The 110330-nt window shown below is 58.3% G+C and carries 88 protein-coding genes and 2 pseudogenes; 38 read left to right on the top strand and 52 right to left on the bottom strand.

Features of this window, described 5'->3' with window-relative positions:
• Nucleotides 1-460 precede the first annotated feature (460 nt).
• On the bottom strand, nucleotides 461-1114 hold the full coding sequence (locus tag WCA10_RS07215) for a tetratricopeptide repeat protein (protein ID WP_472821830.1): 654 nt from the start codon (nucleotides 1112-1114) through the stop codon (nucleotides 461-463).
• Nucleotides 1101-1796 (bottom strand): tetratricopeptide repeat protein, encoded by a 696-nt coding sequence (locus WCA10_RS07210; protein WP_472821829.1) that lies wholly within the window; start codon nucleotides 1794-1796, stop codon nucleotides 1101-1103. Before WCA10_RS07210 ends, WCA10_RS07215 begins: the two co-directional genes overlap by 14 nt.
• 553 nt (nucleotides 1797-2349) lie before the next feature.
• On the opposite strand from WCA10_RS07210, the gene WCA10_RS07205 reads away from it, so the two are divergent.
• The 5 genes from WCA10_RS07205 (at nucleotide 2350) to WCA10_RS07185 (ending at nucleotide 9233) form a co-directional block, all read left to right on the top strand.
• Nucleotides 2350-3231 (top strand): hypothetical protein, encoded by an 882-nt coding sequence (locus WCA10_RS07205; protein WP_472821828.1) that lies wholly within the window; start codon nucleotides 2350-2352, stop codon nucleotides 3229-3231.
• Between the two features lie 67 nt (nucleotides 3232-3298).
• The gene (locus tag WCA10_RS07200; RefSeq protein ID WP_472821827.1) at nucleotides 3299-4324 is read left to right on the top strand and encodes a peptidylprolyl isomerase; all 1026 of its coding nucleotides are present in this window, start codon (nucleotides 3299-3301) and stop codon (nucleotides 4322-4324) included.
• A gap of 117 nt (nucleotides 4325-4441) precedes the next feature.
• On the top strand, nucleotides 4442-6274 hold the full coding sequence (locus WCA10_RS07195; RefSeq protein ID WP_472821826.1) for a hypothetical protein: 1833 nt from the start codon (nucleotides 4442-4444) through the stop codon (nucleotides 6272-6274).
• Nucleotides 6275-6297: 23 nt separating this feature from the next.
• The gene (locus tag WCA10_RS07190; RefSeq protein ID WP_472821825.1) at nucleotides 6298-7347 is read left to right on the top strand and encodes a 6-bladed beta-propeller; all 1050 of its coding nucleotides are present in this window, start codon (nucleotides 6298-6300) and stop codon (nucleotides 7345-7347) included.
• 11 nt (nucleotides 7348-7358) lie between these two features.
• On the top strand, nucleotides 7359-9233 hold the full coding sequence (locus tag WCA10_RS07185) for a cytochrome c3 family protein (RefSeq protein ID WP_472821824.1): 1875 nt from the start codon (nucleotides 7359-7361) through the stop codon (nucleotides 9231-9233).
• Between the two features lie 11 nt (nucleotides 9234-9244).
• On the opposite strand, the gene WCA10_RS07180 is transcribed toward WCA10_RS07185, so the two are convergent.
• Together WCA10_RS07180 and WCA10_RS07175 are read right to left on the bottom strand one after the other, a co-directional pair.
• Nucleotides 9245-10102: a c-type cytochrome gene (locus WCA10_RS07180; protein WP_472821823.1), complete on the bottom strand. Its 858-nt coding sequence runs from the start codon at nucleotides 10100-10102 to the stop codon at nucleotides 9245-9247.
• Between the two features lie 159 nt (nucleotides 10103-10261).
• Nucleotides 10262-11701 carry a sigma-54-dependent transcriptional regulator gene (locus WCA10_RS07175; protein ID WP_472821822.1) on the bottom strand — a complete coding sequence of 480 codons (1440 nt, stop codon included), beginning with the start codon at nucleotides 11699-11701 and terminating at the stop codon, nucleotides 10262-10264.
• 933 nt (nucleotides 11702-12634) lie between these two features.
• Here WCA10_RS07175 and WCA10_RS07170 point away from each other — a divergent pair.
• Together WCA10_RS07170 and WCA10_RS07165 are read left to right on the top strand one after the other, a co-directional pair.
• Nucleotides 12635-12988: a PadR family transcriptional regulator gene (locus WCA10_RS07170; RefSeq protein ID WP_472821821.1), complete on the top strand. Its 354-nt coding sequence runs from the start codon at nucleotides 12635-12637 to the stop codon at nucleotides 12986-12988.
• Entirely contained in the window at nucleotides 12985-15336 is a 2352-nt protein-coding gene (locus WCA10_RS07165) for an ABC transporter permease (RefSeq protein WP_472821820.1), read from the top strand. Before WCA10_RS07170 ends, WCA10_RS07165 begins: the two co-directional genes overlap by 4 nt.
• Nucleotides 15337-15990: 654 nt before the next feature.
• Here WCA10_RS07165 and WCA10_RS07160 read toward each other — a convergent pair.
• Complete coding sequence (locus WCA10_RS07160; RefSeq protein WP_472821819.1) at nucleotides 15991-17022, bottom strand: sensor histidine kinase; 1032 nt, start codon at nucleotides 17020-17022, stop codon at nucleotides 15991-15993.
• 422 nt (nucleotides 17023-17444) lie between these two features.
• On the opposite strand from WCA10_RS07160, the gene WCA10_RS07155 reads away from it, so the two are divergent.
• Nucleotides 17445-18947: a cytochrome c3 family protein gene (locus tag WCA10_RS07155; protein ID WP_472821818.1), complete on the top strand. Its 1503-nt coding sequence runs from the start codon at nucleotides 17445-17447 to the stop codon at nucleotides 18945-18947.
• Nucleotides 18948-18997: 50 nt separating this feature from the next.
• The gene (locus tag WCA10_RS07150) at nucleotides 18998-20311 is read left to right on the top strand and encodes a 6-bladed beta-propeller (RefSeq protein ID WP_472821817.1); all 1314 of its coding nucleotides are present in this window, start codon (nucleotides 18998-19000) and stop codon (nucleotides 20309-20311) included.
• 61 nt (nucleotides 20312-20372) lie between these two features.
• Here the strand turns inward: WCA10_RS07150 and WCA10_RS07145 are convergent, their stop codons facing one another.
• Both WCA10_RS07145 and WCA10_RS07140 read right to left on the bottom strand, forming a co-directional pair.
• Nucleotides 20373-23036 carry an ADOP family duplicated permease gene (locus WCA10_RS07145; protein WP_472821816.1) on the bottom strand — a complete coding sequence of 888 codons (2664 nt, stop codon included), beginning with the start codon at nucleotides 23034-23036 and terminating at the stop codon, nucleotides 20373-20375.
• Between the two features lie 12 nt (nucleotides 23037-23048).
• Entirely contained in the window at nucleotides 23049-23402 is a 354-nt protein-coding gene (locus tag WCA10_RS07140; protein WP_472821815.1) for a PadR family transcriptional regulator, read from the bottom strand.
• Nucleotides 23403-23882: 480 nt separating this feature from the next.
• On the opposite strand from WCA10_RS07140, the gene WCA10_RS07135 reads away from it, so the two are divergent.
• From WCA10_RS07135 to recO, 5 genes are all read left to right on the top strand, one after another.
• Nucleotides 23883-24494: a PilZ domain-containing protein gene (locus WCA10_RS07135; RefSeq protein WP_472821814.1), complete on the top strand. Its 612-nt coding sequence runs from the start codon at nucleotides 23883-23885 to the stop codon at nucleotides 24492-24494.
• 272 nt (nucleotides 24495-24766) lie between these two features.
• A complete protein-coding gene (locus WCA10_RS07130) occupies nucleotides 24767-25072 on the top strand; it encodes an RNA chaperone Hfq (RefSeq protein WP_472821813.1) in 306 nt (101 codons plus the stop codon).
• Nucleotides 25073-25104: 32 nt separating this feature from the next.
• Nucleotides 25105-25980 carry an inositol monophosphatase family protein gene (locus WCA10_RS07125; RefSeq protein WP_472821832.1) on the top strand — a complete coding sequence of 292 codons (876 nt, stop codon included), beginning with the start codon at nucleotides 25105-25107 and terminating at the stop codon, nucleotides 25978-25980.
• A 217-nt stretch (nucleotides 25981-26197) separates the two neighbouring features.
• Complete coding sequence (locus tag WCA10_RS07120) at nucleotides 26198-26458, top strand: 4Fe-4S dicluster domain-containing protein (RefSeq protein WP_472821812.1); 261 nt, start codon at nucleotides 26198-26200, stop codon at nucleotides 26456-26458.
• Nucleotides 26459-26549: 91 nt separating this feature from the next.
• Nucleotides 26550-27293 (top strand): DNA repair protein RecO, encoded by a 744-nt coding sequence (gene recO / locus WCA10_RS07115; RefSeq protein ID WP_472821811.1) that lies wholly within the window; start codon nucleotides 26550-26552, stop codon nucleotides 27291-27293.
• A 300-nt stretch (nucleotides 27294-27593) separates the two neighbouring features.
• On the opposite strand, the gene WCA10_RS07110 is transcribed toward recO, so the two are convergent.
• The 3 genes from WCA10_RS07110 to WCA10_RS07100 form a co-directional block, all read right to left on the bottom strand.
• The gene (locus WCA10_RS07110) at nucleotides 27594-29255 is read right to left on the bottom strand and encodes a long-chain fatty acid--CoA ligase (RefSeq protein ID WP_472821810.1); all 1662 of its coding nucleotides are present in this window, start codon (nucleotides 29253-29255) and stop codon (nucleotides 27594-27596) included.
• Nucleotides 29256-29308: 53 nt separating this feature from the next.
• On the bottom strand, nucleotides 29309-30184 hold the full coding sequence (locus WCA10_RS07105) for a GNAT family N-acetyltransferase (RefSeq protein WP_472821809.1): 876 nt from the start codon (nucleotides 30182-30184) through the stop codon (nucleotides 29309-29311).
• A gap of 95 nt (nucleotides 30185-30279) precedes the next feature.
• The gene (locus WCA10_RS07100) at nucleotides 30280-31944 is read right to left on the bottom strand and encodes a GGDEF domain-containing protein (RefSeq protein WP_472821808.1); all 1665 of its coding nucleotides are present in this window, start codon (nucleotides 31942-31944) and stop codon (nucleotides 30280-30282) included.
• A 240-nt stretch (nucleotides 31945-32184) separates the two neighbouring features.
• On the opposite strand from WCA10_RS07100, the gene WCA10_RS07095 reads away from it, so the two are divergent.
• Complete coding sequence (locus tag WCA10_RS07095) at nucleotides 32185-33147, top strand: glycine--tRNA ligase subunit alpha (protein ID WP_472821807.1); 963 nt, start codon at nucleotides 32185-32187, stop codon at nucleotides 33145-33147.
• A gap of 138 nt (nucleotides 33148-33285) precedes the next feature.
• On the top strand, nucleotides 33286-35370 hold the full coding sequence (gene glyS / locus WCA10_RS07090; RefSeq protein ID WP_472821806.1) for a glycine--tRNA ligase subunit beta: 2085 nt from the start codon (nucleotides 33286-33288) through the stop codon (nucleotides 35368-35370).
• A gap of 17 nt (nucleotides 35371-35387) precedes the next feature.
• On the opposite strand, the pseudogene WCA10_RS07085 reads toward glyS, so the two are convergent.
• The 4 genes and pseudogenes from WCA10_RS07085 to WCA10_RS07070 all read right to left on the bottom strand — a co-directional run.
• Nucleotides 35388-36287, bottom strand: a pseudogene (locus WCA10_RS07085) (B12-binding domain-containing radical SAM protein); the annotation flags it as partial.
• A gap of 210 nt (nucleotides 36288-36497) precedes the next feature.
• A pseudogene (locus tag WCA10_RS07080) lies at nucleotides 36498-36884 on the bottom strand (cobalamin-dependent protein); the annotation flags it as partial.
• Nucleotides 36885-37061: 177 nt separating this feature from the next.
• The gene (locus tag WCA10_RS07075) at nucleotides 37062-37775 is read right to left on the bottom strand and encodes a ribonuclease T2 family protein (protein WP_472821805.1); all 714 of its coding nucleotides are present in this window, start codon (nucleotides 37773-37775) and stop codon (nucleotides 37062-37064) included.
• 167 nt (nucleotides 37776-37942) lie between these two features.
• Entirely contained in the window at nucleotides 37943-38827 is an 885-nt protein-coding gene (locus WCA10_RS07070) for an aldo/keto reductase (protein WP_472821804.1), read from the bottom strand.
• 117 nt (nucleotides 38828-38944) lie between these two features.
• Between WCA10_RS07070 and WCA10_RS07065 the strand changes: the two genes are divergently transcribed.
• The 6 genes from WCA10_RS07065 (at nucleotide 38945) to WCA10_RS07040 (ending at nucleotide 45995) form a co-directional block, all read left to right on the top strand.
• Entirely contained in the window at nucleotides 38945-39607 is a 663-nt protein-coding gene (locus WCA10_RS07065) for a hypothetical protein (protein ID WP_472821803.1), read from the top strand.
• Nucleotides 39608-39615: 8 nt separating this feature from the next.
• Entirely contained in the window at nucleotides 39616-42090 is a 2475-nt protein-coding gene (locus tag WCA10_RS07060; protein ID WP_472821802.1) for an LptA/OstA family protein, read from the top strand.
• A gap of 32 nt (nucleotides 42091-42122) precedes the next feature.
• Entirely contained in the window at nucleotides 42123-42851 is a 729-nt protein-coding gene (gene lptB / locus WCA10_RS07055; protein ID WP_472821801.1) for an LPS export ABC transporter ATP-binding protein, read from the top strand.
• A 136-nt stretch (nucleotides 42852-42987) separates the two neighbouring features.
• Complete coding sequence (locus WCA10_RS07050; RefSeq protein WP_472821800.1) at nucleotides 42988-44583, top strand: RNA polymerase factor sigma-54; 1596 nt, start codon at nucleotides 42988-42990, stop codon at nucleotides 44581-44583.
• 131 nt (nucleotides 44584-44714) lie between these two features.
• Entirely contained in the window at nucleotides 44715-45320 is a 606-nt protein-coding gene (locus WCA10_RS07045) for a serine/threonine-protein kinase (RefSeq protein WP_472821799.1), read from the top strand.
• A gap of 357 nt (nucleotides 45321-45677) precedes the next feature.
• Nucleotides 45678-45995, top strand: a complete 318-nt coding sequence (locus tag WCA10_RS07040; protein WP_472821798.1) for a hypothetical protein — start codon at nucleotides 45678-45680, stop codon at nucleotides 45993-45995.
• Between the two features lie 237 nt (nucleotides 45996-46232).
• On the opposite strand, the gene WCA10_RS07035 is transcribed toward WCA10_RS07040, so the two are convergent.
• Nucleotides 46233-47861, bottom strand: a complete 1629-nt coding sequence (locus tag WCA10_RS07035) for a SpoIIE family protein phosphatase (protein ID WP_472821797.1) — start codon at nucleotides 47859-47861, stop codon at nucleotides 46233-46235.
• 307 nt (nucleotides 47862-48168) lie between these two features.
• Here WCA10_RS07035 and WCA10_RS07030 point away from each other — a divergent pair, with 307 nt between their 5' ends.
• Entirely contained in the window at nucleotides 48169-48795 is a 627-nt protein-coding gene (locus WCA10_RS07030; protein ID WP_472821796.1) for an HPF/RaiA family ribosome-associated protein, read from the top strand.
• A gap of 78 nt (nucleotides 48796-48873) precedes the next feature.
• Nucleotides 48874-49797: an RNase adapter RapZ gene (gene rapZ / locus WCA10_RS07025; RefSeq protein WP_472821795.1), complete on the top strand. Its 924-nt coding sequence runs from the start codon at nucleotides 48874-48876 to the stop codon at nucleotides 49795-49797.
• Nucleotide 49798: 1 nt separating this feature from the next.
• Here rapZ and WCA10_RS07020 read toward each other — a convergent pair whose 3' ends face one another.
• Nucleotides 49799-50752: an alpha/beta hydrolase gene (locus WCA10_RS07020; RefSeq protein WP_472821794.1), complete on the bottom strand. Its 954-nt coding sequence runs from the start codon at nucleotides 50750-50752 to the stop codon at nucleotides 49799-49801.
• A 92-nt stretch (nucleotides 50753-50844) separates the two neighbouring features.
• On the opposite strand from WCA10_RS07020, the gene WCA10_RS07015 reads away from it, so the two are divergent.
• Nucleotides 50845-51153: a Rieske (2Fe-2S) protein gene (locus WCA10_RS07015; protein ID WP_472821793.1), complete on the top strand. Its 309-nt coding sequence runs from the start codon at nucleotides 50845-50847 to the stop codon at nucleotides 51151-51153.
• Between the two features lie 79 nt (nucleotides 51154-51232).
• Here the strand turns inward: WCA10_RS07015 and WCA10_RS07010 are convergent, their stop codons facing one another.
• From WCA10_RS07010 to WCA10_RS06985, 6 genes are all read right to left on the bottom strand, one after another.
• The gene (locus tag WCA10_RS07010) at nucleotides 51233-51502 is read right to left on the bottom strand and encodes a DUF6496 domain-containing protein (RefSeq protein ID WP_472821792.1); all 270 of its coding nucleotides are present in this window, start codon (nucleotides 51500-51502) and stop codon (nucleotides 51233-51235) included.
• A 93-nt stretch (nucleotides 51503-51595) separates the two neighbouring features.
• Nucleotides 51596-52786: an acyltransferase family protein gene (locus WCA10_RS07005; RefSeq protein ID WP_472821791.1), complete on the bottom strand. Its 1191-nt coding sequence runs from the start codon at nucleotides 52784-52786 to the stop codon at nucleotides 51596-51598.
• 147 nt (nucleotides 52787-52933) lie between these two features.
• Nucleotides 52934-53686 (bottom strand): triose-phosphate isomerase, encoded by a 753-nt coding sequence (gene tpiA / locus WCA10_RS07000; RefSeq protein ID WP_472821790.1) that lies wholly within the window; start codon nucleotides 53684-53686, stop codon nucleotides 52934-52936.
• Between the two features lie 579 nt (nucleotides 53687-54265).
• Nucleotides 54266-54892 (bottom strand): hypothetical protein, encoded by a 627-nt coding sequence (locus WCA10_RS06995; RefSeq protein WP_472821789.1) that lies wholly within the window; start codon nucleotides 54890-54892, stop codon nucleotides 54266-54268.
• Nucleotides 54893-54983: 91 nt separating this feature from the next.
• Nucleotides 54984-56963 (bottom strand): putative bifunctional diguanylate cyclase/phosphodiesterase, encoded by a 1980-nt coding sequence (locus WCA10_RS06990; protein WP_472821788.1) that lies wholly within the window; start codon nucleotides 56961-56963, stop codon nucleotides 54984-54986.
• Between the two features lie 227 nt (nucleotides 56964-57190).
• A complete protein-coding gene (locus tag WCA10_RS06985; protein WP_472821787.1) occupies nucleotides 57191-57469 on the bottom strand; it encodes a hypothetical protein in 279 nt (92 codons plus the stop codon).
• Between the two features lie 271 nt (nucleotides 57470-57740).
• Between WCA10_RS06985 and WCA10_RS06980 the strand changes: the two genes are divergently transcribed.
• Nucleotides 57741-58418 (top strand): VOC family protein, encoded by a 678-nt coding sequence (locus tag WCA10_RS06980; protein WP_472821786.1) that lies wholly within the window; start codon nucleotides 57741-57743, stop codon nucleotides 58416-58418.
• Between the two features lie 67 nt (nucleotides 58419-58485).
• Here the strand turns inward: WCA10_RS06980 and WCA10_RS06975 are convergent, their stop codons facing one another.
• The 4 genes from WCA10_RS06975 to gap form a co-directional block, all read right to left on the bottom strand.
• Nucleotides 58486-59700, bottom strand: a complete 1215-nt coding sequence (locus WCA10_RS06975; RefSeq protein ID WP_472821785.1) for a phosphoglycerate kinase — start codon at nucleotides 59698-59700, stop codon at nucleotides 58486-58488.
• 25 nt (nucleotides 59701-59725) lie between these two features.
• Nucleotides 59726-60100, bottom strand: coding sequence for a RidA family protein (locus tag WCA10_RS06970; RefSeq protein ID WP_472821784.1), 375 nt, complete (start codon nucleotides 60098-60100; stop codon nucleotides 59726-59728).
• A 36-nt stretch (nucleotides 60101-60136) separates the two neighbouring features.
• The gene (locus tag WCA10_RS06965) at nucleotides 60137-60973 is read right to left on the bottom strand and encodes an SPFH domain-containing protein (RefSeq protein ID WP_472821783.1); all 837 of its coding nucleotides are present in this window, start codon (nucleotides 60971-60973) and stop codon (nucleotides 60137-60139) included.
• A 151-nt stretch (nucleotides 60974-61124) separates the two neighbouring features.
• Nucleotides 61125-62129 carry a type I glyceraldehyde-3-phosphate dehydrogenase gene (gene gap, locus WCA10_RS06960; protein ID WP_472821782.1) on the bottom strand — a complete coding sequence of 335 codons (1005 nt, stop codon included), beginning with the start codon at nucleotides 62127-62129 and terminating at the stop codon, nucleotides 61125-61127.
• A 434-nt stretch (nucleotides 62130-62563) separates the two neighbouring features.
• Here gap and WCA10_RS06955 point away from each other — a divergent pair, with 434 nt between their 5' ends.
• From WCA10_RS06955 to WCA10_RS06925, 7 genes are all read left to right on the top strand, one after another.
• Nucleotides 62564-63412 carry an AAA family ATPase gene (locus tag WCA10_RS06955; protein ID WP_472821781.1) on the top strand — a complete coding sequence of 283 codons (849 nt, stop codon included), beginning with the start codon at nucleotides 62564-62566 and terminating at the stop codon, nucleotides 63410-63412.
• Between the two features lie 32 nt (nucleotides 63413-63444).
• Nucleotides 63445-63747, top strand: coding sequence for a hypothetical protein (locus tag WCA10_RS06950; protein ID WP_472821780.1), 303 nt, complete (start codon nucleotides 63445-63447; stop codon nucleotides 63745-63747).
• The gene (locus tag WCA10_RS06945) at nucleotides 63744-64616 is read left to right on the top strand and encodes an FRG domain-containing protein (protein WP_472821779.1); all 873 of its coding nucleotides are present in this window, start codon (nucleotides 63744-63746) and stop codon (nucleotides 64614-64616) included. The genes WCA10_RS06950 and WCA10_RS06945 overlap by 4 nt, the downstream gene beginning before the upstream one ends.
• A gap of 3 nt (nucleotides 64617-64619) precedes the next feature.
• A complete protein-coding gene (locus tag WCA10_RS06940) occupies nucleotides 64620-64883 on the top strand; it encodes a hypothetical protein (protein WP_472821778.1) in 264 nt (87 codons plus the stop codon).
• Nucleotides 64880-65401 (top strand): DinB family protein, encoded by a 522-nt coding sequence (locus WCA10_RS06935; RefSeq protein ID WP_472821777.1) that lies wholly within the window; start codon nucleotides 64880-64882, stop codon nucleotides 65399-65401. Before WCA10_RS06940 ends, WCA10_RS06935 begins: the two co-directional genes overlap by 4 nt.
• Before the next feature lie 129 nt (nucleotides 65402-65530).
• The gene (locus WCA10_RS06930; RefSeq protein ID WP_472821776.1) at nucleotides 65531-66064 is read left to right on the top strand and encodes a hypothetical protein; all 534 of its coding nucleotides are present in this window, start codon (nucleotides 65531-65533) and stop codon (nucleotides 66062-66064) included.
• A 561-nt stretch (nucleotides 66065-66625) separates the two neighbouring features.
• Nucleotides 66626-67882, top strand: a complete 1257-nt coding sequence (locus tag WCA10_RS06925) for an MFS transporter (protein WP_472821775.1) — start codon at nucleotides 66626-66628, stop codon at nucleotides 67880-67882.
• 101 nt (nucleotides 67883-67983) lie between these two features.
• Here the strand turns inward: WCA10_RS06925 and ilvC are convergent, their stop codons facing one another.
• From ilvC to WCA10_RS06880, 9 genes are all read right to left on the bottom strand, one after another.
• Nucleotides 67984-69006, bottom strand: a complete 1023-nt coding sequence (ilvC, locus tag WCA10_RS06920) for a ketol-acid reductoisomerase (protein ID WP_472821774.1) — start codon at nucleotides 69004-69006, stop codon at nucleotides 67984-67986.
• An 89-nt stretch (nucleotides 69007-69095) separates the two neighbouring features.
• Nucleotides 69096-69704 (bottom strand): PH domain-containing protein, encoded by a 609-nt coding sequence (locus WCA10_RS06915; RefSeq protein ID WP_472821773.1) that lies wholly within the window; start codon nucleotides 69702-69704, stop codon nucleotides 69096-69098.
• 63 nt (nucleotides 69705-69767) lie between these two features.
• Nucleotides 69768-70355 (bottom strand): acetolactate synthase small subunit, encoded by a 588-nt coding sequence (ilvN, locus tag WCA10_RS06910; protein WP_472821772.1) that lies wholly within the window; start codon nucleotides 70353-70355, stop codon nucleotides 69768-69770.
• A gap of 126 nt (nucleotides 70356-70481) precedes the next feature.
• Nucleotides 70482-72248, bottom strand: a complete 1767-nt coding sequence (gene ilvB / locus WCA10_RS06905; protein WP_472821771.1) for a biosynthetic-type acetolactate synthase large subunit — start codon at nucleotides 72246-72248, stop codon at nucleotides 70482-70484.
• Nucleotides 72249-72312: 64 nt separating this feature from the next.
• Entirely contained in the window at nucleotides 72313-74001 is a 1689-nt protein-coding gene (gene ilvD, locus WCA10_RS06900) for a dihydroxy-acid dehydratase (protein WP_472821770.1), read from the bottom strand.
• Between the two features lie 133 nt (nucleotides 74002-74134).
• Entirely contained in the window at nucleotides 74135-74746 is a 612-nt protein-coding gene (leuD, locus tag WCA10_RS06895; protein WP_472821769.1) for a 3-isopropylmalate dehydratase small subunit, read from the bottom strand.
• On the bottom strand, nucleotides 74746-76191 hold the full coding sequence (gene leuC / locus WCA10_RS06890) for a 3-isopropylmalate dehydratase large subunit (protein WP_472821768.1): 1446 nt from the start codon (nucleotides 76189-76191) through the stop codon (nucleotides 74746-74748). Before leuC ends, leuD begins: the two co-directional genes overlap by 1 nt.
• Before the next feature lie 82 nt (nucleotides 76192-76273).
• Nucleotides 76274-77365, bottom strand: coding sequence for a 3-isopropylmalate dehydrogenase (gene leuB / locus WCA10_RS06885; protein ID WP_472821767.1), 1092 nt, complete (start codon nucleotides 77363-77365; stop codon nucleotides 76274-76276).
• A 135-nt stretch (nucleotides 77366-77500) separates the two neighbouring features.
• A complete protein-coding gene (locus WCA10_RS06880; protein ID WP_472821766.1) occupies nucleotides 77501-78727 on the bottom strand; it encodes a 2-isopropylmalate synthase in 1227 nt (408 codons plus the stop codon).
• 245 nt (nucleotides 78728-78972) lie between these two features.
• Between WCA10_RS06880 and WCA10_RS06875 the strand changes: the two genes are divergently transcribed.
• A complete protein-coding gene (locus WCA10_RS06875) occupies nucleotides 78973-79896 on the top strand; it encodes a LysR family transcriptional regulator (protein WP_472821765.1) in 924 nt (307 codons plus the stop codon).
• A gap of 458 nt (nucleotides 79897-80354) precedes the next feature.
• On the top strand, nucleotides 80355-80957 hold the full coding sequence (locus WCA10_RS06870; RefSeq protein WP_472821764.1) for an outer membrane beta-barrel protein: 603 nt from the start codon (nucleotides 80355-80357) through the stop codon (nucleotides 80955-80957).
• A gap of 173 nt (nucleotides 80958-81130) precedes the next feature.
• Here the strand turns inward: WCA10_RS06870 and pheA are convergent, their stop codons facing one another.
• From pheA to WCA10_RS06835, 7 genes are all read right to left on the bottom strand, one after another.
• Nucleotides 81131-81970, bottom strand: a complete 840-nt coding sequence (pheA, locus tag WCA10_RS06865; protein ID WP_472821763.1) for a prephenate dehydratase — start codon at nucleotides 81968-81970, stop codon at nucleotides 81131-81133.
• 120 nt (nucleotides 81971-82090) lie between these two features.
• Nucleotides 82091-82954, bottom strand: a complete 864-nt coding sequence (locus WCA10_RS06860) for a UbiA-like polyprenyltransferase (RefSeq protein WP_472821762.1) — start codon at nucleotides 82952-82954, stop codon at nucleotides 82091-82093.
• A gap of 114 nt (nucleotides 82955-83068) precedes the next feature.
• The gene (locus WCA10_RS06855) at nucleotides 83069-83413 is read right to left on the bottom strand and encodes an STAS domain-containing protein (protein ID WP_472821761.1); all 345 of its coding nucleotides are present in this window, start codon (nucleotides 83411-83413) and stop codon (nucleotides 83069-83071) included.
• A gap of 222 nt (nucleotides 83414-83635) precedes the next feature.
• Nucleotides 83636-84421: a BON domain-containing protein gene (locus tag WCA10_RS06850; RefSeq protein ID WP_472821760.1), complete on the bottom strand. Its 786-nt coding sequence runs from the start codon at nucleotides 84419-84421 to the stop codon at nucleotides 83636-83638.
• A gap of 273 nt (nucleotides 84422-84694) precedes the next feature.
• On the bottom strand, nucleotides 84695-88975 hold the full coding sequence (locus WCA10_RS06845) for a translocation/assembly module TamB domain-containing protein (RefSeq protein ID WP_472821759.1): 4281 nt from the start codon (nucleotides 88973-88975) through the stop codon (nucleotides 84695-84697).
• Nucleotides 88972-89757 (bottom strand): SurA N-terminal domain-containing protein, encoded by a 786-nt coding sequence (locus WCA10_RS06840; protein WP_472821758.1) that lies wholly within the window; start codon nucleotides 89755-89757, stop codon nucleotides 88972-88974. Before WCA10_RS06840 ends, WCA10_RS06845 begins: the two co-directional genes overlap by 4 nt.
• Entirely contained in the window at nucleotides 89757-93041 is a 3285-nt protein-coding gene (locus WCA10_RS06835; protein WP_472821757.1) for a BamA/OMP85 family outer membrane protein, read from the bottom strand. The genes WCA10_RS06840 and WCA10_RS06835 overlap by 1 nt, the downstream gene beginning before the upstream one ends.
• Before the next feature lie 200 nt (nucleotides 93042-93241).
• Here WCA10_RS06835 and WCA10_RS06830 point away from each other — a divergent pair, with 200 nt between their 5' ends.
• From WCA10_RS06830 to lon, 3 genes are all read left to right on the top strand, one after another.
• Nucleotides 93242-93937 carry an RNA polymerase sigma factor gene (locus WCA10_RS06830; protein ID WP_472821756.1) on the top strand — a complete coding sequence of 232 codons (696 nt, stop codon included), beginning with the start codon at nucleotides 93242-93244 and terminating at the stop codon, nucleotides 93935-93937.
• Nucleotides 93934-94170: a hypothetical protein gene (locus WCA10_RS06825; RefSeq protein WP_472821755.1), complete on the top strand. Its 237-nt coding sequence runs from the start codon at nucleotides 93934-93936 to the stop codon at nucleotides 94168-94170. Before WCA10_RS06830 ends, WCA10_RS06825 begins: the two co-directional genes overlap by 4 nt.
• Nucleotides 94171-94628: 458 nt before the next feature.
• Complete coding sequence (gene lon / locus WCA10_RS06820; RefSeq protein WP_472821754.1) at nucleotides 94629-97061, top strand: endopeptidase La; 2433 nt, start codon at nucleotides 94629-94631, stop codon at nucleotides 97059-97061.
• A 91-nt stretch (nucleotides 97062-97152) separates the two neighbouring features.
• Here lon and WCA10_RS06815 read toward each other — a convergent pair whose 3' ends face one another.
• The 10 genes from WCA10_RS06815 to WCA10_RS06770 form a co-directional block, all read right to left on the bottom strand.
• On the bottom strand, nucleotides 97153-98127 hold the full coding sequence (locus tag WCA10_RS06815; RefSeq protein WP_472821753.1) for an outer membrane beta-barrel protein: 975 nt from the start codon (nucleotides 98125-98127) through the stop codon (nucleotides 97153-97155).
• A gap of 677 nt (nucleotides 98128-98804) precedes the next feature.
• Nucleotides 98805-99956: a sensor histidine kinase KdpD gene (locus tag WCA10_RS06810; protein WP_472821752.1), complete on the bottom strand. Its 1152-nt coding sequence runs from the start codon at nucleotides 99954-99956 to the stop codon at nucleotides 98805-98807.
• Nucleotides 99931-101028, bottom strand: coding sequence for a hypothetical protein (locus WCA10_RS06805; protein WP_472821751.1), 1098 nt, complete (start codon nucleotides 101026-101028; stop codon nucleotides 99931-99933). The genes WCA10_RS06810 and WCA10_RS06805 overlap by 26 nt, the downstream gene beginning before the upstream one ends.
• A 39-nt stretch (nucleotides 101029-101067) precedes the next feature.
• On the bottom strand, nucleotides 101068-101766 hold the full coding sequence (locus tag WCA10_RS06800) for a class I SAM-dependent methyltransferase (RefSeq protein ID WP_472821750.1): 699 nt from the start codon (nucleotides 101764-101766) through the stop codon (nucleotides 101068-101070).
• Nucleotides 101767-101774: 8 nt separating this feature from the next.
• Complete coding sequence (locus WCA10_RS06795; RefSeq protein WP_472821749.1) at nucleotides 101775-102515, bottom strand: potassium-transporting ATPase subunit C; 741 nt, start codon at nucleotides 102513-102515, stop codon at nucleotides 101775-101777.
• 14 nt (nucleotides 102516-102529) lie between these two features.
• A complete protein-coding gene (gene kdpB / locus WCA10_RS06790) occupies nucleotides 102530-104659 on the bottom strand; it encodes a potassium-transporting ATPase subunit KdpB (RefSeq protein WP_472821748.1) in 2130 nt (709 codons plus the stop codon).
• A gap of 28 nt (nucleotides 104660-104687) precedes the next feature.
• Nucleotides 104688-106475, bottom strand: a complete 1788-nt coding sequence (gene kdpA, locus WCA10_RS06785) for a potassium-transporting ATPase subunit KdpA (protein WP_472821747.1) — start codon at nucleotides 106473-106475, stop codon at nucleotides 104688-104690.
• A 9-nt stretch (nucleotides 106476-106484) separates the two neighbouring features.
• Nucleotides 106485-106568, bottom strand: a complete 84-nt coding sequence (gene kdpF, locus WCA10_RS06780) for a K(+)-transporting ATPase subunit F (RefSeq protein ID WP_472821831.1) — start codon at nucleotides 106566-106568, stop codon at nucleotides 106485-106487.
• Nucleotides 106569-107741: 1173 nt separating this feature from the next.
• The gene (locus WCA10_RS06775; protein ID WP_472821746.1) at nucleotides 107742-108437 is read right to left on the bottom strand and encodes a response regulator transcription factor; all 696 of its coding nucleotides are present in this window, start codon (nucleotides 108435-108437) and stop codon (nucleotides 107742-107744) included.
• Nucleotides 108434-109885, bottom strand: coding sequence for a DUF4118 domain-containing protein (locus WCA10_RS06770; RefSeq protein ID WP_472821745.1), 1452 nt, complete (start codon nucleotides 109883-109885; stop codon nucleotides 108434-108436). Before WCA10_RS06770 ends, WCA10_RS06775 begins: the two co-directional genes overlap by 4 nt.
• Between the last annotated feature and the right edge of the window lie 445 nt (nucleotides 109886-110330).

Below are 110330 nucleotides of genomic sequence, written 5' to 3'. Positions count from 1 at the left end.
GTCATACGCCGCAAAGAACTTCCCTCGCAGATCGTTCGAGTATGGTTCCGGCATCTGGGTGTGCGGACAATCGCCACTCCTAGCTTGCAACACAAATGACCCCGTGCACAGTAACTAGTGAAATGCTCTAATCGCAACACCGCCGGATCATTGCTTTCGCGCAGGAGAACGCAAGCATCGCATGAGATGCAGACAGGATTCGCAAAGTTTTCGCGAGGACTGCGATGAGGGAATTCAACTCGCACTGCGCAGGAATCCCGCGCACACTGATCTATCCGATTCAATTCGATCGTAAACCGGTGGAGGGAATCGACCGAGTTCTCCAACAGGAGAGAATTTAGGAGAGAAGTGTCCAGGCTCGGTCGATAGGATCGGCTGCGCACCCAGATAAACAGTTCGCGTTTGTCGGAAAGCGCCGTCGCCTGGGAACTACTGATTTGCCATGACGATATTGAGGACTTCAGCTTTTCGCGCCGGACTTCGTCGTTTGCTTTTCTACATCGGACAGCATCTTCTCAACCTGACCCCTGGCGGCGTAGCCGGGATTGGTTGCCAGCAGCTTCTTCCAGTCGGCGATGGCGCCGGCACTGTCGTGCTTGCCTTGCCACTTGACCAGTCCGAGATTGAATAGGGCGTTCGGATTATTCGGCGCATACTTGAGCGCCGCGTTGAACTCCGCGATCGCCTTGTCTGCGTCGCCGAGGTACCAATAAGCCGTCGCCATGTCGGTGCGAACCGTCGCATTCGACGGATTCGACTCGAGGGCGCGGCCGTAGTAATCGACGGCGACTTGATACTGCTTTGCGTCGTAGTACAGGTTCCCGATGCTGGTGAGCAAGTTCGAGTTTTTCGGATCTGCGTTTAGTTTCGAGATCAGCGGAGCGGCCTGGTTGTCGGCCATAGTCTTCAACTGGTCCGGACTCGGCGCCTGGAGTGGAGGGCTTGCGCTGGTTGCGGTAGCCGCTGGAATGCCGGCAACCTTTGCGGTCTTAGTCTGTGCGGGGTTCCGTGCTGCGCGAATGGCCCATCCGCCGGCAATTCCCGCCAAAAGGCAAACCGCCATCAGGGCCCGTGGCCCAGTCCAGTGCTTCGCAGAAGAATTATTCGTGCCCATTGCTATTCTGCGCTCCCTGGATTCCGTGTTGGTCGCCCATCATGGTCATCACATCGGCCATCAGTTTCAGCACCGTGGCTTTGCGCTCAGGGCTGAGCTGCGGATTCGTTTTGAGCAGGCGCTGCCAGGTTGCCATCGCGCCCTTGGCGTCGCCCTTGCCTTGCAGCTTGATCATCCCCAGATCAAAGAGGGCATTCGCGTCTGTCGGCTGGACCTTGAGAGCGCGATTCAATTGCGCAATCGCATCATCGATCTTCCCGTTGCGATAGAGACTTGAAGCCAGCTTTGTGCGAACGGGAACATTCTTCGGGTCGGATTCAAGTGCGCGATTGTAGTAATCTGCCGCTTCTTTGAACTGGTGTGATGTGTGATAAATCGCTCCCACTTGCACCAACAGAGAGGCGTCGTTGGGGCTGCTCTTAAGTTTTTCGAGCAGCGGTGCCGCCTGCTTGTTAGCCATTTGCTGCATCTCTTCGAGACTGGGACGATGTCCCGGGGGTCGCGCGCTTGCGGCGGTCGCTGTCTGAGCTGTGTTTCGCTGCGCGGGAACTGCCGGTTGCGAACTGCGCAGGAAGTATCCGAGGCCCAGTCCCGCACAAAGGCAAAGTATCGCCATGAAGTAGACCTGCGCCGCCCCAAGAGTTGGCGCAACCGGCAACGCCGTGATTGATTCGTTGGTCATACCGTGAACTCCCGTTGCGAGCAGAACTCGGGAATGCTGTCTTTTCGAACAACCCAACAGAGCAACAAACGATTCAGCAAGCACGTTGGTCGCCGAACAGAGGCTTGATTGCGCTCGTGAGGTTATAGAGAAAGTGACCGTGCGCCACCCTGTAGTAAAGCAAGGTGTCAGAGATGAAGACGTGATGCACATCACACGACCGTGCTCGGCTGGTTGCGATTGTCCGACGCTGAATCACTGTCGGCGCTGTTTAGATTGAGCAATTTGTGACGGCTGTCACGAACGACTTGGGGCATTTCACCAATGCGGTGTGGCAGAACGCCCATCGGATCGTGATGGATTGTTACGCAGGCTTGTTTCCTATGCCTCGCAGCGTGCGCGCAACACCCTTGTCGACAAGGAATTACCAGCATTGTGCAAATTCGGTACAGCCGCTAAAGCAACGGCATGAGGCGTGCACACTTGAAGGCAGTCTGAACTGAAAGCAAAAGACACAATGTCGAAGTGACGGTTCAGACAGTTCGAAGGAGTGCGCGCTAGGAGGCTCCACGTAATGAAGAATATTCTTTTCATCGCTCTTTTGTTATTGGCGACCGCAGGTTTCGCGGCGGCTCAGATAGGAGCGGCACCATCGAATGACGTTCTAGGTGCCCACCTCAACTACGGCCGTGGCTGCGCGGCCTGTCATGCACCACACAGCGGCGTTTACGGAAATGGAAATGCCAAGACAGCCGATCCAACTGCAGGTACCGTTGCTCTCTGGGGCGAAGATCTCGGCAGCTTGTATGGCAAGCCGCTTCAAATCGGCAGCACCAACGGCACCACGGGTTTTGCCGAGGTTCTGCCCACAAGCCTGATGGCTGGAACACCTGACGTTAGCGGCGTGCTGATGTGCCTGAGTTGCCACGATGGCAACTATGCAACGGGCGCCATGATGAAGAACAAGGTCTATGAGACGCTGCCTGCGACTTATGGCTCCGGCACCATTCCTACACTGCTCGGGAACGACAACACCGGCGTAGGAAATTACCTCAATGATCACCCGGTGGGCCTGAACGCCGTGATGGGTTGCGGCGGCCAATATGACTGGGATTGCACAATCGACGGGAACGGCAAGGTCCTGATGACGGGAGCAAATTCCAGCAAGTTCGTCACGAATTATGGCTTCTTTGTCAGTCCCGGCACCTACAACGCCAAGCCGGTCGTGATGTGCACGACGTGCCACAACCAGCACTTGATGAACGTGGTGAAGGTAACCACTGGCGCGAAGTCAGGTCTGCCGAGCGGGAACTACGCAACCATGTTCTTCATTCGCGCTCCTTATAACCCGGCCAGCGGCACGGCCGGCAGCAACCAGACGGCGCAGTTCTGCCGCCAGTGCCATGGTGGCGAAGCGAACGAGAGCAATGGCGGCACTGCGGTTACTACTTTCTAGATTCTTATGCATGAGGGGAGGGGGGCAGCACTTTCCCTCCCCTTCCTTTTAAGCGGGGGTCAATTAAATGAAGTACACAATTTCTTTTATTGGATTTCTTCTCCTGGGGACTGGTGTGGCCTACGCGCAGGTTTCGTCACATGCGCCCACCGTATTCAAGCAGCCGCCAGCTCAAACAATAATGAAACCCGCTCCTGCAGCAGACAAGCCGGTTGCGCGCGTGAACGGCACAATTCTTACCGACGCCGACCTTGTCCGCGAGGAGTACGCCATCTTTCCGTATGCCCGCCAGCACAACGGGATTCCGAAGGAGTTTGAAAAGCAGATCCGCGACGGCGCGCTGAAGATGATCATCTTCGAAGAGCTCGCTTTTCAGGAGGCACAGCGTCGGAAACTGACAGTTCCGGCGGCGAAGATGCAGCGGGCGGAAACAGATTTTCGCAAGCAATTTGTTACACCCGAGGAGTACAACACCTTCCTGCAGAGCGATTTTCACGGTTCCCGGCAACTTCTGCTGGAGAAGGTCCGGCGCTCGCTGTTGATTGAAGCTTTCTTGAAGACCGAAGTTGAAGCAAAAAGTGTTATCTCTCCGGCGGAAGTCCGGACCTACTACGACAAGAATCCGGCTCGCTTCCATCATCCCGAGACATTCACATTTCAGACGATCTCCATTCTGCCGTCCGTGAATGCAACGGCGGAGCAGTTGAAGGAAGCGCGCACGCGCGCGGAGAATGCGCTGCGGCAGGCCAAGTCGACGAAAACCGCCGAAGAGTTCGGATTGCTGGCCGAGAAGGTATCCGATGACGACTATCGCGTAATGATGGGCCAGCATAAGCCGCTGCCCGTCGATCAATTGGCGCCTCAGGTTGTGAAGGCTCTCAATACGATGCACCCGAATGACATGAGCGGCCTTATCCAGGTGGAACAGGCCTATACCATCGTGCGCCTGCAGGTACACACGCCTGCGGGACAGACTCCATTCGTGGAAGTCAGAGCGCAATTGCAAAAGGAACTTCAACAGACGAAGACGAACCAGGTCCGCACTGCGTTGGATCAGAGGCTTCGCAAAGACGCAAAGATCGACGAGATGTAACCGTACGGAAGGAGCCTGGATTCGAAATCGGGCCTGCATCGTGTAACCGACTTCAGACAACTCGGTAAGGATTGAGCAAGCGGAATCCGACGCGAGATAGATTAAGGATGGCATTGAGTGTTGCGGCTTTTTCAATGTGCGTTGTGGGTCACTGCAGGGTCTCTGCTGGTGGCGAATCCTGCCGGCGCACAAATCCGGTTCGGTGAGACCAGCACAAGCGGCACGGGTACCATCTCTTCGGGTTATACCGCGAATTACGGCAATATGACGCCATCATCCCACGGATGGACGCTCGGAGGTGCGGCTACTCTCACAGGATCGTTTCACAGCCCGAATTTTCTTTCCTATAACGTCTCGCCGTATTTGAATCAGTCTCGGGCCAACTCCAATTTCCAGTCGATCTCCGATGCCAGCGGCGTCAACTTGAGCGCCAACATCTTCGCCGGCAGCAAGTTTCCTGGTTCCATCACTTATTCCCGGGCGTACAACAGCGACGGAAATTACGCCGTTCCGGGGCTGGCCAATTTCGTGACCCACGGAGATAGCGGGGTTTTCGGCATCAACTGGAGCGAGAATCTTCCCGACGCGCCAAGCTTCTCCGCGGGATTTCAAAGTGGAAACAGCCTGTATTCGGTCTACGGGACAAATAATGACGGGAAGAACACATTTCATTCCCTGAATCTGCATTCGGGCTATAGGTGGGCAGGCTTCAACATGGGCGCCTACTATACAAAGGGAGCAGCGCACTCGATCATTCCGCCCGTCCTTACGGCAACTATTTCGGATTTACAGTCGGACAACACGGCTTACGGATATAACCTCTCGCACCTCCTTCCGTGGCGGGGTTCGTTTGCCGGCAGCATAAACCGGGCTTCCTGGAACACGACATACCTTGACACAAATTCCAATGGTTCGATCGACACCATGAATGCAACCGCAGGAGTACATCCGACCGCCAAGCTGTCGGTGACCGCGACTGCGAGTTACTCCGACAACCTGACCGGACAGATTATCCAGTCCGTGATTGGAGCGGGGGGCGTCACTCCAATACTGAACTCGGATCAGTCCTCCAATTCGCTTGATCTAATGACGGTTGCCACCTACACGCCTCTGCCAAATCTGCAAACAGCAGGCTTCTTCGAGCGCCGTACGCAGACGTTTCAAGGACAGGACTATGGAGTGAAGTCCTACGGCGGTGACGCTACATTCACTCACAAGCTTCTTGAAGGAACCATCAATTCGGCAGTAAGCATAACTGCCAACTCCTCGGATCAAAGTGGCCAGGACAGCATCGGCATTTCAGCATCCGAGAACTACAGCAACCGCATTCTCGGGTGGCGCTTGAACGAATCGTTCAGCTACGCGCAGAACGCGCAGACGTTGCTCGTCACCTATATGAATTCGTACTACAACTACTCGGGAAACATCAGCCGTAACTGGGGATTGTTCAACATCAGCGCCGGCGGCGGCGGCGGGCGGACCGCATTGACTGATCAGGCCGGGACGTCAAACAGCAGCGAGTCTTATAACGCAGGCATAGGATATGGAACCTTCCTTACGGCGACGGGAAGCTACTCCAAAGCCGACGGGCAGGCTCTGGCAACGGGTGCTGGTTTAGTGGGTGTGCCGGTGCCGACGCCGATCCTGCCATCAGATCTGGTGAGTCTCTTTGGTGGGAAGAGCTATTCCTTCGGGGTTTCGAGCACGCCGGTGAAGAAGCTTATATTCGCGGCGACGTATGCGAAATCAACGAGCAACACCCAAAGCAGTGGCATTGCTTCTTCAAACGAGAACACCCAATACAATGCTCTTATTCAATATCAGGTTCGCAAGTTGAACTTCATCAGCGGCTACGCCCGGCTGGAACAGGGATTCAGCAACTCTGGTTCGCAGCCCGAGGTGATCTCGTCGTACTACATGGGGATCTCACGGTGGTTCAACTTCTTCTAATCCGGAAATGCCGGAACATCGCCGTGTGGTCAGCTTGCGTGGCGCTGCTGCCTTTTGCCGTCTGGGCCGCGCCAAAACCAAAGGCGCCGGCCGCGCGGGAACTCTGGGAGATGTCGCTCGACGGCGGTCGCAGCCTTACCTGGGAGCGAAGCTTCGAGTCGGAATCCGAGGTCAAGCCGAATCGCGGATTCTGGAACAAGCTCGTAGATGTCGTTGCCGGATCACCCGACTACCGCTTTCTGGTGCGCCCCTACAGCATTACCAGCGATTCGCACGGGCGCATTATTGTGACCGATCCCGGCGCTTCCGGCGTCCATATCTTCGATTTTGCGCAGCGCAAGTACAAGTTCATCGAGCGCAGAGAAAAAAGCAAGGATGCGATGAAAACACCGCAATGCGTTGCGGTCGACTCCCAGGACAATATCTATGTAACCGATTCGGACGCGGGCAAAATCTTCGTATTTGAGCCGAGTGGAAAGTATGTCCGCGCCATCGGTAGCCTGAAAGGCGGTGAAGGTTATTTCAAGCGGCCCACCGGAATTGCCGTAGACTCGACGGAACAGCGCATTTATGTCACCGATACTTTGCGCGACCAGGTCTTTGTGTTGGACATGCAGGGGAACATCCTTCAGACGATCGGAAAGACCGGCGACGGCGATGGCGAATTCAATCTGCCGACGGAGCTGCGTTTGAGCGGTCCGAACCTCCTGGTCGTCGATGCCATGAACTTTCGGGTACAGGCGTTCGACCGCACAGGGAAGTTTCTTTATTCGATCGGAAAAATTGGCGACACGACGGGGGCCATGTTCCGGCCAAAGGCGGTGAGTGTCGACTCGGAAGGCGATCTCTATATTGTGGATGCCTTGTGGGGCGTGGTGCAGGTCTTCAACCGTCAGGGCCAGCTGCTGTATTACTTCGGCGGAAAGGGTACGCATGCCGGAGAGTTTCAACTGCCCTCGGGCTTGTTTATCAACCATGACGACAAGGTGTATGTGGTGGATTCGTTCAACCGGCGGATCCAGGTGTTTCAGTATGTAGGCGTGAAGAGTTCTGCGGCGGGGGCGGCAAAGTGAGAATCAGATTCTTGGCTGCGCTCATAATTCTGCTGACAGCGACAAGCCTGTCTGCGCAGATTGTCGGAGACGCATTGGGCGTTCATAATCTTGGATCCGGAAGCTCGTCTCCGTTGACGGGTTCGCGGCCAGACTCGTGCGCGTATTGTCATGCTCCGCACTCCGGGCTGAATATGGGGCTCTGGAACCAGAAGCTGACCACGCAAACGTACACAACCTACAGCAGCAACACGGAAAAGAACATTACCACGCAGCCAGCTCTCGGGGCCGTGAGCAATCAATGTCTAAGCTGCCACGACGGCAGTGTCGCCGTGGGAGCCACCGTGGCATATGGCCAGGTCACGACCCGAGGATCCATGCTGACGACTGACGTGTTTGGCAGCAACATGCAGTCTTCGCACCCGTTCAGTCTCGCGCTTCCCTTGCAGGACAACATCGACCTTGCCGCGTCGCTTGCTGCCAATGGAACGACCGCCGACCCGACCCACGCGGTCAACCTGATCAAAGGAAATGTGGAGTGCACGTCGTGCCACAATCCGCACGTGCAGGCCAGGGATCCGATTTCGCTGAATTTCCTGGTGAAGGACAGCTCGAGCGGCGAGCTTTGCCTGGCATGCCACGATTCTAGCCGCACGATTGGCGGCCAGTCGAATCCACTGGCCGGTTGGTCCACCAGCGCTCATGCGCTTTCCACGAACAAGATATCTCCCCAAGCGCTGCTTGGAAGCTACTCGACCGTTGCAACGAATGCTTGCATCTCGTGCCATGCGCCGCACAATGCGAGCGGTTCGAGTCGCCTGCTGCGCGGACAGAATGAGCAGGATTGCATTGCCTGCCACAATGGCGGCGCCAACATCTCCCCGATTGCGCCGTATGCGAACGTCTTTGCGGAGTATGCTGCGCCCAAGGTTGGTCACCCGTTCCCAGCTTCGACAAACCCGCACGATGCGAGTGAAGGTGTGTTGCTGAACAACAATCGCCACGCGACCTGCGTCGACTGCCACAACGCGCACGGCTCAGAACCGGTCGGCATCTTTCCGCCTGCGCCGCTGATGCGCATTTCGCAGAAGAACGTTGCGGGCATGAGTGCGACCGACGGAACAACAGTGCTTACTCCAGCCGTGAATCAGTATGAGAACTGCCTGCGTTGCCACGGAACCAGTTCCGGGAAACAGGTTCAGGCGATCTATGGATACTTCCCGGTGCGAGCTGTCTCGGGCGGCGATCCCCTCAACCTGATCCCGCAGTTTGCCGTGTCCGCAACTTCGAGCCATCCGGTGATGCATACCAGGAGCAGCGCGCTTGCACAGCCAAGTTTGCTTGCGAACATGCTGAATCTCGACGGAATCACTCTCGGTCGCTCGATGGGAACGCAGATCCTCTGCACGGACTGCCACAACAGCGACGACAATCGCGAGTTCGGAGGGTCGGGTGCAAACGGACCCCATGGTTCGCGTTGGTCGCATATCCTGGAGCGCCGCTATGAATTCAGTCAGACGATTACGCCGGGTCAGGCGATTTCCAATCTCTTTCCCAATCCCGATCTCAGCGTGAACGGACCGTATGCGCTGTGCGGCAAGTGTCACGACCTTGCCAACCAGATAGAGAAGAACACCAGCTGGAACCATCATGCGGACCATATCAATACTGGGGTGAGCTGTTCCACGTGCCATACCGCGCACGGTTTGGGAGCCGCAAGCGGCACCATCAGCGGCGAGCGGCTGGTGAACTTCGACGTAAACGTCGTGGCGCCCAATGGAGCATTGCCGATTTCCTACAGTCGCGCAACCAATACCTGCACGCTGGTCTGTCACCAGGTTGCGCATAACTCCGATGGCACCGTTTCGGCGGCCAGCGCGCGCAAGATGCCCGGCATCCGAAGATAGCTTTGGCCACTCTAGAACGTTGTGCCCGCGGTGCTGCCATTCATCTCATTTGATTTGTCCGCATGACACTGACGGCAGAATTGCGCCGTCTGGTTCGACAGCGGGTTGGTGTCGTTGGGATTGTAGGGAGCGCGCAGGAAGAACATGGTTGCGTAAGTTCCCGCCGGCAGTCCGGAGTCGGAATTCCGCCCCACGGTGACGACGTTCATCACGTGCGGATCGTGGCAGGTTGTGCATACAACCACGGCACGGTTGTTGTAGACGCCCGGCTTGACGAAGAATCCGTAGCTGGTCACGAATCGGCGGCAAGCGGCACCGCCCATGGTGATCATGCCGTTTGCTTCGGTGCAGTCCCATTCTTTTGTGCCGCCGCAGCTGACGGTGGCGTTCAGGCCCATCGGATGGTCACTGATGTAGCTCTGCGTGCCGGTGGTCGCGAGCAGTGTGGGGATGGAACTGCGGTTGCCGTAGGTAGCGGGCAGGTTCTCGTAGACCTTGTTTCGCATCATCGCTGCCGGGGCGAAGTTGCCGTCGTGGCAGCCGAGACAGGTAAGCATTCCAGATACGTCGGGCGTCGTGGCAGACATGCTTGACGGCAGAACTTCAACGTACTTGCCTGCGCCGGTCGTGATGGTCTTGCCGTAAAGGGCGCTCACATCTTCGCCCCAGAGGATTGTATTGCCCGAGTTCGCACTGCTGCCTGACTGGCCGTTGCCGGACGTGCCGCTATGCGGCGAATGACACGCCGCACAGCCGCGGCCATAGTTCAAATGAGCACCAAGAACATCGGTCGAAGGCTGGGTAATTTGCGCGGCTGCGAAACCCGCGAATGCCAACATCACGAGGACGACGGTAAGAGTCCGCTTCATGGAACAAGGCCTCATTTCGCTTTGTTCCGTTCATCGGCAGAATTCCGATTGAGCTTGAGCGGGTTTGTTCCGGCTCGGATCGTTTCCCAGCACCGCGCTTTGCTTGTGCTGGGCTCTTTTCGATTTCTTTCTACGGGAGGAGGAATTTGCGGGCGTGCGTCAGGCTTCGTCCTCTGCGTGGACCATGCTGAATTTCTTCAGCTTGTAGCGCAGTGCATCGCGGCTGATGTCGAGCAGCTTGGCGGCATTGGTCTGGTTGCCATTGGCCTGGCTCATGGCCAGTTCGACCATGGAGTGTTCCAGTTCTTCGAGCGACGTACCGCCCTCGGGAATGTAGAGACGGGGAAGAGCGCGTCCGTTGGGCAGCTTTCGTCCGCCATCGGCAGGAGAGGTGCGCTCGAACAGAGTGCGGCCGCCGGATTCACCAACCGAAAACGGCAGGTATATCGAACGCAGAAACGCTTCTTCTTCCAGAATCATTCCCCGTTCGATCGTGTTCTTGAGTTCGCGCACATTGCCAGGCCAGTTGTGGCCGAGAATCAGATGGCGTGTTTCGTCGGTAATGCCGCGAATCGATTTGCGGAAGCGCCGGTTGTAGCGGTCGATGAAGAAATCCACGAGCGGGAGAATGTCTTCCTTGCGATCGCGCAGCGGAGGAATGAAGATGGCGATGATGGCGAGGCGGTAATAAAGATCCTGGCGGAACTGGCCTTCGCGCACCGCTTTTTCGAGATCGCGGTTAGAGGCGGCGATGACGCGCACATCCACCTGGGTATCGCGCAGGCCGCCGACACGGCGAATGACCTGATCTTCGAGCACGCGCAGCAGCTTGGCCTGGAGCAGGGGAGAGAGTTCGCCGATTTCATCGAGAAACAGGGTGCCGCCATCGGCCGCTTCAAACAGGCCCTTTTTCATCTGCTTGGCGTCGGTGAATGCTCCCTTTTCGTGACCGAAGAGTTCGGCTTCCATCAGGGTTTCAGGGATGGCGGAGCAGTTGATGGCGACGAAGGGCTTTTCGCAGCGGCTGCTTTCGTAGTGGATGGTCTTGGCGATGAGATCTTTGCCGGTGCCGCTTTCGCCCTGAATGAGGATCGTGGAGGCTTCGCAGGAGGCGACCTTCTTGACGAAGTTCATCAATTCAGTCATCTTCGGCGATACACTTACGACGCTTTCGTAGCCTGCGCCGGTGCGAGCCTTGGCGCGGGAGGGGTGCTGGTCGTCGGTGCGAGCGCCGGTTGCCTGGATTGCGCTCTCCATCACGTCGTGCAAGGCTTCGAAGTCGATCGGCTTGCCGACGAAGTCGTAGGCGCCGAGTTTGAGCGCGGCCTTCACATCGTCGAGTTGTGGATCGGCGGTGATCATGATGACGGCGCGCGCATTGCCGGTCTTTTTCAACTGGTCGAGAACTTCGATACCGGTGAGGTCGGGCAGTCGCACGTCGAGCAGAACCAGGTCGGGAGACTCACGCTGGGCGAGACGGAGGGCCAGTTCGCCGGCATCGGCTTCGATGACGGTGTAACCCCACTCTTCGCATTTCTGGCGGAGCGACCAGCGCACGAGGCGCTCGTCATCCACGATCATGACCTTTTCTGCGGGCATCGTCGTTCTCATGTGTTGCGCAAGCTCAAAGGGCTCACTTGCTTGTATCCAGGTTGTCGATTTCAGCAGCGGGGATCTTTACTCACCGTGTATCGAAGTGATCCCCGATACAACGCTGGGAATATTAGAGGGGCTTTGGCTCTCAAAGAATGTGATTGGGGTCACGTAGGTGAGGCGCAGGGACCAGGGACCGAGGGACTAGGGACAGGGACTATCGAAGCTCGATGGTTCAGAATGTCGTCTGTCTCCACGCGCCAATGATTGCGGTACCCCTCCCCCTACTCTGGGAACAAAGTCGCTCTTTTCAGTGGTTTACGGCGAAACCGTTTTGTAAAGTCTTGTGCCGAAAGGGAGTTAGACACAGAGTCGTCTTAGCAAAGGTCTTAGAAACCGGGAACGAGGCAACACAAGAACGAGGGAAATCCGAGAGCGACGGGCGGTAGTCACCAAGGTTGCCCGTACTGATTCAGGATAGGCTTAACGAACAAATAACCTGCAAAAGTCGGGGAAGCCATTTGGCGTTTGTTCTGAGGGGTTTAGGCCGGAATAGGGATTTGTGGGGCTTGACATTGAGTTTTTTCCCACACTACGAGGGGGCAGCACTCTCACAACTCGCGTGGCTGCGCATTTCTCAACCTCTTCGGCCGGCAGGAGGCCGTCCAGGAATCTTGTTCAAGAATTTTGTTGCCATGCCGAGCCTGACTTGCAGATGCTGCAACAAAATTATCTACGAGCGGGGCGAAGATGCGCCAAAGGCCCGAGTAGACCGCAACACATCCGAAACTCCAAAAAACCTCTACAGCCCGGCTCAATGAGCGCATTGGCCAACACTTGAGAATGCCAGGACGACAAATTCTGACAGTTCCTGAAGATTCACTCGACGATATACCTTGACCTTCTACAGCTTGCGGCGTATATGTAGAAGCGATAGGCATGAAAAAGACAGACGGCAACTTCGATCTTCCGCAGGGCACTCTCGACCTCCTCATCATGAGGGTCGTTGCTCTTGCACCGATACACGGCTATGCCATTGCGCAAAGAATCCAGCAGATCTCGCGAGACGCACTCCAGGTCCAGCAGGGCTCTTTGTATCCCGCTCTCCACCGACTCGAATACAAGAAGTTTCTCAAGGCCGCGTGGAAAGAGTCCGAGACCGGCCGGGAAGCCAAGTTCTACGAGCTCACCGCCCAGGGCCGCGCCCATCTCCAAGCCGAGACCGAGAATTGGAGCCGCCTCACCGATATCGTCGGCCTCATCCTCAAGGGAACACTGGAGGAAACTTCATGAGTTGGCTGACGAGCTGTGCGCGTTCTACGACATCTGCTGATGGGGATTACGCGATTTTCTCAACGCATACTTATGAAGAGTTCAGAGAAAACCCGGAGTTTGAGGAGCTGGCAGCAATGCAGGCCGGATTCGAATTTCGGCCAATCATTGCGCGCAGGGAAGGCAGCCAAAACCTTGCGCGCTCTGCCGAGGGCGAGTTTGTGTCGGGGAGCTATTTCCGTACGTTCGGACTGGAGCCAGCCACGGGAAGACTGATCGCCGATTCAGATGACGTAGCCGGGGCACCGGATGCGGCGGTCATGAGCTATGAGACATGGAAGGGCGATTACAACGGCGATCCGGCGATTGTAGGCAGCACGTTTTGGGTGAATACGAAGCCGGTTACAGTGGTTGGGGTTGCGCCGAAAGGATTCTATGGTGACCGGCTGGCGAGCGCGCCGCCGAATTTCTATCTGCCCATCCATGCCATGCCAGGGTTGTTGGGCGCTGGCTACGTGAATGATCCCGACACGGCGTGGCTGTATGTGGTGGGGCGGCTGAAGCCCGGTGTAGTCTGGGGACCGCTCCAGGAGAAGTTGAGTTCGCAGCTCAAGAACTTCTATGCGACGAGCAAAGTTTACGCCTCTGCACACGACCGGCCGCTATTGGATCGGGTACATGTGGTGCTGACTCCTGCCGGCGGTGGCATCCAAAACCTCCAACAAGCCTACGGTGACCGCCTGCGGCTCCTAATGTCGATCGCAGGGATTGTGCTGCTGATTGCCTGCGCGAATATTGCCAACCTGCTGCTGGTACGCGGTATGCGCCGCACCTCTGAGATGAACGTGCGCTCAGCGCTGGGAGCGCGGCGGGGAAGGATTGTGCGGCAGCTGCTTACCGAGAGCGTCGTCCTGGCGGTTTTAGGAGGCACTGCAGCTCTGGCGGTATCGTATGGAGGTGCGCGGATGTTGCTGGCGCTGGAATTCACGGGCGAACAGCATGTGCCCATCCACGCGAGCCCATCGTGGCAGGTGCTGGCGTTTGCGCTGTGCGTCTCACTCGTGACCGGCGTGTTGTTTGGTGTTGCGCCTGCGTGGATATCGTCGCGGGCAGAGCCGGCGGATTCGCTGCGTAGCGCAACGCGGACGATGACCGGGGGAGCTTCGATTCTTCAACGCAGCCTTGTCGTAGTGCAGGCGGCCTTTTCCGTGGTACTGCTTGTGGGTGCGGGAATATTCACGCAGAGCTTGAACAAGCTCCAACGCACCGACCTGAAGCTGGACGCAACAAACCGGTATATTGTCCACGTGAATCCGCAGGCGGCAGGGTACAAGGTGGAGCAGTTAGAGGCGCTTGCCCGGACGATGGAGGAACGGTTCCACGCCGTGCCCGGCATCGAGAAGGTGGGCCTGAGCACCTATACACCCATGGAAGCCGATAACGACGATTGGGGTGTGCAAATTCAGGGGCAACCGTGGTTGCATCATCAGGGTGCATCGATAGTGAAGGCCAACGCGGAGTATTTCGACGCGGTTGGAACGCACGTGTTGATGGGCCGTGGGATCGAAGCACAGGACACTTCGACTGCATCGCTGGTATCCGTAGTGAATCAGGCCTTCGTCAGAGAGTTTTTCAAGCCAGGCGAAGTCCCAATTGGACATCGCTTTGGACCGCCGGGGCCAACCTCATCGGGAGACTACGAGATTGTCGGTGTGGTGGAAGACACCGCTTATACGAGCGTGCGGTGGAAAAACCACGCAATGTATTTCGTTCCCCTGATGCAGCATCCACCAGTTCCGAGTAAGCTGGTCGATCCGAACGACGATGTCTACATCGGTGCAATTGTGCTGGAGACAGCGCGGCCCATAGCGAACATGGAGGCCATCACGCGCCGAACACTTTCGAGCATTAATCCCAATCTTTCTGTCGTAAAGTTTGAAACTTTCCAGGCGCAAATCGGGGACCAGTTCACCTCTGAACGAATGCTTTCAAGGTTGACGCTGCTGTTCGGTGCACTCGCGCTGCTGCTGGCGTCAATTGGCCTTTACGGTGTGACAGCATATTCAGTGGCACGCCGCACACAGGAGATTGGAATCCGCATGGCGCTCGGTGCCAGACGCACCGCAGTCGTCTGGATGGTGATGCGCGGTGCGGTTTATCAGACCGCGCTCGGTCTCGCGATCGGCATTCCTGTGTCCATCGCTTGTGTGCGCTCTATGAAAGCACAGCTTTATGAGATCACGAACGTGAATGCGCTGGTGATGGCCGGGGCTGTCATTACCCTGGCCGCCGCTGCCTGCGTCGCTGCTCTCGTCCCGGCGCGGCGCGCAGCCTGTGTCGATCCCGTGAAAGCACTAAGAATGGAATGAGTCCTAAAGTGCGAACAGACTTAGTGTCCACCGCTTCTGTGCATGCCAAATCTCAATGAGCACATCATCGCCAATGCACTCATTGTGCGGCAGAGAGAGTGATTCGAAGATTTCGGGTGAATCACCGCCGATGGGGAAACTTCAGCCAGGGGGCGCAACGCCACCTACGGGGCGCGAATTGGAATTGCGCTGCTTTCCCCGGGTTTCACCCGGGGCTATTTTCGATTCGTCCCTCCAGGACGAAAGGCGCGAAGCGGTCAAGTGACCGTCAACTCGGACACTACATTTCTCAGGGCTTAGCCACGAACTTGTTTTGCCGCTTTACGACACGACTAAAAGTCGTGCCCTGACGCACGGGGTCCATGCAGGGGTTTTGAAGCTCGCACCTTCTTCAAGGAGCTTTCTCGGGGCCTACAGTGTGCGCGTGAGAACTCTGGTCAGTGTCGTGCTGAGACTCGGAAAGAACTGTATTTGAAGATATAAATGGCAAGTTAGCGCCGTTTCACGGCGTTGCGAGTTAGCAAGTCAGCGCGGCTTTACGGTGTTGCGAGTTAGCAAGTTAGCGCCGCTTCACGACGGAGCGAGTTAGCCAGTTCATTGGGTTCTCACGCCGATACCAAAGGCCCCTTCTCGCGGCGAAAACCGGATTCAGAATCAGGCGACTTCGGCGGGGATGGCGGTGGGGGCGAAGGGGAGTTGGACTTCGAAGGTGCTGCCCTTGCCGAGTTCGCTTTTGACTTCGATGTGTCCCTGGTGCTCTTCCACAATGCGTCGAACGAGGGAGAGGCCGAGGCCGGTACCGTTGCTGCGCGTGGTATAGAAGGGCCGGAAGATCTGCGACTGCTGTTGTTCTGTCATGCCGCGGCCGGTGTCGGTGACGGTGATGACGGCGCAGTCTTCGTCCGAGGCGATCTGGACGGTCACGGTGCCGGGGCCATCGATGGCTTGCACCGCGTTGAGAAGAAGATTGAGAACCACCTGGTGAATCTGATCGCTGTCGTGTTCGACTTCAGCAAGGTCGGGGGCCTGGTGGAGTTCGATCTTGATGGGATGGCTGAGAACCTGCTGACGCGCCAGCATGACGGCGTGTTCGACGGTGGTGTTGAGGTTGCTGCGCATCATTTGCGGCGGATGGGGGCGGGCGGTTTCGAGGAGGTCGGTAAGAATGCGATTGATCTGGTTGATTTCGAGGCGAACGTCCTTGACCATGGCGCGGGCAGGGCTCGACGCAGGCAGATCGCGACCGATGATGTCGATAACGCCAGCGATGCCGGCGAGCGGGTTGCGAATTTCGTGAGCCAGACCGGTTGCCAGTTCGCCAAGCGTGGCCAGATGCTCGGCGCGGGACATCTGTGTGCGGTGCATGGTCTCAATCTCCTTACGACTCTCGCGTAATTGCTGCGTCATGCGATTAAAATTCCTGCCCAGATCTCCGATTTCATCGTTGCGCTGGGAGAAGCTGACGGTGACATCGAGGTTTCCGGCGCCGATCAAGGCGACCTTTTCCTGCAATTCGACCATCGGGCGCTGGATCAGATAAGCCAGCACGCCGATGGAAACGGCGCAGATGATGACCGCTCCTGCACCGGCGACCATCAGCACTGCGTGGCGATCGGTCGCGCGGAGGGAGAACGTGGCGAAGGTGAAAAGGAGCAGCCCCGCCAGTAGCACGAAGACTACGGGCATGATTGCCTTGATCTGCCAATTGACTCGAACTGGATGCACGTGCAGTCCCCACCGAGATAGAGCAAGCGGGGCACCAGAAGGTGCGAGAGATCTAAACCACGAGGTTAATAGACTTAGGCGAATCTCACAGATTGTGCGCGCGTGGATTTTGCGCTAAATCGCGCATCGGGAAGGCGAAATCTCGGGGATTTGGCGCAACCGCCGGTGAGCGGAAAATCGGCGGATCGGATGGGGGATTTGGCGGACGCGGGTGAGGCAGAACGCCCACGATGTGTTTTAGATCACAGAAACGTGTTCTGATTCCGTATCTAATCAAGCTGCGAAGTTGCTGATGCACCGATGGTTGGGCATGGGACATCCGGCTCGGCCGTGGAACCGGATTACGGCGACCGTCGTGCAAGCAGAGTTAGTTAAGAAACCGTATGAAACTGCTCCTTCATTGTCTATTGTTCCGGGGAATGGATGCCGGCTTCGCTGAACGCCGGTTCGGCATTGGTCGCTTCATCAGTGTTGGCCTGATGTTGATGCTGGTGTTGCGTGCCGGCGCAGCAGTACACCCGGTTCCGCTGGATAAGAATACCGACCCGAAGAAGTGCCTTGAGTGCCACGACGACAAGGCCAAACACAAGTTTGTACACTCGGCGATGGAGATGGGCTGCCTGAGTTGCCATGAGATTCGGGTGAACAAGGACGTAACGCGGGTGAAGCTCATCACGGCCACGCCGGTTGCGCTTTGTATCAGTTGTCATGCCGACAAGAAGGCCGCGGATATCAAGGGAATGGTGCATCCGCCGGCCGTGCGCGATTGCCTGACCTGTCACGATCCGCATTCGAGCGACAACAAGAATCAGTTGGTGAAGGCTGAATCCGGCGACGAGAAAGAGAATCTCTGCCTGGGCTGCCACAAGACGGGTTTGCATGTTTCGGAAAAAGGCAGCCGTCATGCCGCGCTCGACATGGGATGCGATACGTGCCACCTGACCCACAAGACGGGCGCCGAGCCGACGGCGGAGAACCGCTTTCATCTGACGAAGCCGGCACCTGCACTCTGCGTGGATTGCCACGATCCGAAGGATGCCGAACTGGCGAAGGCGCACAACAATCAGCCGTTCGGGACGGCTAACTGCGTGCAATGCCACGATCCGCACCAGTCGGATTCGCCGAAGCTGATGGTGAAGTTCCAGCATGCGCCGTTCGAGGGGAATGGATGCGACACGTGCCACCAGCCGGCGAAGGATGGGAAAGTGGTGCTGGTGCAGGCGGATGTGAAGGCGCTTTGCGTTACCTGCCACGACGACGTGGCCAAACAGATTGATTCGGCAAAGGTGCCGCATCCGGGCGCTGCGGGCGATTGCACGGATTGTCACAATCCGCACGCGAGCAGCCAGCCGGGATTGCCGAAGACGGATGCGGTGAGTATCTGCCTGGGGTGCCACAGCGACATCGACGATCTGCGCAAGAAGTCGGTGCATCATCAGCCGGCGTTCGCGCAGGGTTGCAGCACGTGCCACACGGCGCATGGCGGCGACAACGAGCACCTGGTGCGGGTGAAGGGCAACGGGCTTTGCCTGGAGTGCCACGGGCCCGATTCGGCTCCGCAGAAGGATGAAGCGAATCACCTGCTCACGATTTTTAACGGCACGGTGAGATTGCCCGATGACTACTACGTGAAGAACAAGGTTGCGATTTTGCCGCTGCGCTATGGTCTCGGGCATCCAGTGGAAGGTCATCCGGTTTCAGACGTAATGGACCCGACGAATCAAAGCAAAGTGAAGACGCCGCTCAGCTGCCTGTCGTGCCATCAACCGCACGCTTCGGCGCAGCCCGATCTGCTGGTGAAGGACCAGGTAAACAATATGGCGTTTTGCGACAACTGCCACAAGAACCGGCTCAACATGAATGAGACGGTGGTGCCTGGAAAATAATGCTGCGAGCGATGCAGCGATGCTGCACGCGGCAGGTACTGGAGATTGAGATGTTTCGCTTCCTCTTCAATTCGATCCGCACTCGCGATAAGCTCACGGTTCTGCTTCTGCTGGCGGTGGGCCTTACGTTTTCCTTAACCGCAAACGCAGCCAAGAAGAAGAAGGCGTCGACCGCGCCTGCGGCGGAAGTGGGGCCGCGCAAATTTGCATTCGACCCGACCAAGCTGGTGTGGCCAAGCCCGCCGAGTATCGGACGCATTCACTGGCTGGACTATTTTGCGGGGGCGAAGATCGATTACACGCCGACAGCGAACGCCAAGCCGAAGTCAAGCTGGATGGACAGGCTGGCAGGCGGACAGACAGATGCGGAGAGGATCAATCCGAAGAGCTTTCCGTTTCAGATGATCGGACCGTATGGCATCGCGATCGACTCGAAGGGGTTTGTGTATGTCGCCGACCAGAGAGTGGGCGCGGTATTCATCTTCAACACCGAGACGCGCGACTGCCAGATGATCCGCAACGGCATTGATGCGCATTTTGGCTGGATCAACGGGCTGGCGATCGATGACGACGACCGGTTGTTTGTTTCCGACGGCAAGATGCACCGCGTGCTGATTTTCAATCCCAAGCACGCGCTGGAGAACCAGATCACGGAGGGAATTGTCGATCCCGTGGGCCTGGCGATCGACACCACCAACCGATTTCTCTACGTGGTCGACACGCAGCAGGACCAGGTGCTTGTATACGACGCGGATACGCTCAAGCCGCTGCGGCGCATTGGCACCGGCGGAAAGAATCACTTTCTGACGACGCCGGGGGATTTTGGCGCTCCGCAGGGCGCAGCGGTCGATGCGGACGGCAACCTGTATGTAACCGATACGCTGAACAATCGTGTTGAGATTTTCGACGCCGATGGAAACTTTGTGAGCGAGTTTGGCAAGCACGGCGATGGGCCGGGGTATTTTGCGCGTCCGAAGGGGATCGCGGTCGATGCCGACGGGCACATCTGGGTCGCGGACCAGATGAATGACCGGCTGCAGGTGTTCAACAAGGATGGCCAGTTGCTGACGTATGTCGGAATGGGCCATGGGGAACTGCCGGGGCAATTCCGATCGCTGACGGGCGTGGCGATCGACAAGAATAACCGGGTGTTCACGACAGAGCAGGAGCCGGGACGTTTGCAGGTTTTTCGCTATGTGACCGATGCGCAGGCTGCGGAGGAAAAGGCGAAGAAGGACGAAGAATTGCAGAAGGCCGCGGATCGCCGGCAAAAGGCCGCGGCACCGGCGCAGGAGAAGCCGGTTGAGGCTGCTCCGCAGAAGGCTCCGGAAGCGGCAGCGCCGAACAAGGCTCCGGGGAATTAAGCGCTAAATCTTAAAGACCGATACCTGCCGAGGAAGTTCGACGAGAAGATCGAATCCTCGTTCATTCGACTCGAAGGGCAGTCATTGGATCGACCCGCGTGGCCCTCAATGCCGGTGCCCAAACCGAGATAAGGGCGACGACACTTAACAAGACCGGCGTTGCGACGAACGATATGGGATCGAGCGGCTTTACGCCGAAGAGGAAGCCGGCGAGGAACTTTGTGAGCCAGAAGGCACCGCCGGCCCCGATGAGCACTCCGATCAGGGTCAAGGTCATTCCCTGACGGATCACCATGTTGCGAAGGTTGGAGGCCTGGGCGCCGAGTGCCATGCGAACGCCAAGTTCCTGCGTGCGCTGTTGAACGGAGTAGGACATCACGCCGTAGACACCGATGGCTGCCATGAGCAACCCGGCGAAGCCGAAGACGGAAAGCAGCAACATATTCAATCGCTCACGCGCGATATTGCCGGCTTCGAGTTCCTCCATGGTGCGGATATGGGCAACCGGAAGGCCTCCGCTGGCCTGGCGTAAAGCAGTGGAAATGGGAGCGACCAGCGTGTGCGGGTCTGCCTGGCTGCGAACGAACCAGTAGAGCGGAGCGACTTGAGAATTGAGCGCAGTCTCCAGGTCCGGCATCTGTACCAGGGGGATGTACATCATGGGAACGGGGTCGTTCTCTGGACCGCGATCATGGGTGTCGCCGATGATCCCAACAACTTGTCGAGGGCCCTCGGCAAAGGCGGGGCCGGCGCCAGCGCCGATAAGGATTCGGTCTTTCAATGGATCGCTGTTGGGCCAGTACTGGCGGGCCATGGCCTGGTTGATCAACGCGACGCCTGGGGCCGCGGCATCGTCCTGGCGTATGAAATTGCGGCCACGCAGCAGGGGAATTTTGAGGGTAGAGACATATCCATAGGAGATGGAGCAAAAGCCCGCTCCGCCGGAAGATCTGGCATCTCCTTTGGGACGGCCAACGACGTCAAAGCCCATCCCGAAGCCTCCGACCATGGGCAGGCAGTTGCTAACGCCTGCATCGAGAATTCCCGGAACTGTGTGGAGGCGGTCGGTTCCTTCCTGGATAACTTGTGCTACGGGCGCGGTCTTTTGAAAGCGGTCGCCGCTGATCGACATCGACATGCTGATGACGTTGTGCATTGCGAATCCGGGATCGACGGATTCGAGGTTCATGAAGGTGCGAATAAGCAACGCCGCCCCGACAACCAGAACCACCGTCAGCGCCATCTCGGCGATGACCAGCCCGGAACGGAGCTTTCCGCCGCGAACGCCCATGCTGGCATGAGTGCCGTTTTCGTTCAGGGCGGCGGCTAGATTCGCGCGCGACGCACCGATCGCAGGCAAAAGGCCAAAAACGATGCCGGTGAGAATCGAAATTCCGAGGGTGAAAAGCAGAATGTTGAGGTCAAGCGAAATTGCTGAGCCGTTTTCGCCGATGCGCGGGATATCGCCGGGATTGATCCTGAGCAAGAGGCGAACTCCGGCGAAACCTAATCCGAGCCCGATCAGTCCACCTGTAACCGACAGCGTGAGACTCTCGACGAGGAGCTGCCGGATGATCTGGCCGCGGCCGGCTCCAAGAGCAGCACGCGTCGCGAATTTCCGCTTCCGCGAGGCAGCTCTGGCGAGCAGAAGATTTGCCACGTTGGCGCAGGCGATCAACAGCACAAAGGCGACCGCTCCCCACAGAACGAGAAGCCGAGGGCCTATGTCTCCGATCATTTCCTTCCGAAGAGAAGTCATGCCAAATCCGCTTTCGCGCGGAAGTGTGTCCGCGCCATACAGCCTGCGGAATTGGTCGGCGACCAGGCGCAGGTTCGCTTTGGCTTCGTCCACCGTGACTCCGGATTTTAGTCGCGCGGCCACTGTAAAGAAATGGGCCAGGTCTTTCGAATTGGGGTTGAACTGGAATGGCACCCAGAGATCGGCAGGCGCATCGGTAGTGAATCCGGGACCGATGACTCCGATGACCAGATAAGGCTGGCCATCCAGCTGAATGGTTGACCCCACGATCTTCGGATTGGCGCCGTACCGGCTCTTCCATAGGCCGTAGCTCAGGACGGTGACGTGGCCGCCATCGGGGCTGTCTTCTGCGGCTGTGAAGGTGCGTCCGGCGATGACCGGAGCGCCGAACATTGCGAAGTATTCAGCAGATGCGTGAATTCCCTGGACCTGCTGTGGATGGTCCGTTCCAGTGAGGTTGAGTCCGGCTCCGCCGAAATCATAGGCCGCGACCTTCTGGAAGATGGTGGTCTGCTGACGCCACAGATTGAATTCGGGAACGCTGGCTACGGCGAACGCTCCCTGCGGCGTTGTTTCTGTGAGCGAAACCAATTCGTCGGGATTGGGATAGGTCAGCGGCTTAAGAAGGACGGCATCGATTACCGAAAAGACCGCGGTATTTACACCGATTCCAACGGCAATTACGACAACAGCGATGATCGCAACGCCGGGTGCCTTGGCAAGGGACCGCAGGGCGAATCGCAGGTCGCGCCCCAGGTCTTCAATCCAGGGAAGGGAACGGTAACGCCATTCGCGTTCGCGCACAGTTCGCGGATTGCCGAAGCGCAGGGATGCCTGCCTGCGCGCCTCCTCCCGGTCGAGCCCACGCGCGATGTTTGCATCCGCTTCATGGGCAAGATGAGAATCAATCTCTTCGGCAAACTCCTGATCCTTCTTGTTCCGATCGGAAAACCGTTGTGAATTCATTACGGTGTCCTCCTACGATTCGATCGATTCCCCAAGGATGAGGCCGATGGCGCGGGTCATTTTCCGCCAGCGTCCGGCTGCGGCGTTGAGTTCTTTGCGGCCCTTGCTGGTGAGCCGGTAGAACTTTGCTTTGCGGTTGTTCTGACTGACCCCCCATTCGGAGGAGACCCATCCACGGTCTTCCAGACGGTGTAGCGCGGGATAGAGCGAACCCTGCTCCACTTCGAGCGCGTTCTCTGAGGTGCGTTCGATGGCCTGCGCGATGGTGTGGCCGTGCGCGGGACCCAGAATCAGCGTGCGCAGGATCAGCATGTCCAGAGTGCCCTGCAGAATCTCTCCCGCTTCCGGCGGCCTTTTGAAAACCATGAGCGATCTCTCCACTCGAATGACTATGCAAGAGCATAGTATTCCAGTCGAATGACTCTGTGAAGAGGCAAATTGATTCGGTTGTGCTTCGGCTGCCTTTCTGGCAATACCTGCGCCCGCAAAAGCGCGCGGCTGGAAATTGGCATTGATTCCGGGTCGTATTTCTTTGTATGTGCAAGCGAGCATCCGCTATTCAATCCCTGACCTTTGGCATCTGTCCAGCAGAGCGAAGGTAACCGCTTCTCCAACCGAATGAGCCATAGCGGTTGCAACTCCTGATGGATTTTCGACGCTGCCGGCTGGGGATAGGCTTTGACCATGACGCGTGAACGCTGCGGCGTTCCTCCGTCTTTGCAGAGTGCATTTGCACGTCGCGGGCCCATGAGTCTTAGAGGGTACTTCTGGGCCCGCATATTTCAAGTTGGCGGACAGCAGCAGAATCCCTGAAGGGTGGAAACCATGTGCGCGGATTCGGGTGAGATGGCGAGAAAGTCGAAGAGCACGACTGTTGTGGTTGATCAGCCACATGCGGGAAACGCCGACGGGATCGAGTTGCGGCGAGTGCAGTGTCATCTGACCGATTCCCTGTGGAAGCGCGTGCTGCGCCTGATGTTTCCCGATCAACGCAAGCAGGAGCGGCTTCCGACGCCTCCATTGGTGGGCTATTTGGGGACCGCGCGCGCATCGAAGCCGTATGATCTGGGCAACATCAGCCTGACGGGATTCTGCCTGCTTACCGGTGAGCGATGGATTCCCGGAACCGAGATGCCGATTACGCTGGAGCGGACCGATTTGGCGGCCGAGGACGACAAGGATTCTTTTACCGTGCAGGCGACGGTTGTGCGGAGCGATGGCGAGGGAGTCGGCTTTTCGATCGTGTTGAGCGAGGAAGAATCCAATGCGGTGTATGGGAATCCGTTACGCGTGAAGTGGATGACAAGGCTGGAGATGGAGCGGTTCATGGAACGGCTTAAAGTGCAGCCCGGTTCAGAACTGCCCGATGATCGTTCGCAGAATCCTGCGAAGGCAGCGGCGAGCACGCAGTCGGGAAAAAGGGCGCGGTTGAATGCTGCGTTTGAGGGCGGCCGATAGCGTAGTCCGCCGCAGATGAGGTCATTTACTCTTGCCCAAAACAACGTAGAATCGTGGAAGAGAAGCCCGCAGGGGCTGAAGCGGTGCCCTTTCAAAGCATCGAGTTTTCCGCAGCCTGTGAAGCCGTGCCCTGACACTTCTTGGCCGAATCGAGTTAGATCGACAGCAGCCCGCGAAGCTGGAGCGGATCGGATGTCCGCTATGACCTTTGAGTTGGTGACTTTCATGGTTTCCCAAGCGTCGCGATTGTTTATTGCATCTAAAATGGCACTATGACTCCAGGGATATCTTCGCGCCGGCATGCGAAAACACCTCCGCCCGGCGAAACGGGGCAAGAGGCCCTCTATCTGCGTTCGCTGAGCGAGCGCCAGGTTCCAGTGGCGGTGAAACTGCGCGGCGGCGAAGTGGTGCGCGGGTGGATTGAGTACTTCGACGACGGCATGCTGCGCCTGACGCGCGAAGGCAAACCGAACCTTTTCATCTATAAGCACCAGATCGAGACGATTACCGAGACGGCCAAGCGGCGCGGACCGCGCAACCGCACCGGTGAAACTTCGGGCCGAAAGGCCGACCAGTGAGCGAAACGGCCGCTCGATCGACGGCAACGAAGATGACCTGGACGCCGCAAGCCGCGGAGATCGCGCGGGAAGCGGGTGCGCGGCTGCGCGAGTTTTTTGCGCAAGGCGTTGCCACGGAGTACAAGGGCGACGTGGACCTGGTGACCGTGGCCGATCGCACAGTGGAGAAGTTGATCCGCACGCGGCTGGGCGAAGTGTTTCCCGAGCATGGAATCTACGGCGAAGAGGGCACGCGGGAGCGCATGGACCAGGAGTATCGCTGGTACGTCGATCCTCTGGATGGAACGACGAATTTTGCGCATGGGTTTCCGCAGTTCTGCGTCTCGCTGGGGTTGGAGCAGCGCCGGACTGGTCTGAAGCCTGATGAGGATGGAACAATTCTGGCGGGGGTGATCTACGACCCGATGCGGGATGAGCTGTTCGAAGCGGAATTGGGGCGCGGAGCGACGGTGAACGGCAAGCCACTGCATGTGTCGAAGACGGCGCACCTGGCGGAGGCGCTGGTAGCGACCGGGTTTCCAAGCCGGAAGCGGCATCAGAGCCCGAACATTCACTTCTACCACGAGTTCACATTGCGTTCACACGGGGTGCGGCGCGCGGGGTCGGCGGCACTTGATCTGGCATATGTGGCGGCGGGTCGGCTGGAGGCTTTCTGGGAGTTCAACCTGAACCCCTGGGATACGGCAGCCGGTGTTCTGGTGGTGACCGAGGCAGGCGGACGCGTGTCGGACTTTGCCGGTGGCCCATTCCAGCTCGAAAGCCGCGAGGTGCTGGCATCAAATGGGCTGATTCACGACGAACTGGTGGGGATGTTCGTGGATCTGTTTGCGGGGCGAGGGCTCGCACCGATCCCGACGCCGGGGGAGTTTGCGGCGATGCGGGAACTGCGGGCCAAGGGGCTGGAGTAGAACAGAGATGCACGGCGGTTCGTGCTTTCCCACTCATGACGCGATAAAACTGCGTCATGAATGGGGCACCCAGGATGTTGCAGATCGAAGCTTATCTTTGGCCGGCGAAATGTGATTCCCGCATGGCAAAACGGTGGTGCTCTGGGCGGCAGTCAGGCCTTGGGGGCGTGTGCTACTATCAGCGTCGAGACTTCAACTCTGTCGGAGAAATCAAGAAATGGCTTATGTAATCGCAGAACCCTGTATCGGCACCAAGGACACCGCCTGTGTGGACGCCTGTCCAGTCGATTGCATCCACCCCAAGAAGGACGAGGCCGATCACGCTACGGCGGATCAGCTGTTTATCGATCCGGTCGAGTGCATCGATTGCGGCGCGTGCGTTCCGGCGTGCCCGGTTTCGGCCATCTTCGCGCAGGACGATGTGCCGGAGAAGTGGGCACACTTTACGCAGAAGAACGCCGAGCACTTCGGTCGGTAGCCTAGTCGTAGCGCAAATACATTTGCGCGAGATCAAAACGCGTCCGCTGCAGCGGGCGCGTTTGTGCGTTCGGGCAAGGTGAGGGACGATCGTGGCAGTGCTAACGTCAGAAGCCGTGGTGTTGCGCACCTGGCCGGTGCATGAAGCCGACCTGGTGGTGAGCTTTTTTACGCGCGACTACGGGAAGATGACCGGCGTGGCGAAGTCGGCGTTGAAGAGCCGCAAACGATTTGGCGGCGCGCTGGAACCGATGACGGTGGCGCGGGCTTGGTTTGCAGAGCGGCCGACGCAGGACCTGGTGCGGCTGGATCAACTGGAGATTCTGCGCTCGCCGCTTTCGCTTCCGGTGGATGCAACGCGGCTGACGGTGCTGAGCTTTTTTGCCGAGGTGCTGGAGCAGGCGCTGCCGGAGCACGACCCGCAGGAGACGGTGTTTCGGCTGATCGTATCGGTGCTGGAGCAGACGACGGTGGAGCAGCCGTGGATGCCGCTGACGTACTTCGCGCTGTGGATGACGCGGCTGATGGGATTGCTGCCGGATATTGCGCATTGCACGGCGTGCGGTGAGGCGCTGGTCGCGGGCGAAACGAGTTTCAATGCGTTTGCGGACGGGCTGTTTTGCCATGTGCACCGCGCGGCAAACGCGAGCGAGTTGTCGGCCGATTCGTGGCAATTGGCGCTGAAGATGCTGCGGGCGCCGGTGGGGTCGTTTGCGGGCGAGGCGTGGCCGCGAAGGCGTGGGCAGGATTTGCGGCGGTTTGCGATGCAATCGCTGGAGCGGCACATGGAACGGAAGCTGAAGTCGGGGGAGATGCTGGGGCGGTTGGTGGGATGAGCGCGATGGTTGGTGGTTTCCCACTCATGACGCAAAGTGCGCGTCATGCAAGGGGCACCCATGTTCGCGGTGAGGGATGGATCTTTCCCAAGTCTCAGAAGCGGGACATGGGATGACCGAGTTTGTGGTCGCGCGTAAATCGCGTGAAGCAGATCCTTCGCTCACCACCCCCGAACTGAAATACGTTCGGGGCCCCGTTCGCTCAGGATGACACTTCTGAGGAATTAACATGAAGCAGGTCCTTCGACTCCCGTTGGTCGCTCAGGATGACACCTTCGGAAGAAAGAGGGCCAGGATTGATCAGCCGACGAGGTCGGCGGAGAGTTTCTCCTTTCTGGCGTGTTCGCCGGGGTCGAGGATTTCGTTGATCTGGCCGTTGGCGTATTGCGCGCGGAGATTCTTCTTGTCGAATTTGCCGACGCTGGTTTTGGGGACTTCGGGGATGAAGGCCCAGCGCTCGGGGATCCACCACTTGGCGACACGGTTCGCGAGATGCGCGCGGAGGATCGCGATATCGAGGGGCACGCCGTCTTTGGGCACGACGCAGGCGAGAGGGCGCTCGTCCCAACGGTCATCGGGAACGCCGATAACGGCGGCTTCAAGAACGTCGGGGTGATCGATGAGGGCATTTTCAAGTTCGACGGACGAGATCCATTCGCCGCCGGATTTGATTACATCTTTTGAGCGGTCGGTGATGCGCAGGTAGCCTTGCTCGTTGAGAACACCCACATCGCCGGTGCGCAGCCAGCCATCGTGAAAGCGTTCTGGTGCGGGATTGCCGTAGTAGGCCGCGGTGATCCACGGACCGCGCACTTCAACTTCGCCGATCGATTCGTCATCCCAGGGCAGGACGGCGTCGCCATCGCAGAGGCGCATTTCGACGCCGGGGATGATGCGGCCGGTTTTGGTGGTCCAGTTGATTTCGTCGTCTTCAGTGCAATGACGCGGCGGGCGCGCGGAGGCTGCCACGGGGCTTGTTTCCGTCAAGCCCCAACCTTGGATGACGGGAACATTGAAATGCTCTCGGAAGCCTTCGGCGATGCTGCGTGGCAGGGCGGAGCCGCCCGAGAACAGAATTCTGAAAAGCGAGAGGTCGACCTTATTTGCGATTGCATGCTGCAGCATCCCGCCGAGGATGGTGGGGATGGCCGCCGAGACCGTGGGGCGGCAGGTGGTGATGAAACGGCAGAGCGGCTCGGGCTGAAGGAATGGGCCGGGCATGAGGAAATCGCTGCCGGCAAGCCAGCCCGCGTAGGGCATGCCCCAGGCATTGGCGTGGAACATGGGAACGATGCAGAGCGAGCGGTCGTTGATGCCGATGCCGATGCACCACGGTGCGCAGATGGTGAGCGCATGCAGGTAAATGGATCGATGGCTGTAGACCACGCCCTTGGGATCGCCGGTGGTGCCGGTGGTGTGGCACATGGCGGCGGCGGAGCGTTCGTCGAGATCGGGCCAGGTGAATTCCGGTTGCTCTGCAGCTAGAAGTTCTTCGTAGTGCAGCAGGTCATCGGGCAGGGAAGCGGCGTCGCCCACGATGACGATGTGCTCGACGGTAGTGAGTTTCTCGCGCACACGCGCGACTGCCGGATAGAGCGAAGCGTCGACGAGGATGATGCGGTCTGCGCCGTGATTGATGACGAATGCCAGCTGCTCTGGAAAGAGGCGGATGTTGAGTGTGTGCACGACCGCGCCCATCGAGGAAATGGCGTAGTAGGCTTCGAGGTGCTCCTGGTGGTTCCAGCAGAATGTTCCTACGCGATCGCCGGGCTTAATGCCGAGCCGCAGGAGCGCGTTGGCAAGGCGGCGCACACGGTCGCCTACCTGGCGGAAGGTGGAGCGGCGGGCGTGATCGCCCATCCAGGTGAGGACTTCGCTCTCAGCATGCACGCGGACACCATGCTCGAAGATGGCGCCGATGGTGAGTTGGAAATCGGACATGGTGGACGGCATGGGAAGCATGCGAAGGACCTCCAGGGAAGTGGCGCAATTCTAGACGAGCGCACGAGGCGCTTTCAAAACAAAACCGAGGGCAGGAATGCGCCGGCGGGCTCGTTGTAGAGGCCCATGGACATCAGGGTCATCGGTTCGACGACGCGGAGGCCGTTCGACAGACACCAGCGGAAGAGTTCAGCGTTGCGTGAGGGAACGAGGATGCCGGGGCCGCCGAAGGATTCGACGGAACAGATGAGAGCCTGAAGGTCGGCGTTGGATTCGGCGGTGGCATGGCCGAAGAAGGCGAGATGCGATGCGTAGGCGGTGATGCGGCCATCGCGTTCGACGACCAGTGATCCGCCTCGCTGAACAGCTTGAGCGAGTTCAGTGCCGCGGTCGAATCCGTGTACGCGATGAGAGAGCGCATTGCAGGCGGACAGGTCAGATGTGGTCGCGGGTCGCACTGTGCATCCGGGAACGCTGCGCTCTGGGGCGCGGCCCTGCATGACGGAGAGAGGCTCGCGGATGTCGAAGCCGAGTGAGGCGTAGAGCGAGAGCGAACGGTTGTGAAATGCTGCCTGCACAAGGCGAATTCCTGCGGGATCGTGCTCGCGGGATCGTTCGAGTACGGCCTGCATCAGCTTGCGGCCGACGCCATGGTTTTGCGTGTCGGGGTCGACGGTGATGGGGCCGACGCCGTGAATGATGGAGCGCTGGTCAAGGCAGTTGCTGCCGAGGATGCGGCCGTTGTTTTCAGCCACAATGCAATAGAGGCCGGGAGCGGAGAAGCACGAGGTGATAATGCCGACGGCGACCTCTGGGACTGGGACGTCGCTGGGGAAGTTGTGGGCAGCGTTGATCGCGGAAAAGGCGCGATAGCAAATATCCGCGCAGACTGGAACGTCTTGGGAAGTGGCGGGGCGAATGACGACGTCGGGCAGGGAAGTCGCGGGCATCGTGGCGTCCTTGAATGAAGTGGGAGGAAGTATAGCAGGGAGATAATGGCACGCGGGTCGAGCGAAGGCTTCAACAAGCCCGCCAGGAGGTGGACTCAACCGAAGATTTCGAAGACCTGACCGGACATCTCCCGCTCTGCCGGAAGAGAGAGCGGCCTGGCCTGCTGCGGCGGATCTGCAAACGGATCATCATCCTTCTCCGCCAGATTTGCTCTCTGACGCGAGGGGGCCATACCGATCGCCTGATTTTTTCCGGCTTTCTTGGCGCGATAGAGGCCTCGGTCGGCGTATTTCAGCACGTCATCGTAGCCAACGGCTCCTGCATCTTCCTCGATCCAGGGAAATGCCGCCCATCCGATGGAGCAGGTCTGATGCACCACTTCGTCACCGCCGACGGCAAAAGGTTTTAGACGCAGGGCATCGAGCACGCGCTCGGCGAGGATGGCTGCCTGGCGGCGATCGGTGAAGCGCGAAACAACCAGAAACTCCTCGCCCCCCCAGCGCACCAGGAGATCGGAGTTGCGAATTGCGGAACCAATGCGGCGCGAGGCCTCGATGAGCACGCGGTCGCCGGCATCGTGACCATGCTGGTCATTCACTTTTTTGAAGTTGTCAAGATCGATGACGTAGAAGATGAGATCGCGTTCCGAAACGTTCTCGTTTTCAGCATAGTTGCGCAGACATTGGGCGACATCGCCCTGGATGGAACTCATGAGGAAGCGCCGGTTGCGGATTCCCGTTAACGGGTCGGTGGTGGATGATTCCTGCAGCACTCGATTTGCCCGTTTCAGTTCCTGGTGCAGCAGCTTTTGCTTCATGAAGACCATGGCAGCCATGGCAAACATGGCCACGGCCGTGACGAGCACCCTGAAGTGCATGATCTGGAGAGGGACTCCAGGTTCGAGCACCGCCGCAAGGACGATGACGGGAAGCGACAGCACGGCAAGGATCGCCAGCCTTCCGATCCACGAACCGTGTCCTTCGCGATCAGCCGGGTCGCGGCTAAGGCGGAGGCCACGTCCCTGCATCGCAACGATCATGAAGAATGCGAAAGACCCGAGATAGGGGATGTCGTACCAACTGCCGTTGAAGTAGGTATTCAGTTCAATGGCGCGGTTCTCCAGCGAGAAGCAGATAGCGCCCAATAGCACGGCGCCAAGGTAGAAGGCGTAGAAGCGCTTCCATTCTCCTGTGCTCTGCCGGAGCAGGACGGACTGCACCACAAGCACGACGAGGATCTCGATAAGGTAGAGGCGGTCGTAGTTGGTGTTGTACAAGTCGACATTGGGCGAGATGTACTGCCAGCAGGTGACCAGGAAGACATAGAAGAAGACCCACCACAACATCAGCAGCAAAAAATCCAGCGTACCCAGCCGGGCACTGCGCTTCGACTGTTCAAGGTGGGGACGCAGCAGGAAGCCCGCAAGCATCATTACGCCGGGGAGAAAGAGAAGCACGTCGCCGGCAAAGAGCAGGGGGAGCGGCTTTCGCAGGACCAGGTCGTAGAGCATCCACCAGAGCTGGTCGATGAGCAGCATGAACCAGCCGACCGACTGCATGATCCAGAAGACCCGCAAGCGACCGCGGGCAGGAACGGCGTTTAGCGCGAAGGCAACGACGAGAGCGATCAAAACAAGAGCCAGCGCAATGTCGCTAGTCGCGGTGAGGGCAAGTCCGCGTGGAAGGAGTGCGGAAGCCGCAGCCTGTACCAGTGTCAGCGTGGCCGCCATGCCAATCCAGAATCTCGTGCTCGTGCTCAAGATGGACTTTCCCTTGGTCTTAATTCTAGGAAGCTTAGCGGCGGCAGAATAGGGGCGAAACGTGGTAGCGGCATGCGACTTTAGGAGCAGACTGGAACTGTCGATTTGGTTGGAATTACGGCGAGTGAATTGAAGGGTAAGCGGTTTGCGGGGTCTGGAGTTGAGGATACTTTCGAGAATGTGGCTATTCGCGGTGACTGGTAGAATCGGTCTAGTCCTTTTGAAAGAGATGATTGCATTGTGGCTTCGACTTCGGTAGCAACTTCACATCAAAAATCAGCGCTGACGTTTCAGGAATTGTTGTTTCGCCTGCAGGGGTTCTGGGCGGAGCGCGGGTGCGTTCTGCAGCAGCCGTATGACGTGGAAGTGGGCGCGGGCACCATGGCACCGGAGACGTTTTTGCGGGTGCTGGGGCCCAAGCCGTACCGGGTTGGCTATGCGCAACCCTCGCGGCGTCCGGCCGACGGGCGCTATGGCGAGAACCCCAACCGGCTGTTTAAGCACACCCAGTTTCAGCTGATTCTGAAGCCGCCGCCCGTAAATGTGCAGGAACTATATCTTCAATCGCTTGAGGCAATTGGAATCGATCTTCGAAAGCATGACATCAAGTTTGAAGAAGACAACTGGGAGTGGCCCGCGGGCGGTGCCTGGGGCGTGGGCTGGCAGGTAATGCTGGATGGGCTGGAGATTACGCAGTTCACTTACTTCCAGCAGTGCGGCGGGATGGATCTCGATCCGATCTGCGCGGAGCTGACGTATGGTCTCGAGCGCATTACGCAGTTCCTGCAGGATGCGGATTCGATCTACGACATCGTATGGGCGCGTGATCCGGAGACCGGCGCGGAGATGACGTATGGCGAAGTACGGCTCGCGGAGGAGCTGCAGTTTTCGGTTTACAACTTTGAAGAAGCCGAGGTGCCGAAGCTGTGGGAGCACTTCAGGCTGTACGAGGCCGAGGCGCACGATCTGCTGAAGCGGGCAAATGAGTTGATGGCAAGCGAGACGGCGACGGTTGCGGAGAAGAAGCGATTTCCGCTGCTGCCGACGTACGAGCTGGCGCTGAAGTGTTCGAACCTGTTCAACATTCTGGATGCGCGTGGAGCGATCAGTGTGACGGAGCGGGTGGGGGTGATTGGCAGGATTCGGAATCTGGCGGTGGGTGTGGCGAAGGCGTATGCGGTGCAGCAGACGGCTGGCTCTTAGCTTTCAGCTCTCAACTGTCAGCTTTCAGACGACAGTGAAGGCCGCCAGCCAGATTGCGAAGAGAGCTCAGCAATAGCCGCTGAATTGAGAAAGAAGCTGAGAGCTGACAGCTGATCGCTTAAGGAAAGAATCGATTTCATGTCTGACTTTTTAATTGAGATTGGGTTGGAGGAAGTTCCGGCCCGGATGATTGCGGGAGCCGAGGCGGAGCTGGGTCGGCGCGTGCACGATCTGCTGTCGCGTGAGCGGCTGCTCGAAGACGGCGCAAGCGTAAAGACCTACTCGACGCCGCGGCGGCTGGCCGTTCTGATTGAGGGTGTGCGTGCGGCGCAGGCCGATGTGGAAGAAAAGCTGACCGGGCCTTCGTGGAGCGTGGCGTTCAAGGATGGCGCTCCTACAAAGGCAGCGGAAGCATTTGCGAAGAAGGCCGGGATTGCCGTGGATGCACTTGAAAAAGTGACGACGGCGAAGGGCGAGTACGTGGGCGCGACGGTAAAGCGCGCGGGTAAGGCTGCAGCGGAAATCCTGGTTGCCGATTTGCCGAAGGAAGTGCTCGCGATTTATTGGGCAAAGAATATGTACTGGCGCGCGGGCAAGCCGGAACGGTTTGTACGGCCGGTGCGGTGGGTTGTAGCGAAGCTCGATTCTGCGACTGTGCCGCTGGAGATTGCGGGAATCAAGGCCGGGAATGCCAGCCGAGGGCATCGGATTCTGCATGGAGATTCGCCGGTGGAGATAGGGGCAGCAAAGGAGTATGCCGAGGCGTTGCGTGGTGCGAGTGTCGTGGTCGATGTGGCCGAGAGACGGCAGGCGATTCGCAAGGCGTTGGACAAGGTGACGCGGACGGTTGTCGGAGCGCGTTGGCGCGAGGACGAGGGGCTGGTAGAAACGGTGACACACCTGACGGAATGGCCGTCGGTGATTCTCGGCGACTTTGAGGCGGAGTATCTTGCGTTGCCCGAAGAAGTGCTGGTGACGGTGATGCGCGATCACCAGAAGTACTTTGCGGTTGAAGATGCGCAGGGCAAGCTCGCTGCGCATTTTCTGGCGGTGCTGAATACGAGGGCCGATGACGAGGGAAATGCGATCATCCGGCACGGGAATGCGCGCGTGCTGCGGGCGCGGTTCAAGGATGCGCGGTTCTTCTGGGATTTCGATCAGAAGGCGCCGTTGGCGGCGCGCGTTGAGAGCTTGAAGAATGTCACGTTCCAGAAAGCGCTGGGTACGTATCACTGGAAGACCGAAGAGAACCTGGAGTCGGCGAGTTGGTTGTCAGAGGTTGCCGCGAAGGCCGGCGCCAAGCACGATAACGCCGCGCTGATGGAAGCGGTTCGGCTGGCGAAGGCGGACCTTACGACTGAACTGGTGAAGGAGTTCACCGAGTTGCAGGGAATTATCGGCGGGCTGTACGCGCGATCGCAGGGATTGGGTGAACGCGTGGCGCTGGCGATCTACGAGCAGTACACGCCCGCATCGACCGAGGATGACATTCCAGTTTCCGTGGAAGGGCAGTTGCTCGGTCTCGCCGATCGCATCCAGACGATCGCGTCGATGTTCGGCATTGGAATGCAGCCGACGGGGTCGAAAGATCCGTTTGCGCTGCGGCGTGCGGCGAATGCAATTGTGAAGATACTGGCCGAGTCGGACCTGCCACTGAAGCTCGGCGAGGTTGCGCACTCCGCGTTGACCGACGATGTGAACGAGCGCGAGGTGCTGGCGTTTCTGCGCGAGCGGCTGCACTTTTATCTCAAAGACGTGCGTGGGTTTGCGTATGACGTGGTGAACGCCGTGCTGGGGGCGGATGGCGATGATGTGCGCGATGCGATGGCGCGGGCAGAGGCGTTGACGACGGCGCGGGCGTCGGCGGACTTCGAAGCGGTTTCGGCAGCTTTCAAACGGATCAATAATATTTTGCGGCAGGCGGCGGAGAAGGGGTTCGCCGTGGGATCGTCGGATGGCGTGGCGTTGTCGGCAGAGGCCGCGAAACTGCACGACGCGGCGAAGGCGCTGGCTCCGGAAGTTGCGAAGCTGCGACAGGAGCGCGCGTACGGCGAAGCGCTGGCAAAGATCGCGACGCTGCGGCCGGTGGTGGATGCATTCTTCGACAAGGTGATGGTGCTCGATCCGGATGCGGCGGTGCGCGGTGCGCATCTCGGGCTCATTGATGGCGTTCTGCGCGGGTTTTCGGGGATCGCGGACTTCAGCGAGATTGTAACGAGTTGAGCGAAGGAAGTTCCCGCTTATGCGACTGGCGGAATAGCGGGTGCTGTCGGCTGCTGACTTCTGCGAAGATGCAGGCCATCTCTAACGCGTAGAACTCCGATCAGGAGTCCCGGCATGGTTTTCAATGCCGTCCATGCCGTGACGCAAAGGAGACCAATCAACTTGCGGCGTCCGTGGAAGACGCGCCACCTCATGACGACGTGCTCGAAGATGATGCGCCAGCGAGGGAAATCCTTCAACCTGAGGTAAGCACGTGAGCGTTCTGCTGTGACTCCAAAATCACGAGGATTGATCAGGTGCATCTCGGCCGAGAGGTTGTACAGCCGCGTACCCGGATACGGATAGAAGATGGACGGGTCGATCTCCTCCGGTTCGCAAGCGCGGGCCACCTCGCTGGTTTCGACGGCATCCCTGGGGGTTTCAGTGGGTACGCCAACCAGCATGAACAGGCCTATTTCGATTCCAGTCTGGCGGGCGCACTGGCAGAATCGGATCAGATCTGCGTTGGTATAGGGTGGCCGGTTCAGGATATCCCTCCGAATGCGTGGAGAGCCGGATTCGAGTCCAACGTTGAGTGTCACAATGTTGGCGCGCCGAAAGGCCGCCAGCATCGCATGCAGGCGATTTTCATTTTGCACCAATTGTGTGGTGACGGCGAAGTTGGCGCGAAACGCGATCGGCCGCTCGCGCGTTGCATTGAAGGCGGCCAGGTGATCGCACAACTGAAGCGCCCAGGGAATGGATGCACTGATGGTTTCTATCTCCAGGTAGATGGACTGCTGGTCAGGGAAGCGCCGGAGAATCATCTCAATTTCCGCAAGGATGTTCTCTGGTGAACGAAACCGCACGTAACGGCCGACCTGCATACCGCGAAGAACGTGGTTGGAGCAGTAGGTGCAGGAATAAGGACAGCCGCGGCCGACGACCACACGCGCGTTCCTGGCTCCCGGATCGACCCAGCGTTCCCAGTGCGCATATTCGATGAGTGGAAGCTCGTCCAGATCAGTTCGGAACGCTGCGGGGGGAGTGCGATCCACATCGGTGAGCCCTGGGATTTTGATCCAAGTCCCTGGAATGCCTGAGGGCTGGACGCCGCGGGCGAGAGAGTTGGCCCAGGCCACGGCGACGTCTTCGCCTTCACCGACGCATACTGCGTCGATGTCCGGATGGGCGATGCACTCATCTGCGCGAACGGTGGCATGGACGCCGCCGAGCAGGATGGGAATCGACGGCTTCAGAGACTTGATTTCTTTACAGAGGCGAGCGATGAGATGGAACTGCGTGCTGACGCAACTGGCGGTGGCCATCTCGCAGCCGAAGTCTTCGACGATTTCGCGGGCAACGCGCGTTAGTGGCGTGTCGGGAGTGACAACCCAGCACCGGACCGTATGTCCGGCGTGTTCGAGACAAGCCGTGATGAGGCTGAATCCATACGGGATCTTGTCCCAGCCATCAAGCGGGCGCTCGATGGTGCTGTAGTACTCGACTGAAAAGAGACATGCGACGCGGGCCACAGACCGCCTCGATTCCGCTCGAAGTTTGGAGCGAAAAGGATTTGTTGGAAGTATAGCTCCGCGCCATTCGTACACGATTACCCTTCGGTACCCGCAAAATAGAGCGTTAGTAACTACTGCGAAGTCGTCGCCATTCCGAATCAGGCCTTGGATATCGGAAACCGCAGAATGTTGATGCTAGCCTGGAGGCGGGATGCGAACGGTGTTGGCGCGGCAGGAGCGGATGGGGCCGCAGGCGATGGGGTGGAGGGCTTTGTCGAGGCAGACCTCGACGGCGGTGAGGAAGTTGTGGCCACAGCTCACGGCGATGCTGTCGCGGGAAAGCGATGGATTGGCGCGGGTGAAGAGCGAGACGATTTCGTCCGGCGGCATCGAAGTCTGCGACGAGAGTCCTGCGAGTGTGGGCGGGATGGTGATGGATTGGTAGGCGGTGCGCGCGGTGTTGAAGAAGTCATTTGCATTGAGACCGGAGCAGGTGCCGTGGGTGCTCCATTCATGTTCGAGCAGTCCCTGATCGGGATAAATGTCTTTGAAGGCCGAGGGATCGCTGGGGCCGGCGGCGTTGGAGCACTTTTCAGGGTAGGTGCCGTTGTTGTTCTGCGGCCAGAGGCCGTGCAGGACGAAGGTGGAGTGCGATGCGCACTCGGGGGCGTTGGGGTGCGAGTAGCAAAACTCCGGCGACCAGGAGAGGTTGAGGAGGTAGTAATCGAAGCCGGAGCCGGTTGCAACCCGTGGGTGCGCGCGATCGGATGTGGCGGAAGGGGTCCGAGCGGCGGAGTCCGCATTGGGGTTGGACTTGCAGGCGCTGAGCAAGACAAGAATCGCGAGACTGATCGCGGGGAACGCGAGCTTCATGCAGCGCAGGATAGCAGGTGGCGGGGAGCGGTTCATATGCTTTGATTCGCGGCGCGGAAAAGCAGGTCCTTCGCTACGCTTACCCCACAGACGACGATGTCGTCTGCGGGGCCCCAAGCTGCTTTGCAGGATGACACCTCAAACATCAACGGAGCTAAAAATTAGCGAAGCTGCATTTGGAAACTAACGAAGCCGCATTTGACTCAGCGGAGGACGGCGTGCGGCGTTTGCACGGCTGAGAGTTCCTTGAAGATCGCGTCCGGCAGCTTCAACCCTGCGGCGGCGATGTTCTCTTCTACGTGTGCGACCGACGACGTGCCGGGAATGGGCAGAGTGATGCGGGAGCGTCGGAGCAGCCATGCAAGCGCGACCTGCAACGGCGATGCTTGCAGCGTAGTTGCGGCTTTGCTCAGGATGTCGTGCGCCTGACGATTTTGTCCCAGAGGCGCCCAGGGGATGAAGGCGATGCCGTTCTTTTCGCAGTGGTCGAGCAGGTAATCCCATTCGCGGTCGGCGAAGCTGTAACGATTTTGAACCGAGACGATGGGGACGATCTTGCGGGCGCGCTCGAGGTGTTCGAGGGTTACGTTGGAGAGAGCGACGTGCTGGATCTTGCCGGCTTCGCGGAGGCGTGCGAGGGTCTCCATCGACGCGTCGAAGGAGACGGCAGGATCGGGGACGTGAAGCTGGTAAACAGAGATACGGTCGAGGCGAAGACGTTTGAGGCTGCCTTCCACGGCCTGTTGAAGGTGCTTCGGGCTGGCGTTGTGGATCCACTGGCCGGGGCCGACGCGCTCCCATCCGCCCTTGGTTGCGACAACCAGTCCGCTGGGATAGGGCGCAAGGGCTTCGGCGATCAATTCTTCAGAAACGTTAGGGCCATAGGAGTCGGCGGTGTCGATAAAGTTGACTCCAAGTTCAACGGCACGGCGCAGCGTGGCGATTGCGGCGGCATGGTCGACGGGCGGCCCCCACACGCCCTTGCCGGTGATACGCATGGCGCCGTAGCCGAGGCGGTTGACGGTGAGGTCGCTAAGTGCGATGGTTCCGGCGGCAGCGGCAGAGACGGCTTGAGAAGCTGTAGGCATGAATGAAAACTCCTTCGCCCTTATAGGATGTGCGCTTCTGCCCGGCGGTCGCAAGGGGTGAAAGCATATCTGGGATGAATCGACGGGGGGCGGGCCACGTCTACAATCAATATAGAGATGGCAGACACACTTTATTTGAGTTTGTGGTATCCGAATCTGCGGCTCGCGGCGCTGAAGGAGAAGCTGACGGCCGTACTGGGAGCATTCGCGAAGCACGGCGGCGAGGCACGGGTGTATTCGGCGACAGTGTGGCCGGTAAGGTGGAGCGAGGCCCCGGTATTTCAGAAGGTTTACGGCCGCGGAGAGCGGGGCCTGGAGCCGCATCAGGCTGTCGAAGATGCCCTTGAGCTGTTGCATGAGGACTGCGCCTATGAGTTTCAGATTGGGTGGAGTTTGTGGGAGCCGGAGATTGGGCAAGGAACAGAAGCGGGTCCTTCGGCTTCGCGCTCCGCTCAGGATGACAGCACGATTCTAGAAACGCGCTGGGCGAGGGAGCAGCGGATGGTGCGCGTGACGGGGTATGGGCCACTTTTCGATGAGGGCACATACGAGCAGGATGGTCACATCCGCGTAGACTTCGGCAGCGACGCCGCGTTTCTGGATGAAGAAATTGAGTTGGACTCCGTTGTGGCGCGGCACGTGGAAGAGAATGTCCGCCAGCTTATCGAGTTGACCACGGCGGTGGAGAAAGACTCCGGCGCGACGGCACGGCTGCTGTGGAGCGAGCTTGGAGAAAGCCTGGCGCAGCGGCTGGCGGCTCGGCTGGGAATGGCGAACTGAGGGGAACGGTGCGCTTCACGATTGAGCGGCTGCGAACGTTGGTGCTGGTGGCCGGGGTGCTGCTGGTGATCGCACTTGGCCTGTTTCTGGGCGCGGCCAAATTCCGAAACCGCTTTATACGCAAGGATCTTCCGCAAAAGCTAGGACTGAATATCCAGGAAGAGGCGAATGGATTTGTCTATACGCATGAGGTGCGGGGACACATCCTCTACAGGATTCGTGCTTCGAAGCAGATTCAGTTGAAACGGGAGGGCAAGGTATTTCTGCAACTGCACGATGTGAATATCGAACTTTTTGCCGAAGATGGAAGCAGAGTGGATCGGATTGCGGGTGATGAGTTCGAGTATGACCCGAACAGCGGAATTGCAAAGGCCGTGGGTCCGGTGGAGATCACGCTAATGAAGCCTACTGTGGCTCCCGCGATTGCTCCCAAGGCTGCGGCAAACCATTCTCTGACCTCGAAGCAAAAGAACAGTCCGCTGGCATCGGCGGCACACTCGGTTGCAAGCGGCGAAATTAAGGTAAAGACCAGCGGACTGATCTTCGACCGCAATACCGCGCAGGCTTCGACCGTGGAGAGAGTGGAATTCACCGTAACGGAAGGCGGCGGCAGCGCCATGGGTGCGAATTACGATGCGCACGACGGGCTGCTGGTACTCGATCACGCTGTGCGGTTGCAGATTCAGCGCGGCTCCGCTCCGGTGAGTATGTCGGCGCAGCATGCAGTCTTCGAACGAAACGACCAGGTGTGCGATTTGGAAGGCGCGTCGGTGCGATATCGGAGTGATGTGTCGACCGCCGAGGATGCCAAAATCTACTTCAGGGATGATGGTTCGGCAGAGCATCTTGTCGCGGAGAAGGGATTCCAGCTTGAGACGGCGGCGGGGGGCCGGCTGGCAGCGCCAACGGGAACGCTCAATTTTGACGAACACAACCAGCCGCTGCACGGGCACCTGCAAGGCGGCGTCACGATAGACTCCGACAGCAAAGGCCGGAAGATTCACGGAACTTCGCCAACGATGGATCTGGCTTTCGCCTCGCAGGGAGTGCTGCGCGGCGTGCACCTTGAGCGCGGGGTCGAGATCGTAAGCGATGACGAGATGGCGTCTGCGCGTGGCCTCTTGCATACGCACCGGGTATGGAAGTCGCCGGTGGCGGATATGGCATTCAGGAATGCAGGCAAGGGCAAGGTTGAACCGGCAACGATCCACGGAATCGAAGGCGTCACAGTGGCGGCGACGAGCCAACTCGGAAATTTGCCGGCGGCTCCCGAGAAACTGACGGCGGATGATGTCACCGGGGAGTTCGGCGCCAACGGAGCGCTGACAAAACTGATTGGGCACGGGAACACGTCGATTACTGAGACAACCGCGACCGGAGCTAAGGAGACGATGAGCGGCGACGATCTAGAAGCTCATCTGGCGGCGGCCGGGAACACAAAGCAGCGCAGCCGCGGCGCCGCGGGCGGGGAGATGCAGATTGAAACTGCAACCATGGATGGCAATGTTGTGTTGACGGAGCAGCCCCCCGCGAAAGCTGGAGTGGAACAGGCGGTGATGCGGGCAACTGCGGGACACGCCGACTACGACAGTGCGGGCCAATGGCTGCACCTGACCGACGGTCCGGGTGTGACGGATGGAGGGCTGGAGCTGAGTTCGGAAAAGCTGAACGTGTCGCAGGAATCCGGCGATGCCGTGGCGCAAGGCAATGTCAAGGCAACATGGGCCGGCGAAGCTCCCGGGACCAGGCGGGACAAGGGCGGCACGGGGAGTTTGAATGCGAACTTCGGCGCGCAGGGTCCGACACACGTTGTCGCAGCGAGGGCGGAACTGAAGCATTCTACGGGCGCTGCGACTTTCAGGGGCAATGTACGGTTGTGGCAGCAGGGCAATTCCGTGACTGCTCCGGTGATCGAGCTCGATCGGACTAAGCAGACGCTGGTGGCGGAGACGACCAGCGCGAGGAGCCCGGTTCAGGTGGTCATGGTCAGCACGACAGCCGCGGTTCCGGGCGCTGGGGATTCGCAAAGGCAAAAAGAGCCATCGGTGATTAGCGTGCGCGGGGGCGATCTCAAATATTCGAGCGCGGAGCGCAAGGCGGTGATGCGGGCCGGCGTGACGGGAAGAGTGATATCGAGCACCACGGAAGCAACCACGTATTCGAACGAGTTGGAACTCACTCTACTGCCGCCGGGGAATCATGCGGGCAAGGACGGCGCCGCGGCGCAGGTTGACCGGATGACTTCGACCGGACGCGTGGAGATTTCGTCCGGTGGCCGTCGCGGAACGGGCGAACAGCTCGTCTATACAGGCGACACAGGCAACTACGTGCTGACCGGAACCGCCGCCGCGCCGCCGAAATTGACGGATCCGGCGCACGGGACAGTGACCGGGCAGGCTTTGATTTTCAATAGTCGCGATGATAGCGTCAGTATCGAAGGCGAAGGACGCAAGACGACGACGATAACGACGGCGCCGAAGTAGTTGTGGCGTTTTTGAAAACGCTCGAGAGCTAGATGGAAACATTGATCGCTGAGGGAATCGGAAAGAGCTACAAGGGCCGCCAGGTGGTGCGCGGAGTGAACCTGAGGATCTCACGCGGCGAGGTCGTGGGGCTGCTGGGGCCGAACGGCGCGGGCAAGACGACGAGTTTTTATATGATCGTCGGCCTGGTGGCGCCCGAGACGGGGCGCATCCTGGTGGACGACAACGATATTACGCGGCTGCCGATGTACCTGCGGGCGCGCAACTATGGCATCAGCTACCTGCCCCAGGAGCCGTCGGTCTTCCGTAAGCTTACGGTGGAGGAAAACATTCTGGCAGTGCTCGAGGCGCAGGCGCTTGAAACGCGGGAACGCAAGTCGCGGACCGAGCGCCTGATTGCCCAGTTGAACCTCGGGCATATTCGCGGCACGAAGGGGTACGCGTTGTCGGGCGGGGAGCGGCGGCGGGTCGAGATTGCCCGATCGCTGTGCATTCAACCGAGTTTCATTTTGCTCGACGAGCCCTTCAGTGGGATCGACCCCATTGCGGTGCTGGAACTGCAGAAGATCATCTTCGACCTCAAGGCGGCCGGGATCGGCATCCTGATTACCGACCACAACGTCCGGGAGACATTGAGCGTGACCGACCGCGCCTATATCATTGCGGAAGGGCGGATCTTCCGCGCCGGGACGCCGCATGAGCTGGGTAACGACGTCGAAGTTCGCCGCATCTACCTGGGTGAGGGATTCTCATTGAATTAACAGGATTTCCGTGGCTGCTTCATCGTTTTGCCGAGGCTGAAAGCTCACTGCGGGGCATGAATCAAGGGGTGGCGTGCATCGTGCCCGCTACCCGATTACACTTAGAGCCAGTCCTATTGGGAATCGAGTCCCTTGTATGGCGCTGTTACAACCTAGATTGAACCTGAAGGTGTCGCAACGCCAGGTCCTCACGCCGGGCCTGATGCAGATGGTGAGCGTTCTTGCGCTCAACAAGCTCGAACTGAAGGAAATGATCGATGCCGAAATGGTGGAAAACCCCGTCCTGGAAGAGATCGACGAGACGGTTCCGATGCTGGACGACGTGGCCAGCAAGCAAGAACACGATCTGCAGCCCCCGGAGCGGCTGGATGTAGGGACGACGGAGGCAGCGACAGAACCCAAGGACCCGTTCAACGAGATCGATTTCGGTTCGTATTTTCAGGATTATCTCGATCCTGGGTACCGGACCCAGCCGGAGTATGAAGACAGCGACAAGCCCTCGTTCGAGAACTTCCTTTCGCAGCCGACCACCCTGTCGGATCACCTGGCATGGCAATTGGGAGCATTGACGCTCGAGCCGGCACTGGCGATCGCAGCCGACTTTATCATCGGGAACCTGGACGAAGACGGTTATCTCACCTTCGGCCACGAGGACTTGATTGACGCGTTTGCGCAATTTCCTGAAAACGAGGGAAAGAACCGGGAAGCGCTGTCCGAATTGGTCAAGCGCGGCATCGACCTGGTGCAGCATCTCGATCCGGCTGGGGTGGCATCGTCGGATTTGCGCGAATGCCTTCTGACCCAGATTGCAGCCCAGCAAGCGGAACTGGGCAAGGTCGATGCGCATCAGGGTGAAAATGGGCTGGAAGATGGTCACCGGGGCTTCAAAGTGGAGGCCGAGGCGAAGCTCGGCGAGCGACGCCGCTCGATGGAAGTGGCCTCGCAGATTGTGCAGAACCATCTGCAGCTTCTGCAGAAGCGCGATGTCAAAGACCTGGCGAGATCGCTGCACGTAACACCGGAAGAAGCGCATGCGGGCGTGGAGTTCATCCGCACGCTGGAACCGCGACCCGGACGGCTCTACAACCGCGAGCAGACGCGCCTGATCGAGCCGGACGTTGTGTTTACCAAGCGCGGGGGCGAGTGGGTGGTCTCGATGAACGAAGAGGACCTGCCCAGCCTGCGTTTGAGCGCGCGCTACCGGCGCATGCTGGTGGCCGAAGGCACGGAGAAGGAAGTCAAGGAGTACGTGAAAGAGCGGTTCCGCTCGGCGATGCAGTTGATGCGCAATATTGCGCAGCGAAAGAGCACGATTTTGCGCACGTGCGAAGTGATTGTTCGGCGGCAGCAGGATTTCCTCGACCAGGGCATCGAGGCGTTGCGGCCCATGATGATCAAGGAAGTGGCGGAAGAGATTGGCGTTCATCCTTCAACGGTGAGCCGGGCCGTGGCCAACAAGTATGCGCATACCCCGCAAGGCGTAATCGAACTGCGCTTCTTCTTCTCGGAAGGATCGAACGGGCCGGAAGGGGCCGATACTCCTCTGCTGCTGCTGAAGCGCAAGGTCCGCAAGCTCATTGACGATGAAGATCCCCGCCACCCGATGACCGACGACCTACTCGCCGCCCAACTGCAGGCGCAGGGCATCCAGCTGACCCGGCGCACCGTGGCAAAGTACCGCGAAGACATGAATATCCCTTCCACGCACCAGCGAAGGCAACGGGACGCCTAAGCCTAAATGGGAGTTGCGGTTGCATTCGCCTTCCCTCCGGTCGTATTCTCAAATCACTGCGTCCATCGCACTTCCCGCTCGCTTTCATGGTGGTTTCTGTTTCGACTCAAAGAACGCATTGAGGTCGACCTGTGCCTGTTTTGAAGACAAGCTTCTCGGAAGGCGATCTCATTGCCGGCAACTACCGGGTGCTTTCAATTGCCGGCTCGGGTGGCATGGGGGTGGTGTATCGCGCCCGCGATCAGCGCCTGGACCGCACGGTTGCCCTGAAGTTTTTGCCGCCGGAGTTGAATACAAGCGAGCGCGAGAAGGAGCGGTTCCTGCGCGAGGCGCGCACGGCGTCGTCGCTCGACCATCCCAATATCGGCGTGATCCACGGAATAGAGGAGACCGAAGACGGCTTCACGTTTATCGTGATGGCCTTCTACGAGGGGTCGTCGCTGGCTCAGCGGATTCAGAAGGGATCGCTCAAGGTGCGCGAAGCTGTCGGGATCGCCCGGCAGATGGCGCAGGGACTGGGCGAGGCCCACGCTCACGGCATCATTCATCGCGACGTGAAGCCCTCGAACGTGATGTTGACGGCGTCCGGGCTGGTGAAGATCGTGGATTTCGGCCTGGCGCGCGCCATGACCGAGCAGACGGCTTCGCAGACCGGTGTGACAACTTCAATGTGTGGGAAGATCTTCGTGTCGCCAGCGAGTGGCTCAACGATACTGCCGACGCCTCCGCGGCAGTGAAGAAGGAAGAGCCTCTGCTGCTTGACTACGTCCAGGCGCATCCACGGATGCAGGTGCCATTGCGACTTTAGCAGACGTGACCTCCCGCGTTGGATCGCGTGACCAGGCGCAACAATACATCCGCACGGCGATTGCCCTCTCCCCGGACGATCCTTACGTGATCGAGTCTGCTGCCGCGGCGTGGGAGAACCTGGGGATCGTCGTCAGAGTGTCATTTTTCTCAATCGGGCGTTCGCCAAAGGGTTAACCTTGGAACTTGCGTCGCAGGATCCAGAAACGCAGATGCTCCTCAAAGATCCCTCCCTCCGCTCACCAAAGAAGTGAAAGAACAACAAACCCAATCCAAGGAGAACGCAAATGCCGAACGACAACGTTCCCGCCGAGATTACCGTCAGCAGCACCTACTTTCCCTCTCAGAACCCGACCACAGCTACAAAGAGTCATGGCGTGAAATTCATTCCACCCACCGACGGCTGCACAATCTGTGCGGACAAGGATATTGGAGGGAAGAAAAGACACGACATCAACAAGCCAACAACTTTCTCGCTGGAAACATTCACGGTGGGCGACACGATTACCTATGATCTGTTTGCCTATGGCACCCCCTGCACGCAGGGCAAGCGCAAAGATAGCATCGGGAACTCAATTATTGTCGGCAGCGGAATGCCAAAATAATCGCCGAGGTTTTCTTGCCCATTTGGCCCCTACATCGCTATGTAGAACATTCTGTGATTTAGGAAGGCCAGATCAAATCCATAAGAAAGGAAGATTGCCAGATAGCGATTGCGGTGGTTTTTGTTGGCTGCTATGTTGGTGCCCCATAGGATCACCGTTACATGGGGAAACTGAAGTTCTAACCGAATTCCAATGCGACGTGATTGACCCAACCCGCCCCGATTTCCCCGGTCGGGGCTACTTCCCGGTATAGCGAATATCCAGGAGTGTCCAATCGTCCTGGGCTTCGCTGGAAGCCTGGTAGCGGGTGAGATGTTCGATCAATGCGTCGAGACTGGGCAGGTACGCAAGGCCCGCAAGGCCCTCAATGCCGATCTGCTGGCCTTTTTTGTCTTCGATCTCGGTGATGCCATCAGTGGTCAGCAGGATGCGGTCTCCGGGTTGCAGGGTGAACTGCGCCAATTCGTAGGTGGCCTCGGCGATGATCCCCACGATCAGGTTTCCCTCCTCCAGGTAGCGGGTTCCCGTCGGGGTGATCAGGAGCGGCGGGATGTGACCGCAGTTCATGAACTCGACGCAACCATTGGGGAACAATTTCAGCACGATCATGGTGGCATACTTGCCCACCTGCCGCGTGCACAGGAAGCGATTCACGAGGTCGGCAATCTCGGGCAGGGACTGGCCTGTGAGCATCAGCGCATGAATAATGCCCTGCAGTGTAGCGGCGACAATCGATGCCGGGACGCCCTTTCCGGACACATCGGCGATGACGACGCACAGGCTGTCGTGCAGTGCGATGGCGTCGTAGAAATCTCCGCCAATCGCATGGCAGGGAAGGCTGCGAGCGTGGAGTTCGGCGTAGTCGATGCGCGGCATCTTCATCGACATCAGCCCCGAGTGGATAGAGGCGGCAACAGCCAGCTCATCCGCGGCCTGACGGGCCTTGAGTTCCGTCTTCGCCAGCAGCGCATTGTGGAGAAGCGTGGAGGCCTCGTTGGCGAGCGTGTCGAGCACCTGGTGATCGATCTCGCTGAGGCTGCCGGCGCCAATCTGGCTGTCGAGGTAGAGCATGCCCAGCAGCCGATTGGGCTCTGCGGGCGAGATGTGTTTGCGCAGCGGGATGCAGTAGATGCTGCGAATGGAGTTGGCCAAGACGCTTGCCCAGCCTGAAGCGCTGTCGTCCGCCAGCGTATCGCTGAGAAAGAACTTCGAGTCGCTCTCGATGGCCTTCTGCATTGCCCGGCGCGAGACCGAGGGATCTTCTTCGACGGTGCTTCCATCGGAACGGAGACCAAGGGCGAGGCGCATCTCTTCGCCTTCGAGCAGGTACACGAAGCCTCGCTCGACCCCGGTGAGCTGAAGGGAAAGTTGCAGCAGTGCGTGAAAAACATCGGTGATCGCGCCACCCGCATTGAGCTGGCGCGCCGCATTCAACAGAAAGTTGAGCTTTTCAATTTCGCGAGCGGGTTGAGGAATGTTCCTGTCGGTGGGTGCGAAGACAGAGAGAGCGGAAAGCAGATCGGTGGCAAGGCTCGAACCGCTGTCTGCGATGCCTGCGGCCTGCAGGAACCGAAACGTGGCGGCATTGAGGGAACCGAATTGAAGGCTGTCGCCGGACTTGAGTGGCGAACGCTCGACGCGCTGACCGTTCAGAAATGTGCCGTGGGAGCTATTCTGGTCGACCAGCTCAAAATGGCCATTCTGCCTGGTGATCACCGCATGACGGCGCGAAACATATGCCTCCTTGAGCACGAGGTCCTGATCCGGCGAACGGCCGATGCTGGTGCACTCGGATGCGAGCGTAAAGAAGTGGTCGCCATCCATATCGGCGTACTTCAAAGTTGGCAATGAGGTTGCTGGGGCCATCGAGCACATTCTATTCTGCTCGTACTGCAAATCGCGAAGCCATTTTTTGCGTGTGCTCAACTGGCCGCGCAATCTTCCAGCCCAGTACAGCGGCAAATTGATGTCAAGCCCGGTCTGGCTCGCCCTTTCCCGTTGGCATCCGCCGGTCGAGCAGTCCAGCGCCGGGGCCTCGCCGACGGGGCACCTGGGATCGTAGAATCCTTAAACGGGCGGATTGCGAGCGTTTTCGCGCTGCGGCGAGATGCTATACAATCCGAGTCTCTCCGGAAGCATTGCTAGCCCGGAGGGGGAAGAGCGGAGGCTGACCATGGAAGTGGAGTTCACCGCAAGGCAAGTTAGCGTTCCCAAGTCCGTGCGTTCTCAAGCCGAAGAAGGGTTGGAACGAGTGGGCCGAATCCTGGGCAGGACCGCGCGCGCCAGCATCACGTTTCGTGCGCAGCGGCATCTGCAGATTGCCGAATTGACCATCAAGGCAAGAGTTCAAACCATTGAGGCGGCCGGCAAAGCCGACACGCTTGAGGCGGCACTGCGCATCGCCATCCAGCATGCCGAGAACCAGGCATTGCGGTATCGCGATCGCCAGTTTGAGCGCAAGCGCCTGCCCAAGCTGGACAAGGTGCTGACCGCTCCGCCTGTGACGCATCCGAAGCGCGGCGCGCAGCCTGAGAGGCTGGCCGAAAACGGCAAGCTGACTCGCGCGAAGGTAAGGACGGCCATCGCCGTGCACTCATTCCCGGTCAGCTCCACCTTGGTGGAGCCGCATATTCTCTCCAGCGGCGAGGCCATTGCGGTGAAGCCAATGAGTATCGAGGAAGCGGTGAAAGATGCCGAATTTCGCGACCGCGATTTGCTGATCTTTCGCAATCGCGTCGGCGAGTTGTACGTGCTGCATCGCCGCCGTGACGGACAGATGGAGTTGGTCGAAGTTCCCTGACCACGGTTGTGTAACCTTCGTGTAACAAGCCGGAAGACGACGGATTTCTGTGAGCGTCAAACGGTGTAGGATGAGCGCATGGTTCCTCCTCAGCCGGCTTCTGGTGCGCGTCGTCGCTCTACGGAACAGGGAAGAGCAGCGAAAACCTCGAAGAAGGAATTGGTCATTCTCACCGGGATCTCCGGTGCGGGCAAGGCCTCAGCGCTCAAAACCTTTGAGGACCTTGGCTATCAGGCGGTGGATAATCTGCCGCTGGAACTGATGCCGGAGTTCGCCGGCCTGGTGCAGAAATCCAACGACATTGATCGGGCGGCGATTGTCGTGGACGTGCGCGAAGGACAGGCATTCGATCGGCTGCCGGCGATCATCAAGCGCGTAAAGCGGGTGCTGCCCACGCGCGTCGTCTTTCTCGATGCGCAGGATCCGGTGCTGGTACGGCGCTACTCCGAGACACGCAGGCCGCATCCGCTGCGGCGCTCTGAAACCGTTTCGCGTTCGATTGTGGAAGAGCGGCAGATGCTCGATTCGATCCGTAACGTCGCCGATATCCTGATCGATACTTCGCGGTTCAATGTGCATGAACTGCGCGCGGAGATCCAAAAGAGATTCGGACGTGAGGATCAGAGCCAAACCATGCTGGTCTCTTGCCTCAGCTTCGGATTCAAGAACGGCGTGCCGCTGGACGCGGACCTGGTGTTCGACGTGCGATTCCTGCCCAATCCTCACTTTGTGCCGGAATTCCACGACAAGACGGGCCTCGATCCGAAAGTAGCCGCTTACGTGACGAGCTTCCCGCAGACCGGAGAGTTCCTCACGAAGGTCACCGACCTGATGCTCTTTCTGATGCCCCACTACGTGAAGGAAGGGAAGAGCTATTTGACCGTTGCATTTGGCTGCACCGGCGGGCAGCACCGCAGCGTGATGATGGCCGAGGAGTTGACGAAGCGGCTGGTAAAGGCCGGCTACCAAGTGAAGGCTGTGCACCGCGACATGCCGCGCTAAGTTACCTCGCCACTGCGGGCAGCCCATCCAGCCATCTCGCCAATGCAGAGCGGAATTGCTCCTGCTCATTCGGCGCGCTGGTTAGCCAGGTTAGCGTTTTGCGCGCCGGCACTTTCTCATAGGCTTCCGGCTTGTCCTGCGGCAGCTCGCTACTACGCTCTGCGGTCCAATAAAACCACAACGATGGAATCAGGATGCTCCCGGCGGCGGAGGAGGTTTGCCAGCGGTCGCTCACCAGCCAATGCGCCGGAACAAGGTGCGCGCGCGCGTCGCTGAAGATCGCCAGAGTGGGAGATGCGAGCGGCTGTTCGAGGACGACGCCGGCAAGATCGGGATGCGCTGCGGCGGTTTCAATTGCGAGATTCGCGCCGAGATCTTTACCGACTAGGATGATGGCATTGACCGGAATATGCCGGGTACCGGTGAGGTAGCTGATCGCCGAATCGGCGTCTTCGCGCCACCGTGCTTCACTGGGATGCACAAAGCGGCTCTGCCCATATCCGCGATAGTCAAAGCCAAAAATATTCAGCCCGGATGCGTGCAGTCGCGCAAGTGCGTCGACTGTGTCGCCAAGGTTGCCGTCGGCTCCATGGAGATAGATCGCGGTATAGCGCGCTTGGGTCGAAGAGGGAAGCCACCAGCCGCGCAATTGCGGATCGCCGGCTGAGTTCGTGGCGAATCCGACGGAGTCGAAGGGGAGATTCACGCTGGCGGGCGTGCGGGTCACGGCGGAAGTGGGATGGTAGAGCAACTGCCAGTTTCCCTGCCAGAAGAGGAAGCACAACGTGCCCCAGGCGCAGAACAGCGCACCGGCGAGTGCCATCGCGATGGCGTTCAACAGCCATTTTGCGGATACAGTGGGCCGCGCGGAAGCGCTGCTGCCATAGGAACGCAGGTTGGCGGACCGCGCAGCGGGGGATGTGCGGCCTTTTTGCTTCGACTTGGCTTTGCTCATCTTCACTTGCTCACAGGTGGCGCTACAGGTTTATGCTAATTGGGCCATCGCGGTCACGGCGAGGCGCTCAGCAGCGGACGGGAGAGATGACCATGTCGGAGTTTGTGCGAATTTGTTCTGAGGGCGAGCTGCCTCCGGCGGGCGCGTTGCAGGAGTTCACCTTTGCCGGCCGCACCCTGTGTGTGGCCAACGTGCACGGAAAGATATGCGTTCTCGATGGAACCTGTCCGCACGAGGGCGGCCCGCTTGCCGAAGGATCCATCGAAGGAGGCAAGGTTGTTTGCCCGTGGCATGCGTACGCGTTCGATCCCTGCACCGGCGAAAACGAAGAAGATCCAGAGGTGAGGGCAATCGCGATAGAGTCCAAGATCGAAGAGGGCGAGCTTCGCGGCAAGCTCTGACTCAGGCGGAAAGGATTGCAACGGAAAACAGGCGGAACCGGCGCGGCATCGTTCTCTGATGATGCCACACCCGCAGCGCCTACTTCTTCTTCGCAGGAACCTTCTTGCCTTCTTTGCGCGCTTCGGAAAGGCCGATAGCGATGGCCTGTCTCCGACTGGTGACCTTCTTGCCGCTGCGGCCCGATTTCAGCTTGCCCTCTTTCATCGCGCGCATCTCTCGTTCGACATCCTTGCCGGCGGAGGGAGAGTATTTGCGGCCGGATGATTTTCTCGAACTGGATTTCTTTGCTGCGGAAGTGCGCGTGCTTTTTGCGGCGGACTTTCTTTTGGTTGCCTTCTTCGTTGCCATTACTATCCTCCTCGGAGGTCAGATGACACCGGCCTTGGGGCAAGTTGTATGTAACCGATTTGATGTGCGGCTCGATGCGCGGAATCTGTCCCGCTACACGACGCGGCGAATTCCCGGCACGCGCACCAGCGGATCGGCGACGAGCCACGTTGAAATGCACGTAAGTGTACCGGTGGCGGCGAACTTGAGGAGCGCGGGTGCGGCCCATGGATGCAATAGCAGGCTGATGCCGACAAGCACGGGTGGATGGATGATGTAGACGGCGTAAGCACGGCGGTTAAGCCACGACCAGAAATGCGAGTGCTTGTTCATGCAGGCGCGCGCGACCAATAGCCATGCGGCGATGAGGCCCCACGCGACAAAGGGGTCCCAGAAGGCATAGAAGATTGCGGGCCAGGTGAGACCGCCGCCGAAGTTGGCTTTGCCAGGGCCAAAGACGCGCATAGAGACCACAATGCTGATCGGCAATAGTGGCCACGCGGCCATGAGCGTGAAGATCCACGGGCGTGCGTTCTTCGATGAAAGCTGGCGGAGCCAGTCGTAACGCCACGCGGCGATACCTATAGCGAAGAGAAAAATGTACGGTGCAAAATAGCCGAGTTGCAGGCCGATGATGTTTTTGCCGGTTGGAACGAATTGCCGGATGGCAAGGCTGACTGCGCCAACGATCAAGGCGCTCATCAGCCAGCGCGCGTAAGAAGGAACTGGCGATGGCGTGCGCTCCGATTGTGCAAGCGGCGAACCTGCAACCGCGCGCCATGCGCAATAGCCGAGGCAGAACATGAGCAGCGCCTGTGCGAACCAGAGCGGGCCGTTGATGATGATGACGTGATTCCAAAGATACGGGAACACCTTCCAGAAGCCTTTGCCTTTGTGGGCTGCGACCATGGCTGCGGTCAGTGGACCAAGAACGAAGATGAAGGCGAGGAGCGGTAGCCCCAGCCGCAGAAAGCGATCGCCGAGAAAACGCGCGTAACCTTTGCGTTCGAGTGAGGCAGGCGTGAAGTAGCCGGCTAGCAGAAAGAAAAAGCCCATGAAGTAAGCTTGGTTGGTGGCGACGAAGAGCGTAAGCAGAATGCTCGGAAGTTTGCCCGATGGGTGTTGTTCGTAGTAGAACCATCCGCCCGCGGCGCCATAGGTGATGGCGGTGTGGTGCAGCAGAACAAATACCGTCATCACGGTGCGCAGGCGATCGATGTAGAACTCGCGCGCTGGCGCTCGGTGAGTAACGGCGGTTGGCGGCCCAAGTGCTTGGACGGTTAATGTATCCGTGGTTCCAGGCATGTTTCATGATACGGAATTTAGCGCAATATCGTTCACGAAAGCCGATGTTGCAGAATCCCAGGTCTCAGAATCGAGACCTGGGACACCCAGCTCATTTAGAGATACAAGGATGACACCTCTTAATCCAACAACTTTCAGGTAGAGTGACTAGTACTTCACGATGGCGGTGAAGGAATCGGGTTTGAGGCTGGCGCCGCCTACTAATGCGCCGTCGATCTCTTCCTGGCCGCAGAGCGCGGTGGCGTTGTCAGGCTTCACGCTGCCGCCGTACAGGATGCGCATCTTCGCAGCGACATCGGCGCCGAGCAGCCTGGCGACTTCGGCACGGATGATTTTGTGCGCGTCGACGGCCATCTCGGGCGTTGCGGTTTTGCCGGTGCCGATGGCCCAGACAGGCTCGTAGGCGATGACGATGGGCGCGGCGGCCTGGGGCGTGATGCCCGCGAAGGCGCCGGTGACCTGCCTCTTGAGCACTTGTTCAGTCTTGCCCGCATCGCGCTCGGCAAGAACTTCGCCGACGCAGACGATTGGAATGATGTGGTGCTTGAGCGCGGTGTGGAGCTTTTTGTTGACGATCTCGTCGGTCTCGGCGAAGTACTGCCGGCGCTCGGAGTGGCCGATCAGGGTATGCGTTCCGCCGACGGCGATGAGCTGGCCGACGGAGGTTTCTCCGGTGTAGGCGCCCTCTTCAGCGAAGTGCATGTTCTGGCAGCCGACGGCGACATTGGAACCTTTGGCAGCGGCGACTACGGTGGGAAGAAGAACGGGCGATGGGAAAATGGCGATCTCATCGCGGGTGTGCCCGGCAACAAGCGGCAAAAATGCATCGACAAACGCCTTGGCTTCGGCCGGCGTCTTGTACATCTTCCAATTGGCGGCAATCAGTTTCTTGCGAGACATTGTGTATGGAGTCCTCAAGGTAATTTTATCGGAAGGAGACTGACACACAGGGTGACATGGAACACAACGGGATGCGAGTTTTGGCGCAGCGTATCGATATGCAACCGAATGGTTGCGCGTACCCCTCCCCCCCCATATTTGAACGAAAGTGCGAGATTCTAAAAAGGTTAGGATTGCGGTGCCGCGCTAAATTATTCCTGGTATTGAACTTAGCGAGCAAATAATCCTATGCAAAGGGCTTACGGCGGTTCCGCTCCGATTTCCGACCTGGAACTTATCGTGCGACACTTCGGGGCGCATTGCCTTCCAGGCGATTCTCGTCCCCTGGGTTCACGCTGGGCTATTTTCGGGGTGTTCCTCTGGGACGCGCCGGCCGTCGTTTCAGAGGCAGGCTCTTTCATCACTCTCCATGATAGTGATCAGCGCGAAATTACCTGCAAATCCGGCGGAAGTTTTTCCTGATTGCTTTGTTGGATTTGGAGGGGAAATGCGGCCGGATGGGGTTGACATCTTATGGGGGTGAACCTTTGCTGCGCGATGGGAGAGCCGGGTTTGGGAAAAAGCCAACAGAGAATCGCGTCAGATTTGCGGGCCGGATTGGCGGATCACGGTAAGGTCGAAGGGCATCTCGCCGCTCAGAAATGCCTCGCGATGGTCGGGGTCGCCAAGGTCCATTTTGAAGTGGTGCCAGGTGCCGTCCTGCAGGACCCCCATGTTCCACGGGCCGGTGACGGAGTCGGAGAATTGCCAGACGATATGAAAGCCCTCCTCGTTGGTGAATCCCTCATTGTCGGCCTGGAGAATGGCGTCGCCGCGCTCCCAGAGGTGCGAACGCAGGGCGTGGAGGGCGTTGCCGCCGTCATCGGTTTCCGAGCCCTGCAGGTGCTGGAAGGCGTAGACGGTTTTGACCTCTGCCAGAAACTCATGCAACCACGCGACGCCGGTTTCCGGTTTGCAGTCCTGGGTTTCTTCGAAGAAGTCGGCAACCTCGTCCTGACCGATGGAGCCGTTGCTCACATGGTTCCGTTCGAGGACGGCGACTTCGACTTCGTCGTTGCCGGAGAGCAGGAGGGATTCCCATTCTTCTTCGGTGCCTTCTTCGACGGTGAGCTTGTAGTCGGGATGAGTGGAGCGGATGAAATCCGCGAGCTCTTCGAAGGGAGGGAATTCGGCGTCTTTGGAAAGGACTCGCGTGTAGTAGGACACGGGGTTTCTCCGGCGGGAACAGAGGCTCGTTCCAGACTTCAGTCTAATCGGTCGCGGCCGGCACGTCGCATCGCACGCGCGGCCCTCGACCCTACGACGTCGCGAGCGCGGTGCAGGCGTTTGGATTTCTTATGGAGGACATCGAATCTGCGTTGGCCAGTGCATTGGCTGCTGCGGCGGAGAGTGGGCGGCCGAGCAGAAAGCCCTGCGCCTGGTCACAGCCGGCTTTTTTAAGGGTCTGCGCTTGTGCCTGTGTCTCCACACCCTCGGCGGTGATGGTGACGCCGAGTGTTTTTCCCAGGGCCATGATCGTATTCACGATGGCAGCCGCTTTGGGTTCGGTCTCCATCTCGCTCACAAACGATCGATCGATCTTTACAGTGTCGAAAGGGAATTTCCAGAGATAGGCCAGGCTTGAATAGCCTGTTCCGAAGTCATCCAGAGCAATGGAAACACCCAATCCACGAAGGCGTGCCAGTTGATCGAGCACGCAATCCGTATCCTGAATCCACACACTCTCGGTCACTTCCAGTTCGAGGCGCTGAGGATCGAGTCCCGAGGTCCTTAACGCCTTATCGACGACGGAAACGATGTCGCCGTGATGGAACTGAACCGGAGAGAGATTCACAGCAATCTTCAGAGGGTTTTTCCAGTTGGCGGCTGTTTGGCACGCGGTTTCGAGCACCCATTCCCCGACGAGGTTGATCAGGCCGGAATCTTCCATGACTGGTATGAAAGCTGCGGGAGATTGCGGACTCCAGCCTTCAGGCCAGCGTAAAAGGGCCTCGAACCCCAGAATATTATCGCCGTGAAGACTGTGGAAGGGCTGATATGCCAGTTGAAATGAGCCTGTTGTCAATGCCTGCCGGATGTCCGTTTCGATCTGGCGACGTTCGCGAATCTTTGCATCCATCCCGGGCTCGAAAAAGCTAACGGAACTACGGCCCTCGGCTTTTGATTTATAGAGGGCAGCGTCCGCGCAGGCGATGAGCGTCTCGAAGTCTTCCGCGTCGGGGGGCGAGACGGCCACGCCGATGCTCGCTCCACATGCCAATGCCGTACCACCAACATCGTGGGATTCAGATAGCACTGCAATAAGACGGTCGGCGAGAATTCTTGCACCGCTAGGCTGCGCTATGCCAACTTGCAGAACGACGAACTCATCGCCTCCAAACCGCGCCACCGAATCCTCTTCTCGAATTGACGATTTGAGGCGCGTGGCGACGGCCTTCAATACTTCATCGCCGGCGGCGTGACCGAAGCTATCGTTAATGTCTTTGAATCGATCCAGATCGATCATCAAGGCCGCAACTTGGCGCTTGTTGCGACGATTCCAAGCCAATGCGCTTTTTGCCAGGTCGTTCAGGCGGTGTCGATTCATGATTCCAGTAAGTGCGTCGTGTTCGGATCGGAATTGGGCTTCCGCCCGGGCATCGCTGATGGCGCGCATCTGGCTATAGACAAGGTATCCGGGCAGCCCGGCTGCAAAGATTACGAGGATGGCAATGATGCCTTCTGTAAGGAAAAGGGATTTCTGATAGAGGACCTTGTTGTCACTCTGATCGAGGAATACATCAAAGACGCCGATGACAGACCCATTTCGCTTGACAGGTATGAAGGATTCAACGAAAAACGGAACGTTCTGCGGGGGACCACCCTCGTGCACTTCATTGACAATGGATCCCGAGGCCACGGCATTGGCTGTTCGCTTCTCGCTGAAGACGATCGGCGAGCCGGTAGATTTTAGCCGCTCGGATTTGTAAACAAGATTTCCAGCCGTGTCCCAGATCCGAAATCTGTAGATGTCCCCGACCTGAGTGGCCTCGTCCAGGAGGTGCTTTGTCTGAACGCTGGGAGTGGCGTCGGGGAACAAGGTCAAGACATCAGGATTTCTTGCCACCAGCATGGATACCCATGCGCTCGATGTATCCTGCGCATCTTCACGCAGCATCTTCATCAGGAGGGAATGGCAAAACGACATTCCTCCAATCACGGGGATCGCGATACAGACCGCGATAATCGCGAGTCTTCCGCTGTCCGAGTTCAGAAACCGAATGAAGCGACGTTGCATAGCTAACTCCGGCGACTTAGCGCAGGGATGCCTGGCTGAATTTTCTTCTTGTCTTCCTTATCGGTAAATCGAACGCGGACGTGATTCTTCTCGAGCGGGAAGCGAACGGAGGGAGGGCCCTGACCTTCCGTGTGATTTGATTCGGGAGAAGGACGGAGATCACGAAATGGGTTGGCCTTTGAGAAGGCAGGCATCCCGCGTGTGCATCGCGGCCTTAGGCGAAGACGTCATGCGTGGAAGCGCATGTGGGGATGCACTTTGTGTGCATTCCGCTCATCCTTGGGTGGCGCGGAGAGCGCGGTGGATACGAAGACGGCGCCCACAATCGCAATCGTCAGCAGCAGGGCAGGCATCAGAAACAGCAGAGCCTCGGCGTGCGCGTCATAGATGTAAGGAAGTGTTCCGTGGACTTTGTTTGCCGTAAGCCAGACCAGCGCAACGATGATGCCCGAACCACCGATTGTGAGCAGCGCTGCGCCGACAGCAATAAGAATCTGACGGGTCATGGGGTTACCCCCCTTGAGAGATGCCGCTTGCGCACCATCCCGCACCGACACCTCTGTTTGGTAAAGAATTATGGACCTGTTCGGGTGAGCCGAAAGTGATGGGGGATACGGGTCGAGAGGGTTCGTGGTATCCCACCCTAAACGCATAAGGCGCGTTTAGGATGGGGATGGCCCTCCGCACGTGGAGAAACTCAGAATTGACAGCCTGCAACACTGTCGCGGATACTGCGATCTGCGCATGTAGGAAGCAACGGCAGAACGCCGAAGGGCAATGCCCACCTACGATCCCATCGTGGAGGTCTACATGCCCAGTCTTGAAAATCTCAGAAAGCAGGCCAAGCTCGTCTTGCGGTGGCACCGCGAGGGGCACTATCCGGTGGCCGCCCAGATCCGCGGGCTGCTGCCTCGATTTGCAAACATGCCCGACGCCGAGATTCTCGCCGCGCGGTTCAAGCTTAGCGATGCGCAGGAGATGGTGGCGCGGGAGCAGGGGTTCGCTAGCTGGCAGGCGCTGAAAGATGGTGTTTCGAATACGCCGTCGGGTGTGAAACCATCACCGGCAAAAGCGAAGATCGTGTGTGCAGAGCCGCAACTGTTTGTAGCGGACATCGACAGATCGTGCAAGTTTTTTCGCGAGCAGTTGGGATTCACGGTTGTGTTCAGTTACGGCGAGCCACCTTACTATGCGCAGGTGGCTCGCGACGCGACGCGGCTGAATCTGAGGTGCGTTGAGCGGGAGCTAATCGCGTCGACGGCTCGCGAGCGGGAGCAATTGTTATCGGCTTCGATGACGGTGGCGTCCTCGGAGGAGATCAAGCTGCTGTTTCTTGAGTTTAAGGCGGCGGGCGTTGCGTTTCAGCAGACCCTGAAGAAGCAGCCATGGGGCGCGAGGAATTTCGTCGTCAGGGATCCGGACGGGAATCTGCTGCTGTTTGCCGGACCTGCATAGCCAGCATCGGCCGTCCCAGGTCTCAGAAGAGGGACCTGGGGCACCCAGTGTGGTTGGTTGTGGAGAATTACTTGTTGGTCAGGGCTTCGACGCCGGGGAGTTTTTTGCCTTCGAGGAACTCGAGGCTGGCGCCGCCGCCTGTGGAGATGTGGGTGATCTGGTCGGCTACGCCAGCCTGGTTGATGGCCGATACGGAGTCGCCGCCGCCGATGATGGAGATGGCAGTCTTGTTGGCGGCAACGGCGTGGGCGATGGCGTTTGTGCCGACGGCGAAGCGCGGAAATTCGAAGACGCCGGCAGGGCCGTTCCAGACGATGGTGCGGGCGCGGGAGACGATGTCTTCAATTGCTGCAACCGACTTGGGGCCGATGTCGAGGCCTTGCCAGTGGGCGGGGAAGTCTTTGGAGGTGTCCCACGGCTGGGTCTTGGCGTCAGGCGTGAAGCTGTCGGCGAGAATGTTGTCGACCGGGAGCAGGAGTTCCACGCCCTTGGCCTTCGCTTTTTCAAGGGCTGCTTTGGCCATGTCGATCTTGTCTTCTTCGACGAGCGACTTGCCGGTGGCCACGCCGAGAGCGCGCTGGAAGGTGTAGGCCATGCCGCCGACGATGACCAGCGTGTCGACCTTGTCGAGCAGGTTGTCGATGACGTCGATTTTGCCGGAGATCTTGGAGCCGCCGATGATGGCGACGAAGGGTTTTTCCGGCGCTTCAAGGGCCTTGCCGAGATAGGTGATTTCCTTCTCCATCAGGAGGCCGGCGACGGCGGGCTTGAGAAAGTGCGTGATGCCTTCAGTCGATGCATGGGCGCGATGGGCGGAGCCGAAGGCGTCGTTGACGTAGATCTCGGCCAGCGAGGCCAGGGCTTTGGAGAAGGCCGGATCGTTGGCTTCCTCTTCGGGGTGGAAGCGGAGGTTCTCAAGCAGGAGAACCTGGCGCGATTCGAGCTGGCGCGCCATCTCTTCGGCGATTTCGCCAACGCAGTCGGGTGCGAATGCCACATTGACGGACTCGCCGAGCTGCTTGTCGAGCAGCTCGCGGAGGCGATCGACGACGGGGCGTAGCGAGTACTTCGGATTCGGTTTGCCCTTGGGCCGGCCGAGGTGCGAAGCGAGGATGACCTTGGCGTGACGGCGCAGTGCGTACTCGATGGTGGGCAGGGTGGCCACGATGCGAGTGTCGTCGGTGATTTCCTTGCCGTCTTCGGAAAGCGGCACGTTGAAATCGACACGGATGAAGACGTGCTTGTTTTTGAGTTCGAGGTCGCGTATGGAGAGCTTGGACATGGGGTTTTCCTTCAGGGATCAGGGATCAGGGCTCAGAGAGGACTGCGTCCATCTCGATTTCGATGCGCCAATTTGGATTGAGCAGGGCGGCGACTACGACCATGGTGGCGGCGGGACGGATGTTGCCGAAGAACTCGCCGTGGACGCGGCCTACGGATTCCCAGTCTTCAACGCGGGTGAGATACATGCGGGTGCGGACTACGTCCTGGAAGGATGCGCCGGCTTCGGCGAGAGCTTCTTCTGCGATGGCGAAGACGCGGCGGGTTTGCCCGGTCGCATCCAGGTCATCCGCGCCAACCGGCCCTGTGCCCGATAAGTGAACTCCGTTCCCCACGCGCACAGCGCGCGAGAAACCGATGATGGGTTCGTAAGGGGAAGTGCCTGGAATATTTTTGCGCATGATTTTTTCGGATTTATTCCTTCGACTTCATCTTCCTTACTTTCTTCCAACGTCGATAACTGGGGAGGCACCGCCGCCGATAAAGAACGTGCAAGTGGTCCCATGCGCGCACACATCTCGCTGCATTTTGATTCTCTCCAGTTGCAGGAACTGGTCCGGGGAAAGTTGCATGGCCTGGCGGTATGCGTTATCGGCTGCGGCCCTGCTCTGTTCAGCCGCCTTGCGCTGGTCCTCGGCGAGTTTCGTCTGTTGTTCGGTAATTGCCCGTTGCTCCTGAGCGGCTGTTTCGATTCTTTGATTCTTGATGGCGTCCGGAGGGTTTACCCGTCCGACGTTGATTGCTGAAAAGAGAATCGGCACCCCGGTTTGCTGGACAATCTTAATCGCCGCCGTTGAGACTTCCGTTCCAACGGCGTCTGCCGCAGTTTGTGAGATCGCCATCTCCTGCATATCCCTTTTTTTCACAGCATCCCGAACCGCCGTCCGTAACGGCTGGTCCACCGTGCGCTGCCAAAATCCCCAGTTTCCCTTTTCGTCGGTATCGGCTCCGTATTTGCTCACCAGCTTCACTGGATCGGTGATCGTAAACGTAGCTACAACGTGGAAGTTGACCGGAACGCCACTGCTGGTCATCATGTCATCAAATTCCATATCCACGCGCTGAGGGAGCATGTTGACATCGACCGCAGTGCTGGTCATAGCCCCGAACTCGCGCCCTGGCTGAACAGGGGTTGGGTCCACACCACCATGGCCGAAGAAAATAGGCTTTTCCACCCATACTGCTTCGTGGCCCGCATCAGGTGCGGCCACACTGCATCCCGCCATCCCGAAAACGAGAGCAGTAGCAAATACCAAAGTAAGAACCGTTCTCATCGTTCCTGTTTCCCCGGCGCCGCAGCGTTCCCCACCGCCGGATGTGGTTCCATGCACAGGAGCTAAAGTGATAGTTCCCATTTTTCAGGGGTAGGGTCAGGGGCAAAGGATCAAAAAACGATCCCTAGTCCCTAATCCCTATTCCCTGTTTTTACAGCCCTTTCTTCGCCAGGAAGCCGACGAGGTCGACTACGCGGTTGGAGTAGCCCCACTCGTTGTCGTACCAGCTGAGGACCTTGACGCTCTGGCCGACGACCTTGGTGAGAGGCGCATCGACGATGGAACTGCGCTTGTCACCCTTGAAGTCCGAGCTGACCAGCAGGTTCGAATCGACGCCCAGAATGCCCTTGAGTTCGCCCTTTGAGGCGGTAACAAAGGCGGCGTTCAGCGCTTCGACGGTGGTGGGCTTCTCGGCGATGTAGGTCAGGTCGACGATGGAGACGTTGGGTGTTGGGACGCGGATGGCGAAGCCGTCGAGCTTGCCGGCAGTCTCAGGAATGACCAGCTTGAGAGCCTTGGCAGCGCCGGTGGAGCTGGGAATCATGTTGAGGGCGGCGGCGCGTGCACGGCGGAGGTCCTTGTGCGGGAAGTCGAGGATGACCTGGTCGTTGGTGTAGCTGTGAATGGTGGTCATGATGCCGCTGACCAGCCCGGTGGTCTCCAGAATGACCTTGACGACCGGCGCCAGACAGTTGGTGGTGCAACTGGCATTGGAGATGATGTTGTGCCTGGCCGGATCGTACTTGTTTTCGTTGACGCCGAGGACGAGGGTGATGTCTTCGTTGGTGGCGGGAGCGGAGATGATGACCTTTTTCACGGTCGTGCCGAGGTGTGCCCTGGCCTTGGTGGCGTCGGTAAAGTGGCCGGTGGACTCAATGACGATCTGCGCGCCGACTTCAGCCCAGTGCAACTTGGCGGGATCGCGCTCGGCCCAGACCTTGATCTTTTTGCCGTCGACCGAGATGTAGTCGTCGCCGGCGGAGATTTCGTTTTTAAGATTGCCGAGAATCGAGTCGTACTTGAGCAGATGGGCAAGAGTTGCCGGGCTGGTCAAGTCGTTTACAGCAACAAAATCGATCTCTGGATTGCCGAGGGCGGCGCGCAAAACGTTGCGGCCAATACGGCCAAAGCCGTTGATGCCAACCTTCACTGCCATGCGTATTCTCCTTCGTTATGGGTAAGTCTTCTTAGAGTTTCGAGTGATGTCATGCGGCGGGTCTAAGACGCGCACTGAGCAATTCCACCAAACTCATCAGGCTAACACTGTTGTCGACCAGAACCAAATGAACGCTCCGCGAATTGTGATCCGGTACCGATCCACCGCACAAAACGACCCCACCCATAGGGTTCCCGCTTCCCGCCTGTTTGAGGGACTTCCCGTACCAAAATGCGCTCAACGCTAGTTTGTGGGTTCAGGTATGGGGCTGTATGTGACGGACGCCACCCGCCAACAATCGCATTGGCACGGCTGCGGGGAAGTACGCACCTCTTGTTGTGTTCTAAGTGACCTCGCGCATGATACGTGTTTTGCTGTGTTTGCAGTGGCTCCGGTCGGTGTGGTATCCCGGTAGTGAAGGTGCAGAAAGCGGAATGAGAAGACGCCCCCGTCGCAGCGTAAATAATTCAGAATCCACAGGCAAAATCGGCCAGGAACTGCCGCAGAATCAGCCCCGCCCGTTGGTGCCGCTCTATCCGGACGAATCGTTGCCAGGTGAGTCGCGGTCTGCGCGACCGCCGGCTGCGGCTCAAGAGACGCGCGTGCAGCGGCCCCCGGGTGCGGTTTCAGAGGCTCGCACACAACGGCCAGCCGCTGCGCCACCCCATGAGCCACGCGCCCCTCGGCCGCCGAGCCAACCGAAACGTTCCGCTCCGCCGGAGTGGAATGAGCCGGCCGGATCAGGACGCCTGGAAATGGAAACCCAGCCGGAGACGCCATCGGTTCCGCCGGCAGAGGCGCAGGCAGCCAGCCGCTCGCCGCAAGCTCCGAAGGGCTACGTCGTGCTGGCTATCGGGCTGCCGGGTTCGGGCAAGACCACGTGGTTTCGCCGCCGCGGTGTTACTCCGCTGTCGAGCGACCTGCTGCGCAACATTCTCTTTGACGATGTGGAGGAGCAGCGCTACCAGGGGCTCGTGTTTTCGACGCTACGCTCGCTATTAAGAGCCAGGTTGATTGCCAAGATGCCTTGGAACTACGTGGACGCAACGAACCTGTCGACGCATGAAAGACGCCAGTGGATCAAGATGGCCAAGAGCTTTGGATACGAGACACAGGCGGTATTCTTTGATGTTCCACTTGAAGTTTGTCTCGACCGCAACCGGCAGCGGGACCGGTCAGTCAGCGAAGACGTGATGCGCAAGATGGCCGAGAAGCTGAAGGCACCCGCGTTCGAAGAGGGCTTTGAAAAGATCACGGTGGTGAGGGTGAAGAGCGCAGGGTAAACGGCATTGTCATTGTTTCCGTGGAGTGAGTGATGTCGAGTTGGCTTGATGGTCTATTCACCGAACGGAATTTGCTGATACTTCTTTGCGGGATTTGCCTGCTCGGATTCGTGACCGTCATTAAGATCCTGGTTGTCGTTGGCGATACGATGTTGGATCGCCTTTCCGAGATACGCGATTCCTTAACGGAAAGCATCTCTGATGGAATTCGGGCCGCCGAAAGTGGAAGGAAAAGGGACCTAGATGATGAGATAGAGGCTGAATGTGGCCCTGGTCCCGAACAGTTCGCGCGGTGGAAGCAGAAAAATCAAGAGACAGGTAAACCCAAACCTTGATTTTTGAGACCATGTCGAGTATGCCGGACCAACAAACCACGATCACCTGTCTAGCTTCGGTGGAAAAAGCTGTAGAGGAGTTGTATGACGAATTTAACGGCGAAGCGATGTGGTGGCGCGGACATGCTATTGAATCTTGGAAAATCATGGCGGGCGCATTCCGGCCCTCGCGGCAGAGCGGGAAGTATAATGAGTACGCTCTTATCAGCCATTTCAAAACACGCGCTCTGGGTATGCTAGGTCATCGCCCGCGGCCAACTTCGGAAATCGAATGGCTATTTCTCGCGCAGCACTATGGGCTCCCGACAAGGCTATTGGATTGGACCGAGAATCCACTTGTTGCGCTCTTCTTTGCTCTTGGCCAAGATGCAGGGGGCGCGACGAATGCTGACGCATGCCTGTGGGCAATGTCGCCGAGTCAGCTAAACCTCTCGCTTTCATGCCCAGCCAAACCCGGCGAGGCGCAACTCGGTCTTGTGGGTTCCGATGAACGCGTTGTGCAGGCTATGGCAAAGCAAGCTTTTGGATACAAAAATGAAGCAATAAAGGGGTTTCTTTCCTTCGATCCTTCGTTGCTTCCAAAAGCGCTTGCGATCGAATCGCCGGAGATGGATGCCAGAATCGTAGCGCAATCTGGCCGATTCACTCTCCACGGGTGCGATCGTTCTCTTGAGTCGCTATCGGAGAGCGGCAAATATCTCAGGAAGTTCATCATTCCCGGTTCTGAAAAATCAAAACTGAGGCAGAAACTGGAGTTGATGGGAGTACAACTTTGGAATCTGTTTCCCGACCTCCAGTCGCTTGCCGAGGGACTAAGGAAACACGAATTCACTTCGTCTGATTTGGGCGGGCTAGGTCCGCAAGGGTGAGGAATGCCTGACGCATTGCGATACTTGTCGGGCGAAGAAATCCGCACCGGTGATCGTGTGCGGTTCCATGGGCGTTCAGCCCAGATTGAGTTTGCCGCTGCCGAATTGAGCGATCCTGAGCATGGCTGCTTTGTCCGGCTTTATGGGGGCGGTGTGATGGTGAACGACCTCGCAGTTTCCGGACACACTTTCATACCGGTCGATCAACTCAAAAACTACGAAGACCTGGAACTTGTTGTCCGCGATAACCAGGAGACTTCCCCATGAACACTTCTGCTTCTGTTTCTTATGTTGAGCCTTGGCTTCGCGGCACGCATGCCGATGTGCCCGCGGTTGGCCGTGCCGTGCTTCATGCCTTCGACCTCGCCCTCGATGACATCACGAAATGGACGGAAGGGCTGACCGATCTTGAGGTCCACGCGCAGCCACTCGGCCTGCCTGCGATTTCATTCCACCTGAAGCACATCGCGCGTTCCACGGACCGCCTGCTGACGTATGCGGAGGGCGGCCAAATCTCTGCCGAGCAACTGGCGCTGTTGAAGTCAGAGCAGACAGGGAGTGAGACGCTGGCGGAGTTGCTGGCCGAGGTGGAGACTGCCTTCAGCAACGCCGCCGATCGCGTGCGGGTGCTGGCGAAGGCGGATTTCAACACCTTTCGCGGCGTGGGCCGCAAGCAGTTGCCGACCTCGATCGGCGGCGCGCTTGTGCACGCTGCCGACCACACCCAGCGCCATGTGGGGCAAGTGGTGACGACGGCGAAGGTGCTGAAGGCGCTGCGAAGCTGATAAACAGTAAACGAGGGAATAGAGCAACAAGGGAGAGCCCGGCAAGGGAACGAGGCACGGACCTTGTTTGCGGTGCGGTGGCAGTCAGACTAGAATCCTCGCAACTTCAAAAGCTCACGAGAGGATGCTATGCAAGACTCGCAACCTCGTTTTCTGCCTTTGGCTGCCAAGACCGTGGCGTGCCATTCCATCACGTACATGATCATGGGCGCTCTTGCCTACCACTTCCTGCACTATGCCGACTTTATCAACAATCCTTGTTCAGGAATGCGGCCTGTCACCAGTCTCTGGTTAATTCTTGGAGTGCCGCTGCAGGTGTTGCGCGGAGTGCTGTTCGCGTCAGTCTTTTATCTCTTCCGGGATCGGTTGTTCGGCCGTAAGAACGGCTGGCTGACGATGGCATGGCTGCTGATTGGCATCGGAATACTGGGAACGTTTGCGGCTCCGGCAGGATCGCTGGAAGGATTCATTTACACGACGACGCCGTTTTGGATGCAAGTGCGGGGCTACCTGGAGATCGTGACACAGGCCGTGCTGCTGTCGGTGCTGCTGTGTTATTGGGTGAACAATTCCGGCAAGAGGTGGCTGAACTGGACGCTCGGCATCGCGTACGTGATTTGTGTCGGGCTACCGCTGCTTTCGCTGGTGGCACCGAAACGGTAGGATGCGTCTGTGTTCAGCATTCCGTATCGACACCTTCAGTATGTCGCCATTGAATGGGTTCGCTTCCAAATACCGGCAATTGCGCACGAAAAACCTGTATTACTAAGGCAACCAACTCCAGTCATTGGTTGATGCAATTGCGACCGCTCCTAAGATCAGAATTAAACCGAGGAATAAGAGGATTATCCAAAAGGCTTGAATTCGGTGTCTGTATGCGGAACTCTTCCTTCTTCTTGTTTTCTCTTGCTGGACCATTGTCCTTCCGTCCCACCTAAAAACCGAATTCTCAAATTCGCGGGCCCGCATAGTTGCTATGCAGCGACAATCCAAGCGCGCCGCTTGATCCGATGCAGGCGTGATTACCAAATTCAACAACTCAAAAGTGTAAGCGTTCGGAGGCGGCTCGGCAATAACGTCCAGTTTGCCTCATACCCCATGAGTAACTGACCCGATGTTTGCCGCGAGCTGCCAACGTGTGCCTGCTTTACGGCTTCGAGCGAGCGCTTGCCACCGGAATTTCCGATCACGAATCACCGGCTTCAAACGGTACACTGCTGACCTGTGACCCTCTGGCCCACGAATGGAAGCGATAGCGACCGCCCGGCGTTGCGCGCTTTCATGCCGACGATGGTGCTGCTGGTTTTAGCGGTGCTCATCAACTATGTGGACCGCGGCAACCTAGCGCTGGCCGCGCCGCTGCTTAAGGTTCAGTGGGGCACCACGGCCTCGCAGCTTGGCATTCTGCTTTCCGCATTCTTCTGGACGTACACGGCGCTCCAGTTTGTGATGGGGCTCTTCGTCGACCGCTGGGGTGCGAACCGGATGATGACGCTCGGCTTTCTGGCCTGGTCGCTGGCGACGATTCTTACGGGCGCGGCCATGGGGTTTGGCGCGTTGCTGGTCCTGCGCCTGTTGCTGGGCGTGGGTGAGTCGGTGATGTTTCCGGCAAGTTCGAAAATTCTCGCGCAGCATCTGCCCGAGCACGCTCGCGGGTTCGCCAATGGTTTGATTAACGCTGCGATGCGCTGGGGATCGGCCATTGGCACCTTTGGCGCCGGATTGCTGATGGCGCGCTACGGCTGGCGTTCGGCATTCGTTGCGATCGGAGTTGTGAGTTTAATGTGGTTGCCGGCGTGGCAGCGCTGGAAGGCGCCGGAGGTGCACAGGGCTGCCGATCTGGATGTTGGCGGGGCGCCGGCATTCGCGGCAATTCTGCGGAAGCGCGCTTTCTGGGGCGCAGCTTCAGGGCACTTTTGCGCGAATTACCTGGTGTATTTTCTGATGAGTTGGTTGCCGTACTATCTCGTGCATGAGCGGCATCTGTCGATGGCCGCAATGTCGGTTGCAGCGGGCGCCCTTTGGGTGGTCGATTCGCTCTGTTCCGTTGTAACCGGCACCGTCACCGATATCTGCATTCGACGAGGCACCAGCCCCACGACTGCACGCAAGTGGGCAATGGCGGTGGGATTCTCGCTTGCAGCCGCCTCGCTGGTTGGTTGTGCATTCGCGAGCGAGCGGACATATCTCGCCTGCCTCATCGCTTGCGCCATTGGCAGCGGAACCGCAAACGCGGGTACATTTGCTTTTGCGCAGACGCTTGCCGGACCGCGGGCAGCAGGGAGGTGGGTTGGGCTGCAGAATGGCATCGCGAATCTGGCTGGGGTTACGGGGCCGGCACTATCGGGCTTTCTTGTGGATTGGACGGGACACTTTGCCGCGGCTTTTGCTGTGGCGGCGGTGATTACGATGGGCGGGGCATTTGCGTGGTGCCTGGGAGTTCGCAAACTGGAGCAAGTCGACTTCGGATCGCCGGAATAATGTCGCGAAAAGCAAGAACACGCGGATACACGGCTTGGATCTCAAAGCTGTGCATCCGCAGGGATGAGCTGATAACTGACGGCTGAAAGATGTTCGCGGAGCTATCGGGTTTTCGCTACTTCCTCCACCGTTACCGGATCAAGAAACGGCATGCTGGCGCGGAGTTTCTTGCCGACGATTTCGACGGGGTGTTTGGCTTCGGCTTCGCGGAAGGCCATGAATTCCTTGCGTCCCGAGTTCTGATCGGCGAGGAAGCGCTTGGCAAATTCGCCGTTCTGGATTTCAGTGAGAATGGCCTTCATCGCCTTCCGGCTTTCAGGGTTGATCACGCGGGGTCCGCTGACATAATCGCCCCACTCCGCCGTGTCGGAGATGGAATAGCGCATGTAAGCCAGGCCGCCGCGATAAATCAGGTCGACGATGAGCTTGAGCTCGTGCAGCACTTCGAAGTAGGCGCTCTCGGGTTGATAGCCGGCTTCGACCAGCGTTTCGTAACCCGCCTTGATGAGTGCGCTGACGCCGCCGCAGAGCACGGCCTGCTCGCCGAAGAGATCGGTCTCGGTCTCTTCCTTGAACGTGGTTTCAAGCACACCGGCGCGCGTGCAACCGATGCCCTTGAGGTAGCTGAGATTGAGCGCGTGTGCCTTGCCCGTTGCATCCTGGTGGATGGCGATGAGTCCCGGAACGCCGCCGCCCTCGGTAAAGACTTCGCGGACGCGATGGCCCGGGGCCTTGGGCGCGGCCATGCCCACGTCGATGCCGGTTGCCGGCGAAATAGTTTTGAAGTGAATGTTGAATCCGTGGGCGAAGAGCAGCATTTTGCCGGCAGTGAGATTCGGACCGATCTCGTCGGCATAGAGCTTGGCCGCGGTTTGATCGGGGACGAGAACCATGACGACGTCTGCCCACTTCACGACGTTGGCAACCGTGTCCACTTCAAGGCCCGCTTTTTGCGCCTTGGCGATGGACTTGGAGTTTGGTGCGAGGCCCACTTTCACCTCGACGCCGGAGTCCTTGAGATTCAAAGCGTGGGCGTGTCCCTGCGACCCGTAACCAATGATGGCAACCTTCTTGGCTTGAATAAGGGAAAGGTCAGCGTCGTAATCGTAATAAGTTTTAGCCATGATGATTTTGTTGTTTTCCTTTTCTTTCGAGAGATAGACGGTCGGAGATCAGAGCTCAGAGATCATTGACCGGTGATGATCTTGCATTGTCAGGCCTTGACGAATGTGGTGAGACTGCGCCGTGCGCGCTCGCGCAGCTGGCATTCGCGCAACTGATCCGCGAGAGCTGCCAGGTTGGGGATACCGTAGATCGAAAAGTTTTCAAGTTCGGCATCCGAGGAATACACATGGAGAAACGACTGACCGAGAAGGCGGCTGCCGAGCGGCTCGCGCAGTTCGAAGTGATCGATGCGAAACAGTTCAAGGGATTCCTGAACTTTTGAGAGCCAGCCACGGTTGAGCTTGATGCGCTGCGTCGTGATGGTGTAATGAAGGGCGCGGCTCTGCACGAAGTAGCGTAGAAGAATCGCTCCCCATGCCACGAGTGCCCCCAGGACCACGTAGAGGATATAGGAGGTCTGATTTTCGATGTCGAGGACATAGATGGCAACGCCAGCAAGCACAAGAAGGACGAGAAAAGGCACAATCTGGCCGACGCTATAGATCATCGCCGGGCTCCCGGTGAAGAGCGTCTTCTCGGTTTCAAGGTCTTTAGTGGCCTCGTAGGCGGCGAGGTCGGTGTTGCAGAAGCGGCACTTGAGCGCAACAGCCTTGATGGTTTCGCCGCAAACCGGGCATGGTTTCGTATCTTCGTCCATTGAGCGCTCCTTTCGCGTCACAGTAACAATGCTAAGGCAGGAAGGCGAAGTCAATAGAAATGTTTACGCCGGCTCAATGTCCGCGCCCTCAATCTCTGCCTGGGGTTCATCCTCGGGCAGCGGCTGCTCATCAGGTCCCTTTCCCATTGCCTTGAGCACACCCGAGGTATGATGGCCGCGCCGCATCGTCATTTTGCCACTGCGGCAGATCTCGAGGATGCGTCCATCGTCTTCGCGCAGGACCTCGATCAGGCCTTCGATCTTGCTTTCGACGCCAGTCATCTCGATCATCAGCGATTCAGAGGTAAGGTCGACGATCCGGGCACGAAACACCTCGACAAGGTCGAAGATCTGGGCACGATTGCGCGGCGAGGCAGCCACCTTGATCAGCGCAAGTTCGCGCGTTACATTCGGCGCCTTTGCAATGTCGTCCACATCCACGACATTTTCAAGCTTGAAGAGACTGGCCCGAATGCGATGGCCTGCTTCAGCGGAGGCTTCGCAGACCAGCGTTAGACGCGATAGTCCCGGACGCTCGCTGCGGCCGACGGTGAGTGAGCTGATGTTGATGTTCAACCGCCGAAACAGCGAAGCCACGCGCGTCAGCACGCCCGGCAAATCTTCAACGTAAGCGACAAATGTGTGCAACATGACTAGCCTCTGGTTTTCAGTTGTCAGTTTTCAGTTGTCAGTTATCCGCTTTCATTAAGCCGTCGCGAACACAGGGACGGAAAGAACAACTGAAAACTGACGACTGATAACTGAAAACTCATTTTCTTACTCGTCGTCTGCGGATTCGACGAGTGGGTTTTTGCCGGGGCGGCGAATCATTTCGTGGAGTGCACTGCCGGCTGGAATCATGGGGTATACGGAATCTTCCTTTTCCACCATGAAATTCAGGAGGAACGCTCCCTTGGCCTCGCGCGCTTCTTTCACTGCCTCAGCGAGTTCGGACCGGGTCTTCACCGCACGTCCTGCAATGCCGTGCGCATCGGCCAGCTTTACAAAGTCGGGACTTACCAACGGCGTGGCTTCGTAGTTGCTTTCGTAGAAGAACTCCTGCCATTGGCGCACCATGCCGAGGTAGCCATTATTGATGATGGCGATGTTGATTTTGATCTTTTCCTGCACAATGGTCGACAACTCCGCCGCCGTCATCTGGAATCCGCCATCGCCTGCAATCACCCACACTTCCTTGTCCGGGCACGCCATCTTCGCGCCAATCGCGGCCGGCAGCGCGAACCCCATCGTTCCCAGACCGCCGGACGTCACCAGAGAACGCGGCTTTTCGTGGTGGAAGTATTGCGCCTCCCACATCTGGTGCTGGCCCACATCGGTGACCACAATTGCGTCGCCGCCGGTGATGCGCCACAAGTCATGCATGACGTGCGCAGCGTAAAGATGCCCTGAATCCGGCAGGTTCTTGATGTCGCGCACCGAAACCTGGCCCTTGGTGGATTCGATTGTCTTAAGCCATGCCGCTCCATCCCGTCCCGCAACGCGCGGCAGCAACTCTTCGAGCACCGCGCGCAGGTCGCCCACCAGAGCTACGTCAACTTTTACGTTTTTGTTGACTTCGGCAGGATCGACCTCGATGTGAATCTTCTTCGCCTTCAGCGCATACGTGCTTAGGGACCCGGTCACACGATCGTCAAAGCGCATGCCGCACGCAATCAGCAGATCGGCTTCCTGAATCGAGGTGTTCACCCACGACTCGCCGTGCATACCCATCATTCCCAGGTTCAGCGGATGCGAGGCAGGGAAGTTGCCGAGGCCCAGAAGGGTGAGCGCGACCGGAATCTGCGCACGCTCAGCAAGGGTCTGCACCTGCTCCATCGCGCCTGACTCCGAGACCCCGTGGCCGGCCAGAATCACGGGACGCTTAGCATTCTTGATCAGCTCCGCCGCATGCTTGAGGCCGTTCTCTTCTACGCGCAGCATGGGATGCGGACGATACAGCCGCGCCTTCGCTGCCTCGAAGTCAAAAACAGCCGAGCCCTGCTGCGCGTCCTTCGTGATGTCAACCAGCACCGGCCCCGGTCGCCCACTCTGCGCAATCTGAAATGCGTACCGGATCGCATGGGCGATGTCCTCGGCCTTGTTCACGAGGAAGTTGTGCTTGGTAACCGGCAGCGTAATGCCCGTGATGTCGACTTCCTGAAAGGCATCCGTGCCCAGAACTTTGCTTGAAACGTTGCCCGTGATGCACACCATCGGAATGGAATCGAGCATCGCTGTGGCAATGCCGGTAACGAGATTTGTTGCGCCGGGACCGCTGGTCGCGATGGCAACGCCCACCTTGCCGGAAGCTCGTGAATAGCCGTCGGCCATGTGCGCCGCGCCCTGTTCATGCCGCACAAGGACGTGGTGAATGGGAAACTTGCGCAGCGCGTCATACACGGGCAGAATCGCACCGCCCGGATATCCGAATACCGTGGTCACGCCCTCACCGACCAGTGTTGCCCATACGATCTCTGCGCCTGTCAGGCGCGTCGGCGCGGTGAGGCGGCTCTCCGCGGATGGTGTTTTAGCGTTGCTTCCCATGTTTCTCTCCTTAAGCCTGCGAGTTTCAGTCCGGCTCGTTATTCCTAATCCCTAATCCCTGCTTCTACGTCGTTGCCCCTTGCGACGCGCTCGTCACTCGATCGACATACTTGCGAAACACGCCGGCGGGCCAACGTAGCGCCGGCGGCTTGAACTCCTTCAGGCGCTTCGCCATTTCCTCTGGGCTGATCTCCACATCCAGCGTGCGTTTCTTGATGTCGAATGCGATGATGTCGCCTTCGCGCACCGCCGCAATCGGGCCGCCTACGAATGCCTCCGGCGCTACATGGCCCGCCGTCATTCCTCGCGTCGCCCCACTGAAGCGTCCATCCGTCAGCAGCGCCACCGTCGAACTCAGCTCAGGATGCCCGCTCACCGCCGCCGTTACCTGCAGCATCTCGCGCATGCCTGGACCGCCCTTCGGTCCTTCGTAGCGAATTACCAGCACATCGCCCGGCTTGATTTTGTCGCCCTGCACCGCGGCAAAGCAGTCTTCCTCAGAATCGAACACGCGCGCCGGTCCGCGGTGCTCATAGCGATCCGCAGCGGCAATCTTCATCACGCAGCCTTCGGGTGCCAGGTTGCCTTTCAGAATCACGAGCCCGCCGGTCGCCTTGATCGGATCCTCGAAGGTCTTGATCACCACCTGGCCCGGCGTCTCCACCGCAAGCGCCGCTTCCTCGGCCAATGTGCGACCGCTGATCGTCAGCGTCGATCCGTCCGCGTGCCCCGCGTCGATGAGGCGTTTGGCCAACAGCCGAGAACCACCCGCAGCCTGAAAATGCGAGGCCATGTACTTGCCGGCCGGAACCAGATCACAGATGAACGGCGTCTTCTTTGAAATCGCATCGAAATTGTCTATCGAAAGCTCGATGCCCATCTCGCGCGCAATCGCCAGCAGGTGCAGCACGGCGTTGGTCGAGCCGCCACTGGCCGCCACGCTGGCGATGGTGTTCATGATCGAAGTCTTGGTAATGATTTGCGAAGGGCGGCGGTTTGCGCGCACCGCGTCCATCAGCATGCGACCGGCTTCGCGCGTCGCAGCATGCTTATCCTTCGCCGTCGCGGGAACGCCAGAAAGGTGCATTGGAGAAATGCCAAGCATCTCGCCGCTCATGGCCATCGTGTTCGCCGTGAACTGTCCGCCACACGCGCCTGCGCCCGGGCATGCATTGGCTTCGAGGGCCTCGAGACCGGCAGCGTCAATCTTGCCCGCCGCGTAAGCGCCGATGCCTTCGAAGACGTTCTGAATCGTGATGTCGATCTTTTCGCCGTTGGGGCCGTTCAGCTTGCCCGGAGCAATGGACCCGCCGTAGAGCATCATACCCGGGATATCGAGGCGGCACAGCGCCATGATGATGCCCGGCATGTTCTTGTCGCATCCGCCGATGCCAACCAGGCCATCGAAGAGATTGCCGCGCGCGACCAGTTCGATGGAATCGGCGATCACCTCGCGAGACACCAGGGACGCCTTCATGCCTTGCGTGCCCATCGTGATGCCATCGGAGATGGTGATGGTGTTGAACTCCATGGGCGTGCCGCCGGCTTCGCGAATGCCTTCTTTGAGCGCCTCGGCCACTTCGTGGAGATGCACGTTGCATGTGCCGATCTCGGTCCACGTGTTTGCGATGCCGATAATGGGCTTGTGCAGGTCATCCTTGGCAAATCCTGACCCACGCAAATAAGAACGCGCCGCCGCGCGGCTTGGGCCCTCAGTCAACGGAATGCTTTGTCGCTTACCTTCGATGGTCATATGCTCGCTTCGCTCGCTGGCTTTCAGCTCTCAGCTTTCAGTTTGATTGTGCTGCGATTTAAGTTTGTCTGCACGTTCGGCTTTGTGGTCTCCCACTCATTCCGCAGAAAGCGCGGAATGAATGGGGCACAGATTACTTGGCTTTCAACCATCCTGCCTTGTCGTGCTCCACTTCGTATTTGTCGAGTTCCGCAGCATGGCGCAGGGTGAGGCCAATATCGTCGAGTCCTTCAATAAGGCAGAACTTGCGGAAGGGATCAACTTCAAATGTTGCTTTGAATCCGCGATCGTCCGTCACTGTCTGATCCTCGAGCGAGACGGTCAGCTTGTAATTTGGAATGTTCTTTGCGTTTTGGAGGAGCGTGGCTACCTCTTCCTCGGCTAGCCGCGCCAGCACGATTCCGTTCTTGCCGGCGTTGGAAAAGAAGATGTCGGCGAAGGTTGGTGCAATCACCACGCAAAAGCCGTAATCGCTCAGCGCCCAGGCAGCATGTTCGCGGCTCGATCCACAGGCAAAGTTCTTGCCGGCGATCAGAATCTTTGCGCCCTTATAGCGCGGATCGTTGAGGGAAAAGCTCGGATCGGGATCGCCCGACGCGGTCCGACGCCAGTCGAAGAACAAAAATTCGCCGTAGCCGGTGCGCTCGATGCGCTTCAAAAACTGCTTGGGGATGATTTGGTCCGTATCGACATTGGTGCGATCGAGAGGGGCGGCCAATGCTGTCAGTGTCTTGAACGGTTCCATTAGGCCTTGACCTCCTCGAGAGCAACTTCAGATTTGGGCCAGTTGCGAATGTCGACGAAGTGGCCGGCGATCGCTGCTGCCGCGGCCATCTCCGGCGAGACGAGATGTGTGCGCCCGCCGCGTCCCTGGCGGCCCTCGAAGTTGCGATTGCTGGTGGACGCGCAGCGCTCGCCGGGCGCAAGAATGTCGGGGTTCATGCCGAGGCACATGGAACATCCCGGCTCGCGCCAGTCGAAGCCGGCTTCTTTGAATATCCGGTCGAGGCCTTCTTGTTCTGCCTGCGCCTTTACCTGCTGCGAACCGGGGACCACCATCGCGCTGACATGATTTGAAACTTTGTGCCCTGCAGCAATCTTTGCCGCCGCGCGCAGATCTTCAATGCGCGAATTGGTGCATGACCCGATGAATACGCGATCGATCGAAACTTCAGAAAGTGGAGTCCCAGGCTTCAGGGCCATGTATTCAAGCGCGCGTTCCAATCCCTTCCGTTCCTGCTCGTCCTTTGTCGCCGCAGGATCGGGAACGTTGGCAGTGATCGGAGCCACCATGCCGGGGCTTGTTCCCCAGCTCACGTAGGGAACCAGCGCCGCCGCATCGATCACCAGTTCGCGATCGAACTTTGCACCGGGATCGCTGGGCAGCTTGCTCCACTCGCTTACAGCCGCGTTCCAGGCTTCTCCCTTGGGACTGAATCTGCGGTCTTCGAGGTACGCAAATGTCGTCTCGTCGGGTGCGATCATTCCCGCGCGCGCGCCGGCCTCGATGCTCATGTTGCAGATCGTCATGCGGCCTTCCATCGAGAGAGCGCGAATCGCCGAACCTGCGTACTCAATTACGCATCCCGTCGCGCCGTCGGTGCCGATCTTGCCGATGATGGCGAGAATGATGTCCTTCGCCGTGACGCCCTGGGGCAGCTTGCCTTCGACAGCGATGCGAAAGGTCATCGGCTTCGATTGCGGCAGTGTTTGCGTAGCCAGCACATGTTCTACCTCGCTGGTGCCGATTCCAAATGCCAGCGCGCCGAATGCGCCGTGTGTCGACGTGTGTGAGTCGCCGCAGACAATTGTCATGCCGGGCTTGGTGATGCCGAGTTCCGGGCCGATCACGTGTACGATGCCTTGTTCGCGGCTGTTGACGTCGTAGAGTTCAACGCCAAAGTCGGCGCAGTTCTTGCGTAGCGCGTCGATTTGCGTTGCTGCGATCTGGTCGACGATATGCAGGCGGCCTTCGACGGTCGTGGGCACATTGTGATCGACGGTGGCGATGCATCGGTCGGGGCGGCGGACCTTGCGGCCGGCGAGACGAAGGCCTTCGAAGGCCTGCGGGGACGTGACCTCGTGGAGCAACTGCAGATCGATGTAGATCAGCGTGGGTTCGCCTTTCGGCTCAGCTACTATGTGCTGCTCCCATACTTTCTCGAATAATGTTTTGGGTTCAGAACTCATGGAACTCCCTGTATCTAGAAAAAGCGGTTTGTGCTTTCCCACCCTTGCCGCAAGAAACGCGTCAAGGATGGGGCACCCAATGCTATGCGCTCACGAGCTGTGTTTTTATCGTCTCCCTTACTCTTGCGCCCATCTCTTTTGTCGAGAGCACCGGGAAGCCCTGCGGATTTGCGCGCGCCAGGTCGGGAGTGCGGAAACCCTGCTCCAATACTTTGCGGACGGACGATTCGATTGCTGCGGCTTCGGCTTCAAGGCCTGCGGAGTGGCGCAGAATCAGCGCGCCCGTCAGAATCGCGCCGAGCGGATTCGCCAGTCCCTTGCCGGCGATGTCGGGCGCCGATCCGTGAACCGGCTCATACAAATTCACTTTGCCGCCGATGGTCGCCGAGGGCAGCATGCCGAGCGATCCGGTAATCACTGCGGATTCGTCGCTGAGAATGTCGCCGAACAAGTTCTCGGTGAAAACGACGTCGTAGTTGCGCGGCTGGTTCATCAGGTGCATCGACATTGCGTCGACGTACTGGTGCTCGACGGTCACGCCTGGAAATTCGGCCGCGACTTCGTTCACAGTGGCGCGCCATAGCTGCGAAACTTCAAGCACATTGGCTTTGTCTACGCTGGTCAGTTTCTTGCGCCGCTTCATCGCGAGCTCAAATGCGATGCGCGCCACGCGAACCACCTCATCGCGGGTGTAGCGCATGGTGTTCCACGCTTCGCCGGCCGTCTTGTTCCACTCGCGCGGCTGGCCGAAATAGAGGCCGCCGAGCAGTTCGCGCACGAACAGGATGTCGGCGCCATCGATGATCTCGGGCCGGAGCGGGCTGTTGACGGCGAGTTCCTTGAAGGCGAATGCGGGGCGGAGGTTGGCGAACCCGCCAAGCGCCGAGCGCAGTTGTAGCAGGCCGGCCTCGGGACGCTTGTCGGGGGGCAGGGAATTGAACTCGTTGCCGCCCACTGCGCCGAGCAGGACCGCGTCGCTTGCTAGCGCCGCATCCAGCGTGTCCTTGGGCAGCGGCGATCCGTCGTTCACAATGGCCACGCCGCCGATACGCTTTGCGGTGATTTCGAGTTTGTGGCCACCGATCTCCGCAACATTCTGCAGCACAGAGACAGCTTCATTGGTGACTTCGGGGCCTATACCGTCGCCGGCGGTGACTAAGATCTTGAGATGCATCCTTAGTGTTGTCCTTCAGGGGCTAAAGCCCCGGAATTGTACTGTTGCGATCGGCACGCGACCCAAAGGGTACCCCGAGTCGTGCCCTGACACAAGACTCTTCAACGCCAACCGCAATTAAGGGCGCCGTCAAACTCAGTCCAACTCCGCCACTGGTTCGTGCTTTCGGTCGCGAATTGGGTCGGGCAGGATTCCGATCAGATCCTGGTCGTAGATATTCTTCTTGCGATCGGCCAGCGCCACAAAGCGGTAGTAGACATGCTGCAACTCTTCGCGCGAGATCGTATAGCCAAGATGCTCCAGCCGATGACGCAGCGCCGCACGTCCACTGTGCTTGCCTAGAACGAGGTTAGTCTTCGACACACCCACCAGCGAAGGCGTCATGATCTCGTAGCACAGCGGATTCGCCAGCATGCCGTGCTGGTGAATGCCGGACTCGTGCGCAAATGCGTTCGCGCCAACGATCGCCTTGTTCGGAGAGGGCTTGAAGGTGATGATCTGGCCGAGCACTTCGCTGGTGGGATAAAGCTGGTCGAGCTTGATGTTGGTGGTAACGCCGTAGAGTTCGCCGCGGACGTGCAGCGCGGCGGCAATCTCTTCGAGGGAAGCGTTGCCGGCGCGTTCGCCGATGCCGTTGATGGTGCACTCCACCTGGCGTGCGCCGGCGGTGATTGCCGCCAGCGAATTTGCCGCGGCCAGCCCGAGATCGTCGTGGCAATGCGACGAAAGAATGATGTTCTGGGCATCCACGGCCGGGATGCGCTCGCGCACTTCGCGAAACATCTGTCCGTACTCTTCCGGTGTTGAATAGCCTACTGTGTCGGGCATATTGATGGTGGTTGCGCCGGCTTCGATGGCTATGCGCACGATCTCGACCAAAAAGTCGCGATCCGAGCGAGTCGCATCTTCGGGCGAGAATTCAACGTCTTCGACAAACGTCCGGGCCAGCCGCACCGACTCCGCTGCCTGGTCGAGCGCCTGCTGGCGGCTCATCTTGAGCTTGTACTCAAGATGCAAATCGCTCGAGGCGAGAAAAACGTGGATGCGCGACCGCTCCGCGAACTGTAGCGCGCGGGCCGCCATCTCGATGTCCTCAGTCTTGGCGCGGGCGAGGGAAGCGATGCGCGGCTTGCGCACGGCCTGCGTAATGGTCGCAATGGCAGCGAAGTCACCTTCCGAAGCCATCGCAAAGCCGGCCTCGATGATGTCCACGCCCAGGTCTTCAAGGGCGTGCGCCATGGTGAGTTTTTCCTGCGTGGTCATGCTGCAACCGGGCGACTGTTCGCCATCGCGCAGAGTGGTGTCGAAGAATGCAACGTGATTTGATTTTTTCATCGTGTTCACGCCTGCCGGGGAAGACATTTCCTAACTCTTTTATTTTCTCTCACCATGGCACTATAAGGCAAAGTTATTCTTTTTGGGGAACCTATTACAATTGCTTATGGACGCGTGGGAAGAGAACAGTGGGCAGTGGGCAGTGAATCAGTGAAACAGTGAAGCAGTGAATAAGTGAACCAGTGAACGAGTGAAGCAGTGAATAAGTGAACGAGTGAAGCAGTGAATAAGTGAACCAGTGAAGCAGTCCAAGCTTTGGCGCCGGAGGCACCATGGAACTCTCTCAACTTGAAACCTTTCTAGCCGTTGCGGAGGAGCGCAGTTTTTCCCGCGCTGCCGTACGCCTGCACCGCACCCAGCCGGCGATCAGCCAGGTCATCCGTAAACTGGAGGCCTCGCTGGGGGAAACGCTCTTCGACCGCGCCGCGCGGGACGGTTCGCTCACAGCCTCCGGTGAACTTCTGCGCGATTATGCCCAGCGGCTGCTGGCACTCCGTCGCGAAGCCTCCAGCGCGCTGGACGAGCTGAAGAGCCTGGCGCGCGGACGCCTGCAACTGGCCGCCAACGAATACACCTGCATGTACCTGCTGCCGGCTATCGACGAGTTTCGCCGCCAGTTTCCAGAGATCGGCATCTCGGTACACCGCATGCTGGCCAGCCGCATCGCCGAGGAATTGAGTCTGCGCACGTTTGAGATCGGCGTAACGTCTTTCCGGCTCGACGCGGAACGCTTCCGCACCATCGCGGTCTACAACGACAGCCTGGCGTTTATCGTCAGCCCCAAACACCGCCTCGCCAAGGCCGCACGCGTCTCTATCAACGACCTGGGCAAAGAAAACTTCATCGCGCACAATGTCACATCGCCGCTCCGTCGCAAGGTCATCGAGGCTTTCCAGCGTTTCCGCACTCCTCTCAATATGGGCATCGATCTGCCCACCATCGAGGGCATCAAGCGCTTTGTCGCCATGGGCAACGGGGTGGCGCTCGTCCCGCACCTCACCATCGCCCACGAGATCGAGGCCGGTGAACTGGTGCGCGTCACCGTGGATGAGCTTGAATTCAAGCGGGTGCTACGGTTGGTTCATCGGAGGCAGGCCACACTCTCCTATGCGGGCCGAGCGTTTCTGCGTACGGTGCGGGACATGGCCCAGAAGCACGGCCCGCCGTACTACTACCACGTCGAACGGGCGGGATGAAAAAGGCAGGGAACGGGGACATAGGGACATAGGGACATAGGGACAAAGGGACGTAGGGACAAAGGGACGTAGGGACCGGGAGCACGGAGAATCGATGGGAGGAGGCGAGAGGCAAAGCGGGGTTCCGCCTTTTGTGGTTTGGTTGCAGGCATGAGGCGAAATGAGAGCCCATCCGGCCGCGACTAATCGGTGTTTCCAATTCTGTTTGAGGACATTTCCGGTCAGGGGCGTCTTTTCCTGGTCCCTGGTTCCTATTCGCCCTTCCCTGTAGTTGAGCGATTCCCATTTGTGGGGCGCTGCGTCTATTGACATAGATCATTCCGAGTCAGCCGCTTCCGTCTGCAACCCGTTCTGGCCATTTACAATGCTGAGAGCGGTGCGTGGGGGAATCCGGCGTGCCCTAATCAACAACCTGGTTGCCAGCCGGACGGTTGAGCAGTCGCGAGGTTCAAGACCGAATGAAGAAGATCGCCCAAATTACCTTTCTGCTGGCCGTGTGCGTAGCAGCGGGCCGCGCTCAGGAGAGCCGGCAGGATATCAGCCTCAGTGGATCGGCCCTCGTTGAGCCCTTTATCGCCTCTTCAACGGATGTGCAGGTTCACTCAAACGCGGCATATGGCGCGTTACTCAGTTACCGCTTCATGCTTACACCTAATAGCGCGCTTGAGGCCAATTATGGAATCACTTACCAGAATAAGATCAACTACTTCGTTAACCCGAATCACTACCAGGTGAATACGCGCACCCAGGAGGTTTCGGCGGCGTATGTGCGCAGCTTTACGTTCAAAAAGTTCAACCCGTTTTTGGAGGCTGGTCCGGGCGTATTCATCTTCCTGCCAATTCGCAATTCAGGCACCACCAATCTCGATGTGAAGCAGCAGACTTCGGTCGGTGGGCTCTACGGCGCCGGCATCGCCTACGAAATCAGCCCCAGCTTCGATATCCGCGCTGAATTCCGCGGCTTCGTCACCAAGGTGCCCACCTTCGGCGACAGCCAGTTCAGCACCAACAAGTGGTACAACATCTACTACCCCACCGTCGGCGTAGCGTACCACTTTTAAAAGCAGCGAGCAGGCGGTCGGGAAGGGAGTTAAGAACAAGTACAGATTCCTCAACTCAATCTGACTGCTCGGAATTTCGGAATTCAACTAATGAAAAAGAGGATGGCAACCGCCATCCTCTTTTTGTAAGAACTGGAAGATTCCGAATCTCGCAAGGCGGGGCTTGTTATTCCCTATTCCCTATTCCCTATTCCCTGCATCTTCCCCGCTTCGCGGTAGCGTCCCAGTTCCTTCACCATCGCGCAATGGGGCTTCAGCGCCGCCAGGGCTTGCGAGCCCTCATCCGACGAACGCAACTGGCAGTCCACGTAGAAGACATACTCCCACGGCTTCCCCTGCACGGGCCGCGACTCGATCTTCGTCAGGTTCGTTCCGGTGGCCGAAAGCGCATTCAGTGCCGCCACCAGCGATCCCGGCCGGTTCTCCACTGAAAATGCCATGCTCGTCTTGTTCGCATCGGCATCGAACCAGGCTTCCTTCGCGCGCCTGACCAGAAAGAAGCGCGTAAAGTTCTCCGGATTGTCCTCGATATCCGCCCGCAAAATCTGTGCGCCGTAGTATTTGGCAGCGGCTTCGCTGGCAATTGCCGCAGCGTGCCGGTCGCGCAGCTCCACAAGCTGTTTCACGCTTCCAGCCGTATCGTAAAAGGCGAACGACTCCATCCTGGGATGAGCCGCAAGAAACCGCCGGCACTGCGCCAAGGCCACGGGATGCGAAAACACGCGGTCAATGTCGTCCAGCGTTGACGAAATCCCGATCAAGTTGTGCCGGATGCGCAGCTGCGACTCGCGCACTACGGTGACGTCTTGCTGAAGCAGAAGGTCAAAGTGCTCCAGCACCGATCCGGCCAGGCTATTCTCAATCGGAATCACCGCACCGTCCACCGAGCCTTCCGTGAGCGCATTAAACACGTCGGCCGAGACGGTGCAGGGCACGATCACCGCATCCGGCAGCATCGCCAGCGTGGCTTCGTGGCTGAACGAGCCCGGTTCACCCTGGATGGCAATCTTCATTCCGGCGTCAGCTTCTCTTTCTTGGGTGTTTGTCGCAAACGGAGACTCCGCAGACTGCTTTCTCGCACCATACCACAGCTCCACTGCTGCTTTTTTCGACTTTTCATCCACGATTGCGCCCTACTTCCGCAGCCAGATATCGGCGGCCACAAAGAGCAGGAAGACCGTGGCGATGACGCCGTTCATGGTGAAAAACGCAGCATTCAGCCGCCGCATGTCCCGCGGCGAAACAATGGAGTGCTCATAAGTCAGCAGCAGTGAGGCCGCTGCAATGCCCAGCCAGCCGGCGATGCCAAAATTAAACAGATATCCAAACCAGATCAGCAGTCCCAGCATGGCCAGGTGCATCCCGCGCGCAACGCGGAAAGCAGCCGGAACGCCCATCGCCTGCGGAATGCTGTACAGGCCCGCCTGCCGGTCGTGCTCGAAGTCCTGGCAGGCATACAGCACATCGAATCCGCCCACCCACAGCATCACCGCGGCGGTCAGAACCACGATCCGCGGATCGAGGCTGCCGCGCACTGCAATCCATGCAGCCGAAGGCGCCAGCCCCAGCGCGAGGCCCAGTACCAGGTGCGACCACCGCGTCACCCGCTTCATATAGCTGTAGCCGAGCAGCACGGCGAGGACAAGCGGCGCCAGGTACAGCGTCAGCCGGTTCAATTCGGCTGAGGCAATCACAAATCCCAGCCCCATCAGCACTGTGAACCCTGCCACGAATTCGCGCGACAACTGTCCTGCGGGAATTGCCCGGGTCCGCGTCCTGGGATTGGCCGCATCGAGGTCCGCGTCTGCCCAGCGATTGAAGGCCATGGCGCACGACCGCGCCGTCACCATCGCCACCAGGATCCACGCCAGCGTGCGCCAACCGGGCGCTCCGTGGCTCGCCAGCAGCACCGCAGTTAGCGCAAATGGCAGCGCGAAGATCGAGTGTTCCCACTTGATCATCTCCAGCGTTGTGCGTGTTTTCGCGGCCAGACCCATCCAGTGCAGCTCCATCATCCAGTGTAATGGAGCACTCTGCGGACTTGATGTTAGTCGAGCGTTGGGTGCAGATTTACTTATCGAGGCCCGGGCTAAAAGGGAAAGAATCTCGTTTTACGCATCCGCCTCTTCCACCGTTGCCACAAGCGGCAGCACCGAATCGACCTTCGTCACTTTGAACAGATCCATGACGCGGCTGTTCGCTCCGGCCACCACAAACTTGACACCTCTCGTCTGGCATCGGACATAGGTATTCATCACCAGCCCCATCCCGGCCGAGTCCATGTAAGGAACGGCCGTCAGATCGATCACCGTCATTGGAGGTGGCTCCGAACCGCGCAATTCGGTCTGGAGTTCGAACAGGTTGCGCAGCGTGAGTGGTCCGGACAGACAGAATACCCGTGTCCCGGGATTCTTCCCTTCTCTGCGATCGATGGTTAACGGGCCGTCGTTCAACATAGCGAGTCAAGTGTAAGGAATGGAACGTGCTGTTTGATTACAGTTCTGTAAATGTCGCACGCAGGCCAAATCCCCGTCCAGTAGAAACGTTGGGGAATTCCACGTTCCGGAGCGTTCGGTGGAGAGGAATTCCCTTGCAGTCCAGCTATGAATCGCCACACTGCTTCAATGACGCTCCTCTCTCCCTTCTTTTGTGGCGACGAAGCATTCTTTTGCGCTTTGTTACTGTGGCTTTTCGCTCGGCTGGCCGGCGACCTGCAGATAATTCTTAACGCTGAAGACGCCCGGAACGCCGTTCGCCCGGATGTACGCGGTATTCTTGTCGGCCTGTGAATCCACCACTCCGAATAACTCAACGTGCCCGTTCTGCACCGAAATGCGAATCGGCTTGGCGGGATCGATCGCGTATTTGTTCAGCGAGGGATAGCCATAGACAGCGCGCGCCACGGCCATCCGCGTCTGGTCATCCATAATCGACGTGGGATCGACTTCGATATCATCCACCACGTCTTTTACGCCGGGATAGGTAGAGACCAGCGCCACCGCCGAATCCTTATCGACGTCGGTGCGCGCATGGCCCGCCAGCGTCACGACGCCATTCTGGACATCGAGCGAGATTGAATTGAAGGCGTTGCCGTAACCCACGCGATCGTAGGTCAGCTTCTCCAGCAGCTTCGTCTTTAACTCACTGTCGGCTACGCCCTTGCCAGCGACTTCAATTTCGTTGCGCACCGCTGTCACGCCCTTCGCCCTGCGCACGCGGTTGGCAGCGTCTTTCTTGTACTCGTAGAGGCTGACGCTTCCCGTCAAGGTGGCGATCCCATTGTCGACCGCGACTTTGACATCCTTGAATTGCGACTTGTTCAGTTTTGCCTGCGCGTTGCTGGCGCCGTCCTGGCCCGTCCCCATCCCGTTTTCAGCAAAGGATCTCTGGGGCAAACTCAGAACGCCGATGGCCAGCGCAGCCACTATCGAACCGACCGCGAAAATGTGCTTTGTCGTCTTCATTTCCTTGCTCCTTGATACATGTTGATGCATGGTCGTTGCAGTTTGTCGTTCGCGCACCGCATGTTCGTCCGGGGTTGCGAGACGCTCCCGACCGCTTTAGACACCGATGCAGGGAAAAAGTTACACGCGCAGGTTTTTCGGGGGGATTTGTAGAAATCCAAGTCAGGAAATCCGAAATCGGGCGCATTCTGGGTTGGAGAGACAGCTTCGGCCGGGAAGGGAAGCGGTGCGCTTTCAGGCAGGTCAAGCAATCTAGTGCGAAGTCAGTGCTTGCTATTTGAAACGCCGCGTCGCCTTCACCACCATGGAGAATACGCCCGACTCATCCCGAGCCACGAGCAGCGATACGTGCCGGTTGATCGCGATCTCGGCCTGCAGCAATTGCTGTCCCGTTGTATCTACGTCCGTAGCGTAGGTCAGGGTCAGATTCTTGCCGAGTTGCTCTTCCACAGTGATGCGCGTGGTCGAGTTGCCCAGCACGCCGAGGTAATTCGGATCCACCTTCACCGATCCAGCGCCAAACAGCTTCTGAATCCGGCTGCTGACGGTTGCATTCAGCGCTCCCCCCAGGAGGGCATCGGTTGCCGGGTTGGTTGCGATTTGCTCCTGCTGTTGCGTGTAGAGTCGCTGCTGATCCTGGGTGCGTCCCAGGGCCAGGAGTGCCACCACGTCGGCTTCGGGAAGCGGCGGATCGCTGCGGTAGGTTACCGCCATCTGATCGACTGACCCGTGGAGGCCCAGCGTGATGTCGTAATCCTCAACGCGGGCCGTGGCATTCAAATCAATCAGCGGCTCGATGCGCACCGGATTCGTAAAGGTAATTTCGCCGCGCTGCAGTTCGTAGCGAGTTCCTGCAATCGTCGCGCTTCCCTCGGTGATCGAGATTCGCCCCAGCAGCGATGGCGCGGCAATGGTGCCGCGCAGGCGCAGATCCACGTCGCCCGCAAGTTTGGCGTAGGCATTCTGAAAGTTCAGCTGCGGCGAAGACTGGATGCGCACATCGAGCCGGATGTGGTTTGAAGGCGCATCCTGGGGCGCGATCGGCTGCGACTTGCCGGCCTGTGCCGCCAAGGCCACAAAGTCCAGCTCCGGGCTCACGGTAAACCGCGTGATCATCACGTTGCCACTCAACAGCAGGTTGCTCTGCGTTCCCTGCAGTTGCAGGTTGATGTCCGCCGCCGAGCTGACGCCCTGCGGATAGCGGATGCGAATCGACTTGCCTTGCAGCGCCAGGTCGGCGTAGATGCCGTGCTGATAGGCCAGATACCCCGACACGCTCAGCAGGCCGCCGCCGCTCATCGCAGTCAGCGACTTCACTTCCAGCCGGTTCTGGTTGAACTCGAGGGTCCCGTGCAACTGGCTGAGACTGTTGGGCAGGTCCTCCAATGCCAGTGACGCATCCTGAAAATCAATCCGCCCCGAGAGCCCCGGATTGTTCAACGGCCCATGCGCCTCCACCCGGAACGTCGTCGTACCGCGCGCCTTCAGGTCCGGATCGATCGTCTCGGCCAACTTCAAGTTGATTGTTCCGTTCGCCGCTAGATCCAGTTGCCGCTTCCCAGTGAGGCTTAGACTGCCTTGCACGCGCATGTCGGTTTCTTCGCCGGTCACGTGCAGCGGGTCGAGCGTAATCTTGGAGTCGCCCATGCTCGCGTGCAGGGCGCCATCGCTTTTCAGGTGCACGCCTGCAATGGTCACGGCGAGATCTTGAATGCGCGCTTCGCCCCGCATATCCGAGGGCCGCGCCAGCGGGCCTTGCACGCTCACCGTGCCGTCCAGGTCCGACTCGCCTGTCAATCCGCTAATGTGCGCCATCTCAAGCAGCGCGCCGATGTTGAACTTCGCAAAATTTAGCGTCGCCTGGGTCTCGTTGTCCCCGCGCAGCGCAGTCTGTCCATGCGCCGTCAGCTCGGCCGCTTGCAGGCGCGAAGTAACGTCCCACGTCAACTCCTGATTCGCCGTGTGCGCAACGGCATTGAACTCTCCAAAGTGCTCGCCGCTTACGGTCAGGTCGGCCAGTGTTGCCTTCCCGTTGATCCGCGGATCGTCGAAGGTTCCCGACCCCGTCAGCGAAAACGCGAGATTGCCCGTCACCTGGTTGCTGGAAGTGTGCAGCCTGTCGATCTTCGCAATATCGATTCCCGTTCCGTGCGCATCCACCTGGAACTGCCGCGTGCGCAGATCGTAACTGCCCGAGCCCGTGACAGCGCCCGCAGCGTTGTTCATCGTCACTGACGAAAACTGCACCACCTGCCCAGCGATCTTTCCCTCCGCGCGAGCTGTCGTCAGCGGCTCGCCATACAGCGTCCCGTTGTCGAGCTGCACCCAGCCGTTTCCATTCAGCATGTCGACCGGTCCATCCACCGCCATCTGCGCACTGAGCAGACCCGTCACCGGGAGCTTCTCCGTTAACAAGGGCGTCACGTCGTCAGCATTGATGGCGCTCGCACGAACGTTTGCGCGCAGCAGCGAATGCGCATCGAACAAAGGTTTGCCGGGAGATTTTGGCGAGGGCGCTTCGGTCGCCGTCAGCGTGCCATTCATGTCGATCGAGGCATCTCCATGCCGCAGGTGCCCGCGGTCAATCGCGATCCGTGACGCGGAATAGCTTCCCGTCGCATCGAGCGAATCCCAGTGCACGAGCCGTGGTAGAGTTGTGTCACTGCTCGCAGGAAGTTCGACCGACAGATTTGTTGCCTGAAGATCTCCCGCCAGGTGCGGATCGACCAGCGAACCTGCCCACGATCCCTTGAAGTCCGCCTGTCCGTCGAGATCCACCGGTAGCGCCGATGTTCCGCTCTTGCCCGCGCGCATTACCCCTAGATCGCGGAAGAGCGTATCGAAGTCATCCAGGTTGTGCGAGTGAACTTCAATTGCGATTCCGGTCGGGCTGGTCATCGGGAACGCGCCAAGCTGTCCATGCGCGCTTATCTGGCTGGCCGGCAGATTCACCTGCAGGGTCCGCAGGTCTACCGCGCCGTGCCGTTGGGTATAGGTTGCGTCGATCGCGCCACTCGTCGGCGCCTCTCCTGCAACGCTCTGTGGTGAGGGGCTCATGTTCAGATTCGCCGCAACCGACAGCGTATCCACGTCGCCGTTGCTCCACGTCGCAGTGGTCAGGCCATTGATACGCGTATTCAGCCCCAGCCGCTGAAACGGGGGCTGACTCACCATGTCGAGCAGCGTGTCGAGTGTGACGTCTCTGAAATTCGCTTTGACCTGGCCATCGGTGTGCAGATCGGTGTCGACCTTCACTGTCACAGGTTTCGTCGTCTTCTCGTGGATCCGGCCCTTCTTCTCGTGCTTCGGCGGCTCGGCAGCCTGCACTACCGGCGCGCCCGCCAAGAGCGGTATCCAATGATCCAGCAGGACCTCGCCTTCCAGCTGTCCCCCGGCCTTCAGACGCGCCGTCACACCCGTAATCTGCAAGCGCAGCGAATCGGCGTGTACATGCGCGTCAAGTCCCACGCCTCGCGCCACCACGCCCGTTCCGATATACGAAGCGTTGTCGGCATGCACCGTTCCATCAATCCGGAACTCGCCCTGCTGGCCTGCGGCCGCCAGCTTCAGCTTCGCGATACCCTCCGGCGTAAACGGATATCCCAGCGCCGGCTCCATCAGCTTCAGATCCAATTCGCCCTGTGCCGACGCTTTCCAGCGCGGTCGGGCGAAGTCGTCCAGCTCGCCAGCTATCCGCAGCACGCGATCCGCCGATCCCTTGCTGTGCGCCGTCAATTGCAGCGACCGCAGATACACGGCGTTGCGCGTGAAGTCGACCGATGCCTGCGCAAAACCTTCCACTGGCGGCGCATCCGGGTGTGCCGTCGTTCCGCGCACCAGGCGTAAGTCACGAACGCCGGCATCGAGGCGATAGCTATCCTGCCCGATGCCGTTGCCCGCCATATATTTCAGCAGAAGCGATACATCGTTCGCCTCGAAGTCCACCGGGATGCGCCGATTTTGAAAATCGTTCGCGTCCGCCCGGTCGTCGTATTCAAAGACGCCGTGATTCACCGCGACGTGATTGGCCTGGAGATCAAACAGCGTATTCAGCGGGTGCGTCTGAGTCTTCTTACGCGGCTGCGGCTGATTGGTCGTCCCGTCGGCGTACACGATCAGATGAATCCGCGGCCGCTCCAATTCAAGGTCCCGCAGGAGAACTCGCGGGCTGAAGAAACCCAGCACGTCGACATCGACCTTGAGCGAATCCAGCTGGGCGTACGGCGCTTCCCCCGGCGCTTCGCGGCCATGCAGAACAAACCCGTACGCCTCCCCCTGCAGCTTTAGCAGATTCAAGTGGAACGAGGCAATCTCGGCACGCCCGCCTGTCGCCGCATCAATTCGCGCGATCAGCCTGTTGCGGAGGATGTTTTCAAACGAAGAAGAACTCGCCCAGAAGTACAACCCCACCAGACCCACAACAAGAAGAAGCGCAATGACGGACCCCACCCACAGGACGCGGCGGAGATACCTCCGCCGCGACGCGCGCGGCTGTTTCTGCTTCTCGCGGGGAGAATCAGGCGGCACGGGTGGAACCTGGCCGGTCTCGCTCATTCCTTCGTCTCTCCCGAATCCCTGGCCGCATCCGCCTTTTCAAGCGTCGGGTCCAGTACTTCAATCTGACCTTGTTTGCGCAAGTTCGACAGCCAGCTGTCGAACAGCACATTGACCCGCTGCTGAAGCAGAATCTCCTCGATCCGCGACGATACCTGCTGCAGCGGCGGTGGCTTCTCTCCGGCCGGATACTGCGGCAGCAGCGTTCCCGCATAGTAGGTCTCAATCTCTTCGGGCGTAATGCGAATGCCCTGCCGGAATCGGAGCTCGATAAAATTCAGAATTTCGAGCCGAAGTCGCATGTATTTCTCAACCTCAGCAGGCGTCAGTTCGTGGTGCGCCAGGAATGTCTTCCAGCTCGCGTCCGATTTGCAATCCGCGCGAACGCATGCCGGCAATTCCGTGCGAATCTCCTCGATCCGCGCCGCGATCTCCTCCGGCTTCGGCTTCGTGGCCTCCAAGTCTTCCTGCTGAATCTGTTGCTGGATCAGCGCCCGGCTGATGAGCCGCTCTAGCGCCTGCTGCTGTGTCATCTTCTCCTTTGGATTCGTGCTTGGATCGAGCACCGACAGTTGCATCTCGTCTTCGATATCGCTCTCGAGAATCGCCTGCCGGTTTACCACCGCGACCACGCGATCGATGCGGACAGGCAATGCCGCATCCGCGGTCCCGCCACTCGTCTGCGCCTCAGCGGAGAGCATCCCAGCCAGGACCGCGAAAATGCAAAACCATCGCATCGCCGCGCGGGCAATCTGCTTGCGTGCTGTTCGCGGTTTGGTCATCAGAATGTCTGTCCCAGGCTGAAGAAGAAGATGAAATGCTGTGCTTCGCCCACGTGCGGATTGGAGTAGGGCCCCAGAGGGCTTGTCGGCGAAAAGCCAATCGAGTAGTCGATATTTACGGGATAGATTGGCGGATTGAGGTTATAGCTGAAGTCAAGCCGAATCGGCCCGACCGGCGTATGGTAGCGCAAGCCCAATCCTGCCGCATGCGAGAAGTAGTTAAAGTCGCATTGTCCCTGCTGTCCCGTTGACGTTTGCGGTCCCGTGGGACTGGGAGGGATAGGAGGATTGGGCGGTTGTTGCGGCGTCGCCGGCGTGAGCACTTTGCACACATCGCGGTTCGGCTGCCGAACGCGCAGCGCGCTCGCCCACGCATCCCCGGCATTGGTGAAAACATTGCCCATGTCGTGAAAGAGCACAAAACTCAGCGTATCGCCGAAGAAGGGAAGCACCGGCGGCGGCAGCCGCAGTTCCGTGCTGTTCACCAGCGCTCCGGCGCCGCCAATCGGAAATCCCGTCTCCGGATCGCGCGGTCCCGCCGCGTTGATCGGGAATCCGCGATGCGACGTCGGACCGCCGGCATACAGGCGCTCCGGGAGCGGAATCAGCGCATCTGACGGCGATCCATAGGCCCGCTCCTGTCCGTAACGTGTGTTGCGCGCCAGCACCAGCCGGCCCTTGTCAAACCCGTAATAGCTCGAATTCGAAACATCGAGCCGGTTGAACTCCGCCTGCGCGCCAAAGGTTTGATTGGAAAAAAAGTCTTGAAAGCTGGTGTAGGTCCCCCGGCGCGAATCGAGAGCCGAGTCGCGCGTGTCGCGAATCCACGTGATGCTCGGTCCGGCCACACGCTTTGCTGTCGATAGTTCCGCAATCGCGCTCGGCCCCACTTGCAGGCTCTCCGCCAACACCTTCACGCGCCTGAAGTCGAATTCATACACAAACGTATTCGCCTTCGAAAGCCACGCGCCCGGCTGGGTGAAGTGCTCGGTCCAGCGCACGCCCGTTTCCAACTTCGTCGCAACGTACGTCGTCACATTCTGGCTGCTTGCGTAACCTCCCGAATAGGTAAATCCGAGATCGCGGTTGCCGAAGAAATGAGGATTCTGATAAAGCAGATTGATGTTTTGTTCCAGCAGGCCGTACGTCCCCTGGATCGACGCGGATTGATCTCGTCCCCAGAGATTGTTTCGCGTTACAGCGGCAAGCACACGAGGGCTGATTCCCGTTTTGCCGTTCGGATTGCAACCCTGGCCCGTCGTTAAAATCCCACTGCAGTTGTTTTGCGGCGTGCCGGTTTGCGCCTCAAATCCAAGACCGTAGGTCAGAGACCAGCGCCGCGCCTCTGTCGTCTGCAGCAACACCGTCTTGTAGGGCTCCGAGCCTGCCGGATTCTGGATTGCCGTATTCACTTCGCTGAACAACGCAAACTCGTAGAGATTCCGCTGCGTCTGCGCCAGCGCTGTCTGATTCAGCGGATCACCCGGGTGCAGCGTAATCGCCTTGGCCACCGTATCCGGCCGCGTATAGTGCAGGCCCGAGATCAGGACTTTGCGCACGAAAATCTGCTGCCCCTCGTGGATCTGAAAGGTCACGTCCACCTTGGCCGGATCCTTCGCTTCCGTCTGCTCTTCCACTTCGATCTGCGCCTGGTCGAACCCGCGACTAAGGTAGTCGGTCAGCAGCGCATCCCGGTCGCCGGCAAGATTCTGCGGCGATACCAACTGTCCCGGCGCGGTGTTCATCAGCGCCAGCAGCTTGCTCCGATCGGATTTCTCCACCCCATCCAGATGCAGTTCACCCACGCGCTGCTGCTGCCCTTCTTCGATTTGATAGATCAGCGAGATCGGCTCCGTAGGATTGCGCACAGAGCCCGGAGCAGCAGCGGTCGTCTGAGTACCCCCGCTCGCCGTCTCCGAGGTCACCTTCACCTTGGAGAAGCCATTGTTCTGGTAAACCGCCTGCAGCGCGCCGATGTCCGCTGCAACAAGGGCCTGGCTGTAAGCGCCGTGGCGATCGAGATGATCGGCCGCATGCACGCTCAACAGCGCCTCAAGCGTTGCCGCGTCGAAATAGTGATTGCCCTCAACCGAGACCTTGCTCACGCGCCTGTGTGCGCCTAGCGCTACCGTATATGTGATGGTGACGGTCACGCCCCCGGAATTGTTTTCTGTGTGGTCCACCTTTACGTCGAAGTAGCCCAACCGCTGGAAGTAGTCGCGCAGCCGTCGATTACCCTCGTTTAGAAGATCCTCGTCGACCGTACCCTCCTCAAAAACAGGTACGAGCCGCTTCAGCCGGTCGCCGCCGATCTTGGCTCCTTCCACGCTCACCTTCACCACCGGACCGCGATTGGCTGAGAACGCGAAATCCGAACGCTTTGTTGCCGGGACGTAGACCTGCGACTCCAGCTTGACGTCCGCCTCCAGCCGGTCTTCCTTCTGGTAGTGCTTCAGCACGCCGCTCAGTGCGCGACTATTTGTGTCGTGGTCGATCTTCTTTCCCGCCTTCAAATGCGCATCCTGGCGGAATTGCGCCTCGCTCATACCGGAGTCGCCGGTAACCTTCACACCGCCCACGCGTGCCTGTACTCCCGAGGTCACCGCAAACGCAACATCGACCAGTTGCTCGCTCCCATGACGGGTCAGCTTGTACGTGATCATCGGCTCGTTGAATCCGTTGTCCGCCAGTGCCTGGCGCATCCGTCCCATCGCCGCATCCAGGCGCGCTTGCGTAAACCGCGTTCCGGCCGTCAGCCGGCTTGCCGCCTGCAGTTGCGCATTGATCGTCGCACCCTTGGCGCCATCCACGCTGACCGCTCCAATGAACTCCCGCGCGGTGCCCCGGAAGACAATCTTCACGCCGTCATCCATTTTTGCGGCATCTGCTTCGATCGTGCTGAACAAGCCCGTTTGAAACAACGCGCGGAGGCTGCGGGCTACGTTTTCCCGGTTGAGCGGAGCTCCCACGGCCTGGGGCAAGTGCCCGGCCAGCGGCTGCAGCCGATCTGCAGGAACTCCTTCAAAGGCAATCTCACGGACCGGCAGTCCCTGCCACTGCGCCATCGGATCGGGATCGCTGTCGTCCCCGTCAACCGAAATAGCGGAACCATGGGAGTCAACAGCACTGTCGTGTGATCGCTGCTCCGGAACCCCTGCGGACAGGGAACGGAGCGCCTGCGGCCAGCAACTGCTTGCCATCGCCAGGACAAAAAAAAGACAAGCCGGCAGCACTCCTCGCTTGAGTTTTGAGTCGAACTGCCATGCCGGATGTGCCTTACGCACTCTATCTCCCAGAATTTAGCCGTATAGACCCACACTGGGCCATTTGGTTGCATCTAACCGATTAACTTGAGAGCCTATCCGGTTCTTTCTTGCCGCAGCTCAAGGTTTTCAGCGCTGCACCTTATACTAACGAGGAAAGAAGCTTGGCGCAGCATCAGACCATTCTTACTGCTACCGATACTCCTCCCCGAAGGAAGCGCATGCCACGTACCAGGTTTCAAAAGCAGCCGCCGGAAGAACCCGCGCCCGATTCCGCTGTGGAAAAGAAGAGTGCGGTCCACCTTGACGACCCTGCATCCGGCTCGACTCCCACCGCTCCGCAACTTTCTCCCGATGCAGAGATTCTGGCCCGGGCTCAGGCTGGCGATCACCACGCCTTTGCCCATCTCTATTCTCTCCACAAGAGACGCATTTATTCCCTCTGTCTTCGCATGGTCGGCAACGTAGCCGAAGCCGAAGACCTGACCCAGGAGGCTTTCCTCCAGCTTCACCGCAAGATCGGAACCTTTCGCGGTGACTCCGCTTTTTCCACCTGGCTGCATCGTCTCTCGATCAATGTGGTCCTGATGCACCTGCGCAAAAAAGGGCTGCCCCTCATGTCTCTCGATGAAGCCATGGAGCCCTCCTACGACGACGGTCCCGGACGCAGCTTCGGTGCACCCGACCTTTCGCTTACCGGTTCCATCGACCGTCTCGCCCTCGAACGGGCGGTCGCTGCTTTACCAGCCGGTTACCGCCTCATCTTTGTTCTTCACGATGTGGAGGGCTTTGAGCATAATGAGATAGCGGCCATGCTTGATTGTTCCGTTGGAAACAGCAAATCCCAGCTTCACAAGGCCCGGCTCAAACTGCGCGATGCGCTGCGTTTCTCACTCCGGAAGGGAGACCGGCGATGAGCACCGATCCCAAGAACATGAGCTGTGAGGAATTTCATGCTCAACTGTCGGACCTCGTCGGTTCCGGAGCTGACGTCGAGAATCACCCGCACATCAAGGATTGCGACATTTGCCGTCAGCTATACGACGAATTGCAGACAATCGCCGATGCGGCCCGGCAGATGTTTGCCGACCAGCAACCCGAAGACAGCCTCTGGGAACGCATCGAGTCGGCCATCAAAAAGGAAGATTGATTCAGCGAAGTCGAAGAATCCGGCCGCGCCGGCTGCGATTGCGCATATACTGCGCAGGACTTTAAAACGCGCCGGGCCACACGGCCTGCACGGGAATTCAGAGTTTCCAGGGAGGGACGGCTTCTGCCGTCAGCCGCAGTCATCAAGCTGGGCTTTAACCCCCTGAGGGATAGCCAAGATGGCCGAACTCGCGCTTCCTGCCAACCCCCGCTCATCCCTTCTCTCAGCAAATATCTCTTTTCTTGCGAACAGGCCGCCCGTTTCCATTCAGCCTTCCTCCATTTCTGCCGATGAAGCAGTTGGATCGCGCCTCCATGTACACCGGAACACGAGCGAGGAGAACAACGTAAACCCTCATCAGGCCACAGAGCATCGGAAGCATTTCAAGAGCCGGGTCTTTCTTGAAACTTTTAATGCTCTGTGTTGTCTAATAAGGAAAGTTGATAAGAGGACACTCAATGCCAAGTCAGCCTTCCATTTTGCCGCCGGAAAATCCCCAGAGAAAGTCAGTATCCGGGCGCAGGCGCATCCCGATTCTGCCCGTACGCGATACCGTTCTGTTCCCGCATGCTGTTCTGCCGCTTACAGTTGGCCGCGAAAGCTCCATCCAGTTGATCGAGTCCCTGGGTGAAGAGCGCTCCATCGTGGTTGCCGCCCAGCTCGATCCGCGCCTGGATGCGCCCAAGCCGACCGAACTGCACAGCGTGGGCACTCTCGCAACAGTGCATAAGGTCGTGCGGATGCCCAACCAGAGCCGCTTCGTCTTTACGGAAGGCGTCGAGCGCGTGCGCCTGGTCGGGTTCGTACAGACCGACCCCTTTATGATCGCCGAGATCGAGACGGTCGAAGACATCGAGGCTGAAAACACGTCTTCGGTCGAGGCACTGGTCCGCAACGTTGTCGGCCAATTCCAGCAGATCGTCTCCGAATCGGCCACGCTCTCCGACGAGCTGCGCACGATCGCGGGAAATATAGAAGACCCCACCCGGCTGGTGGACTTTGTCGCCTCGTCGCTGCCGTTCCTCACAACGGACGATAAGCAGACGCTGCTTGAAACGGCCAGCGTTCCCGCCCGGCTGGAGTTGCTTACGAAGCACCTGGCCAAGGAACTCGAAGTCCAGCAGCTTCGCACCAAGATCCAGAGCGAGGTGCAGGACCAGGTGCAGCAGTCGCAGCGCGACTACTATCTGCGCGAGCAGATGAAGGCCATCCAGAAGGAACTCGGCGAGCAGGACGAGGGGCAGCGCGAGGTCGAAGACCTGCGCAAAAAAATCGAAGAAGCCGGGATGCCGGAGGACGTGAAGAAAGAGGCGATGAAGGAGCTTTCGCGCCTCGGACGCATGTCACCCATGGCCGCCGATTACTCGCTGACACGCAACTACATCGAGTGGCTTGCAATTCTGCCATGGGCGAAAAGCTCCGGCTCCAAGATTGACATCAACAAGGCTCGCGAGATCCTCGATGAGGATCACTACGAGCTGAAAAAGGTGAAGGACCGCATCCTGGACTACCTGTCGGTGCTCGAACTCAAGCCAGACATGAAGGGACCGATCCTCTGCTTCGTCGGACCTCCGGGCGTAGGCAAAACCTCGCTGGGCCGTTCCATCGCGCGTGCCTTGGGACGCAAGTTTCAGCGCGTCTCGCTGGGCGGCATGCATGATGAGGCCGAGATTCGCGGACACCGCCGCACGTACATTGGAGCGTTGCCCGGCCAGATCATTCAGAGCATCCGTCGCGCCGAAACCAACGACCCGGTCATCATGCTCGATGAGGTCGACAAGCTGGGACGAGACTTCCGTGGCGACCCGGCATCGGCGCTGCTCGAAACGCTCGATCCGGAACAGAACAACACGTTTCGGGATAACTACCTCGACGTGCCGTTCGATTTGTCGAAGGCACTGTTCATCTGCACGGCGAACATGCTCGACACGGTGCCTCCGCCGCTGATCGACCGCATGGAAATCATTCCCCTGCAGGGCTACAGCGAAGAGGAGAAGGTGCACATCGCCGCGCGGTACCTGGTTCCGCGCCAGATCAAGGGAAATGGAATCACAGAGGAGCAGATCGAATTCCCCGAAGCAGCCGTCCGGCACATCGTGCGCCATTACACGCGCGAAGCCGGAGTGCGCAAACTCGAGCAGGTCATAGGCACGGTATGCCGCAAGGAAGCCCGTCGTGTTGTGGAAGGCAAGATGGAGAAGCTCATCGTCGACAAGGATGTGCTCAAGGAGTTTCTTGGTGGCATCCAGGTCCGCGTCGAAACCGAGGTCGCCGAGCGCGTCAAGCGTCCCGGTGTGGCCGTGGGTCTGGCATGGACGCCGGCCGGCGGCGACATCCTCTTCATCGAAGCCAACAAGATGAAGGGCAAAGGCGGGTTCACGATGACCGGCCAGATCGGCGAGGTGATGCAGGAGTCGATGCAGGCCGCGCTTACCTGGGTGCGCTCCAACTCGGCCATGCTTAACCTGCCGGAGGACTTCAATAAGGATCTCGATTTGCACATTCACGTACCCGCGGGCGCGATTCCCAAGGACGGTCCCTCGGCCGGCGTCACCATGGCCACGGTGCTCGCATCACTACTGACCGATATTCCGGTTCGTCCGCTTACCGCGATGACCGGCGAAATCACGCTCAGCGGAAACGTGCTCCCCGTCGGCGGCATCAAGGAGAAGTTCCTGGCAGCCCGCCGCGCCGGTGTGGAAACCATCATCCTGCCCGCCGAGAATCGCCAGGACGTCGAAGAGGATCTGACGCCCGAGATGATCGCAGGAGTTTCGATCCACTACGCCAGCCGCATTGAAGATGTGCTGGCCGTGGCTCTGCCCCTGCTGAAGGCGAAGCCAGAAGTCACCTCGATCGCGACCGAACGCGGCGCCTCCGCCGCCGCCTAAGCGACAGCGACGCCACGATCGGCAGCAGAACGAGAAAGGCCGGCTAACCCGCCGGCCTTTCCCATTTGTACGCCGCGCATGAATGACATCATCAAAACAGAAATCCGAGTTCGAGCACACCGCGCGCTTGACTTGAATCGGCGCCTGCCTTGCCGAAGGCATCTCCTGCAGCGATCGACAACGCGTGAACGAACGACGCATCTCCGCGTACGAAGAACCGCTGCCGCTGGAAGGTAGGCGTCACCGTACCTGACCACGCGGAACTGCCCGGACCATACAGAAGATTCACCGACCCTTCAAAGGCACTCCCGGTGCTTGCGATGTACTCACCTCGTCCGGTAAGCGAGAACCCGCGACCCAGGGTGCGGCTCAGAAGCACTGCTCCTGCTTGGGTTGAAGCGCCCTTGTCTATCCCGATTGCCAGGTCTGTGGGCACGTCACTGTATTGGTAATAAGGTTGGACGATCCAGTTGCTCTTGGAGTATGTATACTCCAGCGCGTACATCGCGCTATTGTTCTGTACTGGCGTAGCAGCGGTCTGGAAAGCCGTGTGACCGGTGTTGCCCATTCCCACGAACGTCAGAGCATGCGGTCCCTGGGTGTACGTGAGAGATCCACTCAGCCACGAATAGCGGTTGGAGTAGTAGCCGTCGTTCCAACTCAAGGAAGCGGCAAACTTCCCCATCGTCTGGTTGATCTGAACGCCGCGATTGATCGCGTTCTCCTGGTTCCACAAGAGCCCTCGTTCGATATTCATGTTTTCGAAGTCGAATGTGTACTCCGATCCCATCAACGTCGGCAGTTCGCCTATCTGAATGGAAGTGTTCTTGCCTGGAACGAGTTTCAAGTACGCCACTGGAACCGGACTATATAGATCATCTACTTGTTTGCCGGTAGATATGAACGGGAGACCCAGCGAGAGGATGTTATAGGCGCCGGCCTGCACATAGAACTGCCACCATCCGTCAGACTTTTGAACGAACAGTTGACCGTTACTGAGCGCCGCTTGGCCTGTGTTGTCGCCGGCGACGCGATTGTTCTGGACAAGGCCGAATCCGCTAAACACCCCATTCAGGCTGAGTTTCCCAAGGGGACCAGCCTCGAGGGCGATCGGTGGGGCCGCTTGCAGGGGTCCTGCGATTGAAGGGGTGCTGAGCGGGCTTGGATTGTTTTGGGAAGGAGCCTGGGAGGGCTGTTGGTTCGAACCGGAACTCTGGGCCGGTGGATTTCCGGATTCCGGTTGTTGGCTGAAAGCTGAAACTGAGAGGCACACTACTGCTGAGGCGATGATTGAGACTACCGTTCGCAAGAGCTTATCTCCGTGGCAGCAAGGCGCTGAATATAAAATCGTCGTTAGCGCCTGTCAGCCGTTTGCGAAGCTATTCGCTTCGAATTGCCGTGCCGAAGCGGGAAAAAACCGCTGGTTCGGCAGCGATGATTGGTGCATTCACAGGCGTCAATGTTCTGTTCTCGACCGCTTGTTACGACCTTCACGAAACAGGTTGAACAGTACAAAGAGCATGAACGCTATACTCAGAACAAAAAGCACAAAAGGAATCCAAAACGCCATTACGTTTTCCCGCGGACTGGCTATCATATCCGCGCCCTCGATAGCCAAAGTAACTTTCTATGCCTAACCAGCACATAAACGAGCTATAAGCACTTCGTAACACTTATTGGAAGGCCGCCGCGGAAGGCTTCCTACTGGATACGGACGCAAGATCGCAGGAGCGGAGTGACCGCTCAGAACCGCTTACGGCGGTCTGCAACGACGATGACGCGGACATCCGTTGCCACCTGCACAATCTGCAGAACGGGATCAGTGCTTCGAAGGTGGTCCCAGGGCCGAATCTTCGGCCGGGCCGCGAGGATTTGCGTGATCTGATTGCGATGAGCAAAGTCCATGATTTGCTCCGCAACATTGTCGCCCTCAAGCACTCGCGTTTCAATATGGAGATTGCGAGCGAAGTTTAAGTGCTTTTCGATGGCGTCCTGGACTTTTCTCGAATCAGCGGTCCTCTTGTGCGCGGAGACCCAAACCGCAAAGCAATCCGCGTCGAGGTAATCAGCCATTCGGCGACCTCGCCTGATTAACATCGTGGTTGATGGACTATCTGTAAGGAAAATCAGAATACGGTCGCGACGTAACAGGGAAGCATTGGCTGGATTCTCCTCACCGCGTGCAGCGCCCGGCTCAGCTTCCCTGGATTCCAATTCGTGTGCAGTCTGCCTCAGTGCAAGTTCCCGAAGGGCAGCGAGTGTTGATTCCTTGAAGAAGTTTTCGAGAGCCCGCTCCGCTTTCTCCGGAGCGTAGATCACGCCGCGCTTGAGGCGATTCATCAATGCGCCGGTAGTGGCATCGACCATGATCACTTCCGACGCGCTTTTGATGAACCAGTCCGGAACCGTCTCCCGCACTCGAATCCCGGTGATTCGGAAAATGTGGTCATTCAGGCTTTCAAGGTGCTGGATGTTCATGTTCGTCATCACATCAATTCCAGCATCCAGCAGCACCTGAACGTCTTCCCACCGCTTGGCACGAGGCGAGCCGGGAACGTTCGTGTGCGCCAGTTCATCTACGACACAAATCGCCGGGCGCCTTCTCAAAATAGCGTCCGTGTCCATCTCTTGAAACACAGCGCCGCCATGAGTACTAGATCGAGTGGGAACCATCTCCAAACCAGCGGTCCTTGCCATGGTGTCTTTGCGGCCATGGGGCTCAAAATAGCCAATTACGATGTCCTTTCCCTGGCGGCTGATTTGCTGCGCATCCTCGAGCATTCGATAGGTCTTGCCGACCCCAGCCGCGTAGCCGAGATAGAGATGCAGCCGTCCTCGCCGGCCGTGAGCTAGCTCTCGAGCGCCAGTATCACCGGTTTGGATAAACGACGACATCGATTCCCTCCGCGGCCCGAATGAGACGGACCGCCAGATCTCCGCGCATGCGCGTCAAGAGATCAGGCGGTGTGGAGCTTCGACCTACGAAAATCTGGGTGATTCCCCGTTGCATTGCAAAATCGAGAATGGCTGAGGCTGGGTCGCTGTCGTTTAGAGTGAATATCTCAGCGCCCAATTCTCGAGAGTACTGTAGATTCAGCTCGAGACGTTTCTGTTGCTCCAGATCCGGCGTGTCCGCTATGGGGACGACGAAGAATTCACCTTGAAACCGATCCGCATTACGGCGTCCGCTTTCGAGCATTTCAGTAGCGTCCGATTGCGCCGTAACACAGACCAGGATGCGTTCCTGAACACCCCAGGTCTGTTCAGTGCCCTGCGATCGCAAATAACCCTCGAGTTGTCGGTCGACGACGACGACGGCGACCAGCAATGCAAGTTCTCGCAGTCGCGACAACTTATGTTTTTCGACGAGCCGGGCAGAATTGTCCTCAATCCCGCCCAAAACGCTCTCTTCAGAGGGGGCATCAACGACCGCAATTTCGTCAGCACTATTCAGAAGAAATGTACGCGGAATAATGTACGCTGGTCGGTTCCCAGTGATCCGTTCAACCTCATCCTGAACGCCTTCCAGATATTGAATATTTACAGTGGCCATGACAGAAATTCCCGCATTGAGCAGTTGTTCAACGTCTTGCCACCGATGCGGGTTCTTGCATTCCGGAGGATTGTCGTAAGCGAGTCCGTCAATCAGGGCTACCTCCGGACGGCGTTCGATGACTTTGAACAAATCGATCGCCTCTCCACAGTCGCTTAGGATGGTCGGAATGACCTCCAACTGCTCAACGATTGCCCGAACGTCCAGCGGGTAATCCTGCTGCAGAGCACACACAACCACGTCTTCGCCACGTTCGTGCCGCCGGCGACCTTCATCCAGCATTTGAAATGACTTGCCGACCCCGCTGGCATAGCCAAGGAACACCTTTAGTTTCCCGCGATGCTTGCGGCGTTCCTCCATTTCGATTTCCGCCAGCAACTCATCCGGGGTTCGGCGGCGCAGGTCATCGAGCATTTGTCTGTATTCTATCTAGCTCAGCTGGGGACGAGGGCGCTATGGACGATGAGCAACAATCATCCACCAGTTCTCATGTTCGGGATCGCTTTCGATGAAGTGATCTGTTTGGCTGTCGATCTCAAACATGGCCTTACGCAGCTCGGCTTGAACTTGCTCGGAAGAGATTTCATGTTCTTGGAAGGCATTGGCCCGTCCCTCCGGGTCTTTTGGCGAGCGGTCGATAATGACGACCCGGCCGCCCGACACCAATGATTGGCGCACATGCTTCATGATCAGGTCAGGAACCGTGAATTCGTGATAAGTATTGGAAATCAATACAGCATCGACATTATTCGGAGGAAGGTGCGGGTCATCAAAGTCGCCGAGGAGAACGCTAATATTGCGCTTACCCTTTCTCAGTGCTCTCATCCACAAAAAGGCGAGGGAAAGACGGCGAATGTCCTCGGCTATGACCTTGCCTTTCGGTGCGACGGTGTCTGAGAGTTTGAGGGAAAAGTATCCCGAGCCGCATCCGAGATCGACGACGGTTTCGTCGGGCTTCAGGTTGAGCGCCTGGATCACTTCGGACGAATGCTGCCAGTGGTCACGTTCGGCTTCAATGATGTCGAGCTGATTGAGTGTGCCGAGGGCCTGGTAGCCAATGTTCAGGGCAACCAGCACAACCAGCCCGCACGCCACAAAAAGGCTGAGCCTCGCCCAGGTCTTGGAAGACGTCGCTTTCTCGGTTTGGCTCACGATAACGGCTACTTCCTAGGCGGAAACTTCTCATCGAGCGAAATGTTCAGTAGAAGAACGTTGACGCGCGGCTCCCCAATAAAGCCAAAAGCAGGTCGATTGGTAGCCTCAGCAATCAGCGACCTCACCTTATCAGGCGAGGCATTGCGAGCCTTCGCTACTCGTCCTATTTGCAGATCAGCGTTTGCCGGGCTAATATGCGGATCGAGGCCTGATGCTGAGCCAGTGACTGCATCCGAGGGAATCTGCACTTTTGGCGTGAACACGAGAGGGGTCTTCGTATCGTTAAAAGCCTTAATCAGCTTCACGTCGTCCAGATTGCCTTGCGCATCTTTGAATTGGTCCAGTGGCACCGATGAGATGTATGGAAGGTCATTGTCGACGCAGTAGTGCACGATGCGGTCCGCAATTCCGTCGAAGTCCACAATCTCTTTGCCCTTGTCGTCCGTCTTGGTCGTCCCATGCAGCAGTTTGGCGCTGGTGGGGCCCAGATTCGAACCACTGCTGGCTGTCGCATCGTATCCCGCTCCGGCGGATGAGGGTCTGGGGTGGAAGTACTCAGGCTTTGAGAACGACTGTCCGATCAAGCTCGACCCGACCACCTTTCCACTCTGGGTTACCAAGCTTCCGTTCGCTTGCCTGGGGAACAGAGCTTCTGAAATGCCGGTCATAACGGCGGGGTAAAGCAGGCCCGTCAACACCGTCAGAGCAAGCATTAACCGAAATCCGGGTCCAAGTTCCTTAATCATTTCTTTGCTCCTGTTTATGCGAGGTGAAGCGCTGCGAGAATCTTGTCGATGAGCCAGATCCCCGGGAATGGCGCGATAATTCCGCCCAAACCATAAATCAGCAGGTTTCTTGTCAACATTTGACCTGCGCTGACGGGCTTGTAGTGCACGCCACGGAGGGCCAAAGGAACCAATGCGATGATGATTACCGCGTTGAAAATGACGGCTGAAAGTACAGCGCTCTGCGGGGAATGCAACCCCATGATGTTGAGCTTGTTCAACTCTGGGTATATTGCAGCAAACATGGCGGGAATGATTGCGAAGTATTTAGCGACATCGTTTGCGATAGAGAAAGTCGTCAACGATCCCCTCGTAATGAGCAACTGTTTGCCAATGGCCACGATCTCGATCAGCTTCGTGGGGTTGCTGTCGAGGTCAACCATATTCCCAGCTTCCTTCGCAGCCATGGTTCCAGTGTTCATAGCCACACCGACGTCAGCTTGCGCCAAAGCTGGCGCGTCATTCGTGCCGTCGCCAGTCATCGCGACGAGTCTTCCTTCCGCCTGTTCTTTGCGAATGTATTCGAGTTTGTCCTTCGGAGTTGCCTGTGCGAGAAAATCGTCCACTCCCGCTTCCTGAGCGATCGCTGCCGCCGTAAGCGGATTATCGCCAGTGATCATTACCGAACGAATTCCCATTGTCCTCAAAGAAGCCAGCCGATCCTTCATCCCGCCTTTGACAATGTCCTTCAGGTGAATGACGCCCAGGACGTTCTTGCCGTCTGCAACCGCAAGCGGTGTGCCGCCATTGCGTGAAATGTTGTCGGAAATCTCAGAGAGGGACTTCGGCACCACGCCCCCCGATTTGACCACAAACTGAGCGATAGCTTCTGTGGCACCCTTGCGCAACTGTCGCCCATCGATATCGACTCCACTCATCCTCGTGTAGGCGGAGAATGGAATGAAGTGAGCCTCGTGTTCGGCAACTTCGCGACCGCGAAGGCTGTACTTCTCCTTCGCTAGAACGACGACAGAGCGACCTTCCGGTGTCTCATCCGCAAGGCTGGAAAGCTGCGCGGCATCTGCAAGCGAACTAGAGCTCACTCCGTCCACCGGAATAAACTCGACAGCCTGTCTGTTTCCCAACGTAATTGTCCCGGTCTTGTCGAGCAGGAGTGTGTTCACGTCTCCCGAGGCCTCAACGGCCTTTCCGCTCATTGCCAATACGTTGTGCTGCATCACCCGGTCCATGCCCGCAATGCCAATTGCCGAAAGCAAGCCGCCAATCGTGGTTGGAATCAGGCAAACCAGCAGCGAAACAAGAACCGCGACTGTTGGAGCTGTGCCGCTTCCGATTGCCGCAATTGAATAGTTGGCGTACGGAGGTAAGGTCGCGACGGCCAGAAGGAAGATGAGAGTCAAGCCGGCAATCAAAATATTCAATGCAATTTCGTTGGGCGTCTTCTGCCGAACAGCGCCTTCGACCAAAGCAATCATGCGATCGAGGAATGTTTCACCTGGATTAGAGGTAATCCGAATCGTAATGTGATCCGAAAGTACCTTCGTCCCGCCGGTTACGGCGCTTCGATCCCCTCCGGATTCGCGAATGACAGGTGCGCTCTCTCCTGTGATGACCGATTCATCGACGCTGGCAATGCCCTCAATGACTTCGCCGTCGCCGGGGATGAGTATCCCAGCCTCGCAGTAGACGGTATCACCGGCACGCAGAGATGATGCTGGTACCATTTCGAACTTGTTGTTAGGTAGAATCTTGTGCGCGACAGCGTCTGTTTTGGTTTTGCGAAGTGCATCAGCTTGCGCCTTGCCGCGCGCTTCTGCCATGGCTTCAGCAAAGTTCGCGAATAGGACAGTGAACCAAAGCCAAATTGCGATCTGAATTCCAAAGAACACATCACCTGTCTTGGCGAGCGCATCCTTAATGACGAAGACGGTTGTGAGGGCGGCACCGACTTCGACGACAAACATCACGGGATTCTTCGCCACCAGCCTTGGGTCTAGCTTTACGAAGGATTCCTTGGTGGCTCTCTTGAGGATCTCAGGATCGAAGAGAGGGCGTGCCCGTACTCCTCTGGAGATCAGCGTCGTTGCATCATGTTCCCGATTCTCGGTTTTACGCTCTTGAGGCGGGGTCATCACTGTAGACATCTTCTAGCTCCTTGTTCCTATCGAGAGATCAGAACAGTTTTCCATTCCACATTTGGAAGTGTTCAACGATCGGGCCTAACGAAAGCACTGGGAAATAGGTCAGTGCACCGACGATCATCACAGTCCCAATGAGAAGAACCACAAACAATGTACCGTTTGTAGGCAATGTGCCATTCGTCACCGGGATTAGCTTCTTCGAAGCGAGACTGCCTGCGATGGCCAAAGCGGGAATGATGAACAGAAATCTCCCGACCAACATGTCTATTCCAAGAGTCAGGTTGTACCATGGGGTATTTGCATTGATTCCGGCAAATGCGCTTCCATTGTTGCCGGCGCCGCTCGAATACGCGTAAAGGATCTCGGATAGACCATGGGCACCGTTGTTGTTTGTATTGGCGACTGCTGGCCCGGGTGCATTCCAATATCCGCCCCTGGCGAACGGTGCGACGGAACTCAATGCCGTGAACACAAGAATGCAAAGAGAAGTCGCCAACACCGCGATGATGGCCATCTTCACTTCCTTCTGCTCGATCTTTTTGCCCACGTATTCTGGTGTTCGGCCGACCATTAATCCGCCAATGAACACGGCAATCACGGCGTAGAGCAGCATGCTGTACAGGCCGGCCCCCACCCCGCCGAAGATCACTTCGTCGGTTTGGATATTGAATAACGGAACGAGGCCCCCCAGCGGCGTAAAACTGTCATGCCAGCTGTTAATTGCGCCGCAGCTTGCATCCGTGGTCACAGTGGCAAACAATGTAGATTGCGCGATCCCGAATCGAACCTCTTTGCCTTCCATGTTGCCGCCTGGCTGACTCGCCGCGTATGCTTGGGCGACTCCGAGATTCGTAACCATCGGGTTGCCGCGCTGCTCAGCCCAATAACATACGAAAACCCCGACAAAGAATAGTGCAGACATTGCGGCGAAGATTGCCCACCCCTGCCTCGTGTCCTTTACCGCTTTTCCGAACATGTATGTCAGTCCGGCGCCAAGCGAGAAGATGAGCAACATCTGCAGGAGATTCGACGCAGGCGTGGGATTCTCATACGGATGCGAAGAATTGGCGTTGAAATAGCCGCCCCCGTTTGTTCCCAGCATCTTGATGGAGAGCTGCGATGCCAGGGGGCCCTGCTCAATTACCTGCTGCGCTCCTTCGAGCGTCTGCGCGGTCACTGGCGCTTTGAAATTCTGAATGCAACCCTGCGACACAAAGAATAGTGTCGTCAGTACGCAGATTGGCATCAGCACGTATAGCGTGCAGCGCGTAACGTCAGCCCAGAAGTTGCCGATTGTTTTGGTGGTATGGCGAGCAAAGCCGCGAATCAATGCCACCGCAATGGCAATACCTACGGCAGCCGACACAAAGTTCTGAACCGCGAGCGCGGCCATCTGCGTCAGATAGCTCATCGTTGTGTCGGGCGAATAGGACTGCCAATTTGTATTGGTCGTGAAGCTGACCGCTGTATTGAACGCCAGATCAGGCGTCATTGGGGTCGCGCCCGTCGGTGCTTGAGCCGTGGAAAAGTGCATCGGATTCAAAGGCAGGTAGCCTTGAAGACGCTGGATCAGATAGACGAACAGAAAACTGAAGATACTTAGCGATATGAGGGATGCCGAATAACGCACCCACGACTGTTCTTCATCCTCGCGAATGCCGCCGATGCGGTACATGAGGCGTTCAATCGGTCCGAGCACCGGATGAAGGAAGGTTCGCTTTCCTTCGAATACTCGGAACATATACGATCCGATGGGCTTTGTAATCGCGACGATAATCGCGAAGAAGACCAGTATCTGCACAACACCAATTAAAGTCATGTCGAGACCTCAGAATTTCTCCGGTCGTAGCAGGGCGTAGACCAGGTAGACAAACAGGAAAGCCGTAATGATCCCGGCGATGGCGTATTCCATTGACTCCTCCTAGAGCCGTTCCGAGGCTTTCGTGAAGCCCCAGAGCAAGACGAAAAATCCGATTGCGAATGCAACGTAGAGCAGATCCAACATGGTCACCTCGTAAAAGCTTGATTGTGCGGAAGCGAGTCCACACGGCGGACTCGCAGCGAAATCGATCCCGAGTTGAGAAAGGACGCTGATGAGATGCTTGCTTCGAGCGCAAAGTTGGGGAGGCCGCTCGAAGAACCGGAAGTTAGCAGTTTTGTTCTGATGGAACTCAATGAGTTCTCAAGAGAACTGGGTGCCCCCGGCGCGCCCGGCTGCAGTCCCATGACACACTCGTCCAGCACCGTTACGGATAGAGATGCTCCGGAACTTCTGGCGAGGAGTGCTGCAGTGCGTACGGTAGCGACGACATCGTCTCGGTCTGCGAGGGCAGAAACAGAGAAGACAACCGAAGTGTTTCGCAAGCTCTCGCCGTGAGTGGGAGCAAATGCCGGATATATTTGAGAATCCTGCCGAGGATAAATGCGGCGTCGCATGTTCATCGAGCCTCGATTCGACGCGCGGTCAGATTGACGAACGCCACGCTGTGACCCGCTGCAGCCACTGCCTTTGAGAGACGGCTTTCCGCAGTCGGCCAAATACGCCGGCGCCCTCCAATAACAATTAGTGAAGATGGGCGAAGGACTCTCAGAAGCGTATCAATTCGGTTCCGGCAGACATAGATGTGCAGAACATACTGTCGAGCAGCAGATCCAAATCGTTCTACGAGTTCGCGTAATAGACGAACTAGAAAGGAAGTGGATATGGGAGGATTGTCGATCGAGAGTCGACGTGGAACGGACACCACAGCTCGCAGGTGGATAGTCGCTTGAAGATCTCGAGCGAGCGCTTCAGCAGCTTGCAAAGCCAGTGCGGTCGCCGCTGGATCAGTGTAGACGACGTTCACAGAAAACGATTGTTCATGTGCTGCCCTTCCAGACGTTTGAAGAGAAGCCTGCGCAGGTCTTCCGAAGTGCTCCGCAATGTGCTCACCTGTCATCGCCACGACGTCTATATTGGCGTCGATGTGCTAAACGGCGCATAAACGAGCCATAATCACGGAATAAACCCAGGTGCGGCTTACCGACAGATCAATTCGGACTTGGCCTAGTAGAAGAGGCAGCGCCCTCCTTGAGGCACTCGCCCCTATTGAGGAAGATGAAACCGGTATCCGGCCCACGCATCGGTAACAAGGAACAGGGGTTTAGAAGGATCTGGCTCGATCTTCTTCCTCACCCGGTTGACGAACACCCGAAGATATTCCAGTTCGTCTCCGTAGTCCGGACCCCACACTGCCTGAAGCAGCTCACGGTGAGCAATAGTCTTATTCGGTCGAGCCAAAAAATACGTGAGTAGACCGAACTCTCTCGCAGTGAGACGGGAGGTTCGTCCATGTACCGTCACTTCCCGAGAGGACAGGTCAATGTTAACGCCCTGAGCAATGAGCGGTTGGAGATCTGAGTGGCTGGGCGGTTGAGGTAATCTGCGGAGCGTCGCGCGAATCCGAGCCAGCAATTCCGGCGTGCTGAACGGCTTAGTGATGTAGTCATCCGCGCCAGCGTCAAGAGCATCCACCTTTTGCCGCTCGGTGTTATTCACCGTGAGCATGATGATGGCGACTTCAGAACCTGACCGAATGAGCCGGCAGGCCTCCATACCACCCATCCCGGGCATATTCATGTCGAGCACAACGAGATCGTAGCTGCTGTTGCGAAGCTCTTCCAGTCCCTCTTCACCCGAACGCGCATCGTTGACCTGATAACCGTGGGCCGTAAGCGTTGATCGCATCACCCTACGGATTTGCGGGTCATCGTCGATTACAAGGATCTTGCCGGCACTCATTGAGAAATGCCCCCTGGCGCTATCCGCAGACCAAAGGAGAACTCAGACCCCTGCCCTGGAAAACTGGATAACGCTATGTCCTCTCCGTGAGCGCGGAGGATCTCACGCGCAATTGCAAGTCCCATTCCCGTTCCCTGTAAATGGCGTTCGTTCCTACCGCGATAGAACTTCTCGAAGATTTGTTTTTGCTCTTCCTCGGCAATGCCTTGGCCTTGATCAGATAAATAAACGATGATCTTGTTATCGCTCAGACGCGCACCAATCGTGATGGGATTCGACGGCGGAGAGTATTTCAGGGCGTTGTCAAGCAAATGAGTGAGAACGACCTGAATTAATTCGCCATCTACGCGCACCGGAGGAAGGTCATCTGGCACTAGGACCTCGATCTTGCGTTCATCTACCACAGACTTCATTTGTCGCAGCGCTGCGTTGATCAGCGAACTTGGAAAGTGGAGGCCTAAATTGAGTCGGAACGTCCCTCCTTCAATCCGCGCGAGCTGGATAGCATCTGACACCAGCTTTGAAAGGCGATCTGCCGATTCATCAGCAATGCTTATCAGTTCATGTTGATGCGGTTGCAGGTCACCCGGCATTCCCGATAACAAGTCTGTCGTCACTGCTTTGATCGATGTCAGTGGGGTCTTGAACTCGTGAGCAATGGCGTCGAGCAGAGTGGACTTGAGTTCCTCACTCTGTCGAGCTACTTCCGCTTGCGTCACTGCTTTTTGCGAATTGGCCCGTTCCAAAGCGATCGCAACGAGGTTGAGTAACGATTGAAGAGCCGCATCCGAAAAAGCCCCTCCGCTGAAAGCAAGGCCACCGATGGGTTCGCCTCCGAGGCGAATGGGCGTAATGATCAGATTTCTGTCTGCATCTTCGAGCACAGTGGAACGGACGGTGGACTCTCGCAGTTTAGACTCGACGTCAGTGTCCGCGAGCCCGGCTCGATAGATTTCCCCACTTGCTCTGACGTAAAGAGCGACACCTGGGACTTCGCAGGTCAGTGCGATCTGCTGGACGATCTGCTTTGCGATCGGTTTCGAGGTTTCTACGAGGAGGAGCGCGCGACTGAGAGCGTACAGTCTCTCAACTTCCCCTCTCCTTTGTTCGGCTTCGAGGGCTCGCCGCTTTGCGCGCGCGGAAAGCTGACTTGCGGTCAGTGAAGTGGCCAAAAAGGCAAAGAGGGCCACCCAGTTTTGGGGGTCGGCGATAGTGAGTGTCCCAATCGGCGGCAAGAAGAAGAAGTTGAAGCACAACATCGCCGCTACCGACGCGACGGTGGATTCAACGAGCCCTCCCTTAGTCGCAACAAGGAGGATCGCCACCAAGTAAAGAAAGCCTGCAGTCGTAGGGTTGACCGGTATGAGCCGGTTAAGGACGAATGTGGCCGCGGCGATGAATGCAATCGATGCACCGACACGAAGTGTCAGCCTGATATTTGAGCGCACAGACGCTCGTCTCGTTGAGGAGTCCGGACCGCGCTGTTCATCTTTCTGGGCGACAATCGCATCGTTTGAAACGATGACTTCCCGTAAGGCGACCATACTCCATTACACCCGGCGATCCGACTTGCTGAAACGACTCTAGCTGATTAACGCTTTGCGGAGGATTTCTCGGATTCGCTGTGTAAATACTACACGTGTTCCCCAAACGGCACATAAACAGAGGCTGTGGTCATGTCACCCACCGCACGCAATCACCTCGTCCTTACGCTTATGAAACGAGAGTAGTGCTGCGCGGTCGTCGAAGTTGGCAAAATTCTTTAGCAAGCTAGAGCATTTCACTAGTTACTGTGCACGGGGTCATTTGTGTTGCAAGCTAGGAGTGGCGATTGTCCGCACACCCAGATGCCGGAACCATACTCGAACGATCTGCGAGGGAAGTTCTTTGCGG

The organism is Occallatibacter sp., from assembly GCF_049582745.1.
In the GTDB taxonomy this organism is placed as follows: Bacteria; Acidobacteriota; Terriglobia; order Terriglobales; family Acidobacteriaceae; genus Telmatobacter.
Note: the sequence above shows the minus strand (reverse complement) of the source record. Positions and strands in the feature narration are given on the sequence as shown.

Bases quoted from the DNA above. Each gene is read 5' to 3' on its own strand.
- leuC (WP_472821768.1), bottom strand. From the start codon at position 76,191: ATGAGTTCTGAACCCAAAACATTATTCGAGAAAGTATGGGAGCAGCAC.
- WCA10_RS07110 (WP_472821810.1), bottom strand. From the start codon at position 29,255: ATGCTTCCCATGCCGTCCACCATGTCCGATTTCCAACTCACCATCGGC.
- WCA10_RS07035 (WP_472821797.1), bottom strand. From the start codon at position 47,861: ATGGCCCCAGCAACCTCATTGCCAACTTTGAAGTACGCCGATATGGAT.
- WCA10_RS07040 (WP_472821798.1), top strand. From the start codon at position 45,678: ATGCCGAACGACAACGTTCCCGCCGAGATTACCGTCAGCAGCACCTAC.
- WCA10_RS06825 (WP_472821755.1), top strand. From the start codon at position 93,934: ATGAGCACCGATCCCAAGAACATGAGCTGTGAGGAATTTCATGCTCAA.
- WCA10_RS06950 (WP_472821780.1), top strand. From the start codon at position 63,445: ATGTCGAGTTGGCTTGATGGTCTATTCACCGAACGGAATTTGCTGATA.
- WCA10_RS07175 (WP_472821822.1), bottom strand. From the start codon at position 11,701: ATGCCCGCAGAAAAGGTCATGATCGTGGATGACGAGCGCCTCGTGCGC.
- WCA10_RS07215 (WP_472821830.1), bottom strand. From the start codon at position 1,114: ATGGGCACGAATAATTCTTCTGCGAAGCACTGGACTGGGCCACGGGCC.
- kdpF (WP_472821831.1), bottom strand. From the start codon at position 106,568: ATGGAATACGCCATCGCCGGGATCATTACGGCTTTCCTGTTTGTCTAC.
- WCA10_RS06935 (WP_472821777.1), top strand. From the start codon at position 64,880: ATGAACACTTCTGCTTCTGTTTCTTATGTTGAGCCTTGGCTTCGCGGC.
- lptB (WP_472821801.1), top strand. From the start codon at position 42,123: ATGGAAACATTGATCGCTGAGGGAATCGGAAAGAGCTACAAGGGCCGC.
- WCA10_RS06840 (WP_472821758.1), bottom strand. From the start codon at position 89,757: ATGACCAAACCGCGAACAGCACGCAAGCAGATTGCCCGCGCGGCGATG.
- leuB (WP_472821767.1), bottom strand. From the start codon at position 77,365: ATGCATCTCAAGATCTTAGTCACCGCCGGCGACGGTATAGGCCCCGAA.
- WCA10_RS07210 (WP_472821829.1), bottom strand. From the start codon at position 1,796: ATGACCAACGAATCAATCACGGCGTTGCCGGTTGCGCCAACTCTTGGG.
- WCA10_RS06975 (WP_472821785.1), bottom strand. From the start codon at position 59,700: ATGTCCAAGCTCTCCATACGCGACCTCGAACTCAAAAACAAGCACGTC.
- leuD (WP_472821769.1), bottom strand. From the start codon at position 74,746: ATGGAACCGTTCAAGACACTGACAGCATTGGCCGCCCCTCTCGATCGC.
- WCA10_RS06830 (WP_472821756.1), top strand. From the start codon at position 93,242: ATGCCACGTACCAGGTTTCAAAAGCAGCCGCCGGAAGAACCCGCGCCC.
- WCA10_RS06795 (WP_472821749.1), bottom strand. From the start codon at position 102,515: ATGATTAAGGAACTTGGACCCGGATTTCGGTTAATGCTTGCTCTGACG.
- WCA10_RS07125 (WP_472821832.1), top strand. From the start codon at position 25,105: ATGACCTGGACGCCGCAAGCCGCGGAGATCGCGCGGGAAGCGGGTGCG.
- WCA10_RS07030 (WP_472821796.1), top strand. From the start codon at position 48,169: ATGGAAGTGGAGTTCACCGCAAGGCAAGTTAGCGTTCCCAAGTCCGTG.
- WCA10_RS06880 (WP_472821766.1), bottom strand. From the start codon at position 78,727: ATGTCTTCCCCGGCAGGCGTGAACACGATGAAAAAATCAAATCACGTT.
- WCA10_RS07205 (WP_472821828.1), top strand. From the start codon at position 2,350: ATGAAGAATATTCTTTTCATCGCTCTTTTGTTATTGGCGACCGCAGGT.
- WCA10_RS07050 (WP_472821800.1), top strand. From the start codon at position 42,988: ATGGCGCTGTTACAACCTAGATTGAACCTGAAGGTGTCGCAACGCCAG.
- WCA10_RS06810 (WP_472821752.1), bottom strand. From the start codon at position 99,956: ATGTCGTCGTTTATCCAAACCGGTGATACTGGCGCTCGAGAGCTAGCT.
- WCA10_RS06855 (WP_472821761.1), bottom strand. From the start codon at position 83,413: ATGTTGAACGACGGCCCGTTAACCATCGATCGCAGAGAAGGGAAGAAT.
- WCA10_RS06845 (WP_472821759.1), bottom strand. From the start codon at position 88,975: ATGAGCGAGACCGGCCAGGTTCCACCCGTGCCGCCTGATTCTCCCCGC.
- WCA10_RS07015 (WP_472821793.1), top strand. From the start codon at position 50,845: ATGTCGGAGTTTGTGCGAATTTGTTCTGAGGGCGAGCTGCCTCCGGCG.
- WCA10_RS07180 (WP_472821823.1), bottom strand. From the start codon at position 10,102: ATGAAGCGGACTCTTACCGTCGTCCTCGTGATGTTGGCATTCGCGGGT.
- WCA10_RS06985 (WP_472821787.1), bottom strand. From the start codon at position 57,469: ATGACCCGTCAGATTCTTATTGCTGTCGGCGCAGCGCTGCTCACAATC.
- WCA10_RS07155 (WP_472821818.1), top strand. From the start codon at position 17,445: ATGAAACTGCTCCTTCATTGTCTATTGTTCCGGGGAATGGATGCCGGC.
- rapZ (WP_472821795.1), top strand. From the start codon at position 48,874: ATGGTTCCTCCTCAGCCGGCTTCTGGTGCGCGTCGTCGCTCTACGGAA.
- WCA10_RS07145 (WP_472821816.1), bottom strand. From the start codon at position 23,036: ATGAATTCACAACGGTTTTCCGATCGGAACAAGAAGGATCAGGAGTTT.
- WCA10_RS07120 (WP_472821812.1), top strand. From the start codon at position 26,198: ATGGCTTATGTAATCGCAGAACCCTGTATCGGCACCAAGGACACCGCC.
- lon (WP_472821754.1), top strand. From the start codon at position 94,629: ATGCCAAGTCAGCCTTCCATTTTGCCGCCGGAAAATCCCCAGAGAAAG.
- WCA10_RS07170 (WP_472821821.1), top strand. From the start codon at position 12,635: ATGAAAAAGACAGACGGCAACTTCGATCTTCCGCAGGGCACTCTCGAC.
- WCA10_RS07005 (WP_472821791.1), bottom strand. From the start codon at position 52,786: ATGCCTGGAACCACGGATACATTAACCGTCCAAGCACTTGGGCCGCCA.
- WCA10_RS06915 (WP_472821773.1), bottom strand. From the start codon at position 69,704: ATGGACGAAGATACGAAACCATGCCCGGTTTGCGGCGAAACCATCAAG.
- WCA10_RS06875 (WP_472821765.1), top strand. From the start codon at position 78,973: ATGGAACTCTCTCAACTTGAAACCTTTCTAGCCGTTGCGGAGGAGCGC.
- WCA10_RS07020 (WP_472821794.1), bottom strand. From the start codon at position 50,752: ATGAGCAAAGCCAAGTCGAAGCAAAAAGGCCGCACATCCCCCGCTGCG.
- WCA10_RS06775 (WP_472821746.1), bottom strand. From the start codon at position 108,437: ATGAGTGCCGGCAAGATCCTTGTAATCGACGATGACCCGCAAATCCGT.
- WCA10_RS06980 (WP_472821786.1), top strand. From the start codon at position 57,741: ATGCCCACCTACGATCCCATCGTGGAGGTCTACATGCCCAGTCTTGAA.
- WCA10_RS06805 (WP_472821751.1), bottom strand. From the start codon at position 101,028: ATGCTCGATGACCTGCGCCGCCGAACCCCGGATGAGTTGCTGGCGGAA.
- WCA10_RS07160 (WP_472821819.1), bottom strand. From the start codon at position 17,022: ATGCCCGTAGTCTTCGTGCTACTGGCGGGGCTGCTCCTTTTCACCTTC.
- ilvC (WP_472821774.1), bottom strand. From the start codon at position 69,006: ATGGCTAAAACTTATTACGATTACGACGCTGACCTTTCCCTTATTCAA.
- WCA10_RS07010 (WP_472821792.1), bottom strand. From the start codon at position 51,502: ATGGCAACGAAGAAGGCAACCAAAAGAAAGTCCGCCGCAAAAAGCACG.
- WCA10_RS07070 (WP_472821804.1), bottom strand. From the start codon at position 38,827: ATGCCTACAGCTTCTCAAGCCGTCTCTGCCGCTGCCGCCGGAACCATC.
- WCA10_RS07105 (WP_472821809.1), bottom strand. From the start codon at position 30,184: ATGCCCGCGACTTCCCTGCCCGACGTCGTCATTCGCCCCGCCACTTCC.
- ilvB (WP_472821771.1), bottom strand. From the start codon at position 72,248: ATGGGAAGCAACGCTAAAACACCATCCGCGGAGAGCCGCCTCACCGCG.
- kdpB (WP_472821748.1), bottom strand. From the start codon at position 104,659: ATGTCTACAGTGATGACCCCGCCTCAAGAGCGTAAAACCGAGAATCGG.
- glyS (WP_472821806.1), top strand. From the start codon at position 33,286: ATGTCTGACTTTTTAATTGAGATTGGGTTGGAGGAAGTTCCGGCCCGG.
- WCA10_RS07065 (WP_472821803.1), top strand. From the start codon at position 38,945: ATGGCAGACACACTTTATTTGAGTTTGTGGTATCCGAATCTGCGGCTC.
- WCA10_RS06990 (WP_472821788.1), bottom strand. From the start codon at position 56,963: ATGCAACGTCGCTTCATTCGGTTTCTGAACTCGGACAGCGGAAGACTC.
- pheA (WP_472821763.1), bottom strand. From the start codon at position 81,970: ATGAAGATTGCCATCCAGGGTGAACCGGGCTCGTTCAGCCACGAAGCC.
- WCA10_RS06850 (WP_472821760.1), bottom strand. From the start codon at position 84,421: ATGAAGACGACAAAGCACATTTTCGCGGTCGGTTCGATAGTGGCTGCG.
- WCA10_RS06860 (WP_472821762.1), bottom strand. From the start codon at position 82,954: ATGGGTCTGGCCGCGAAAACACGCACAACGCTGGAGATGATCAAGTGG.
- WCA10_RS06930 (WP_472821776.1), top strand. From the start codon at position 65,531: ATGCAAGACTCGCAACCTCGTTTTCTGCCTTTGGCTGCCAAGACCGTG.
- WCA10_RS07150 (WP_472821817.1), top strand. From the start codon at position 18,998: ATGTTTCGCTTCCTCTTCAATTCGATCCGCACTCGCGATAAGCTCACG.
- WCA10_RS07200 (WP_472821827.1), top strand. From the start codon at position 3,299: ATGAAGTACACAATTTCTTTTATTGGATTTCTTCTCCTGGGGACTGGT.
- gap (WP_472821782.1), bottom strand. From the start codon at position 62,129: ATGGCAGTGAAGGTTGGCATCAACGGCTTTGGCCGTATTGGCCGCAAC.
- WCA10_RS06940 (WP_472821778.1), top strand. From the start codon at position 64,620: ATGCCTGACGCATTGCGATACTTGTCGGGCGAAGAAATCCGCACCGGT.
- WCA10_RS07075 (WP_472821805.1), bottom strand. From the start codon at position 37,775: ATGAACCGCTCCCCGCCACCTGCTATCCTGCGCTGCATGAAGCTCGCG.
- WCA10_RS07165 (WP_472821820.1), top strand. From the start codon at position 12,985: ATGAGTTGGCTGACGAGCTGTGCGCGTTCTACGACATCTGCTGATGGG.
- WCA10_RS06965 (WP_472821783.1), bottom strand. From the start codon at position 60,973: ATGAGAACGGTTCTTACTTTGGTATTTGCTACTGCTCTCGTTTTCGGG.
- kdpA (WP_472821747.1), bottom strand. From the start codon at position 106,475: ATGACTTTAATTGGTGTTGTGCAGATACTGGTCTTCTTCGCGATTATC.
- WCA10_RS07135 (WP_472821814.1), top strand. From the start codon at position 23,883: ATGGCGAGAAAGTCGAAGAGCACGACTGTTGTGGTTGATCAGCCACAT.
- WCA10_RS06870 (WP_472821764.1), top strand. From the start codon at position 80,355: ATGAAGAAGATCGCCCAAATTACCTTTCTGCTGGCCGTGTGCGTAGCA.
- WCA10_RS07130 (WP_472821813.1), top strand. From the start codon at position 24,767: ATGACTCCAGGGATATCTTCGCGCCGGCATGCGAAAACACCTCCGCCC.
- tpiA (WP_472821790.1), bottom strand. From the start codon at position 53,686: ATGTCTCGCAAGAAACTGATTGCCGCCAATTGGAAGATGTACAAGACG.
- ilvD (WP_472821770.1), bottom strand. From the start codon at position 74,001: ATGACCATCGAAGGTAAGCGACAAAGCATTCCGTTGACTGAGGGCCCA.
- WCA10_RS06955 (WP_472821781.1), top strand. From the start codon at position 62,564: ATGAGAAGACGCCCCCGTCGCAGCGTAAATAATTCAGAATCCACAGGC.
- ilvN (WP_472821772.1), bottom strand. From the start codon at position 70,355: ATGTTGCACACATTTGTCGCTTACGTTGAAGATTTGCCGGGCGTGCTG.
- WCA10_RS07140 (WP_472821815.1), bottom strand. From the start codon at position 23,402: ATGGTTTTCAAAAGGCCGCCGGAAGCGGGAGAGATTCTGCAGGGCACT.
- WCA10_RS06970 (WP_472821784.1), bottom strand. From the start codon at position 60,100: ATGCGCAAAAATATTCCAGGCACTTCCCCTTACGAACCCATCATCGGT.